Origin of the sequence: Virgibacillus sp. LDC-1 (assembly GCF_030137545.1) — a bacterium.
GTDB lineage: Bacteria > Bacillota > Bacilli > Bacillales > Amphibacillaceae > LDC-1.
Map to the genome: position 1 here is coordinate 1 of NZ_JARUVL010000008.1, position 115,343 is coordinate 115,343.

General features: G+C 38.1%; 115 protein-coding genes, 2 tRNA genes, 1 other RNA gene and 1 other annotated feature (1 of these 119 running past the window's edge). Of the genes, 69 read left to right on the forward strand and 49 right to left on the reverse strand.

The window, feature by feature from the left end; translation table 11 throughout:
• Window positions 1–257: 257 nt before the first annotated feature.
• Window positions 258–1,439: a helix-turn-helix domain-containing protein gene (locus tag QBK89_RS08505; RefSeq protein WP_284140619.1), complete on the reverse strand. Its 1,182-nt coding sequence runs from the start codon at window positions 1,437–1,439 to the stop codon at window positions 258–260.
• Between the two features lie 27 nt (window positions 1,440–1,466).
• Window positions 1,467–2,231 carry a DUF5986 family protein gene (locus tag QBK89_RS08510; protein WP_284140620.1) on the reverse strand — a complete coding sequence of 255 codons (765 nt, stop codon included), beginning with the start codon at window positions 2,229–2,231 and terminating at the stop codon, window positions 1,467–1,469.
• A gap of 155 nt (window positions 2,232–2,386) precedes the next feature.
• Between QBK89_RS08510 and QBK89_RS08515 the strand changes: the two genes are divergently transcribed.
• Window positions 2,387–3,457 (forward strand): ComEC/Rec2 family competence protein, encoded by a 1,071-nt coding sequence (locus tag QBK89_RS08515; protein ID WP_284140621.1) that lies wholly within the window; start codon window positions 2,387–2,389, stop codon window positions 3,455–3,457.
• A gap of 19 nt (window positions 3,458–3,476) precedes the next feature.
• Window positions 3,477–4,208: a hypothetical protein gene (locus tag QBK89_RS08520; RefSeq protein ID WP_284140622.1), complete on the forward strand. Its 732-nt coding sequence runs from the start codon at window positions 3,477–3,479 to the stop codon at window positions 4,206–4,208.
• Between the two features lie 157 nt (window positions 4,209–4,365).
• Here QBK89_RS08520 and rlmH read toward each other — a convergent pair whose 3' ends face one another.
• The 4 genes from rlmH to QBK89_RS08540 all read right to left on the reverse strand — a co-directional run bounded on the left by rlmH (window position 4,366) and on the right by QBK89_RS08540 (window position 8,524).
• Window positions 4,366–4,845: a 23S rRNA (pseudouridine(1915)-N(3))-methyltransferase RlmH gene (gene rlmH, locus QBK89_RS08525; protein WP_284140623.1), complete on the reverse strand. Its 480-nt coding sequence runs from the start codon at window positions 4,843–4,845 to the stop codon at window positions 4,366–4,368.
• 249 nt (window positions 4,846–5,094) lie between these two features.
• Window positions 5,095–6,648 carry a D-alanyl-D-alanine carboxypeptidase/D-alanyl-D-alanine endopeptidase gene (dacB, locus tag QBK89_RS08530; RefSeq protein WP_481937829.1) on the reverse strand — a complete coding sequence of 518 codons (1,554 nt, stop codon included), beginning with the start codon at window positions 6,646–6,648 and terminating at the stop codon, window positions 5,095–5,097.
• A 246-nt stretch (window positions 6,649–6,894) separates the two neighbouring features.
• Window positions 6,895–7,893, reverse strand: a complete 999-nt coding sequence (locus QBK89_RS08535) for an inorganic phosphate transporter (protein WP_284140745.1) — start codon at window positions 7,891–7,893, stop codon at window positions 6,895–6,897.
• 13 nt (window positions 7,894–7,906) lie between these two features.
• Window positions 7,907–8,524, reverse strand: coding sequence for a DUF47 domain-containing protein (locus QBK89_RS08540; protein ID WP_284140625.1), 618 nt, complete (start codon window positions 8,522–8,524; stop codon window positions 7,907–7,909).
• 327 nt (window positions 8,525–8,851) lie between these two features.
• On the opposite strand from QBK89_RS08540, the gene QBK89_RS08545 reads away from it, so the two are divergent.
• Genes QBK89_RS08545 through QBK89_RS08555 form a run of 3 tightly spaced genes read left to right on the forward strand, consistent with a single transcriptional unit; the run spans window position 8,852 to window position 10,616 of the window.
• On the forward strand, window positions 8,852–9,409 hold the full coding sequence (locus tag QBK89_RS08545) for a GNAT family N-acetyltransferase (RefSeq protein WP_284140626.1): 558 nt from the start codon (window positions 8,852–8,854) through the stop codon (window positions 9,407–9,409).
• A complete protein-coding gene (locus QBK89_RS08550) occupies window positions 9,406–9,801 on the forward strand; it encodes a group-specific protein (protein WP_284140627.1) in 396 nt (131 codons plus the stop codon). Before QBK89_RS08545 ends, QBK89_RS08550 begins: the two co-directional genes overlap by 4 nt.
• The gene (locus QBK89_RS08555) at window positions 9,792–10,616 is read left to right on the forward strand and encodes a DUF2785 domain-containing protein (protein WP_284140628.1); all 825 of its coding nucleotides are present in this window, start codon (window positions 9,792–9,794) and stop codon (window positions 10,614–10,616) included. Before QBK89_RS08550 ends, QBK89_RS08555 begins: the two co-directional genes overlap by 10 nt.
• A 68-nt stretch (window positions 10,617–10,684) precedes the next feature.
• On the opposite strand, the gene QBK89_RS08560 is transcribed toward QBK89_RS08555, so the two are convergent.
• Window positions 10,685–11,602, reverse strand: a complete 918-nt coding sequence (locus QBK89_RS08560) for a hypothetical protein (RefSeq protein ID WP_284140629.1) — start codon at window positions 11,600–11,602, stop codon at window positions 10,685–10,687.
• 459 nt (window positions 11,603–12,061) lie between these two features.
• Here QBK89_RS08560 and QBK89_RS08565 point away from each other — a divergent pair, with 459 nt between their 5' ends.
• Together QBK89_RS08565 and QBK89_RS08570 are read left to right on the forward strand one after the other, a co-directional pair.
• On the forward strand, window positions 12,062–12,883 hold the full coding sequence (locus QBK89_RS08565) for a formate/nitrite transporter family protein (protein ID WP_284140630.1): 822 nt from the start codon (window positions 12,062–12,064) through the stop codon (window positions 12,881–12,883).
• 78 nt (window positions 12,884–12,961) lie between these two features.
• A complete protein-coding gene (locus QBK89_RS08570; protein ID WP_284140631.1) occupies window positions 12,962–13,429 on the forward strand; it encodes a DinB family protein in 468 nt (155 codons plus the stop codon).
• Window positions 13,430–13,722: 293 nt separating this feature from the next.
• On the opposite strand, the gene QBK89_RS08575 is transcribed toward QBK89_RS08570, so the two are convergent.
• Entirely contained in the window at window positions 13,723–15,438 is a 1,716-nt protein-coding gene (locus QBK89_RS08575; RefSeq protein ID WP_284140632.1) for an ABC transporter ATP-binding protein, read from the reverse strand.
• 318 nt (window positions 15,439–15,756) lie between these two features.
• Between QBK89_RS08575 and QBK89_RS08580 the strand changes: the two genes are divergently transcribed.
• Entirely contained in the window at window positions 15,757–16,131 is a 375-nt protein-coding gene (locus tag QBK89_RS08580) for a DoxX family protein (RefSeq protein WP_284140633.1), read from the forward strand.
• Between the two features lie 250 nt (window positions 16,132–16,381).
• Here QBK89_RS08580 and QBK89_RS08585 read toward each other — a convergent pair whose 3' ends face one another.
• From QBK89_RS08585 to QBK89_RS08640, 12 genes are all read right to left on the reverse strand, one after another.
• Window positions 16,382–17,587 (reverse strand): S1C family serine protease, encoded by a 1,206-nt coding sequence (locus tag QBK89_RS08585; RefSeq protein ID WP_284140634.1) that lies wholly within the window; start codon window positions 17,585–17,587, stop codon window positions 16,382–16,384.
• Window positions 17,588–17,678: 91 nt separating this feature from the next.
• The gene (locus QBK89_RS08590) at window positions 17,679–18,464 is read right to left on the reverse strand and encodes an MBL fold metallo-hydrolase (RefSeq protein WP_284140635.1); all 786 of its coding nucleotides are present in this window, start codon (window positions 18,462–18,464) and stop codon (window positions 17,679–17,681) included.
• Window positions 18,461–19,390 carry a two-component system regulatory protein YycI gene (locus QBK89_RS08595; RefSeq protein WP_284140636.1) on the reverse strand — a complete coding sequence of 310 codons (930 nt, stop codon included), beginning with the start codon at window positions 19,388–19,390 and terminating at the stop codon, window positions 18,461–18,463. The genes QBK89_RS08590 and QBK89_RS08595 overlap by 4 nt, the downstream gene beginning before the upstream one ends.
• Before the next feature lie 2 nt (window positions 19,391–19,392).
• Window positions 19,393–20,700: a YycH family regulatory protein gene (locus tag QBK89_RS08600; RefSeq protein WP_284140637.1), complete on the reverse strand. Its 1,308-nt coding sequence runs from the start codon at window positions 20,698–20,700 to the stop codon at window positions 19,393–19,395.
• Complete coding sequence (gene walK, locus QBK89_RS08605) at window positions 20,697–22,532, reverse strand: cell wall metabolism sensor histidine kinase WalK (protein ID WP_284140638.1); 1,836 nt, start codon at window positions 22,530–22,532, stop codon at window positions 20,697–20,699. The genes QBK89_RS08600 and walK overlap by 4 nt, the downstream gene beginning before the upstream one ends.
• Window positions 22,533–22,537: 5 nt before the next feature.
• Window positions 22,538–23,242 carry a response regulator YycF gene (yycF, locus tag QBK89_RS08610; RefSeq protein ID WP_284140639.1) on the reverse strand — a complete coding sequence of 235 codons (705 nt, stop codon included), beginning with the start codon at window positions 23,240–23,242 and terminating at the stop codon, window positions 22,538–22,540.
• Between the two features lie 242 nt (window positions 23,243–23,484).
• Entirely contained in the window at window positions 23,485–24,972 is a 1,488-nt protein-coding gene (locus QBK89_RS08615) for a M23 family metallopeptidase (RefSeq protein ID WP_284140640.1), read from the reverse strand.
• Between the two features lie 814 nt (window positions 24,973–25,786).
• Entirely contained in the window at window positions 25,787–27,073 is a 1,287-nt protein-coding gene (locus QBK89_RS08620) for an adenylosuccinate synthase (protein ID WP_284140641.1), read from the reverse strand.
• Between the two features lie 288 nt (window positions 27,074–27,361).
• The gene (dnaB, locus tag QBK89_RS08625) at window positions 27,362–28,735 is read right to left on the reverse strand and encodes a replicative DNA helicase (protein WP_284140642.1); all 1,374 of its coding nucleotides are present in this window, start codon (window positions 28,733–28,735) and stop codon (window positions 27,362–27,364) included.
• Between the two features lie 55 nt (window positions 28,736–28,790).
• Complete coding sequence (gene rplI / locus QBK89_RS08630) at window positions 28,791–29,237, reverse strand: 50S ribosomal protein L9 (protein ID WP_284140643.1); 447 nt, start codon at window positions 29,235–29,237, stop codon at window positions 28,791–28,793.
• A complete protein-coding gene (locus tag QBK89_RS08635) occupies window positions 29,234–31,207 on the reverse strand; it encodes a DHH family phosphoesterase (RefSeq protein ID WP_284140644.1) in 1,974 nt (657 codons plus the stop codon). The genes rplI and QBK89_RS08635 overlap by 4 nt, the downstream gene beginning before the upstream one ends.
• A 78-nt stretch (window positions 31,208–31,285) precedes the next feature.
• Complete coding sequence (locus QBK89_RS08640) at window positions 31,286–32,227, reverse strand: YybS family protein (protein ID WP_284140645.1); 942 nt, start codon at window positions 32,225–32,227, stop codon at window positions 31,286–31,288.
• A gap of 334 nt (window positions 32,228–32,561) precedes the next feature.
• Between QBK89_RS08640 and QBK89_RS08645 the strand changes: the two genes are divergently transcribed.
• The gene (locus QBK89_RS08645; protein ID WP_284140646.1) at window positions 32,562–33,053 is read left to right on the forward strand and encodes a DUF1189 family protein; all 492 of its coding nucleotides are present in this window, start codon (window positions 32,562–32,564) and stop codon (window positions 33,051–33,053) included.
• Window positions 33,054–33,118: 65 nt separating this feature from the next.
• Here the strand turns inward: QBK89_RS08645 and QBK89_RS08650 are convergent, their stop codons facing one another.
• Window positions 33,119–34,039, reverse strand: coding sequence for a helix-turn-helix transcriptional regulator (locus tag QBK89_RS08650; protein WP_284140647.1), 921 nt, complete (start codon window positions 34,037–34,039; stop codon window positions 33,119–33,121).
• Window positions 34,040–34,161: 122 nt separating this feature from the next.
• Here QBK89_RS08650 and modA point away from each other — a divergent pair, with 122 nt between their 5' ends.
• From modA to QBK89_RS08665, 3 genes are read left to right on the forward strand one after another with little or no spacing between them, the layout of a single operon-like run.
• Window positions 34,162–34,941 carry a molybdate ABC transporter substrate-binding protein gene (gene modA, locus QBK89_RS08655; RefSeq protein WP_284140648.1) on the forward strand — a complete coding sequence of 260 codons (780 nt, stop codon included), beginning with the start codon at window positions 34,162–34,164 and terminating at the stop codon, window positions 34,939–34,941.
• Window positions 34,942–34,958: 17 nt separating this feature from the next.
• Window positions 34,959–35,651, forward strand: coding sequence for a molybdate ABC transporter permease subunit (gene modB, locus QBK89_RS08660; RefSeq protein WP_443089753.1), 693 nt, complete (start codon window positions 34,959–34,961; stop codon window positions 35,649–35,651).
• A 30-nt stretch (window positions 35,652–35,681) separates the two neighbouring features.
• The gene (locus QBK89_RS08665; protein ID WP_284140649.1) at window positions 35,682–36,317 is read left to right on the forward strand and encodes an ATP-binding cassette domain-containing protein; all 636 of its coding nucleotides are present in this window, start codon (window positions 35,682–35,684) and stop codon (window positions 36,315–36,317) included.
• Window positions 36,318–36,417: 100 nt separating this feature from the next.
• Here the strand turns inward: QBK89_RS08665 and rpsR are convergent, their stop codons facing one another.
• From rpsR to QBK89_RS08700, 7 genes are all read right to left on the reverse strand, one after another.
• Window positions 36,418–36,648 carry a 30S ribosomal protein S18 gene (gene rpsR, locus QBK89_RS08670; protein WP_284140747.1) on the reverse strand — a complete coding sequence of 77 codons (231 nt, stop codon included), beginning with the start codon at window positions 36,646–36,648 and terminating at the stop codon, window positions 36,418–36,420.
• Between the two features lie 47 nt (window positions 36,649–36,695).
• On the reverse strand, window positions 36,696–37,157 hold the full coding sequence (gene ssb, locus QBK89_RS08675; protein ID WP_284140650.1) for a single-stranded DNA-binding protein: 462 nt from the start codon (window positions 37,155–37,157) through the stop codon (window positions 36,696–36,698).
• Window positions 37,158–37,172: 15 nt separating this feature from the next.
• Window positions 37,173–37,463: a 30S ribosomal protein S6 gene (gene rpsF, locus QBK89_RS08680; protein ID WP_284140651.1), complete on the reverse strand. Its 291-nt coding sequence runs from the start codon at window positions 37,461–37,463 to the stop codon at window positions 37,173–37,175.
• 149 nt (window positions 37,464–37,612) lie between these two features.
• Window positions 37,613–38,713, reverse strand: a complete 1,101-nt coding sequence (ychF, locus tag QBK89_RS08685; protein WP_284140652.1) for a redox-regulated ATPase YchF — start codon at window positions 38,711–38,713, stop codon at window positions 37,613–37,615.
• Between the two features lie 211 nt (window positions 38,714–38,924).
• Entirely contained in the window at window positions 38,925–39,122 is a 198-nt protein-coding gene (locus QBK89_RS08690) for a DUF951 domain-containing protein (protein ID WP_284140653.1), read from the reverse strand.
• A gap of 15 nt (window positions 39,123–39,137) precedes the next feature.
• On the reverse strand, window positions 39,138–40,046 hold the full coding sequence (locus tag QBK89_RS08695) for a mechanosensitive ion channel family protein (protein ID WP_284140654.1): 909 nt from the start codon (window positions 40,044–40,046) through the stop codon (window positions 39,138–39,140).
• A 108-nt stretch (window positions 40,047–40,154) separates the two neighbouring features.
• Complete coding sequence (locus tag QBK89_RS08700) at window positions 40,155–41,180, reverse strand: YkvI family membrane protein (RefSeq protein WP_284140655.1); 1,026 nt, start codon at window positions 41,178–41,180, stop codon at window positions 40,155–40,157.
• A 91-nt stretch (window positions 41,181–41,271) separates the two neighbouring features.
• Between QBK89_RS08700 and yyaC the strand changes: the two genes are divergently transcribed.
• On the forward strand, window positions 41,272–41,889 hold the full coding sequence (yyaC, locus tag QBK89_RS08705; RefSeq protein ID WP_284140656.1) for a spore protease YyaC: 618 nt from the start codon (window positions 41,272–41,274) through the stop codon (window positions 41,887–41,889).
• A gap of 64 nt (window positions 41,890–41,953) precedes the next feature.
• On the opposite strand, the gene QBK89_RS08710 is transcribed toward yyaC, so the two are convergent.
• The 12 genes from QBK89_RS08710 to rpmH form a co-directional block, all read right to left on the reverse strand.
• The gene (locus QBK89_RS08710) at window positions 41,954–42,658 is read right to left on the reverse strand and encodes a DUF554 domain-containing protein (RefSeq protein ID WP_284140657.1); all 705 of its coding nucleotides are present in this window, start codon (window positions 42,656–42,658) and stop codon (window positions 41,954–41,956) included.
• 30 nt (window positions 42,659–42,688) lie between these two features.
• A complete protein-coding gene (locus QBK89_RS08715; protein WP_284140658.1) occupies window positions 42,689–43,843 on the reverse strand; it encodes an aminotransferase class V-fold PLP-dependent enzyme in 1,155 nt (384 codons plus the stop codon).
• Between the two features lie 209 nt (window positions 43,844–44,052).
• Entirely contained in the window at window positions 44,053–44,889 is an 837-nt protein-coding gene (locus QBK89_RS08720) for a ParB/RepB/Spo0J family partition protein (protein WP_284140659.1), read from the reverse strand.
• A complete protein-coding gene (locus QBK89_RS08725) occupies window positions 44,870–45,643 on the reverse strand; it encodes a ParA family protein (RefSeq protein WP_284140660.1) in 774 nt (257 codons plus the stop codon). The genes QBK89_RS08720 and QBK89_RS08725 overlap by 20 nt, the downstream gene beginning before the upstream one ends.
• 190 nt (window positions 45,644–45,833) lie before the next feature.
• Window positions 45,834–46,703, reverse strand: a complete 870-nt coding sequence (gene noc / locus QBK89_RS08730) for a nucleoid occlusion protein (protein ID WP_284140661.1) — start codon at window positions 46,701–46,703, stop codon at window positions 45,834–45,836.
• Window positions 46,704–46,995: 292 nt separating this feature from the next.
• Complete coding sequence (rsmG, locus tag QBK89_RS08735) at window positions 46,996–47,712, reverse strand: 16S rRNA (guanine(527)-N(7))-methyltransferase RsmG (protein WP_284140662.1); 717 nt, start codon at window positions 47,710–47,712, stop codon at window positions 46,996–46,998.
• Window positions 47,713–47,834: 122 nt separating this feature from the next.
• The gene (gene mnmG, locus QBK89_RS08740; protein ID WP_284140663.1) at window positions 47,835–49,721 is read right to left on the reverse strand and encodes a tRNA uridine-5-carboxymethylaminomethyl(34) synthesis enzyme MnmG; all 1,887 of its coding nucleotides are present in this window, start codon (window positions 49,719–49,721) and stop codon (window positions 47,835–47,837) included.
• Window positions 49,722–49,777: 56 nt separating this feature from the next.
• The gene (gene mnmE / locus QBK89_RS08745; RefSeq protein ID WP_284140664.1) at window positions 49,778–51,154 is read right to left on the reverse strand and encodes a tRNA uridine-5-carboxymethylaminomethyl(34) synthesis GTPase MnmE; all 1,377 of its coding nucleotides are present in this window, start codon (window positions 51,152–51,154) and stop codon (window positions 49,778–49,780) included.
• 322 nt (window positions 51,155–51,476) lie between these two features.
• Window positions 51,477–52,091, reverse strand: a complete 615-nt coding sequence (jag, locus tag QBK89_RS08750) for an RNA-binding cell elongation regulator Jag/EloR (protein WP_284140665.1) — start codon at window positions 52,089–52,091, stop codon at window positions 51,477–51,479.
• Complete coding sequence (gene spoIIIJ, locus QBK89_RS08755) at window positions 52,088–52,858, reverse strand: YidC family membrane integrase SpoIIIJ (protein WP_284140666.1); 771 nt, start codon at window positions 52,856–52,858, stop codon at window positions 52,088–52,090. Before spoIIIJ ends, jag begins: the two co-directional genes overlap by 4 nt.
• Before the next feature lie 97 nt (window positions 52,859–52,955).
• Window positions 52,956–53,297 carry a ribonuclease P protein component gene (gene rnpA / locus QBK89_RS08760; RefSeq protein WP_284140667.1) on the reverse strand — a complete coding sequence of 114 codons (342 nt, stop codon included), beginning with the start codon at window positions 53,295–53,297 and terminating at the stop codon, window positions 52,956–52,958.
• Window positions 53,298–53,505: 208 nt separating this feature from the next.
• Window positions 53,506–53,640, reverse strand: coding sequence for a 50S ribosomal protein L34 (gene rpmH, locus QBK89_RS08765; protein ID WP_284140668.1), 135 nt, complete (start codon window positions 53,638–53,640; stop codon window positions 53,506–53,508).
• 735 nt (window positions 53,641–54,375) lie between these two features.
• Here rpmH and dnaA point away from each other — a divergent pair.
• The 8 genes from dnaA (at window position 54,376) to QBK89_RS08805 (ending at window position 64,870) form a co-directional block, all read left to right on the forward strand.
• The gene (gene dnaA / locus QBK89_RS08770) at window positions 54,376–55,722 is read left to right on the forward strand and encodes a chromosomal replication initiator protein DnaA (RefSeq protein ID WP_284140669.1); all 1,347 of its coding nucleotides are present in this window, start codon (window positions 54,376–54,378) and stop codon (window positions 55,720–55,722) included.
• 184 nt (window positions 55,723–55,906) lie between these two features.
• Complete coding sequence (gene dnaN, locus QBK89_RS08775) at window positions 55,907–57,043, forward strand: DNA polymerase III subunit beta (protein ID WP_284140670.1); 1,137 nt, start codon at window positions 55,907–55,909, stop codon at window positions 57,041–57,043.
• Window positions 57,044–57,336: 293 nt separating this feature from the next.
• The gene (gene yaaA / locus QBK89_RS08780) at window positions 57,337–57,564 is read left to right on the forward strand and encodes a S4 domain-containing protein YaaA (protein ID WP_284140671.1); all 228 of its coding nucleotides are present in this window, start codon (window positions 57,337–57,339) and stop codon (window positions 57,562–57,564) included.
• A 73-nt stretch (window positions 57,565–57,637) separates the two neighbouring features.
• Window positions 57,638–58,750 (forward strand): DNA replication/repair protein RecF, encoded by a 1,113-nt coding sequence (gene recF / locus QBK89_RS08785; RefSeq protein ID WP_284140672.1) that lies wholly within the window; start codon window positions 57,638–57,640, stop codon window positions 58,748–58,750.
• 21 nt (window positions 58,751–58,771) lie between these two features.
• On the forward strand, window positions 58,772–59,059 hold the full coding sequence (gene remB, locus QBK89_RS08790) for an extracellular matrix regulator RemB (protein ID WP_284140673.1): 288 nt from the start codon (window positions 58,772–58,774) through the stop codon (window positions 59,057–59,059).
• Window positions 59,060–59,078: 19 nt separating this feature from the next.
• Window positions 59,079–61,004: a DNA topoisomerase (ATP-hydrolyzing) subunit B gene (gene gyrB / locus QBK89_RS08795; RefSeq protein WP_443089754.1), complete on the forward strand. Its 1,926-nt coding sequence runs from the start codon at window positions 59,079–59,081 to the stop codon at window positions 61,002–61,004.
• 139 nt (window positions 61,005–61,143) lie between these two features.
• Complete coding sequence (gyrA, locus tag QBK89_RS08800; protein ID WP_284140674.1) at window positions 61,144–63,660, forward strand: DNA gyrase subunit A; 2,517 nt, start codon at window positions 61,144–61,146, stop codon at window positions 63,658–63,660.
• A 106-nt stretch (window positions 63,661–63,766) separates the two neighbouring features.
• The gene (locus tag QBK89_RS08805) at window positions 63,767–64,870 is read left to right on the forward strand and encodes an HD-GYP domain-containing protein (RefSeq protein ID WP_284140675.1); all 1,104 of its coding nucleotides are present in this window, start codon (window positions 63,767–63,769) and stop codon (window positions 64,868–64,870) included.
• 33 nt (window positions 64,871–64,903) lie between these two features.
• Here QBK89_RS08805 and QBK89_RS08810 read toward each other — a convergent pair whose 3' ends face one another.
• Complete coding sequence (locus QBK89_RS08810) at window positions 64,904–65,851, reverse strand: YaaC family protein (protein WP_284140676.1); 948 nt, start codon at window positions 65,849–65,851, stop codon at window positions 64,904–64,906.
• A 174-nt stretch (window positions 65,852–66,025) separates the two neighbouring features.
• Here QBK89_RS08810 and guaB point away from each other — a divergent pair, with 174 nt between their 5' ends.
• From guaB to QBK89_RS08830, 4 genes are all read left to right on the forward strand, one after another.
• Window positions 66,026–67,495, forward strand: a complete 1,470-nt coding sequence (gene guaB / locus QBK89_RS08815) for an IMP dehydrogenase (protein WP_284140677.1) — start codon at window positions 66,026–66,028, stop codon at window positions 67,493–67,495.
• 207 nt (window positions 67,496–67,702) lie between these two features.
• Window positions 67,703–69,034, forward strand: a complete 1,332-nt coding sequence (locus QBK89_RS08820; RefSeq protein ID WP_443089755.1) for a D-alanyl-D-alanine carboxypeptidase family protein — start codon at window positions 67,703–67,705, stop codon at window positions 69,032–69,034.
• 68 nt (window positions 69,035–69,102) lie between these two features.
• Window positions 69,103–69,327: a binding site (T-box leader), on the forward strand.
• A gap of 54 nt (window positions 69,328–69,381) precedes the next feature.
• Entirely contained in the window at window positions 69,382–70,656 is a 1,275-nt protein-coding gene (gene serS, locus QBK89_RS08825) for a serine--tRNA ligase (protein WP_284140678.1), read from the forward strand.
• A gap of 163 nt (window positions 70,657–70,819) precedes the next feature.
• A tRNA-Ser gene (locus tag QBK89_RS08830) sits at window positions 70,820–70,912 on the forward strand.
• A 70-nt stretch (window positions 70,913–70,982) separates the two neighbouring features.
• Here the strand turns inward: QBK89_RS08830 and QBK89_RS08835 are convergent.
• A complete protein-coding gene (locus QBK89_RS08835; RefSeq protein ID WP_481937830.1) occupies window positions 70,983–71,678 on the reverse strand; it encodes a GTP pyrophosphokinase in 696 nt (231 codons plus the stop codon).
• 537 nt (window positions 71,679–72,215) lie between these two features.
• Between QBK89_RS08835 and proC the strand changes: the two genes are divergently transcribed.
• Complete coding sequence (gene proC, locus QBK89_RS08840; protein ID WP_284140680.1) at window positions 72,216–73,031, forward strand: pyrroline-5-carboxylate reductase; 816 nt, start codon at window positions 72,216–72,218, stop codon at window positions 73,029–73,031.
• A 42-nt stretch (window positions 73,032–73,073) separates the two neighbouring features.
• Window positions 73,074–73,370, forward strand: a complete 297-nt coding sequence (locus tag QBK89_RS08845) for a hypothetical protein (RefSeq protein WP_284140681.1) — start codon at window positions 73,074–73,076, stop codon at window positions 73,368–73,370.
• Between the two features lie 54 nt (window positions 73,371–73,424).
• On the opposite strand, the gene QBK89_RS08850 is transcribed toward QBK89_RS08845, so the two are convergent.
• Together QBK89_RS08850 and QBK89_RS08855 are read right to left on the reverse strand one after the other, a co-directional pair.
• A complete protein-coding gene (locus QBK89_RS08850; protein WP_284140682.1) occupies window positions 73,425–74,108 on the reverse strand; it encodes a deoxynucleoside kinase in 684 nt (227 codons plus the stop codon).
• A gap of 79 nt (window positions 74,109–74,187) precedes the next feature.
• Window positions 74,188–74,832 (reverse strand): deoxynucleoside kinase, encoded by a 645-nt coding sequence (locus QBK89_RS08855; protein ID WP_284140683.1) that lies wholly within the window; start codon window positions 74,830–74,832, stop codon window positions 74,188–74,190.
• Between the two features lie 147 nt (window positions 74,833–74,979).
• On the opposite strand from QBK89_RS08855, the gene QBK89_RS08860 reads away from it, so the two are divergent.
• The 3 genes from QBK89_RS08860 to acsA all read left to right on the forward strand — a co-directional run bounded on the left by QBK89_RS08860 (window position 74,980) and on the right by acsA (window position 78,030).
• Window positions 74,980–75,052: transfer RNA gene (locus QBK89_RS08860), tRNA-Arg, on the forward strand.
• A 218-nt stretch (window positions 75,053–75,270) separates the two neighbouring features.
• On the forward strand, window positions 75,271–76,026 hold the full coding sequence (locus QBK89_RS08865; RefSeq protein WP_284140684.1) for a class I SAM-dependent methyltransferase: 756 nt from the start codon (window positions 75,271–75,273) through the stop codon (window positions 76,024–76,026).
• Between the two features lie 282 nt (window positions 76,027–76,308).
• Window positions 76,309–78,030 carry an acetate--CoA ligase gene (gene acsA, locus QBK89_RS08870; RefSeq protein ID WP_284140685.1) on the forward strand — a complete coding sequence of 574 codons (1,722 nt, stop codon included), beginning with the start codon at window positions 76,309–76,311 and terminating at the stop codon, window positions 78,028–78,030.
• A gap of 180 nt (window positions 78,031–78,210) precedes the next feature.
• On the opposite strand, the gene QBK89_RS08875 is transcribed toward acsA, so the two are convergent.
• Entirely contained in the window at window positions 78,211–78,549 is a 339-nt protein-coding gene (locus tag QBK89_RS08875) for a winged helix-turn-helix transcriptional regulator (protein WP_284140686.1), read from the reverse strand.
• 105 nt (window positions 78,550–78,654) lie between these two features.
• Here QBK89_RS08875 and QBK89_RS08880 point away from each other — a divergent pair, with 105 nt between their 5' ends.
• Complete coding sequence (locus QBK89_RS08880) at window positions 78,655–79,038, forward strand: RidA family protein (RefSeq protein WP_284140687.1); 384 nt, start codon at window positions 78,655–78,657, stop codon at window positions 79,036–79,038.
• 315 nt (window positions 79,039–79,353) lie between these two features.
• Window positions 79,354–79,866, forward strand: coding sequence for a type 1 glutamine amidotransferase domain-containing protein (locus tag QBK89_RS08885; protein ID WP_284140688.1), 513 nt, complete (start codon window positions 79,354–79,356; stop codon window positions 79,864–79,866).
• 128 nt (window positions 79,867–79,994) lie between these two features.
• On the opposite strand, the gene QBK89_RS08890 is transcribed toward QBK89_RS08885, so the two are convergent.
• Together QBK89_RS08890 and QBK89_RS08895 are read right to left on the reverse strand one after the other, a co-directional pair.
• Window positions 79,995–81,287, reverse strand: coding sequence for a glycosyl hydrolase family 18 protein (locus QBK89_RS08890; protein ID WP_284140689.1), 1,293 nt, complete (start codon window positions 81,285–81,287; stop codon window positions 79,995–79,997).
• Window positions 81,288–81,388: 101 nt separating this feature from the next.
• Window positions 81,389–81,922, reverse strand: coding sequence for a cysteine hydrolase family protein (locus tag QBK89_RS08895; RefSeq protein ID WP_284140690.1), 534 nt, complete (start codon window positions 81,920–81,922; stop codon window positions 81,389–81,391).
• Between the two features lie 88 nt (window positions 81,923–82,010).
• Here QBK89_RS08895 and tadA point away from each other — a divergent pair, with 88 nt between their 5' ends.
• Complete coding sequence (gene tadA, locus QBK89_RS08900) at window positions 82,011–82,487, forward strand: tRNA adenosine(34) deaminase TadA (protein ID WP_284140691.1); 477 nt, start codon at window positions 82,011–82,013, stop codon at window positions 82,485–82,487.
• 40 nt (window positions 82,488–82,527) lie between these two features.
• Window positions 82,528–82,986: an NUDIX hydrolase gene (locus tag QBK89_RS08905; RefSeq protein WP_284140692.1), complete on the forward strand. Its 459-nt coding sequence runs from the start codon at window positions 82,528–82,530 to the stop codon at window positions 82,984–82,986.
• Between the two features lie 129 nt (window positions 82,987–83,115).
• On the opposite strand, the gene QBK89_RS08910 is transcribed toward QBK89_RS08905, so the two are convergent.
• Window positions 83,116–83,859: an SAM-dependent methyltransferase gene (locus QBK89_RS08910; RefSeq protein WP_284140693.1), complete on the reverse strand. Its 744-nt coding sequence runs from the start codon at window positions 83,857–83,859 to the stop codon at window positions 83,116–83,118.
• Between the two features lie 230 nt (window positions 83,860–84,089).
• Here QBK89_RS08910 and ffs point away from each other — a divergent pair.
• From ffs to rsmI, 17 genes are all read left to right on the forward strand, one after another.
• An RNA gene (ffs, locus tag QBK89_RS08915) (signal recognition particle sRNA large type) lies at window positions 84,090–84,354 on the forward strand.
• Window positions 84,355–84,554: 200 nt separating this feature from the next.
• Window positions 84,555–86,237, forward strand: coding sequence for a DNA polymerase III subunit gamma/tau (gene dnaX / locus QBK89_RS08920; RefSeq protein ID WP_284140750.1), 1,683 nt, complete (start codon window positions 84,555–84,557; stop codon window positions 86,235–86,237).
• Between the two features lie 49 nt (window positions 86,238–86,286).
• A complete protein-coding gene (locus QBK89_RS08925) occupies window positions 86,287–86,607 on the forward strand; it encodes a YbaB/EbfC family nucleoid-associated protein (RefSeq protein WP_284140694.1) in 321 nt (106 codons plus the stop codon).
• Between the two features lie 11 nt (window positions 86,608–86,618).
• Window positions 86,619–87,215, forward strand: a complete 597-nt coding sequence (gene recR, locus QBK89_RS08930) for a recombination mediator RecR (protein WP_284140695.1) — start codon at window positions 86,619–86,621, stop codon at window positions 87,213–87,215.
• Window positions 87,216–87,230: 15 nt separating this feature from the next.
• Window positions 87,231–87,449 carry a DUF2508 family protein gene (locus QBK89_RS08935; RefSeq protein WP_284140696.1) on the forward strand — a complete coding sequence of 73 codons (219 nt, stop codon included), beginning with the start codon at window positions 87,231–87,233 and terminating at the stop codon, window positions 87,447–87,449.
• A 236-nt stretch (window positions 87,450–87,685) separates the two neighbouring features.
• The gene (locus QBK89_RS08940; protein WP_284140697.1) at window positions 87,686–87,952 is read left to right on the forward strand and encodes a pro-sigmaK processing inhibitor BofA family protein; all 267 of its coding nucleotides are present in this window, start codon (window positions 87,686–87,688) and stop codon (window positions 87,950–87,952) included.
• A 124-nt stretch (window positions 87,953–88,076) separates the two neighbouring features.
• Window positions 88,077–88,271: a sigma factor G inhibitor Gin gene (locus QBK89_RS08945; RefSeq protein WP_284140698.1), complete on the forward strand. Its 195-nt coding sequence runs from the start codon at window positions 88,077–88,079 to the stop codon at window positions 88,269–88,271.
• A gap of 185 nt (window positions 88,272–88,456) precedes the next feature.
• Window positions 88,457–89,881 (forward strand): aminotransferase class I/II-fold pyridoxal phosphate-dependent enzyme, encoded by a 1,425-nt coding sequence (locus QBK89_RS08950; RefSeq protein ID WP_284140699.1) that lies wholly within the window; start codon window positions 88,457–88,459, stop codon window positions 89,879–89,881.
• A 77-nt stretch (window positions 89,882–89,958) separates the two neighbouring features.
• Entirely contained in the window at window positions 89,959–90,594 is a 636-nt protein-coding gene (tmk, locus tag QBK89_RS08955) for a dTMP kinase (protein ID WP_284140700.1), read from the forward strand.
• Window positions 90,595–90,610: 16 nt separating this feature from the next.
• A complete protein-coding gene (locus tag QBK89_RS08960; protein ID WP_284140701.1) occupies window positions 90,611–90,940 on the forward strand; it encodes a cyclic-di-AMP receptor in 330 nt (109 codons plus the stop codon).
• A gap of 32 nt (window positions 90,941–90,972) precedes the next feature.
• A complete protein-coding gene (locus QBK89_RS08965; RefSeq protein ID WP_284140702.1) occupies window positions 90,973–91,413 on the forward strand; it encodes a YaaR family protein in 441 nt (146 codons plus the stop codon).
• 54 nt (window positions 91,414–91,467) lie between these two features.
• Window positions 91,468–92,457, forward strand: a complete 990-nt coding sequence (gene holB, locus QBK89_RS08970) for a DNA polymerase III subunit delta' (RefSeq protein ID WP_284140703.1) — start codon at window positions 91,468–91,470, stop codon at window positions 92,455–92,457.
• 5 nt (window positions 92,458–92,462) lie between these two features.
• Window positions 92,463–93,290, forward strand: coding sequence for a PSP1 domain-containing protein (locus QBK89_RS08975; protein WP_284140704.1), 828 nt, complete (start codon window positions 92,463–92,465; stop codon window positions 93,288–93,290).
• 50 nt (window positions 93,291–93,340) lie between these two features.
• Window positions 93,341–93,667 carry a DNA replication initiation control protein YabA gene (gene yabA, locus QBK89_RS08980; RefSeq protein WP_443089760.1) on the forward strand — a complete coding sequence of 109 codons (327 nt, stop codon included), beginning with the start codon at window positions 93,341–93,343 and terminating at the stop codon, window positions 93,665–93,667.
• Window positions 93,668–93,804: 137 nt separating this feature from the next.
• Window positions 93,805–94,545: a tRNA1(Val) (adenine(37)-N6)-methyltransferase gene (locus QBK89_RS08985; protein WP_284140706.1), complete on the forward strand. Its 741-nt coding sequence runs from the start codon at window positions 93,805–93,807 to the stop codon at window positions 94,543–94,545.
• Window positions 94,538–94,819 (forward strand): GIY-YIG nuclease family protein, encoded by a 282-nt coding sequence (locus tag QBK89_RS08990; protein ID WP_284140707.1) that lies wholly within the window; start codon window positions 94,538–94,540, stop codon window positions 94,817–94,819. Before QBK89_RS08985 ends, QBK89_RS08990 begins: the two co-directional genes overlap by 8 nt.
• Window positions 94,797–95,681: a 16S rRNA (cytidine(1402)-2'-O)-methyltransferase gene (gene rsmI, locus QBK89_RS08995; protein ID WP_284140708.1), complete on the forward strand. Its 885-nt coding sequence runs from the start codon at window positions 94,797–94,799 to the stop codon at window positions 95,679–95,681. The genes QBK89_RS08990 and rsmI overlap by 23 nt, the downstream gene beginning before the upstream one ends.
• A 79-nt stretch (window positions 95,682–95,760) precedes the next feature.
• Here rsmI and QBK89_RS09000 read toward each other — a convergent pair whose 3' ends face one another.
• Window positions 95,761–96,036, reverse strand: a complete 276-nt coding sequence (locus QBK89_RS09000) for an AbrB/MazE/SpoVT family DNA-binding domain-containing protein (protein ID WP_284140709.1) — start codon at window positions 96,034–96,036, stop codon at window positions 95,761–95,763.
• 401 nt (window positions 96,037–96,437) lie between these two features.
• On the opposite strand from QBK89_RS09000, the gene metG reads away from it, so the two are divergent.
• The 18 genes from metG to spoVT form a co-directional block, all read left to right on the forward strand.
• Window positions 96,438–98,393, forward strand: a complete 1,956-nt coding sequence (gene metG / locus QBK89_RS09005; RefSeq protein WP_284140710.1) for a methionine--tRNA ligase — start codon at window positions 96,438–96,440, stop codon at window positions 98,391–98,393.
• Between the two features lie 86 nt (window positions 98,394–98,479).
• Window positions 98,480–99,250, forward strand: coding sequence for a TatD family hydrolase (locus QBK89_RS09010; protein WP_284140711.1), 771 nt, complete (start codon window positions 98,480–98,482; stop codon window positions 99,248–99,250).
• A 246-nt stretch (window positions 99,251–99,496) separates the two neighbouring features.
• A complete protein-coding gene (locus QBK89_RS09015; RefSeq protein ID WP_284140712.1) occupies window positions 99,497–100,696 on the forward strand; it encodes a G5 and 3D domain-containing protein in 1,200 nt (399 codons plus the stop codon).
• 84 nt (window positions 100,697–100,780) lie between these two features.
• Window positions 100,781–101,353 (forward strand): ribonuclease M5, encoded by a 573-nt coding sequence (gene rnmV, locus QBK89_RS09020; RefSeq protein ID WP_284140713.1) that lies wholly within the window; start codon window positions 100,781–100,783, stop codon window positions 101,351–101,353.
• Window positions 101,346–102,227 (forward strand): 16S rRNA (adenine(1518)-N(6)/adenine(1519)-N(6))-dimethyltransferase RsmA, encoded by an 882-nt coding sequence (rsmA, locus tag QBK89_RS09025; RefSeq protein WP_284140714.1) that lies wholly within the window; start codon window positions 101,346–101,348, stop codon window positions 102,225–102,227. Before rnmV ends, rsmA begins: the two co-directional genes overlap by 8 nt.
• Before the next feature lie 145 nt (window positions 102,228–102,372).
• Entirely contained in the window at window positions 102,373–103,272 is a 900-nt protein-coding gene (yabG, locus tag QBK89_RS09030) for a sporulation peptidase YabG (protein ID WP_284140715.1), read from the forward strand.
• A gap of 316 nt (window positions 103,273–103,588) precedes the next feature.
• The gene (gene veg / locus QBK89_RS09035; protein ID WP_284140716.1) at window positions 103,589–103,852 is read left to right on the forward strand and encodes a biofilm formation stimulator Veg; all 264 of its coding nucleotides are present in this window, start codon (window positions 103,589–103,591) and stop codon (window positions 103,850–103,852) included.
• 222 nt (window positions 103,853–104,074) lie between these two features.
• On the forward strand, window positions 104,075–104,233 hold the full coding sequence (locus QBK89_RS09040) for a small, acid-soluble spore protein, alpha/beta type (protein WP_284140717.1): 159 nt from the start codon (window positions 104,075–104,077) through the stop codon (window positions 104,231–104,233).
• A gap of 135 nt (window positions 104,234–104,368) precedes the next feature.
• On the forward strand, window positions 104,369–105,229 hold the full coding sequence (ispE, locus tag QBK89_RS09045) for a 4-(cytidine 5'-diphospho)-2-C-methyl-D-erythritol kinase (protein ID WP_284140718.1): 861 nt from the start codon (window positions 104,369–104,371) through the stop codon (window positions 105,227–105,229).
• A gap of 64 nt (window positions 105,230–105,293) precedes the next feature.
• A complete protein-coding gene (gene purR / locus QBK89_RS09050) occupies window positions 105,294–106,112 on the forward strand; it encodes a pur operon repressor (protein WP_284140719.1) in 819 nt (272 codons plus the stop codon).
• A 339-nt stretch (window positions 106,113–106,451) separates the two neighbouring features.
• Window positions 106,452–106,742, forward strand: a complete 291-nt coding sequence (gene spoVG / locus QBK89_RS09055) for a septation regulator SpoVG (RefSeq protein ID WP_284140720.1) — start codon at window positions 106,452–106,454, stop codon at window positions 106,740–106,742.
• Window positions 106,743–107,113: 371 nt separating this feature from the next.
• Entirely contained in the window at window positions 107,114–108,493 is a 1,380-nt protein-coding gene (gene glmU / locus QBK89_RS09060; RefSeq protein WP_284140721.1) for a bifunctional UDP-N-acetylglucosamine diphosphorylase/glucosamine-1-phosphate N-acetyltransferase GlmU, read from the forward strand.
• Between the two features lie 16 nt (window positions 108,494–108,509).
• Window positions 108,510–109,463, forward strand: coding sequence for a ribose-phosphate diphosphokinase (locus QBK89_RS09065; protein ID WP_284140722.1), 954 nt, complete (start codon window positions 108,510–108,512; stop codon window positions 109,461–109,463).
• A 152-nt stretch (window positions 109,464–109,615) separates the two neighbouring features.
• Window positions 109,616–110,248: a 50S ribosomal protein L25/general stress protein Ctc gene (locus QBK89_RS09070; protein ID WP_284140723.1), complete on the forward strand. Its 633-nt coding sequence runs from the start codon at window positions 109,616–109,618 to the stop codon at window positions 110,246–110,248.
• A gap of 122 nt (window positions 110,249–110,370) precedes the next feature.
• Window positions 110,371–110,931 carry an aminoacyl-tRNA hydrolase gene (gene pth / locus QBK89_RS09075; protein WP_284140751.1) on the forward strand — a complete coding sequence of 187 codons (561 nt, stop codon included), beginning with the start codon at window positions 110,371–110,373 and terminating at the stop codon, window positions 110,929–110,931.
• Window positions 110,932–111,031: 100 nt separating this feature from the next.
• A complete protein-coding gene (fin, locus tag QBK89_RS09080; protein ID WP_284140724.1) occupies window positions 111,032–111,262 on the forward strand; it encodes an anti-sigma-F factor Fin in 231 nt (76 codons plus the stop codon).
• A gap of 225 nt (window positions 111,263–111,487) precedes the next feature.
• Window positions 111,488–115,009, forward strand: coding sequence for a transcription-repair coupling factor (gene mfd, locus QBK89_RS09085; protein ID WP_284140725.1), 3,522 nt, complete (start codon window positions 111,488–111,490; stop codon window positions 115,007–115,009).
• Between the two features lie 201 nt (window positions 115,010–115,210).
• Window positions 115,211–115,343, forward strand: partial view of a stage V sporulation protein T gene (gene spoVT, locus QBK89_RS09090; RefSeq protein ID WP_284140726.1) — the 5' end (the start) only. Its footprint extends 404 nt past the window's final position; only the first 133 of its 537 coding nucleotides appear in the window; its start codon is at window positions 115,211–115,213; its stop codon lies off the right edge, out of view.

Below are 115,343 nucleotides of genomic sequence, written 5' to 3' on the forward strand. Positions count from 1 at the left end.
AAGTGGCCATATCCAGAACTGGGCAATGGTTATGAACCAACTTCTTCTTCAAGATGAACTAAAAGATAGAGTGTTAAAGTATCTTGAGTAAATTAGAACTTACACACTTTATTTGACAAGCCCACTATTTACGAAGTCAATTATAGAAACTAAAAAGGAACAAGTTGTTGCTAACTTGTTCCTAAACTAACTTATCTAGCCATTCATTCTTCTTTACTATTTCCACCCTGTTCTCAACATCGCTATATTTACCAAACTTAATCTGTTTTAGACTTCGCATTTAATCTATCTTTAATACTTACAATATTATTCTTTTGAGGCTCAATCTCTGTTTCAAGATAACCTTTTTCTAATCCCAGCAATTCTTCAACTTCCTCACGAAACAAACTAAGTCCATAATGCTTAGATAGTTTGTACATAAATTCATCACCAGTAATATAGTTATTTTCAATTAACAATTCTACGGCTTGCTTCATAGAAACAGGCTCTCTTATATCTTTAATATCATCAAGCGGTTCCTTAGTTCTCCAGCCTTTCTGACTTATAGATCTTTGCATGTATTGATATGTTCCATCTGAAATAGCACCTAATTTATAGGCCCGCATGACCATCGCTCCGATGGATACGCACCATTTCTTTTTTAGAGTTTTATAGTAAATCAAATCGTTTGAGTGAATGGATACATCCCTATAAAAACTCTCTCTTGGTAACAGAAATGCTGCTGCAAAATCATTTGCTTCTTGTTCAATCTGTTTAAATTCATCTTTAGTTAAATCATCAAGGTTTAGGTATGGGTCATGTAAGACTTTATGCCCTAATTCGTGTGCAACATCAAATTGACGCCTATAAAATGATCTCTTATTGTTCCCTAATACGATTGAATAATAGTGCTTTCCATTTACTTCTTGTTGCGAACCAAAGGCATCAATTGATTTCCTTTCTAGGTTTAGTGAAGATATTACAAAACCCTTTGTTTCGAGTAAATAGACTATATCCTTAATAGGTTTGTCACTTAGACCCCAGTAGTCCCTTAAGCGTTCTGCAACATCCTCCACATTTTCTATATCTCGTTCAGAGAAATCGGGCACATCTAATTCTGGAAAGTCAACATACTCTTCTAGTAAGGCTCTAATAATAGTTAAATACTTCACACGATCATACTGCATTTCCCTTTCTTTTTTACCTGTTGTTAAAAGTGAACGAAAGTAAGTATTTCCAGTCCTTACCTCAATTGGGTTTTCATAAAAATATTCTTTAGGGAAGTTTAATAATTTACTTATTTGTAAAAGTGCTTCGAACGTAGGTACGGCCCTATTATTTTCATATTTTGAAATCATTTGTTTACTTATATCTAATTCTTTTGCAAGGTCCGTTATTGTTAAACCTCTATATATTCTTCCCTCTCTTATTCTTGAACCATTAAATTGTCTTTCTAACACTTAGATTCCTCCTTATATGAGGACTAATTAACTATGATCTTCCTCTTTTAAATCTTTCTTTTCTTCTTTTTTTGTAGGTATTTTTTTATCAAAATAATGCTTCCTATCTTTAACTTCCTGTTTAATCTTAGGTATTACCACGGTATCATTATTATCTATTGTATCTTCCTCTAGTACAAATAAATTACTGTATTCATCTTTAGGAACGTACATAGACCAGTCTTGAGTATCTAATAATTCAAAATAACGATTAAACAACTTGGCTTCAACACCTACTATTTTCTTTTCCTCTTCCTTTGCAACTACGAACACAACATCATTGACTAAAGGATAATCTTCTCCAAGTATTTTTTGCGCCTCTCTCAATCTTCTATTTTCATACTCTTCAGTTAGAGTTGGAAATAGCGAGATTTGTTGATAGTCAAGGTCAATTGGACCACTACTTAATGAGACAAAGGCGTGAAAGTAGTGTATGTTTTTTCTCCCAAGTTTTTTTATGACTATATCTAGGTTCTTCTCTTTCGAAAATACATATAAAATCCCTGTGCCCGGATCCAATACACAAATAAATGTCCAAATTCCTCTTCTTTTGGTTAAAACTATCAAACCATTTTCAAGTGCAACTTGTTTAATGCGCCTAAATCTAATATCCCAGACTCCACCATTTTTAAAGTTTCCTGTTTCTAAACCATATTCTTGTTTAATTTCTTCTACTACGTCATTTGTTGTTCCCGCGAATGCTTTTACCAAACTTTCAATAGTTTCATCGTTTAAACCCGATATGATTTTCACATTCTTCCCCCTTTTAATCAATGTATTTTATCTAATAATACTACATAAAGCAATAAAAAGTAAACCATTTGTATTATTTTGTAACTTTATATTTACCAAATGTTTGTTCCATGGTAAAATTATCCTAAATAAGAAACTTTAAAGGAGGAATTTAGTTGGGTATTGAAATTGAATTTATTCCTGTAGGAGAAAACACTAAAAATGGTGATGCAATTGTAGTAAGATACGGAGAAGAGGGCAACTACAAGATTATGGTAGTTGATGGTGGTACAAAAGATTCCGGTAATAAGATTGTAGAGCACATACAAAAATATTATGAAACTATTTTTGTGGATTATGTTATTAATACCCACCCAGATAGTGACCATGCCTCTGGTTTAATTACAGTAATTGAGGAATTGGACGTTGGAGAATTATGGATGCATCTTCCATGGGAACATTCTTCAAAAATAAGAGACCTCTTTAAAGACGGTAGAATTACTGATAATAGTTTATCCGAAAAAATAAAGGCCTCACTCAATAAAGCACATCAATTATATGAGGTTGCTTGTGAAAAAGAAATCCCTGTCTACGAGCCGTTTGAAGGAGCCGTTATTGGGGAATTTAAAGTACTTTCTCCTTTCGAAGATTGGTATATTAACTATTTATTACCCGACTTTCCAAATTTGCCTGAAAGAAAAGAGCAGAATGTTGTTACGAAAGCATTTTCAGAGGCTTATGCCAAACTTTTAGAATGGATTGATGAAACATGGGATAAAGAAACTTTAAGCGAGAATTATGATTCTACCGGCCCAAGAAATGAAAGCAGCGTTGTCTTATATGCTAATATAGATGACTATAAAGTATTACTTACTGGTGATGCCGGTAAACAAGCACTTCATAATAGCGCTGACTATGCTGAATCATTAGGCATAGATTTAAAGGAATGTAATTTTGTACAAATGCCTCATCATGGTAGCAGACGAAATGTTTCACCAAGTGTTCTTGATAGAATTATTGGTGAAAAGGTACCTGAAGGTACTAAACCAACTACTACTACTTTTGTTTCAGTTTCTAAAAAGACTGAGGATCATCCAAAAAAAGTTGTAGTCAATGCCTTTATAAGAAGAGGGGCAAAAGTATGTGAAACAAGAGGGGCAACAATTAGACACCACAAAAACATGCCAGCAAGAACCGGTTGGACTCCTGTTACTCCACTTTCATTCAGTCCTGATGTTGAAAAATAAAAATTCAGAGGAGAGAAAAATGAATCTAGATGTTGTGCTTAACACGTATGAAAGAAGGGCCAGATATCTACCAGCAGTTTTGACAATTTCCCCGATTATTATTTGGTTGTACCTTTGGTTTCCTGATATACGATCACTCGAAGGGGCTTTAATTAGTTTAATTGTTGGTTTAGGAATATCAATCCCACTATCAATACTAGCAAGAACTTTAGGTAAAAAAAAACAAGATAAATTACTAGTTAAATGGGGGGCTCTTCCTGCTACTTTAATCTTAAGGAATAACGATAAGTATTTAAATAAAGAAACCAAAAATCGTTATCATCAGAGATTAAAATTATTAACTGGCATCGATCTTCCAACACACGAAAAGGAATTAGAGGATCCGGTAGATGCCCAACAAAAATTTGACTCCTGCATTGATTACCTGAGGCAAAGAACTAGAGACAAGGTTAAATATTCTTTAATTTTTAATGAAAATGTGTCTTATGGTCAGGCTAGAAATTTACTAGGTTTAAAACCTATAGGAATATTAATATGTACAATTTTAATAGCAATTCAATTCTTTACTATTTATAAAAATTATGGAGTTGGATTGAATATTTCCGCAGTTCCAATTTTGGAAGTAATTTCAGTAGTTATAAACTTATTGTTCTTATCGTTTTGGATTTTCTTCGTTAGTACCAAACAAGTTTTTACTGCTGGAGTAAATTACGGAAAGGCATTGTTAGAGTCCTGCGAGCATATTAAGTAATCTAGATGATGAATAAGTGCATACAGAAAAGAGAGAATGTATCCTGTTTATATTCTCTCTTTTCACTACGAATTTTAAAGGATAACCCCAAAACCTTATTAAATTAACCTGTCTAGCAGACCTTTATCCAGTTTTAATTCTACTCTCTGTTTTACCACTATTTATGATACGGTTCCCCCCTATTAATCCGAAACGCTCGATAAACCTGCTCTAGCAAAACTAGGCGCATAAGCTGATGCGGGAACGTCATTTTCGAAAATGACAACCCGTAATTACTTCTTGCTTGTACGTCCTCACTAAGTCCAAGTGAGCCGCCAATAATAAATGCGATTTTGCTTTTGCCGTATGTAGCCAGTTCATCGATTTTTGCTGCGAGCTGTTCGGATGTGACCATTTTTCCGTTGATTTCAAGTGTGATTACATACGTGTCCTGCTGGATATGCGTTAAGATGCGTTCGCCTTCTTTGCGCTTCACCTCTGCTTCTTCCGCTGCGCTCATGCTTTCGGGAGCTTTTTCATCGGCGACCTCGATAATATCGACCTTGGCATAGGCTCCGAGCCGCTTCATATATTCTTGAATGCCTTGTTTTAAATATTTTTCTTTTAGCTTACCAACTGTGATTAAGCTTATTTTCATAGGGGTTTCGTCCTTTTTCTTAAATATATCCTTATTCTACCAGATAGGGGCTTTTAATATAAGCCACTCTCCTTACTCTCACTCCGTTTATCCCTTTCCCATCTCTTCTTTCCACCGCTTTCCCAGTCAATCCACTATCCCATTCCCTTTCACATACACCACACTGAATCCAAACCCATATAAAAAAACGATGCTCTCACCCATGTGAAAGCACCGCTATGAAAACCCTATCGTACAACTCCCTCAATCCTAATCCTCAAGCTCATACTTCGCTAATGCGGTTGCGATTTTATCTTGAATTTGCGTCATTGAGCCTTTTATATAATTGTTCATCATGATTGAGAAGATGAGCTTTTCGCCATCCTTTGATGTGACATAGCCGGATAAGGTGTTCACTCCTGTAAGTGAACCGGTTTTTGCTTTTACATTTCCTTTAGCTGGAGCTTCTGTCATGCGATAGCGCAATGTACCACCAACCATACGCTCAGGGTTTCCGGCAACTGGAAGAACCGACTCAAATAGTGGATACCAGTCTTCCGCTTGAATTTCATACAATAGCTTGGATAGCTCATTCGCGGGAATAAGATTTTTATGGGACATGCCTGCTCCATCACGAAGGAGTATCGTATCCATGTTTAGTCCATAGGAGGCAAGTGTATCCTCCATCACCTGGATGCCTTTTTCCCAGCTGCCTTCTCCATGCACAGCTTTGCCCATTGTTTTCGCAAGCACCTCTCCGTGACCGTTGTTGCTTAGCTTCATAAATGGAACGAGTAGCTCTTCTAAAGGCATCGATTGTTGCTTTGCTAGTAATGTAGCGTCCTCTGGTGTGACGCCTACCGTAGCTTTACTTTTGCCGATAAACTGAATTCCTTCCTTTTCCAATGACTTACGGAAAACATCCATCGCATAGCCTGTCGGTTCCCATATAGAACGCCAGACACGCGAGCGGCTCGCATCAACAGGAATGGTGCCGGTAATGATGATCTCGTTGGAGCCGTGCGCTCGTTCAATAGAAATCGATCGGGAACCATTTTTTTCGACGGTTTCGGCTTTATTCTTAATCGTTACATAGTCTGTTTCTGGTGTGAGTTTTACGACTGGTTTATCGCCTGCTTTCTTTCCTGGATGAACGTCAATGATGACTGTTCCTGCATCATAATCATCGTTCGGGGAAAGGGTCAAGGCAGATATTTGTGCTGCTGTATAATATGGTTCATCATCCCAATTTAAATCGGTGGATAGGCGCACGGCATCAAACCAGCTATCATCACCAATGAGATTTCCTTTTATTTTATCAATTCCCCTTTCCTTTAGCTCTTGTGCGAAGGCATCGAGATCCTCCTTCATTAAGGTTGGATCACCTTTTCCTTTTAAATAGAGATTCCCTTGCAAAACCTTTCCATTTAAATTGCCATCAGTCCATACTTCCGTAGCAAAGCGGTAGTCTGCACCAAGGGTACGTAAGGCCGATACCCCAGTTAGGATCTTCTGGTTGGATGCTGGATGCACGCGAATATCGCCATCATGGGAATAGAGTAATGTTCCGTCTGCTGCTTTTCGAATACTGACACCTGTGATCGCACCATCTAGTCGGGCATCGTCAAGAATGGCATCGATTTGCGCTTTTAATCCTTCCGCTTCATTTGTTACCTGTTCAGCTGGGGTCTTAGAGACAGTCTTATTGCTTTCATTGGATGCAGCCACATATGAGGAGAGGTCGTTGATTGTAAATGGCATCCAGACAAGCATGGCAAACATTGCAACGAGTAAAGCTGTTTTTCGCATACGCTTTGCAGTCATTGGCATGTCCACATCCTTTTTTAAAATTTTCATATTGTTCCGTAAATTATACCATCTACCGAACAAATTGTAAGCGTTATCACATTAAAACCGTTCTATTCACCTATCTAACATTCTTGAAAACCAGTTATTTCCTACTTTTAGCTTATGCGAAAACTTTAGCAACCATACGAGGAAATCAGCCATGACCTTTTCCACGAAAAAAGACCTCCAGCCTGATTCAGGTGACTAGAGATCTCAAATGCATTATATAAATAATTGTAAAATATAAAAGAACAATCCGCCAAGCAGGGCAGAAATCGGTAATGTAATGACCCAGGTAATGAGCATGCGTTGAGCAACACCCCAGTTTACCCCTTTAACACGGTGTGAGGCGCCAACTCCGAGAATGGAGGAGGAAATAACATGGGTAGTCGATACAGGTAAATGAATCAACGTTGCACCGAAAATAACAGCTGCACCCGTTAAATCGGCAGCAACGCCGTTTACGGGACGGATTTTCATGATTTTTCCGCCAACGGTTTTAATGATTCGCCAGCCGCCAACAGATGTTCCTAGTGCCATTGCGGTAGCACAGGCAACCTGCACCCAAAAGGGAACTTCTGTTGTTGTATGCAATCCTCCGACGATCAGGGCCATCGTAATAATCCCCATCGATTTTTGCGCGTCATTTGTTCCATGGGAATAAGCTTGTACGGCTGCTGTTGCTATTTGCATCATGCGAAACCGTTTATTTGTTTTTGCTAGGTTGGCATTTTTAAAAATAACTTTAATGATAGCATAAACGATAAAACCAATCGCAAACGCAATAATCGGTGACAATAACAATCCTTTTAAAATCGAAACAAAGCCACCAAAACGGATCGCTTGAAATCCGGCAGATGCAATGACCGCACCTGTAATCGCACCAATGATTGCATGGGAGGAGCTACTCGGAATGCCATAATACCAGGTGACTAAATTCCAAATAATCGCAGCGATTAAAGCGGCTAAAATGACCGTTGTTCCATTGTTTAAATCAAATGGATCAGCAATCCCGCTCGTAATCGTTTGGGCAACACCTGTAAAGGTTAGTGCACCAACAAAATTCATGACTGCCGCCAGGATAATGGCTCGTCTTGGTGTTAGAGCCTTTGTCGATACGGACGTTGCAATCGCATTTGCCGTATCATGGAAGCCATTAATAAAGTCAAAAATAAGCGCAAAAATGACGATTAAGATAATAACAAACATTAGTCCATCCATCATCGATTCCTCACTACGCGTTTTTCATCATGATACTTTGAAGGGTGCTTGCGACATCCTGGCAGTAGTCGGCAATTTCCTCCAGCGTTTCATAAATTTCTTTATATTTTATCACCGTAATAGCGTCTTTTTCTGTTTGGAAAAGGTGCTTTAACGATTGGCGGTATAAATCATCACACTTGCTTTCATGATCTTTTATAAGAATGGCATGTGGCTCTACTTCCTTTAGCTTGCCATTTGCCAGCAACTGAATCGCTGTAAGCATTTCCTTGGAGCATTTATGGATATAATCTGTGAACTGATCAATGTAGCTGTCTGACGATAAAATCTGGTACGTATCCATCAAGGCAGTGAATTCCTCCATGCCGTCTATAATATCATCCAAATTCATCGTTAGCTGGAGAATATCTTCACGCTCAATTGGCGTAATGAAGGCGTCGTTTAAGTCTTTGATAATGCGATGTACCTTGTCATCTGCTTCGGTTTCAAACTGCTTAATCTGTTCAGCGAATTCACTTAAGCTTTGAGCATCCTTTACTTTGAAGCGAACGAAGTAATCGACTGTTTTAACAAGCTGTTCCGTTAAATCAACTAAATAAAGCAAAAATTTATCCGGCTTTTTCTTGTACATGTGTAACCCTCCAGTTGTATGATGCGTAACCCATTTCACTCGGTAATTATATACCTTTTGTGAATAAGTGCACATATAAAACGTGACGTTTTTATTAACTTTCTGGTTGTAAGCGAATTCAATTAGAAATACCTTTATATACGCTTCCCAAAAGCAACGATGTTTATGAAAAAGAGGGATAAAATCTGCACTACAATGATGATGGAATGTACTTTAACAAGTCCATTTCTTTTGCAGGTATACACTTACGAATAACCGCTTCTTTGCTTGTTTCTATGGTACACTTAAACAAAATGACAACGCACCGCAGCTAAAGGGGGATAACATATGATTCCATCGTTTTATTATGAGGTAGATGAAGAGATTACATTACGACTATTGACTGCGAAGGATGCACCTGCCTTATTTGCCATTACCGATCGTTCGCGCCATTATTTAAAAGAGTGGCTGCCATGGCTTGATCAAACAACAGAGGTAGCTGATTCCAAGCAATTTATCGAAAATTCCTTTCATCTGTTTGCCGAACGTACCGGACTTACAGCAGGTATTTTTTATCAAGAGGAGCTTGTCGGCGTAGTAGGCTATAACAGCTTTGATTGGCGTAATCAGATTGGATATATTGGCTACTGGTTGGCCGTCGATTATCAAGGAAAAGGAATTATGAGCCGGGCGGTAAGTGCCATGATAAACTACGGATTTCATGTACTGCAGCTTAACCGGATAGATATTCGTGCCGCATACGAAAACAAAAAAAGCAGAGCAATCGCGGAACGACTTGGCTTTACAAAAGAAGGGCAAATTCGGCAGGCGGAATGGCTATATGATCATTATGTTGACCATATCGTATATGGCATGCTTGCACAGGATTGGGGGCAATCTTCGTGAAGTTTTACATCGCTTCAACCTTCGCTAATAAAGCTGCCGTTCAGACACTCCGAGATGGGCTCGTTCGACTAGGCTTTACACATACATATGATTGGACACAAAACGAGCGTGCTCTAGATGCAGAAGCATTAGCTGCGATTGGCGCTTTAGAAAGAAAGGCAGTAAGTGCGTGTGAGGTTTTCTTCATGCTGCTTCCTGCTGGAAAAGGAAGTCATATTGAATTCGGCATGGCGCTTGCTCAGAAAAAGCGCATCATCCTATACGCCGCAGAACCAATTGATCCAGCAACAGCTCCAACCTTTTATTTCGATAAGGATGTGGAGCATGTATATGGCAGCTTGGATGCGTGTTATAGACAACTAGAGAAAAGAGAGGGAAACCTATGTCATTAAAAGAACAATTGCGCACCTTGTCTTCGATGGAAAAAGAAGGTTTCGCATCGGTTGATCTTGATGCATTACTAGCGAACATGGTGAGGGAAATTGGTTCACCTGATGCAGAGCTTCGGGATGGGCTAATTTATCCGCTCTTTTGCAAGCTTATTCTTGACGATTTCCTTTCTACTGCGCAAATGCAGGAGCTACTTCTTGTTTGTCTGGATGAAGACCATTTATTTTACCGAATTGGTGAGCGGGATACCGATAGTGTGTTTACCCGTTCCTTTTCTGCATTAGTAATTACCGTACTTTTACATAAGGATAAAAACACGCGATTCTTACCTGAGGAAGTTGCATTAACCGCGATCAAGCAAAGTGTGACCTATTTAGAGCAAGAAGTAGATACACGTGGATTTGTTCCTAAAAAAGGCTGGGCACATAGTATTGCCCATGGAGCAGATTATTTAGATGAAGCAATTCGTCATCCACTTTTCCCGCTAGAGCAGGCTGATCAATTTCTACAAGCAATTACGACCTGCTTGTTTAAGGATGGGGTGTATACGGATGAAGAGGATGAGCGGCTGTTATTTGCCGTCGATGCCTGTGTGGACAAACAAGTTGCAGAGGCAACCATGATGCATTGGATAACCACGCTTTGCGCCAAGACAGATGCCTTACTTGCTGAAGCTACGGATAATTATCACACACGTATCAACATATTTTCCTTTTTAAAATCTCTCTATTTTCGTTTAACCTATCTGGATGCATTACCTGCAGGGCGAAAGTTGATTATGACCAATATGCAACGCTGGCATCGTGGACAGCAATAAAAGATAGATATGCGATTTTAAACAAACGACGCCCCCATGCACAAGCTCGTTGCATAGGGGCGATAATATTACTTCAAAATGCCGTTAAAGATTTCTCCATTACGAAGATCAATCACTTTATGTCTGTTTGTTTCTTTTACAAAGATGCTTTTATAGCGTGGTTGTCCATTATCGTCTAAAGCGAGTAATACGCGCTTTGAATCATTGTCCTCGACAAGCACAAGCTCATCTTCGTCTACGTCAATAACATCGTCTAAATTATCATACTCTAGGAACGCATCGAAATCGATTTCTGCTTCGTTTTCTTCTTCTCCTTGATCATCATCTGCTTCATCGTCTATATCATCATCCGTACCGATGACACCTTCAAAAATCAATCCACCACCGTTAAGGTCAACAATCTTATGCATGTTTGTTTCTTTTACGAAAATACTTTTAAAGACGCTGCTTCCATTGTCATCCTTTAATACGATGATCCGTTTATTCGCATTATCTTCAACGACCGTTCCATGATAGTCATCGACATCTACATGCTCATCTAAGTTATCGTATTCTGGATAATCATCTAAATCTACTGCTTCTGTTTGTTCTGTACTTTCTTGCTTATCATCTGTTGCTTCTGCTTGATCATTGCCAAGAATCCCTTGGAAAAGAAGGCCTTCTTGAAAATCAATGATTTTATGTCTGTTCGTCTCTTTCACAAAAATACTTTTTACTTGTACCTGATTATTTTTCTTTAAAACGATCACACGCTTATACGCATTGTCCTCGACAACATATGCTTCATAGTCCGAAACATCCACATGTGCTTCTAAGCTAGCATATTCTATAAATGCTTGGATATCCTCTGCTTCTGCTCCAGCCAATTGTGAGATATTAACCTTTGCTTCATTTTCGGGTGCTTGATCATTTTGGAATGCATGTACACTTCCAGCACCACCCGCTAGCACTAGCGCCCCTACGGTTGTTAATACAAATGTTTTCATGTGAATCTCTCCTTTTCTATGTGATTAATTTCAGAATAAAGGAAAGATATAACAGGACAATGAGAAAAATATTAAAATTTGCTAAGAATCTAAGAAGTGCTTTTTAAGAAATTGATCTATTATTCTTATTTCCCGGGAAATATCGACACGTTTTGCGTTTGCACCTCTCCACCGATATTTTGTTTAATTGCCTATTTACTAGCTTCATGGTGGCTAGTCACCAAATTGTTGGAAGTGTTCCTTTCTTCTTCCATTTGAGCAAGCAACGTTGTCAGTACATATGGCGGCTCGCTTTCTCCAAACTAGCAACGTCTATTCTGTTTCTTTACCCTCCTTAATCTCTAAAACTAGCAATTGAAAAGGTCCCTTAAAATACGTACACTTTAGATGGAAACGTCGCTTCCACAACGATTTCAATGAATAGGTAATAGATTATACATCGATAAAGGAGCTGACATCTTGGATTATGTAAAACCGAAAGACGCAATCCATGACATTTCACTTGCTGGTGCAACAAAAGCAGCACTTCCTTCAAGTCATATCTTTTTAAAAGCCATGCTTGCTGGCGCATTTTTAGGCTATGCAACAACACTAGCGCTTACCGCTTCGACCCAAACTGGAATGGACATCGTTGGAGCAGCAATTTTTCCTGCTGGCTTCGTAATGGTCTTATTATTAAATTTAGAACTGGTCACCGGATCGTTTGCCATGCTGCCGATTGCCGTTTTACGAAAGAAAACGACGATAAAACCGGTGCTCCGAAATTTTGCGTGGGCTTTTTTCGGAAATTTGGCGGGAAGTATTTTTTATGCGGTTTTATTTGCTATTTTCATAACGAAGCTTGGACATGTCCAGGATTCGCTCTTAATTGATAAAATTATTGCTGTTGCGGAAGGAAAAACATTAGCATATCAGGCCATCGGAACAGATGGGATGGTTGTTGTATTTGTGAAAGCCCTGCTTTGTAACTGGATGGTAACCTTAGGTGCAGTAATGGCCTTTACCTCGCGTTCAACCATTGGAAAAATTGCTGCCATGTGGCTGCCGATTTTTATATTTTTCGCACAAGGCTTTGAGCACGCTGTCGTAAATATGTTTGTTATTCCCGTTGCGATGATGATTGGTGCTGATATTTCCTTTAGTGATTGGTGGCTATGGAATCAAATCCCGGTCACAATCGGAAATTTCATTAGTGGCTTCTTATTTACTGGATTGGTGCTGCACATTATCACGAAGGAAAAAGCATCCCTTTCTATTGTGAATGACAAAAAACGTGCATAAACTTCCTTCTGACCCATTAGATATACGCTATAATGAAAGAACAGAATATCGGTGGGATAATGCCAGAGGGGGAGGATAATGATGCTACAGCCTTTATTTACGTATAATTGGCAGGTGCGCGAAGAATGGTATGCGCTGTTAGCACAGCTACCTGAACAGGAGCTATTCAAAAAAAGAACAGGTGGGGTTGGTACGATTATGCATACGCTTATCCATATAAGTGATGTGGAATATAGCTGGGTACGTGCCATCCAAGGAAAGGAAGATATTCCTTTAAAGCAGGAGCAATATACTAGCTTACAGGAGGTCAAACAGCTAGCTAAACATTATCGGGAACAGGTGGAAGCATTTCTATTCTCTGATGAATTCGCTGCTATTAATCAGCCTATTTATGCTAGCTGGCTGGATGACAGCTTTTCCAAGGAAGAAATCCTACACCATATTATTGCCCATGAAATTCATCATATTGGGCAATTATCCGTCTGGGCACGAGAGCTAGGAATAAAACCGGTATCCGCTAATTTTATATACCGCAACATCCTCTAAAAAGAAGAAAACCATTCCTTTGCTGCCTCCCATAGAAAAAGGCGATAAGACAAAAGAATGTTTTAAAAATAAAGCTGAACGAATAATTGATGAATGTACTTTTAATTTAACATTTAATATAAATAAATTTATCGAGCAGTTGAAATGGGTGAGACTCCCACGGGAACAGCGCGAGCCGAAAATCCACTCGGAAAAGTGTACTTCTTTTCCGAGTTAGTTGAGGCCGTGCCCGGGGAAAGCGAACCCATTTTCAATCTGCGATGATGCTCACAACTTCTTTGCCATGATTCCGGCTACATCATTTGTACATGATGCAAATGAGCAAATATTCCATTCCTCTTTAATAAATCCGCATGATTTCCTTCTTCTTCAATACCATTTTTCGTCACAACCATAATGCGATCCGCATTTTTAATGGTTGCTAACCGGTGGGCAACAACAATCGTAGTCCGATCCTTAGAAAGCTCTGTCAATGCTTGCTGAATTTGCATTTCTGTTTCTGTATCCAGGGCAGAGGTTGCCTCATCTAAAATAAGGATTGGTGGATTTTTTAAAAACATACGTGCAATTGCAATGCGTTGTTTTTGCCCGCCCGAAAGCTTTAATCCTCGCTCCCCAACCTGTGTTTCATAACCATCAGGAAGCACTTGAATAAATTCCTCTAAATGCGCCTGTTTCGCCGCTTGCTTAATTTCTGCATCTGTTGCATCAAGCTTTCCATAGGCAATGTTTTCTCTTAGTGTTCCAGTAAATAAAAATACATCCTGCTGGACAATACCGATTTGCTTGCGTAGCGAATCCTTCGTCATATCGCGTATGTCGATGCCATCAATCGTAATTTGACCACTATCGACATCGTAAAAGCGTGGAATTAAAGCAGAAATTGTTGTTTTACCCGCACCAGACGGACCAACTAATGCTACCGTTTCTCCTGCTTGAATATGGAAGCTCATCGCCTTTAATACCGGACCCTGTGTTTTTTCATAGCCAAAGGTAACTTTATGAAAGGAAATATGGCCTTGGAGCGTGTCCACCTTTTGAGCATGCTTTCGATCGACCACATCTGGTGCGATATCAAGCAGCTCCGTGAATCGGCGAAAGCCAGCCATTCCTTTTGGATAAAGCTCTAGGAGTGCACTTATTTTTTCGATTGGTTTAAATAATACGTTCGTAAACAAGACAAAGCTAACAAGCTCGCCGTACGTTAATTGATCATGGAACGTTAACCAAGCTCCATAGACGAGTACAACTAGTACCATAAGGCGCATCATCATATAAATATTCGAGCTAACAAAGGCCATGACACGATATGCGCTTACCTTCGCTTTACGGAAATTATAATTATCCTTTGTAAAACGTTTCATTTCAAAGGCTTCATTTGTAAACGATTGAACAACGCGCACCCCAGACACGGCGTCCTCAACGCGTCCATTCACTTCCGCAATTTCCTCATACATAGATTTCCACGCCTTGTTCATCTTGATATTGCTATAGGAAATTAAGGCAATTAAAATCGGCACGATAACTAAGATGATCAGCGATAGCTGGAAATTAATATTGAACATGAGTAAAAAGGCTCCGACAAACGTCATAATCGCAATAAAAAAGTCTTCAGGTCCGTGATGGGCAAGCTCGCCAATATCGAATAAGTCATTTGTGATTCGGCTCATAATGTGACCGGTTTTTGTATTATCGAAGAAACGGAACGACTGCTTTTGTACATGCTGGAAGAGCTCTTGGCGCATATCGGTTTCAATGTTCACACCGAGCTTATGTCCTAAATAGGTAACAACGTATTGCAGCACCGTGCTTACTAAATAGACAAATAGTAACAGTACACTAACTAAAATAATTAAATTCCAGTCATTTCCCGGCAGGAGCTTGTCGATAAATCGTTGCACGGCAACGGGAAAGGCGAGCTCTAGTAAGGCGACAATAACAGCGCTTGTAAAGTCTATGATAAAAAGACGCCGATGCGGCTTGTAATAAGAGAAAAAACGTTTGATCATTGCTGCACTTCCTTCTGTGTTCATTCATTATTGCTATTTTAGCTATACTCTCCATTTTTGGAAAGTATAAAGAAAATTATAAGTGTGAAAAGAAGGATTAGCAATAAAATCGCCTAGCGCTCTTTTGAACGCTTTTTTATTTGGTGTTAATCATCTACCGTAGCTTCAAATAATTTGAATGCAGCCTTTATAGACAAACTTCATAAAGAACTCCCTTCATCCTTTTGCAACCGTACATTTATTCATTTAATAAAGCAGCTTGTCAAGATTGTCCATAACGCGGCATACAATAGAAAAAACAAGGATGGGAGGAATGAAATGAATATCCACATATCGATGTATCGTTGGATTGGCTATGCTGTTGGCTATGTTTTTATAACGTCCGGTGTTATGAAATTACTTGCAGCCGATTTTAAAGGTATATTTAGTAGCTTAGCTATTCCTTTTCCAGTCGAAAGCTTATTTATACTTGCCTTAATTGAAATTGCCTGTGGAGCGCTCATTGTGAGTAACCTTTATGTAAAGCAAGCTAGTATTCCGCTTATTTTCGTTATACTTGGTGCGTTATATATAACGAAGCTACCGCTTCTCCTTGAAAAAGGCATTGTTTCATTTGCGTTCGAAGCACGGCTAGACATCGTCATGCTGATGTTGCTCCTTGTGCTTTGGCGCAATTCTCCTGGACGTATATAAAGTTTTTCTCATCATTTTGATACGAGGTAATGATTTCAGTTATGCACAAAGTTATCCACATATGCACAAATGTTCGCTGTTATTTTGTGTTCGAACATACGTTTGATACTAAATATAGATTTTGCTCTTTTTTTATCCCCATATTGTGCATAAGTAGCCCAAAAATGTGGATAAAGCTGTTAGAATGGTCAAATTCCTTTATCTTCATCCACAAAAAAGCCACCGTTTCCGAAGAAATGGTGGCTCATTGTTATTCTTGTCTTCCTAATGTTAAGCTTGTTGTCTTTTTCTTGCCATCTCGATAATACGTCACATCAACTTTGTCGCCGACCTTTTTCTCATGGTATAAGATTTTACGAAGGTCAATCATATTCATTATTTGCTTCCCGTCTAGCTCGGTAATAACATCTAAACGCTGAAGTCCTGCTTGATCTGCTGGCGAAAGTCGTTCAATACTCCAAATATAAACGCCACCTTCTACCTCTTTCGGTAGTTTTAGTGTACTTTCCCATTCGTTTTGCGGTACTTCCTCTAAAGAATAAATCTCTACACCTAAGTATGGTCTCGTGACCTTTCCTGTTTTTTCAAGCTCATCAATAATTGGTCGAGCCGAATCAATTGGGATGGAGAAGCCGATTCCTTCCACTGCTGTTTGATTTATTTTCATCGAGTTAATCCCAATAAGCTGGCCTTGGATATTGATTAATGCACCACCACTATTCCCAGGATTAATCGCCGCATCTGTTTGAATAACCTCGGCTTGCCAATCGGCACGTCCATCCTGATTAAAATCCTGTGGGATCGTTCGCTGTGTTCCACTAATGATACCTTCTGTAACTGAGCCTGCAAACATATGTCCTAACGGATTTCCAATCGCAATAGCTGGCTCTCCTACCTTTACATTATCCGAGGATCCTAATTCAATTGCTTTTTCAATTTGTTTGCCATCCACGCGTAATACAGCTAAATCGGAAAATAAATCGCCACCTAAAAGCTCTGCCTTTAAGTTCGTATCGTCAAACAACACGATTTCTAGTTCATCTGCTCCTTCGATTACGTGGTAATTCGTAACGATATATGCTTTTCCATTATTTTTTTTGTAAATGACACCTGAACCTGTTCCCGCTTCCATTCCATCGCCTTGTTGCTCCCAGAAGTTGGACTGCCGTTGAATATTGGTAACCCCGACAACGGTAGGTGCTACTTCACCTACGACTTTTGTTATTTGCGTAGAAACGTCTACCTTTACAGTATTTTGGATGCCAGCATTATTCGACTCGCGATTGATTTCCGCTGTTTCCTGATTCGTATCAGAACGATTCATATCAAGCACTTCAGGGCGTGCAATTATAACGAGTAAAATACCAATAATGATACCTAAAAAGACTGGAGCAATCCAACCGCGTTTTTTCCGACGATGTGGATTGGGTGGATAATGATCGTCGTAATACCCCATTAAATCATCCCCTCAAAAATTTCTGTCACACGATCCATTCATCATGTAAATCTGTATATAGTATTACCCATAACCGATAAACTATAAAACATTATCCTACTTCATAAAGGGTTGTTGCTTGTTGTGGGTCTGTATCATGAAGCTCTATCTCAATTCCCCGCTCCTGAAGCACGTTATCGACGGACATCCGAGCTAAATCTTTCATATTATTATCTTGACTTAAATGGGCCAAATAAATACGCTTTGTACGATTAGATATAATATCAGATAGGGCAAGTCCGCAATCTTCGTTAGATACGTGGCCTGAGTCGCCTAAAATACGTCGTTTCACATTCCAAGGATAACGGCCCATTCGCAGCATTTCCACATCGTGATTTGCTTCAAAGATATAAGCGTCCGCATCGGAAACGGTTTTCTTAATCCGATCTGAAACATAGCCTAAATCAGTTACAATGGCCACCTTGCTGCCATTATGATGAAACACGTAAAACATCGGCTCTGCAGCATCATGGGAAACACCAAAGGATTCCACATCCATATCACCAAATGTTTTCACGGTTTCCATATCAAAGATAAACTTCTGATCTAGCGAAAGCTTGCCGATTGAATGCTCCATTGCTTTCCATGTCTTTTCATTCGCATAAATAGGTAGGTTATACTTGCGCGCGACAATGCCAAGCCCTTTAATATGGTCACTATGCTCATGGGTTACGAGGATACCGTTCAACTGAGACGGATCAACCTCTACTTGTGAAAACAAACGATCCATCTGTTTCCCGCTTAGTCCTGCATCAACGAGCAGCCTTGTCTTATTTGATTCGATATAAAATGCATTGCCGGAACTTCCGGATGCCAGTACACTAAATCGTAACGTCATTCTGTCTCACTCCGTCTAATACTTTCCAGTCTTGTTTCTAGCTGGGCTGTTACACTTTCTCTTACTTCCTTTTTATCTTCTTGAATCATGTGCACCTTCAACAAATTCGCTTGTAATGTTTCATCCAGAAACTCTACAACATTCCCTGCAGAAATATCCGCTTCGATGGCACTGACGAAATAACAATTGTCATCATTTACAACGATTCTCCAGCTCGGTAGAAATACTTGCACGCCATTAGGTAATGGAACGGTCGTATGAAAACCAAGATCAACCTTTGTTATTTCATCACCAGAGTATAATTGGTTATTATTATATAGCTTTTCAATTGCGGTGATTGGCATTATCGCTTTCTTTTTTTCTCCCGTTTCCACGGTATCTCCAAGCATTGCTTGTGTGTAAGAAACCATTTCATTGTTATTGTTTAAATAAATGAGTAATATGCCATTTTGGTTTAAGTAAACAGGACGATTGTTTTTCGTTTGATAGAAAAGCAATACATTCAACTCTTTGTTCCATTCTCCAAATACATACTCACTCGGATAAATAATGTTCCGCTTCACAACCTCGGTAATATTTTCCTCTGTAAATGGCTGTGGCATTGGAATCGGTTTTTTAAATGCCGCTACAATAAATTGATCTTTGATCACATCAACCGTTTGGTTTGGTAATTGTGCTAGATCTTTTTTATCCTTTTCCGAAAAGGTTTTCTGTTTTAAGGAAATGAATGCTTCATCTGGCTGTTCTTCAGGAAGCATACTGATTTTAATATTTTCTTCCTTTAACGTCTCATCAAATGTTGGATCCTGGAGCTTAATTAACGCTAAATCCGCTGCTTCTTGTTTATTCATATATTGCACAATTAAATAAATATCTAATACGAGAAAGCAGAGGATAAATAGTGTTTTTATTTGGTTCCATTGCATCCTCAGCTCACCCCTCTATTTTGCAGCATATCTTCTTGGATAATTTCTTTCCAATCTCCATTATAGTTCATATACCAAGCTGGCTCTAGGGTCAATGTCATAAAATTCGTGTTATGAAACCGGAGTGTATAACCAATCCGAATATCCTCAATTTGTTTAACGTCAATGTTTTTATTTTCTTTGATGCTTGTTATTACTTCATCTGCAGAAGGCAGCTCAACGGGGTCGCCTCCAAAGGAATTATTTATACTAAACAACGGACGCTGATATTGAAAAATATCTTGGTCCCGCCACTGCTGTTCAATCTCTGTCAAATTACTATTATTAAAAACAGGATAGCCTTCGTAATACATCAAATATCGAATGAGGTTTTTAGACGTATCGATGTATTGCAAATTATAATCATCTGTCCATCCTTTATATTCATTGATATTGTTCATACTTTTCACAATCAGATCAATTGGACCCATTCGAATAAAATCTTTGTTATTCTTCGGGTTTGTAAATTCCATATATCTCCGCTCTTGAACAATACGCATTTGACGGCTTCCATCTGTATAAAGCTTTAAATCACTATTCCACGTAACCGAAGTAAACGGGTTGTTAAACAGTGCATTCACTAAGTTTTTCGGATCTGTTTGCGAAGCCGATAACGTCAGCATCGTTACTTCTTCTGGATACTTCGGAATGTAAATTGGATTTCTTGCTCCTTCAACTAGAACATATTGCTCTAATCCTTCTAACTGGTTCATATACTTCCACATCGTATCAAACTTCGTTGCATTATTAACAATTGCCGTTGCTTCATTTCTACCATCAACACTAACGAAATGAATCGTCATAAGTGATTTTTCCCGATTAAAGGTAATGTACATCCGTTCAAACGACCAGTTTGGTAGCTCATTAATATCCTCATTAAAATTAAATAAACTATTAATAAGCTTCATCGGCAATTGCACTGGGAACTGAATTTCCACCTGATACTTCTCGTCCATAGGAGCAGCGTTTTCGCGTAGGCGAAAATCATACATCATCCATGTTTGCATATCCTGATAAATCGAATGCTCTATCTTAGGACTCTCAAATCCATAAAACACACCTTGGCGATGGAAAATAATATTGCTTGGCTCAATCAATTGCTTTACTTTCTGATCCTTCCCATTTAGATAAAACTCGTCTTCCCCTAAATAGCTTGATTTTAAATCAAGCGAATCAAAGTTAGGTTGAAAGCTCCAAATATTAAAGGTGAGTAGCAGGCTTAAGCCAACTAATATAACTAATACATAGGTTTTTACAACTTCAAGCCTCATCTACTCCCTCTCCTCTTTTGACTGAGTAGTGGAAGTGTAAAGAGAATCGTTGTCCCTTTACCCTCTCTGCTTCTAGCCCATATTTTCCCATCATGTGCTTCGACAATATCCTTAGATATTGCTAAGCCAAGCCCTGTACCACCTAATTTTCTCGTCCGTGCTTTGTCAGCGCGATAAAAGCGCTCAAATATTTTATCTACTTTATCATATGGTATTCCCATTCCCTCATCCTCAATACTAACGAGGAGGTGCTGTTTCTGTCTAACCACTTTAAAGCGAATCGTGCCACCCTCTGGTGAATACTTGATCGCATTAGAAATAATATTATCGAGCACCTGGGTCATTTTATCTTTATCAATCCATACAAAATATTTTCCAGCTGGAAGCTCTCTTTGCAGGGTGATATGCTCTGGGTTATTCATTTGAAAACGATCGATTACACTATGAAAATAAACAATAAATTCTGTACGTTCTTTCTCCACAGTGAAATCCGTACTATCCATTTTGGAAAGCTGCAGCAAATCATTAACCATGCGAATCATCCGCTCGGTTTCATTTTGGGCAACCTCTAAAAAGCGTGGAGCGATTTCTTTATCTTGCCAAGCTCCATCGGTTAGTGCTTCAATATAGCTTCTCATTGTCGTTAATGGCGTACGAAGCTCATGGGAAACGTTAGAAACAAATTCACGTCGTTCCTGCTCCATTTTTTCCTGCTCTGTTACATCACTAAGCACGGTAATAAATCCGGTAACCCGATCTTCATCATCGGTAACGGTTGAAAAGTTCGCTCGAATTAAAAAGTCATTTTCCCCATCGCCATAATCGATAATTAAAGAACCACTATCATGAAGATTCGAAATATCAAAGTTGCTTTGATCTAAATGTAAAACATCGAGCAAAAATGCGCCTTGAATATCTTCTGGGTCTTTACCAATTAAAATACCAGCAGACTCATTCATTAACGTGATGGCGCCAGTTGCATCTGTTGCAATAACCCCATCCGACATATTCGAAAGCACAGAACTAAGCTTCCGCTGCTCCTCTTCAATGGTGGCATAGGAATGCTTTAATCGATCATTCATATTATTAAAGGTAATCGCGAGCTGCCCGATTTCATCGGTTGCATAAACATTCACCTTTTGTGAGAAATCGCCGCGCGCCATTGTTTGTGCTTGGCGACGCATTTCTTTGATAGGCTTTGTAATCGTACGTGCAACAAGCACACCAAGAAAGGCAGAAACAACAATTGCCAAAACAGAAGCTTTTGAGAAGATCTCATTGATTTCTTGCATCTGATCGTAAATACCTTCCATTGATGCTTGTACATACACAACACCCGCAATCGACCGATCCTCGTAATAAACTGGAACGGCTTGTACGAATACACGATTTTCAGTAATTGGATCATAGGCTTGCTGTGGCGCTGATTTTGCTTCTTGCTTGAGTGCAGAGATAACCAAAGGCATCGTCGTAATCTTGTTAATTACCTCTTCATTTAGCGTATCATTCGTTCCTAATACACGCCCTTGACTATTTACAACCTCTAGCTTCGTAATATCGTCTGTTTTAATATCGGAAATCATTTTTTGAATATCTTCTTTTAATTTGGACTCCTCTTCTTCTTCTGAGCGATCCTTTTCAAAAGCCTGTTCCAAATTATAGCTAAGCAAGTCAATTCGTTCTGTTAGACTACTCTCAAAGTTGGAGGTTAGTTCTTTTTCTAGCTTGCCTGCAAAATAAGAACCAATGACTTGAATCGCGACAAGGAGCAGTAGAATATAAATAATAATGAACTTCAGCTGTATCGAGCGAAAAAAGCCTACTTTATGCATAAAACCTACTCCTGATCAGGATTTCGTAAATAATAGCCTACCCCACGACGGGTAACAATCCATGTTGGATTACTTGGATTTTCTTCAATCTTTTCACGAAGACGACGAACGGTAACATCAACCGTACGAACGTCACCAAAATAATCATAGCCCCAAACAGTTTCTAATAAATGCTCTCGCGTCATTACTTGACCAATATGACGCGCTAAATAGTGAAGCAGTTCAAATTCTCGATGAGTTAGCTCAATTTCTTCTCCACTTCTCGTAACCGTATAGGCATCTGGATGAATGACTAGTGTTCCGATTTCAATATCCTTATTCGCTTTCCCTGCGTCCTCTGGTGCATGCTGTAAGCGTCGTAAATTTGCCTTTACACGGGCAATAAGCTCCCGATTACTAAAAGGCTTTGTAACGTAGTCATCGGCTCCAAGCTCAAGCCCTAGCACCTTATCAATTTCGGAGTCCTTTGCAGTTAGCATAATAATTGGCATCGTTTGTGTTTTACGAATTTCACGACAGACTTCATTTCCATCCTTATTTGGAAGCATAATATCTAATAAGACGAGGTCTGGCTTTTCTTTTTCAGCAAGCTCAATAGCTTCATCTCCATCATAGGCACAGACAACCTGGTAGCCTTCTTTTTCTAAATTAAAACGTAGAATATCAGCAATTGGCTGTTCATCATCAACAACTAAAATTTTCTGTGGCATATTCTTCATCATCCTTTTCTTCGTTATCAAAACGACTTTATTATTTATCAGTTTTGCTCGTATACTATTCGTTAAGGATCATCTGCCTTGCGTCTATTTTAACGTACTTTTATCGAAAAGTCTTTTATTCACGATATTAAACCTATTGGCAAACGTTAAAATCAGAGCAAGCGCATGAATAGAAAAAAGACTAACTCATTATCTTGCTTCTGTCATGAGTCAGCCTTTGAAGCTTTTATTCATTATTGAATGTAGTTTAATGGATTTTGTAAGGCACCATTTTTATATACTTCAAAGTGTAAATGCACACCAGTTGAATTCCCTGTTGATCCCATTACACCTATTTTCATTCCTTTTTGTACCGTTTGACCAGCTCGAACACTGATGGAAGCCATGTGGGCGTATATCGTTTTTAATCCATTGTTATGGTTAATGACGATTTTGTTTCCATAGCCACCATTATCATATCCTGCCGAGACAACTACCCCATTATCAGCAGCTAAGATAGAACGGTTACTTGGACGAGCAATGTCGATCCCTTTATGCATGCTTCCCCAGCGATAGCCAGATTTACTTGAAATATAGCCACCAACTGTTGGCCATTGCATATTCCCAGTGCCACGAGACGAAATTACCTTCGTTCCTTTAATAACGACTTTCTTTACTGGCTCATCAATAACGTTTTCCTCTAAAACTTCTTTGTTTTTAATGTTGCCATTAACTTCCTCAATCGCATAGTGAACGACTTTTTTACCGTCTTTTCCTTCTTGCTTTACTTTTTCATCACCTTTGAACATATCTTCCGATTCCTTTACCTCTGTTTCAAAGGCAACCTTTTCTTCAACGATATGCTCTTTTTTAAGCACAACGTGAACAAATGGCTTATATTCTGTTACTTGCAGTTCTTGTCCAATTTGTAACACTGTATCTTCATCTATCGATGGGTTGAGCTCAAGTAGTTTTTTTGTTGTAAGGTCATATTTTCCTGCAATGGATCCAAGCACTTCACCTGAATCTACTTTGTGAACCTGCTCTGTCAGCGTGCCCTTCTCAAGCATTTTCATTCCTTGCTTTTCTGTTAGAATCTGATCAACAGACACTTTTTGCTCGGATAACGAAACCTCTTTTGATAAAGAAACATCCTTTATAATTGCGTCTCCTACTTCAATTTCGGTTTCTTTGTTTGGCTGCTCAACAATTGCGATGCCTGAATCATCTACTTTTAGCTCCTGTGATTGCTTTGCTGCTTCGAGCTTGTCCAAGATAGCTTGGTCAACATACTTTGCTTTGTACGCAGTTAAAAGCTGTTGTGCGTCCTTTTCACTATTAAAATAACCTACGACATCATCACCGAGCTTTAATTCAATCGCTAATGCTTTAACCGTTAGCTTCTCATTTAAATCACGGAGGACTTTATCGTTATCAAAGGAAGGACGAAATACTTTTTCAGGTATGTATGTAATCTCTTCCCCAATTGTTAGTGATAGGTCTTTATTCGTCTGCTGTGCTGTTTCAACCTTCTGATCAACGAATGATTGAACAACTTCTTTGTTATCAATTTTTCCGACATAATCATCATTCACATAAACGTGATACACCGTTTGTAGCTCTTGATCATCATCTGCAGCTACCGGCATGGCAAATGCAAATGAAAGCAGAAATACAGCTGCAATCATAAAACGATGTATATACTTATTTTTGTCCATTTTGCTCGTACCTTTCGACTTCACTTGGTATAGCCCCCTGACAAAACCAAATCTTCTCTAAATCTATTTTTCTATGTAATTAATCCACTACTAATCTACCATAGGAGTAATAGATAAATGAATAACTCTAGGTAAAATGTAATCTAAATGTATCATTTATTACATTTTTTTACTTTTTGTAGGGCTGTTGGGTGAATATTAACGTGAAAACTGTTGAAAAAGGGTGTGTTTTACCATTTTTTAGCATTTATTTTACAAAATAATTACATTGGTGGGTATACGTTTGTTTAAGGTAGGATTAAATCGGGTATAGAAGCAGTTAAATTGCACACTGCGGTTGGATTAAGAGGAGTTCATAACCAAATCGACCATGGACTAAAAATGATGCGACAGGGCCAAAGAATTTTTGTTAAAGGAAAGCCAAATGAAATCGGTTAGTTATTATAGTACTTCATGTTGATCTGGAATAGTTGAAATAGGAGAGACTCCTTGAAAAAGAAAAGCACTTTTTCTGCGTGCGATGTGTCGCTGCCGAAGCGTTCCTAGTCCAGCGGGAAAACTAACAGGGGAACGCAGACTAAAACCGCTACATCCTGTGGCAACGTCTGCGCTAGTACGTCCTGTACGTCGAAAAAAACACTCGGAAAAGCATATTTTCTTTTCCGAGTTAGTTGAGGCCGTGCCGTGGCAAAGAAGACACTGCGAAGTCTTTTTGAGCAGCTGTCGCGCTTGTGCCTGTGTTGAAAGCGATCCTATTTTAAACTACAATGCAATTTTCGGATTCTCCACCGGAGGCTACTGTTTCCTCCTTTCAGCCCTATCATCATTCTAAAAAAGCTTAGGCATATACACTGCGAACAACATTTGTTTGTGTACGATCTGGTCCTACAGAGAAAATCGATAACGGAATTTCAGTAAGCTGCGAAATCCGCTCGATATAATGGCGCGCATTGTCAGGTAAATCATGGAGATTTTTGATCCCCGTAATATCTTCTGTCCAGCCTGGCATTTCTTCATACACTGGCTCACACTCAGCCAATACAGCAAGGCTCGCTGGAAATTCCTTCATGATTTCCCCTTTATAGCGATATGCTACACAAATTTTTAATGTCTCTATTCCAGTTAGTACATCGACCGAGTTCAGCGATAAATCTGTAATTCCACTCACTCGGCGTGCATGACGAACAACCACACTATCAAACCAGCCAACACGACGTGGTCTTCCAGTTGTTGTGCCATATTCACGTCCGACTTCTCGGATTTGGTCGCCTATTTCATCATGAAGCTCCGTTGGGAATGGGCCATCTCCTACACGCGTCGTATACGCTTTGGATACACCAACAACATGGTTTATTTTTGTCGGTCCTACTCCTGCTCCAATCGTTACGCCTCCAGCAATTGGATTGGATGATGTTACAAATGGATACGTACCTTGATCAATATCAAGCATTACACCCTGTGCCCCTTCAAACAACACACGACGACCTTCGTCTAAGGCATCATTTAATACAACGGATGTATCACAAACATACTGCTTCATTTGTTGTCCATATGCATAATATTCTTCGAAAATATCTTCTACATGGATTGGATCTGTATTATACAGCTTTGTAAACTGACGATTTTTTTCGTTTAGATTCTGCTCTAGCTTTGCACGGAATACATCTTTATCAAGAAGATCTGCCATACGAATGCCTACACGAGCCGCTTTATCCATATAGGCTGGTCCGATTCCTTTTTTTGTCGTCCCAATTTTATTCGTACCCTTTTCTTCCTCTTGTAAAATATCTAATTTTAAATGATATGGCAAAATAACATGTGCACGATTACTAATTCGCAAATTATCAGTTGAAACCTGATGATCATGTAAATAAGCGATTTCTTCAAGAAACGCTTTTGGATCAATTACCATTCCATTTCCAAGCACACACGTTTTTTCTTTATAAAATATTCCTGATGGGATTAAATGCAGTTTATATGTGATGCCATCAAACTTGATTGTATGACCGGCATTATTGCCTCCTTGATAACGAGCAACAACCTCTGCATTCTGAGATAAAAAATCGGTTATTTTCCCTTTTCCTTCGTCTCCCCACTGGGTTCCAACAACTACTACTGAGGACATGACGCACCTCCACTAAGTTTGTATTTCTTATGTTATTTGTGCATTACAGAAGTAATTTTAGCAGTATTTTTAAGGATAGTCAATCTAAACACGAACTATTACAATATTAATATATTTAATGTTCGTAATTACCGAACATTAAATATCTATTCTTACCTTTCTTTATCTCTCCGTATTATTCCTTTTTTTAGAACAAACATGCATACTCGTACTTTCGCATTCACCGCATTGCTTTCCACCAAAAAAACGGCTCTCCCATTGCTTTTAAAAAACAATGAAAGATGCCGTTTATACATGAACTGGTTCTGGTGGAATATCACTTTGATCATACCTGTGATCTAAATCTACGAATTTATTATATTCTTTCACAAAAGCAAGTTCGACAGTTCCAACTGGACCATTACGTTGCTTTGCTAAAATGATTTCGATAATATTCTGCTTCTCGGACTCTTTATCATAATAGTCATCACGATAAAGGAACCCTACAATATCCGCATCCTGCTCAATACTTCCTGATTCACGTAGGTCAGACATCATCGGGCGCTTATCTTGGCGTTGTTCCACGCCACGTGAAAGCTGTGAAAGTGCAATAAGTGGCACATTCAATTCACGAGCCAGTCCTTTTAAGGAACGAGAGATTTCCGAGACTTCCTGCTGACGGTTATCTCGTGAGCCAGCACTTCCTTGGATAAGCTGTAAATAATCAATTAAAATCATGCCAAGTCCATGCTCCTGCTTTAATCGTCGACATTTTGAACGAATCTCACTTACACGAATACCTGGCGTATCATCAATATAGATTCCTGCATTAGAGAGAGAGCCCATCGCCATCGTAAGCTTTCCCCAATCCTCAGACTCTAATTGCCCATTTCTTAATCGTTGCGCATCAATGTTTCCTTCTGCACAAAGCATACGTTGCACAAGCTGTTCTGCTCCCATTTCCAGACTAAATATCGCAACGTTCTCGTCTGTATTAACAGCTACGTTTTGGGCGATATTCAATGCAAATGCGGTTTTACCCACTGATGGACGGGCCGCAATAATAATTAAATCGTTTCGTTGGAAACCGGATGTAATTCGATCTAAATCACGGTAGCCAGTTGGGATTCCGGTTACATCCTCTTTCCGATTGTGTAGCATTTCAATATTATCGTACACATTAATCAAAACATCTTTAATCGCTTTAAATGCGCCGGAATTCTTGCGACCGGAAACTTCTAAAATACTTTTCTCCGCATCATTTAAAACATCGTCCACTTCATCTTCTTTATCATAGGAAGTGGTTACAATATCGGTTGCGGTACGTATTAATCGACGTAGTAACGCTTTTTCTTCGATAATCTTACAGTAATAACTAATATTAGCGGCTGTTGGCACACTTCCAGCTACTTCTGTTAGATAGGAAACACCACCAACCTCATCTAATAGTTTACTATCCTTTAATGCTGTCGTTACTGTAATTACATCAATTGGCTCACCATGGTCGGAAAGCTTCATCATCGTTTCAAAGATACGTTGATGCCCAGCACGATAAAAATCATCCGGCATTAATATTTCAGATGCCGTAGAGAATGCCTCAGGCTCCAGAAAGATTGCTCCGATAACCGATTGTTCAGCTTCAATACTATGTGGTGGTATTCGTTCATTCCATTGATCACTCAAAGCCTTTTCCTCCTTCACCTAAGACAAAGCATCCTTGTTTGACGCTACGAAAAGATTATTGTTCCACAACATGTACTTTAACAGAACCAGATACTTCTGGATGTAGTTTTACTGGTACAACTGTATATCCTAACGAACGAATTGGTTGTTCAAGTTCTATTTTACGCTTATCAATTTGGTAACCGTGCTCTTTCTTTAATACATCTGCAATTTGCTTACTCGTAATGGAACCGAATAAGCGACCGCCTTCGCCAGATTTTGCTTTCATTTCAACCGTTAACGCTGCTAGCTTATCTTTTAGATTTATTGCTTCTTCTTTTTCTTCTTGTTCAAGCTGATCTTGTTTTTTCTTTTGTGCATCTAGCCCTTTTAAGTTACCAGGCGTTGCTTCAACAGCCATGTTGTTCTTCAACAAATAATTACGTGCATAGCCGTCTGACACATTCTTTACTTCACCTTTTTTTCCTTTTCCTTTCACGTCTTTCACAAAAATTACTTTCATTCTGATTCTCTCCCTTCATCATACGCTTCCAGCATATCCTTCAACAGTTCTTCTGCATCATCTACTGTTGTATCCTCTAATTGTGTCGCGGCATTTGTTAAATGACCGCCACCATTCATTTTTTCCATTATTACTTGCACATTAATGGCTCCGAGTGAACGTGCACTAATCCCTATCCTTCCGTCCTTTCGTTCTGAAATAACGAAGGAAGCACTTATGCCACTCATCGTTAAGAGTGTATCAGCTGTTTGTGCAATCAATACAGGATCATATATTTCACCTGGATTTGCCTTTGCAATCGCAATATGATCGCGGAATATTCTCGCACGCTCCACTAGCTTACTACGTTTTACATAACGATCTAAGTCCTCTTTCATCAATTGCTGCACGAGTACCGTGTCAGCACCTTTTGATCGTAAATAAGAGGCAGCATCAAACGTACGTGAGCCGGTTCGTAATGTAAAGCTTTTCGTATCTACTATAATACCAGCTAATAATGCCGTTGCCTCTAGCATCTTTAGCTTCGGACCTTTTGGTTGGTATTCCAGCAACTCGGTTACGAGCTCTGCTGTTGATGAGGCATATGGCTCCATGTACACTAACGTTGGATTTTCAATAAAGTCCTCTGCCCGACGATGGTGATCAATAACAACTTTATATTCTGTTTTATTTAATAAGCGTTCATCCACAACCATCGATGGTTTATGCGTATCGACAACAACAACAAGGCTATTCGATGATACAAGCTCTTCCGCTTCATTCGGATCGATAAAATGCTGCCACAGCTCTTCATCTTCTTTGATTGCTTTTACTAACCGGTGAACACCTGTATCAATATCATCTGGATCAAAAACAATATATCCTTTCACCTGATTGCGCTTCGCAATGTTCAATATGCCAATTGCTGCACCTAGGGCATCCATGTCTGGAGATTTATGTCCCATAATAATGACGTTATCACTTGCTTTCACAAGCTCCTTCATCGCATGAGAAATGACCCTTGCTCTTACTCTTGTGCGTTTTTCCATTGGATTCGTCTTACCACCGTAAAAGCGAACCTTACCGGAATCATCTTTAATGGCAACCTGATCACCGCCACGTCCTAAAGCAAGATCAAGACTTGATTGGGCATTTGCTCCAAGTGCTGGCAATGTTTTTTTACCTAATCCTATCCCAATACTAATCGTCAATGGTATATTTTGTTCACTCGTTATTTCCCGTACCGTATCTAATATATGAAATTTCGATTGTTCAAGCTGGTTAAGAATTTCATTCGTACCGACTGCTAGAAAGCGATCCTGCGATGTTCGCTTTAAGTAAAGTCCATACTGCTGTGACCATTCATTAAGTACTGCAGTTACTTCTGAATTCAATTGACTCTTTATCGCATCATCCATGTTTTGCGTGATTTCATCGTAATTATCTAGGAAAATAATCGCTAAAATTGTTTGATCATTTTGGTACAATGTCTCCATTTCAGCTTGCTTTGTGCGATCAAAAAAGTAAAGAAGTCGTTCTTCTTTCTTGATTGTTGTTTGAAATTCGACTTGTTCCAGCCGTACCCACACTTCTTCGTTATCTTCCTTAATAGCAGGAATTAAAGCCTCAGAAATCTCATTTAGTGATTTTCCAACAATTGAGTCTTCTTCCCAAAATTGATTCATATATGAATTCGTCCACTCCACCTTATAATCCTCACTAAAAAGAATGATACCAATGGGCATTTCTAGCAATGCCTCTTCACCAACCTTTTTCAGGCGATAGGACAAGGTGGAAATGTATTTTTCCGTTTCTGTTATAATCATTCGTTCGGTACGAATGCTATTATAAAAGGACGCAGCTAACAATAAAGTCATTACAATACCAAGCATCCATTGGTAATACCAAATCACACCAAGCAATAAAAAGGACAACAAATAAATTATCCATAAATGTCTGCCAAGTGCGGGCTTCTTTTGTAAATTCGGCATAGAAATTCAGCTCCTACTACTCATCACCTTTTCACGTTAAAGGAATGGATCAATTGAAAGGTGACAAGGCCTATTTTTCTACTTCTTTGAAACCCGTTCCCTTAAACGGAATCCTATGTCAATTATACCTAAGATTCGAACCAAAGGAAGTAGAATGAAAGGGATGATCACGATAAAAACAATTAGCAAAATAGGGATTGCTTTCGTTAGTTTTTTCTCGTGTGCATAGAAAAAAACAAAGGAAAGACCTTGAATAACCATGAAAAATCCAGCTAGCATTAATACGTTTTGAACACCTAGGAATAAGATTCCGTTCGGATCAGGCTGAAAAAATGAAACAATCATGGCAACAAAGTATATCCACACGATTGCTACTGGAAAACGTAGCATGCGAAATGGTGGAAATTGATAGGTCTTCTTTTCTATCCGATTAATTAATTTATAGCTTAACCATTGACTAACCAATGCAAATAACATCGACATGACAACAAACATGACCGGGATTAAGTTCTTTACCATTAAGAACTGCTGCTCTAATAATTCTATTTGGCCTTCTATTTGATCCTCGACTCCAAGTTGCTGCATCATATCTCTACTCATTTGCATCGATTGCTGGATCATATTATCAAACTCTGCAGTGAAATTGATTTGGAATACGATTTGACTAAATAAAAAGGAAAACAACATACCGATAACAAAGCCAACTGTTCCTCGAGCCCAGGCCTCGTATGGACTAGCGCGGTGATGCATGGCAGTACCAATCATAATTCCCCCCGCTGCAGCTAACAGCGTAATGGGAATCGAGATGACGGTCGCAAAAAGCATCGTAATTACTGCGGCTGCGACAAACATGAGTAAGCTTGGCTTCCAATCATATCGGTAAGAAAAAATGATAAATGGAATTGGTAGTAAAAACACCGTTATTACTGAGAAAAATGAAAAGTACCACCATAAAAGCATAAGCACTACGAAAATAGCTGTTAATAGGGCACCATCTGTTATTTTTTTCGATTGATTCATTATTTGCACCTCGTTCAATATCGCGAAGACAGGAATAAATATTGGTCTATTTTTTCATCCGCCTATTTTTTCTCTCTAGAGAAAGGGATATTTTTTTATTTCATTCTAATATGATAACATGATTTTCATCGAATTTGGAAAGAGAACGAATGGAAACATGGATTTACAGATATTTCGGAAAGAAGGTTGAGTGGTTTAGGTTGGGGAAAAGCGCTATTTCTACTTGAAATGAAGCATTCGGTTCAGCATAAGCCGCTTTTTTACACGTTTCAGTCTTTCATCTATTATAATAGAGTTGGTTGACTAGATGAATACATATTAAAGGATGAAGATAATGATTTTTTGGACGATGTTCACACAAAGCTTACGACTTCCTAATAAACAAGCTGTTTTTCGTTTAAATCGAACAGGTATGGATATCACGGTCTTTTATATGTTTATACTGCTTGGTTTTGTATCCGTTCCAACACTGATTGACGTTTTAACCGAAACAAATGGAATGACCGCAAATATGAATATATTATTTCGACTAATCTACTTTTTTATTTTTTCTTATTTGCCGTTAACCATTGTCATTTTTATATTACTATCCCTCCTCGCCTATATTGCAACAGGAATTGCTCACCTTATGAAAAGGAAGCTTAAATTTTCGATATTATGGAAAATGAGTGCATATACCACAACAATTCCATTTTTATTCTATACAGTAGCAGCCACTTTTTTTTCGGTGCACGATATGATTATTATTCTATTTATTGTGTATTCTCTCGTTTTGTTAATCAAGATCATTTCCATCTACCCAAAACGGAAGAAACATGCATCATAATGACTGTTGTTTATTCATATGAAAAGAAATCGGTTAATATTTCCGATTTCTTTTCATATCCAGCTTTATTGCTCCCAAATGATATCTCCAATGCCTGCGGTTTGATAGCCTAATGATGCCAGCTTTTTCTGAAATTGCTTGCTCGTTAAGATTTCGTTTAAATGATTAATTAATGCGTTATTTTGTGCTGTTTTCAAAACAACTAAATCATAGCTTTCCTCGACCATGGGGACAAAGTCGATTCCAGCTACCTTTGCCACGGTTTCAATGCCAACACCAACATCAGCCGATCCATTTGCAATCATCGAGGCAACGTTTAGATGACTCGATTGTTCGTTCGAATAGCCTGCAACCGCTTGTTTATTAATATGATGTAAGCGAAATTTCTCATCTAATAACACTCTAGCTCCTGCACCAGGCTCGCGATTCACCATCACAATATTCGGCTTTTTTAAATCTGCCCACGCATAAATTTCCTTTGGATTTCCTGACGCTACGTATAATCCGGCCGTTCGCTTAATAAATCGAAAAACAATAAATGATTGGCTCACTAACAGCTTGCGGACATAAGGAATATTATATTTACCGGTATCTCCATCAAACAAATGAACGCTTGCAATTGCTACCTTTCCTTCATACATTGCGATTAGTCCGTCCAAACTTCCTTTATGCGTACGAAGTGGACGAATGGAAGCTGATTTGTTCTCCAGCTCCTGTGCTAATATATCTAAACTATTGTCTTGACCACTAATAACAACCGCTTGTTCTGATCCAGCTTCTATTCTGCTTTCTGCCTGTACAGGCGCAGAAACACCTTGCTGTCCTCTTCGTTTATAGTGCTCCAGCTCCATGGCATCTACACGCATTTGCCGACCCACACGGAATGCCTGAAGCTCTCCTTTTTTAATCAAATCATATACGGTTAGCTTTGATACCTTTAATAGACGTGCAATTTCTTCTGTCGTATAAGACTCATTTTGCGACACGAGCAATCACCTCACTCTTTCCTTTATTTAGTTTATCATTTACTTTACAACTAAATCTACTTATAATTAGTTATAAGTAATTATAATTAGCTATATCTACTTATATTTAATGGAGGATAATCATGAAAAAGACACAGTTATTCACTTTACTTTTTATCGCAGTTACTATTTTCTTAGCTGGTTGCAGTAATGACAAGCAGGATGAAGCCGAAAAGAAAACAGAATTAACGATTTCTGCAGCAATTAGTCTGACCGATGCATTAGCAGAAATAAAAGATACATATGAAAAAGAAAATAATGTAGCGCTTGTTTTTAATCTCGGCGGTTCTGGTAAATTGGCACAGCAAATTGAGCAAGGCGCTCCAACAGACATTTTTATTTCTGCGAATCAGGATTGGATGGACAAGCTTGAAAGCGAGAATTTTATTTTAAAGGATACACGGGCTGACATTACCGGTAACAAAATTGTTTTGATTACTGGAGCTGATTCCAAGCTCGAATATAAGGCATTTGCAGACATAAATGCAAAGGATGTAGCGAAAATCGCGATTGGGAATCCTGAAAGTGTTCCTGCTGGAAAATATGCGCAGCAAGCATTGCAGCAATTAGAAAAATGGAGTACGCTTGAGAAACAATTAGTGCTTGCCAAGGATGTACGGCAAGTATTAACGTATGTAGAAACAGGAAACACCGATATCGGATTCGTTTATGAAAGTGATGCACTTGTATCAAACAAAATTAAAGTACTGGCAGCAGCAAAAGCTGGGATGCATGACCCGATTATTTATCCAGGTGCGGTAGTCGCTGATACAAAACATGAGAAGGAAGCTAAAAACTTTCTCACCTTTCTAGAAAGTGATGAAGCACAGAAAATTTTAAATAACTATGGATTCCGTAAATAAACCTAGGTGGATTGCAGATGACAGATATTCAATTATCGCCATTATGGCTTTCTTTTAAAACAGCATTTATCGCAACAATCATTGTTTTTATTGTTGGCGTGTTTTTAGCGCGTATTATTGGAAGAAATGATTTTCCTGGAAAAAGTATTGTAGAAGCCGTTATCTTGCTTCCGCTTGTACTTCCTCCGACCGTTGTTGGATTCGGCCTATTATTCTTATTCGGAAAAAATGGTCCGATTGGGCAACTACTAATGAATTGGTTTGATGTTCAAATTGTTTTTTCATGGTATGCAGTTATCATCGCTGCCGTCGTTGTTTCATTTCCTTTAATGTATCAAAGTGCAGCTGGCGCATTTCAACAATACGATGCCAATATGGAAAATGCCGCCTACACGATGGGCGCTTCTAAATGGAAAGTATTCTGGACGATTTCCTTCCGGTTAGCATGGCCGGGATTGTTAGCTGGGCTTGTTTTATCCTTTGCTCGTGCGCTTGGAGAATTTGGGGCTACCTTAATGCTTGCAGGCTATATACCAAATGTGACTGATACGATTCCACTGGCGATTTATTTCGCAGTAGAATCTGGAAACATGGAACTCGCATCGTTTTGGGTTATTATTATCGTTGCACTTGGATTTTCGGCCATCCTTTGGTTGAATTGGTGGAGTAAACGAAATATGATGCGTTATACAGCGAAGCGATCAAAATAATAATGTGGGTAGAGCAGAGGAGGAAGAGTCATGCTGGAAGTCGAGATAAAGAAACAACTTTCCCATTTTGAATTACAAGCAACTTTTACCGTGAAAAATGAAATTGTTGTTTTATTCGGTCCTTCTGGTGCTGGAAAAACAACAATTCTCCATAGTATCGCAGGAATTACAAAAGCCGATCAAGGGATCATTCGTTTACATGACAGCGTATTGTTTCATTCGGAGCAAAAAATCGCTGTTCCAATTCAGCGGAGGAAAATTGGCTATCTTTTTCAGGATTATGCCCTTTTCCCACACATGACGGTCTGGAAGAATATTGCGTACGGAATGAAAAACGAAACGTTAGCAAAGCAAGTGATTAAAGAACTAACGATTGACCATTTAATCGCACAATACCCGCATCAAATTTCAGGTGGGGAAAAGCAGCGTGTTGCGCTGGCACGTGCATTAGCAACAGAGCCTGACCTGCTTTTGCTAGACGAGCCGTTTTCTGCTTTGGATGATAAAACAAGATTGCGAAGCCATGAGGAGCTGTTACGACTTCATACATTATGGCAAATTCCTATTATTATGGTAACGCATAGTCATGAGGAAGCATTAAAGCTTGGAAATCGTGTGCTTTATGTGGAGCATGGAACACTCCATACAGCGTCTGTTCCTTCTTAATTTAGATTTACGAAGCATTCCTGGAAAGCTTGATTAGAATATAATATACAAAAAAACCTTCAACCGCTGATTATAAATCAGGTGTTGAAGGTTTTTCTCTTTACTCCGCTACAAACGGCAATAATGCCATTTGACGAGCACGTTTGATTGCTTTTGTAAGCTTACGTTGATATTTAGCTGAAGTTCCAGTTACACGACGAGGAAGAATTTTTCCACGATCGGAAACGAAACGCTTTAAAAGCTCAACATCTTTATAGTCAATGTGTGTAATTCCGTTTGCTGTGAAAAAACACACTTTACGACGCTTTGCACGTCCGCGACGAGCTGCCATTCGTATCACTCCTTTATCTGTATTCACCGATTCCTACCTCATTCTAATTAGAATGGAAGGTCGTCATCTGAAATATCGATAGGCTCTCCGTTATCTTTAAACGGATCGTCCTCAAATTGCTTATCTTGGTTTTGATTCTGATTCGGCTGGAAACCATATTGATCTTGTCCTCCACGGTTAGGAGAAGAACCTTTTGTTTCCAGAAATTGCACATTATCTGCCACAACTTCTGTAATGTAGACCATTTTTCCATCCTGGCCTTCGAAGGAACGCGTTTGAATTCGTCCATCTACACCGATCATACTACCTTTTTTCATATAATTAGCAAGGTTTTCAGCTGGTCTACGCCAAATGACACAATTGATAAAATCAGCTTCACGATTGCCTTGCTGATTCGTAAATGGTCGGTTAACGGCAACTGTAAAATTAGCTACAGCTACTCCGTTTGGTGTATAACGTAAATCAGGATCCTTCGTTAACCTGCCGACAAGTACGACGCGATTTAACATCAGAATCACCCCTTATTATTGGTCATCTTCTCGAACTGCAATATGGCGAATGATATCATCAGAGAACTTCGCTAAACGATCGAATTCATTTACTGCTTTTTCATCGCCGCTGAAGTTAATCAATACATAATATCCATCGCGGTAGTCTTTAATTTCATAAGCAAGACGCTTCTTGCCCATTTCGTCTACCTTAGCGATCTCCGCTCCATTATCAGTAAGAATTGTGTTGAAACGCTCAATTAAAGCTGTTTGCGCTTCTTCTTCCATGTCTGGGCGGATGATGTACATAATTTCATATTTTCTCATCCGTTACACCTCCTTTTGGTCTTAGCGGCCCTCAAATTTTTGAGAGCAAGGAGTAATCGATAATTTAATTACTCACGATAGTGTATTATACCAAAGTTTTTCATAAATAACAACCTATGAAAGGGATCCTATTTTACACCAACCATTATTTACACGTTAAAACGGAAATGGATGACATCGCCATCCTGTACGATATATTCCTTACCTTCTAAACGTACCTTTCCTTTTTCACGAGCTTGTCCCATTGAACCAGCCTCAACAAGATCTGTGTAGGAAACTGTTTCAGCTCGAATAAATCCGCGCTCAAAGTCGGTATGAATGATTCCAGCTGCTTGTGGGGCTTTCGTGCCTTTTCTGAATGTCCACGCACGAACCTCCTGCTCACCAGCCGTAAAGTAAGTAGCTAATCCTAGCAAATGATAGGAAGCTTTAATGAGCTTATCCAATCCCGACTCTGTAATACCTAGCTCCTGCAAAAACATTTCTTTTTCATCCTGCTCAAGCTCTGAAATTTCTTCTTCAATCTTTGCACAAATAACAATAACCTCTGCATCTTCTTCTGCCGCATAAGCTTTTACTTTTTGTACGTTTGCATTCGCATCCGAATCTGTCACTTCATCCTCACTAACATTTGCAACATAAAGCATTGGTTTTGCTGTAAGTAAATGAAGTCCTTTAACGATTTTTTGCTGTTCATCGGTAAAATCTAATGCACGTGCAGGGGTTTCCTCTTCAAAGGCTGCTTTTAGTTTTGCAAGGATATCAAACTCGGCCACTGCTTCCTTATCTTTTTGCTTTGCGAGTTTTTCCACACGTTGTATCCGTTTGTTTACCGTTTCTAAATCAGCTAAAATAAGCTCTAAATTGATGATTTCAATATCATCAATCGGATCAACCTTACCAGAAACGTGGGTAATATTCTCATCCTCAAAACAACGAACGACCTGGCATATCGCATCAACTTGGCGAATATGGGATAAAAATTGGTTGCCTAATCCCTCTCCCTTACTCGCACCCTTTACAATCCCTGCAATATCTGTAAATTCAAAGGCTGTTGGTACTGTTTTCTTTGGTTTTACAAGCTCTGTTAATTTATTTAAGCGATCGTCTGGCACTTCCACAATACCTACATTCGGATCAATCGTAGCAAATGGATAGTTTGCTGCTTCTGCTCCTGCTTGTGTAATGGCATTAAATAACGTGGATTTCCCCACGTTAGGAAGTCCGACTATTCCTGCTGTTAAAGACATACATCTTTCACTCCTTAAGGATTTCCATTCATATGAACGCGTTTGTCTTCCTAATTATAGATTCAACAGGACAAGAAGACAAGAAGATATAATGCAAAAGTAGGCACCAAGTGGATGCCTACTTTTTGCTTTTACCCTATTATAATTCTATTTCTCTCTATCTATGTTACTATTATACCATTTTTGGAAGATATTAGTCTATATTAACTATTTAATCCTCCGCTTTTTCGAGGATTTTTTTTAGCTTCTTAGCAAATTCCTTGCGAGGAATCATCACACTGTGCGAACAGCCAAGACAACGAATGCGGATATCCATTCCCATTCGAATGATTTTCCAGCGATTTTCCCCACATGGATGTGGCTTTTTCATTTGTACAACATCATTTAAACCAAAATCCTTGTCTACCATGCTATGTTCTCCTTCTTAATCATTTTCACGCCCACGATGGTGGTGGTTTTCATCCATTATTGTTGGTCGTTCATTGCGTGAATACATGACTAGTCGTGGCGAAGGAATATCAATACCAGCCTGATATAGCCCTTCCTTCATCTCTTTACGAATCATCCGTTCACCTGACCATTGAGAGCCTGGTAACGTTTCGGCAATCACGCGAACGACAAAATGAGAAAGTTCTAATGATTGAACGCCGATGATTTCTGGAGCGGACAAGATTTGCGGATATTTTTCCGGAAGTTTTTTAGCGATTACTTCAATAACCTTTTCCGCTTCTTCAATATTGCTTTCATATGGAATATTAATATCTACTACGGACAGGCCATTATGAACAGAGTAATTTGTCACCTGTGTAATATTTCCATTTGGAAGGACATTCATCTCCCCTGTCCAGCTTAGCACCTTTGTTGTACGTAAACCGATTTCTTCTACGGTACCTTCTATACCGGAAACAGCAATATAGTCTCCTACCGAAAATTGATCCTCAAAAATGATGAAAAACCCTGAAATAATGTCTCGAACTAAATTTTGTGCTCCAAAGCCGATAGCAAGCCCTGCTACTCCAGCTCCAGCTAGTAATGCGCCAATTTTAAATCCTAATACATTATCTAATATCATAATGAACGCGATAAAATAAACGACATAAGCGATTACATTAAGCGTTAGTTTTTTTAATGTGTTTTCTCTGCGCTCGGAAATACGAATCGGTCCGCGACGTTCGTTGCTAAAAAGTCGCTCAACGACTTTTTTACTTATTCGTACAATAAAAAGCGCTATAAAGGTGATTAATAATATTTGAATAATCCCTTCTCCAATTGCAATCCAAGGCTTTGGTCCTGTGATATATTCCCATAAGTCTGTTAGTTCTTTTTCAACCAAACTAAAACCTCCTGTTCGTCTGTTACTACGAATTAAATGCGATTATTTTAGATTAAATAGTACAATATTTCGTTTAAAAATGGAAGCGAATGATTTATGCGAATAATCTTATACTTTTCGTTTATCTAACACTCTCCACACTGGAAATAATAACAGCCTTGTCAATACATATAAGTTTAATACCCCATAAACAGGATAAATATAGCCGATTAATGTAGAGAATCCTAACGTTGTTAACGGAATCATCGTAAGCAATGTTAAGAAAACAAGCACCCATAATGGCACACGGAAAAAACTATGGATTCTAGTTACAATCCCCATTATACCAGCAGCTGCTGTTGTAAAGATAGCAAACCATAGGAGCACTGTCATTAAGATAAGCATTTGAATCGGATAATGCTTTAAAATCGCAAACAAAGGAATTTCATATAATAATAGCTCGTCTGCAATTTGGATAAGACTGTTGTTATAAATATACGATATAATTCCTAATATAGCGCCACTACCGATACAGGCAATCCAGATCTCCTTTTTGGATTCTACTTTATTTCCGATCGCACCTAAGACGGCAATAAGTGGCAAAATATTTAATGCCGTAAAGGGAAAAGCAGCTAACCAATTTCGTTGCTCATGCCAATGAGAAAATAAGGAAAGCTCCTGATCATATGTAAACTGAAGCAATACATACAATAGACCAGTTAGCAAAACAGGCAAAATGATTTGATTAATGGATAATAGCCCACCAATATCCTTCATAAAAAGAATAACTAGTGCGACCACCATTATACTTATACCCCACCAATACGAATAATTAAACGCTTGTCCGGTTGCTCCGCTACCTGAAAGCATGACAACAGTAGTCGTATACAAGTAAAGGAAAATCATCACATCATATATTCCTGTAAGTTTGTCTCCAACAATTTCTCTTAGTACAGAACGATATTCCTGTGATTGTAGTCGATAGCTAATATGCATAATGACCGTACATGAAATGGAAAAGAAAAGCACGAATAGCATTATAGCAAGTCCACTTTCATGACCAAAAAACTCCCATAACTCTCTCCCCGATGCATAGCCTGCCCCAATCGTTGTACCAATAATTAAAAACATCCATTTAAATCCTGATTTCCACATGGAAGTTCCTCCGTTAAACTTTTTTGACTTAATGTATAAAAATCGAATGAAATCCGTATACTTATATCAATATGTTTGCGGAGGATAAGCTATGAATCTTAAGAGCCGTTTTCAATCAAAAATTGATTCCGTTCGAATCGATCACACTGCACCACACCTCGATGTAGCAATAGGAGATAAATTAATTTCTTGGTTTCCTAGTGTACCTCGTGAATATGTCGTCGTTTGTATTGGAACAGATCGATCGACCGGGGATGCACTAGGTCCATTAGTTGGATCATTTCTAACGGAAATGAAACCAAGGCATTTGTCGGTTTTTGGAACACTAGAGCATCCTGTACATGCTACAAACCTGCATGAATATATTAAAGAAATTAATCATGTTCATAAAAATCCATTTATCATTGCAGTGGATGCTTGTTTAGGAAAAACACATTCGGTGGGTAAAATCATTGCCACTGAAGGTCCCTTACAGCCTGGTGCAGCTTTAAATAAACCATTACCAGCTGTTGGTGATGTCCATCTTACTGGCGTGGTCAATGTAAGTGGGTTTATGGAGTATTCGGTTCTACAAAATACTCGCTTAGCTATTGTAGTAGAAATGGCTAAAAAAATTGCCGGATTGCTTGAGTCGATTGATTATCGTTTAATCCATCATCGCAAGGCTCCTGCCGTTGTAGTACCCCAAATAAAATCATCGACCCTCTAATTTAACGAAATAGAAAAAAACTGCGAAATACATGCTCGCAGTTTTTTCATTATTTATTCTTCTATTAGAAAAGCTGATACATCGCATAAACGAGCCCTACTGTTAGAATGGATGGTAATAAGTTTCCAACACGGATTGAAACAATTTTTAACAAATTCAACCCAATTGCAACAATTAACAGCCCTCCTACTGCAGTTAATTCGACAATAAGTCCATTTAAAAATGTCTCCGGAAACCAACTTTCGATTTGCGTTGCCAATAATGCAATTCCACCTTGATATAAGACAACTGGAATAACAGAAAAGATAACACCAAATCCTAATGTTGTTGTTAATACAAGTGCTGTAAATCCATCTATTACACCTTTTGTGATTAAAACTTCATGGTCGCCACGCAAGCCACTATCAAGTGCACCTATCACAGCCATTGCACCAATTACAAAGATAAGCGAAGCCGTAACAAAGCCTTGCGTGACCGTTATGTTTTGGTTTTTAGTTGTAAATTTACTACCGATCCATGTTCCTAATCGATTTAAACCTTCTTCTACTTGAAGAAACTCTCCTAATAATGCACCTGTAAGTAAGCTAATTAACACGATAATAATCGAATCCGTAGCAAACGCCATTTGCATACCAATTAGAATTACAGTAAGTCCTATTCCATGCATCACGGTCTGTTTATATTTTTCAGGGATTTTTGTAAAAAATAATCCAAGTAAACTACCAATAATAATAAAAGCTGCATTCACTAATGTCCCGTATAATACCATTGCCTCCAACTCCATTGTAATTAATCTATTTTACATTCCTTCATATGCCATTGTTATTTCTTCGATTGCAGTTAAAAACGCTTCAATCTCCTCTTCTGTGTTGGTTGCATTAAAGCTTACACGGACAACTCCCTGCTCAGTTGTTCCAAGGGTTTCATGGGCTAACGGATTACAGTGTAATCCAGCACGTACTGCAATTTGATAATGTGTATCTAACACGATCGCTATTTCTTGCGCATCTATCCCGTTTACATTAAAAGCGATGATCGGTAATCGCACATCCTCTATCAAGGGTCCATAGCAAGTAATTCCTTCTATTGAATTTAGCCCGTCTAATAGTTTGTTTGCTAACAATGTTTCACGTGAAACATTGTCGTGTATTTTCCGTTCATAAACTTGTAAAGCTGCTAATAACCCAGCTATGCCTGGTGTATTTAATGTTCCACTTTCTAGTTTTTCTGGCCACACTTCCGGCTGATCAGGAGATTCCGAATAGCTTCCTGTTCCACCATGATGAATGGGGTGTAAATCAAGATGCTGTGCAACAAGCAACACCCCTGTTCCTTGTGGTCCTAGTATTCCTTTATGACCAGGAAAGGCAAGCATATCAACCCCTTGTGCTTTCATCGATATCGGTATATGCCCTGCCGTTTGTGAAGCATCAACAAGCGTTATAATACGATGTTTTTTAGCGACTTTAATTACTTCATTCAAAGGAATGATAGCTCCTGTAACATTGGATGCATGTGTTACAGCAATTAGCTTTGTTTGAGAGCAAATGGTAGCTTTCATTGCATGTATAAATGCATCATCATCTCCATCAAAACGAACATAGGACACCGTTACACCATATTTCTTTTTTAAATGCTCTAAAGGCCTTCGCACTGCGTTATGCTCCATATATGTAGCAATAATGTGGTCGCCCTTTCTCCACTCTAACCCTTTAATAGCCTGATTTAAGGCAATCGTAGCATTTTGAAAAAAGACCACTCGCTTCGGATCTTCACACCCGAATAATTGCGCAGCTTTTTCGCGGGCTTCTTGAATTATCTTCGAAGCTTCACGCGCATGTACGTGTCCACCTCTACCTGGGTTTGCCCCTATTTCATTTAATGCATGTAGCATTGCTTCCCCTACCTCTGGAGGTTTCGGAAACGAGGAAGCTGCCTGATCAAGATATATCATTGTATCTGCTTCCTTTCTCAAGTTGATGAAACGAATATCCTACTCTTTTTCATTGTTGTTATATCAGATTGAATGGGGTTCATTTTAATAGATAGTAAAAAGATAATAAAATAGACTGGTTAAGAAGGTTAACTTCCTAATCCCAGTCCATAGACAACATTTTGTCGTGGATAAACGAATTATTAAGATGGTGTTTAGTAATGCTTGAATTATTTATCGAGCACTTCCATAATGCGCTCTAAATCATCATTTGAATAAAATTCGATTTCGATTTTCCCTTTTCGTTTGCCACGATGAATCGATACGGCAGTTCCTAAACGATCACGTAAAAAGCTTTCTCTTTCTTGTAGAAAAATATCCTTTTTCGCTGTCGTTTTCTTTTTTACCGGTTTTTCATTTAACTCAGTAATCAGTTTTTCTATTTGTCTTACATTTAGCTTTTCTTGACGCACTTTATTCACTACTGCAATTAATTTACTCTTATCCTTTAATCCTAACAAAGCACGTCCGTGGCCCATTGATAACTCACCATTGTTAATGTACGCAATGACTTGTTCAGGTAAAGACAGCAATCGAACCATATTCGCAATATGTGAACGGCTCTTTCCTAATCGTTTAGCTAATTCATCTTGGGTTACCTTTAACTCTCGAATTAAATTTGCATACGCATGCGCTTCTTCTACTGGGGTTAAATCCTCACGCTGTAAGTTTTCTAATAACGCCAGCTCCATCATCTTTTCGTCTGTCAATTCTTTTATAATGACTGGAATTGTTTCGAGTCCAGCTTCTTTTGCGGCACGAAAACGACGTTCTCCAACAACAATTTCATAGCCTTTAATGCTTTTTCGTACGGTTAAAGGTTGGATAATCCCATATTCTAAGATAGATTCCTTTAACTCCTCAATCGCATCAGCGTGAAATGTTTTTCTTGGTTGATATGGATTCGGGCGACATTCCTTTATCGCTATTTCTTGAACTGTATCATTCTCATTTTCATTAATCTCTGGAAAAAAAGCATCTAGTCCTCTACCCAACCCGCGTGCCATTTTCCATCACTTCCTTCGCCAATTCAAGATAAACTTCTGCCCCACGTGATTTCGGATCATATGTAATGATTGGCTGGCCATGACTTGGTGCTTCTCCTAACCGAATATTTCGCGGAATAATGGATTTATAAACTTTATCCTGAAAATATTTTTTTACTTCTTCAATCACTTGAATTCCTAAATTCGTTCTTGCATCAAGCATGGTGAGTAATACACCTTCAATCATCAAGCTTTTATTTAAGTGCTTTTGTACAAGGCGAATCGTGTTCAATAGCTGACTAAGTCCTTCTAAAGCGTAGTATTCACATTGGACTGGAATAATGACGGTGTCAGAAGCAGTTAATGCATTAATCGTGAGTAAGCCCAATGATGGTGGACAATCGATAATGATATAGTCATAGACTCCTCTTAACTCTTCTAATGCTTTTTTCAAGCGAATCTCTCGAGAAATAGTTGGTACAAGTTCGATTTCTGCACCAGCGAGTTGAATTGTAGCAGGTATGATATCTAAGTTGTTTACATTCGTAGGAACACAAACTTCCTTTGCCTGTATATCTTCAACGAGCACATTATAGATACATTGATCCATGTCTGCTTTATTGATGCCTACTCCACTCGTGGCATTTCCTTGCGGGTCAATATCTACTAATAGCACTCTATTTCCAAATTGCGCTAGACTTGCGCTCAGATTTACCGATGAAGTTGTTTTTCCTACACCACCCTTTTGATTCGCGATGGATATGATTTTTCCCATGTTTTCACCTACCAGTTAAACTTCCTTTAAGCTATACTTTCTATTCTATCACTTTTTCCAAGTAAACGACTATTAATTTTACTTTTTACTTAAAATATATCCGAAATAGATTCTAGATGCGCCTAATTATACTAAAAATAAACCTTCTCCCTATCTAGGGAGAAGGTTTATGTCTATTAAAATTAAATGATTATTTCTTTTTCGGTATTTTAATCGTTATTTGGTAATAATCATCAAGATCTTCTTCATCTGATTCTACTTCAATCCCTGTGTCTGATACCATACTCAATGATTGACGAATCGTATTCATCGCAATACGGATATCCTTATTAACACCCTTTAGCTTTGCGCGTTTTTTCTTCGGTTTCTCTACCGGCTCATTTATAGCTGCGATTTTTTCTTCGGTTTGCTTTACATTTAAATCTTTTTGTATGATTTCATTTAAAATAAAAAGCTGTTTTTCTGCTTCTTTTAATTTAATTAATGCGCGAGCATGGCGTTCTGTTATTTGCTTTGTCAATAATGCCTGCTGTACTTCCTCTGGTAATTTAAGTAACCGCAACTTGTTTGCAATCGTTGATTGATTTTTACCTAACCGTTGCGCTAACGCCTCTTGGGTTAACTCATGCATTTCTAACAGCTTTGCATAGGCAATCGCCTCTTCAATGACAGTTAGCTCTTCCCGTTGCAAATTCTCAATTAATGCAACCGACGCAGTTTGCGTATCACTCATATCTCGGATAATTGCTGAAATAAACTCCCATCCAAGCGATTGTACTGCTCGCCATCTACGTTCCCCGGCAATTAATTCATATTGCCCTTCTTCACCGTCTATCTTACGCACAACAATTGGTTGTATCATTCCGTGTGTATTGATCGTTTGAGCGAGTTCAGCTATTTTATCCTCATTAAACATTGATCTTGGTTGATAGCGATTTGGCTGTATATTAACAACAGGAAGCTGTATGACCTCATCTGGATGATAGGCTTCTATTTCACTATTTGTATCTGCGTCTGTTTTTTCCCCCATACCAAAAATTCGATTAAAAGGCTGCAACACTATACAACACCACCTTTATAAAATAAATAGATTATTTTTAGTTCCCCAAAGAATTATCCGTTATATCTAAAAAAGCTATTTCGATAGCTTGGATCTTTTCCAACTTACAATGTTTCACGTGAAACAATTTACTAGTGTTTGAATTACACTGCTTTCATTATGTATGGCTTCCATTCTTCAACAACTACATGTACACTTGTTCTTATTTTACCATATTTGATGAGAGAATGATATGAAACGATTTGCTTCATGCAAAGATTACAAGGCTACTATTGTTCGTAATCTTCCATAGTTATTCAAGTGGTTCTTTATTTGGCAAGCCTGCTTTTCTTGGGTATTTCTTCGGCGTTTTTCTTTTTTTATCAATTATAATAATAGAACGATCACTATCTTCCTTTGGTAATGAGAAAGAATGAATTTCTGCTGGTTCTCCTCCTAATAATTCAATAGCCCCTTTTGCATCTTGTAACTCATTACTTGCTTGTGCTCCCTTCATAGCAATAAACACACCATCTTTTCGACAAAGTGGTAAGCACAGTTCCGATAATACCGACATTCTAGCTACAGCTCGTGCCATGACTACATCGAATTTTTCACGGAATTTCACGTTTTTCCCAAAGCTTTCTGCCCGATCATGATAAAACGCGACATTATCTAAGCCTAACTGTAAGGCAAGTTGATTTAAAAAACCGATTCGTTTATTTAATGAATCAACAATCGTGATATGTAATTGTGGAAAGCATATTTTTAATGGGATACTTGGAAAACCGGCTCCAGCTCCTACATCACAAATATGAATTTGCTCTGTGAAATCATAATAAAAGGATGCACTTATTGAATCATAAAAATGCTTTAAATAAACGTCTTCCTTTTCTGTAAGCGCAGTTAAATTCATTTTTTCATTCCACTCAACCAACGTATCAAAGTAAATTGAAAATTGAGTTTTTTGTCGGTTATTTAAAATTATCCCTTGTTCCTCTAATGCAGCAGCAAACTGTTCTGGATTCACGAGGCTTTTCACTCCTTTAAAGTATCTTGACCTTTTATGATGGTAAAAGAGCTGTCCCAAAACCGCATCGAGCAGCGCTCAATTAGGACAGCCCTTTTACACAGTTGATTCATTGCCAATTCTTAATTAGCGAGCTTGGCAATTTTTCCATTCTCAATATATACGAGTAAGATCGAAATATCAGAAGGATTGACACCAGAAATTCGAGAAGCTTGCCCTACAGAAAGCGGACGAACTGTCTTCAGTTTTTCCCTAGCTTCTGTAGCTATTCCACTAATGGCATCATAATCAATATTTTCGGGAATTTTTTTGTCTTCCATTTTAAGCATTCGTTCCACTTGTTCGTTGGCTTTCTTAATATAGCCCTCATACTTAATATGGATTTCTACCTGTTCCTTTATATCACTCGTTAGCGATTCATTTGCTTCGATGAGTCGCTCTATTAGTGCATAAGACATTTCAGGACGCTTCAATAAATCTGCTGCTTTCACCGCTTCTTTTAGAGGTGAAGCCTCTGCTTCTTGAAGCACTTCTTGCACGATAGCATTTGGTTTAATCACTATTTTTCGGAGTCGGTTCATTTCTTCCTCTACTTGTTGCTTTTTAAGGAGAAAACGATCATATCTTTCATTAGAAATTAAACCTAGCTCATGACCAAGCGCAGTTAACCGAAGATCTGCATTATCGTGGCGAAGAAGCAAACGATATTCTGCACGAGAGGTTAACAAACGATATGGCTCTTTTGTTCCTTTCGTTACTAAATCATCAATTAAAACGCCAATATATGCTTGTGAGCGGTCAAGAATAACCGGTTCTTTGCCGAGCACTTTTGCTGCTGCATTAATACCTGCCATCAAGCCTTGTGCGGCCGCTTCTTCATAGCCTGACGTTCCGTTGATCTGACCAGCAGTAAATAAACCAGCTATTTTCTTTGTTTCTAATGTTGGCCACAGCTGGGTAGGAATTAATGCATCATACTCAATTGCATAACCTGGACGCATTATTTCAGCATTTTCTAAACCTGGCACGGATCGTACCATTTCATGCTGTACCGATTCAGGTAGCGATGTGGATAAGCCTTGTACATATACTTCTTCTGTATTCCGTCCCTCAGGCTCTAAAAATATTTGATGTCGCGGCTTATCATGAAAGCGGACGATTTTATCTTCAATTGATGGACAATAACGTGGACCTGTTCCGCGCTTCATCCCGGAATACATAGCTGAAAGACTTAGATTATCATCAATAATTTTATGCGTAAATTCATTCGTATACGTTAACCAACAAGGAATTTGTTCTGTAATAAACTCGGTCGTTTCATAAGAAAACCCACGTGGTTTTTCATCTCCTGGTTGAATTTCCGTCTTTGAATAATCAATCGTATGACTATTTACACGTGGAGGGGTTCCTGTTTTAAAACGGGTAATTTCCAAACCAAGCTTCTCTAGATTTTCTGACAGTTTTATTGTCGGACGCTGATTATTTGGTCCACTCTCATACTCGAGATCCCCCATTAAAACCTTTCCACGCATAAATGTTCCTGTTGTAACAATTACCGTTTCCGCATGATAGGCTGCGTGTGTTTCTGTAATAACTCCTTTACAAATGCCGTCCTCGATAATAAGTTCATCTACCATGCCTTGTCGAAGGGTTATATTCTTTTCATTTTCAATCAATTGCTTCATTTCTTGAATATACAGCGGTTTATCTGCTTGTGCACGTAATGCTTGCACTGCTGGTCCTTTACCAGTATTCAGCATACGCATTTGGATATACGTTTTATCAATTACTTTTGCCATAACACCGCCTAAAGCATCTATTTCACGAACAACAATTCCTTTTGCTGGTCCACCGATAGACGGATTACAAGGCATAAATGCAATCATATCCAGGTTAAGCGTGAGGATTAATGTTTTCGCACCCATCTTTGCAGCAGCAAGTGCTGCTTCACTTCCAGCATGACCTGCACCTACAACGATTACATCGTAATGTCCTGCATCATATACCATTTCTTTTCATCCTTTCTTCTGTGAATTTTTCTATTTCTCACGCTGTCAAATCCGCGTTACTTTCCTAAACAAAATTGAGAAAACAATTGATCAATTAAGCTATCACTAGCAGTATCGCCAATAATTTCTCCTAATAATTCCCACGTTCTCGTTACATCAATTTGCACAATATCTAACGGCATGCCTAATTCTAAGCTTTGCATCGCATCTTCGAGTGCCGCTTTTGCTTGTTTTAATAACTGGATATGACGAACGTTAGATACATAGGTTAAATCACCTGTATCAATGTCTCCAGCGAAAAAGACATTGGCAATTGCTGCTTCCAGCTCATCTATCCCTTGTTCTTCAATCAAGGAGGTTGTAATAACTGGACGATTCATTGCTAGTCTTTCTACTTCATCCATATCCAGCTGTTGTGCTAAATCTGTTTTATTAATAATAACGATATACTCTAGCCCTTCAATTGCTTTAAAAAGCTTTCGATCTTCTTCTGAAAGCTTTTCATTATAATTGAGAACAAACAAAATAAGATCCGATTCTTTTAATACTTGGCGTGACCGTTCTACACCAATTTTTTCAACGATATCCTCTGTTTCCCGAATACCTGCTGTGTCAACTAAGCGAAGTGGTACACCACGTACATTTACATATTCCTCGATAATATCTCGCGTTGTCCCTGGTATCTCAGTTACAATTGCTTTATTTTCCTGCACTAATGTATTCATTAACGAGGACTTTCCGACATTCGGACGACCGATAATCGCGGTAGATAATCCTTCTCTTAATATCTTTCCCTGCTTCGCAATTTGTAAAAGCTCTTCAATTTCCTTGTGAACGGCTTTTGTTTTCTCACGCATTAGCTCATGAGACATCTCTTCCACATCATCATATTCTGGATAATCGATATTCACTTCCACATGTGCAACCGTTTCTAACAGGGACTGTCGATATTTTTGTATCATTTTAGATAATCTGCCATCCATTTGCTTTAAAGCAACCGTCATTGCTTTATCTGTTTTGGCACGAATCAAGTCCATAACAGCTTCTGCCTGTGAAAGGTCAATCCTTCCATTTAAAAAAGCACGCTTCGTAAATTCACCTGGCTCTGCTAATCTCGCACCTTTAGCTAACATAATTTCTAAAACACGATTAACAGCCACCATGCCACCGTGACAATTTATTTCAACGACATCTTCCCTCGTAAATGTTTTTGGTGCGCGCATGACGGAAACCATAACTTCCTCTGCTACTTCATTTGTATCTGGATCCATAATTTTTCCATAATGAATCGTATGGGAAGCTACTTCCTTTAAATTTTTCCCTTGAAATATAGATGCTGCTATTGCTACTGCATCGACACCACTTAACCGTACGATCGCAATGGCTCCTTCTCCAACCGGTGTAGAAATTGCTGCTATTGTATCTGTTTCCATCTCGTCACCTCCTATCTTCTTTTAAATCGATGCAATGATTTATATGAATAATTCCATTATACGTTTATTTTATAGTGACTTTTTTCCGTCACTAATGTAATAGAATACCATAATTTTAATGAAAAATAAACTTATCCACAAGGATTATTTTTCACTTTCTATTCCCTTTTTATCCACATGTGTATAAGTCTACACGGGTTTTAATCGTTTTCTGGTGCGCGGAAAAAATAAATGTGGAAAAACGGAATTTAAAACTAAAATCGGAGAAAACCATTCATTGGCAGCAAAAAAAACCCCGATACATTCGTGTATCGGGGTTTAATTATGGCTTAATAACGATATGTCGATGTGGCTCAACACCATCAGAGTATGTGCTTACATCATCTCTTGTTTGAAGCACACTATGAATAATTTTCCGTTCATATGCTGGCATCGGCTCTAGCTCCACGACCTTTTGCAAGTGAAGTGCTTTTTCAGCCATTCGAATAGCTAACGTTTCTAGAGTTTCTTTTCTTCTTGCACGGTATCCTTCTGCATCAACCGTGACTGTATAATACTGCTTTTTATCTTTATTAATAACTAAATGTGTCAAATATTGAAGGGCATTTAAGGTTTGTCCGCGCTTTCCGATTAAAAGAGCGATTTTTTCACCAGTTACATCGAACGTAATATGATTCCCTTCGATAGAACCAGTAATTTCAGCCTCTACACCCATATTGCGAATAACTTCTTTTAAATATTTTTCTGCTTCTTCGATTGGATTCTTCAAAATGGTTACTTTTACAATCGCACGCTTTGATCCAAATACGCCAAGAAGCCCTTTTTTTCCTTCATCAATAACTTCAACTTCTACTTGGTCCCGTGTGGTGTTTAACTGCTCTAATGCTGATTGGACCGCTTCATCTACCGTTTGTCCACTAGCAGTTATTTGTCTCACTTTTTGTCTCCTCCATTTTTCTCATCCTTCATCATTGGTTTTCGGATGAAAATTGTTTGAGCGACCATGAAAATATTACCAACTACCCAGTAAAGTGCTAACGCTGCTGGGAAGAACATCGCAAATACACCGATCATAATCGGCATGACGTAAAGCATTACCATCATTTGCGGATTTTGAGCTGCTGGACTACCAGCCATCATTAGTTTTTGTTGTAGGAAGGTTGCAGCTCCAGCCACAAGTGGCAAAATATAGAATGGATCCGGTGAACCTAATTCAAACCACAAAAAGGAATGTAAACCAATTTGTTCATTACGCATAATTGCGTGATAAATCGCAATTAAGATCGGCATTTGCACTAGAACAGGCAGGCATCCTGCAAGTGGATTAACACCATGCTTTTGGAACAATGCCATCGTTTCCTGTTGTAGCTTTTGCTGTGTATTTGCATCTTTTGAACCGTATTTTTGCTGTAACTCTTTTAGAGCTGGTTGAATATCTTGCATTGCTTTAGAGCTTTTTAGTTGCTTCACGTTCAGTGGCAATAATACTAAACGGATAATAATGGTTACAATAACAATTGCTAACCCATAATTATTATTAAATAGCTCTGCAAAATATGTAATCATTAATGACATTGGATAAACAAAATATTTGTTCCAAATTCCTGTGCTTTCTGCATTGATTGGCTCATTGATTTCTGTACAACCAGAAAGCAATGCAACTAGTCCAACCAATAGCAAAAGCAATAAACCTTTTTTACGCAATCTATTTCCTCCTAACTAAACAACCCCAAGTATAACCACCATATTACATCTTATTTTATCATTAAATGGCGCAAAGATTCTATTAAAATCTACCCATTTATTTCTTGAATAGTTTTTCTTTAAATAATAAATGGTTTAAGCTTTTTTTTATCTCATGGAAACCCATATCCTTTGTAGGATTTCTTGCAATAATAATGATGTCATAATTCGGCTGAATCAACGCATCCATTTCCTGAAAGGCTTGGCGAATATAACGTTTAATTCGATTCCTTACAACAGCATTACCTATCTTCTTTCCAACGGATATGCCAACTCGAAAATGCGTTTGCTCGGATTTTTGTAAATAATAAATAACGAGCTGACGATTTGCAAATGATTTCCCATGATTAAAAATAGCTTGAAATTCTTTATTGTCTTTTACACGAAATGCTTTTTTCATTTTGATCACCTTTACGAATTGCAGCAACTGGACAGAAACTATCTTTGCACAAAACTAATGATTCATGCAGCAAAAACAATGTAAACCCTCCAAATAAATCGGATAAACATTGATTCTAAGTACGCTATTCTATCCTTTTTACATTCTTATTCCATTATTATCATTGATGTCTAATCGTGTAAAAAAGACCACTGACATGTTCAGTGGTCTATGCAGATAGTACTTTTCTTCCTTTACGACGGCGACGAGCTAATATTTTACGTCCGTTTTTTGTACTCATTCGTGAACGGAAGCCGTGTACTTTCTTTCTTTTACGGTTATTTGGTTGAAATGTTCTTTTCATCTATCTTGCACCTCCCTGAGGGATCTCCAAAATCCAAAATAAAACATATCCATAAGACAGTCTTTGTAATTATACTGAAAACCATCTATATCTGTCAACTTCCCTTCCTAAAAAATATTCAGGACACAATTTAAACTCGTCACTTTTTATTATCCACAACAAGATTTAATAAGTTTATCATTCATATTTTCTATCCACAACAATTATCGACAAGTTAACCACAAAATATAGTAGTGTGGATAGATTTTGTCTACAATGGGTAGATATTGTGGATAACTGTCGAAAAACCTTGCACCAATGATATTTATTTGATATTATAGTTGTGTTTTAACATGTGTAAAAGTATACAGGAAATATCACTTATACACAGACTGTGGATAAACTGTGGACATTTGTTCACACCTCTGTTTATTTACTTATCAACAATAATGTGGATATTGCTTATAACCAGTCATAACGTATACACAATCACGCACGAGCTATCCACATACTCTAAATTGAATTCTACAATAATTACGTAGTTGCAATTAAATTATCCAGCCTGCCTTTCCATCTTTTTGTATGCAAATAGATCGAGAGAGGCTTTTTCATCTATTTCTATGTTACATAACGGCTAATTATGATCGGCCTTAGAAAAGACAAAAAGCGACAAATTCAAAAGAAATGAGACAGCTACTGTCCATATAGAGCAAAAATCATTTCGCTTAAACAATTATTGAAAGGGGTGAAACCAGTTTGGAAAACATCGGTGAATTATGGACAGCTACATTAGAATTAATCGAACAAAAAGTAAGTAAGCCGAGCTTTGATACGTGGCTTAAAAATACAAAGGCAGAAAAAATAGAAGGCAAAACATTAACTATTTCCGCACCAAATGAATTCGCACGTGACTGGTTAGAGGAGCAATACACACAATTAATTACCGAAATGGTAGCAGAAATTACAGGTTCTACCTTAATGGTAAAATTTATTATTCCAGATGCAGCAATGGAGAAGGATTTGTTTGAGGCATCTCCAAAGCCCCCAAAGCAAGTCGTTGCTGGAGAAGAAATGAAAAAGTCCATGCTAAATCCAAAGTATGTATTTGATACATTTGTCATTGGCTCTGGGAATCGCTTTGCACATGCTGCTTCTTTAGCAGTCGCAGAAGCACCTGCTAAAGCATATAATCCGCTCTTTATTTATGGTGGCGTAGGATTAGGTAAAACGCATCTCATGCATGCAATCGGCCATTATGTACGCGATCATAATCCAAATGCAAAGGTTGTTTATCTAACCTCAGAGAAATTTACGAATGAATTCATTAATGCCATTATGGAAAACAAAACAGCAAATTTCCGCAATAAATATCGGAATGTTGATGTGTTATTAATTGATGATATTCAATTTATTGCTGGAAAAGAGTCAACACAAGAAGAGTTTTTCCATACATTTAATGCGCTACATGAAGAAAATAAACAAATTATCATTTCAAGTGATCGACCTCCGAAGGAAATACCGACGCTTGAAGATCGATTGCGATCCCGTTTTGAGTGGGGTCTGATAACGGATATTACACCACCTGACTTGGAAACAAGAATTGCAATTTTAACAAAAAAAGCTAAAGCAGAAGGATTAGATATTCCGAATGAGGTCATGCTCTATATTGCGAACCAAATTGATACGAATATCCGTGAGCTTGAAGGCGCATTAATTCGCGTCGTTGCCTATTCATCTTTAGTGAATCAAGATATTGATGCGGCGCTTGCTGCAGATGCATTAAAAGATATTATTCCAAGCAATAAGCCTAAAGTAGTTACCATAAAGAAAATCCAAGAAGTGGTTGGCGAAAAATACAACTTAAAATTAGAAGATTTTATTGCTAAAAAAAGGACGAAATCAATCGCGTTTCCTCGTCAAATTGCGATGTATCTTTCACGAGAGCTGACAGATTCGTCATTGCCGAAAATTGGAGAGGAATTTGGTGGGCGTGATCATACAACAGTCATTCATGCACACGAAAAAATTGCCAAAATGATTGACTCGGATACATTACTCCAAAAAGAAATTGAGGAAATTAAAGAAGAAATCAAATCTTTTTAAATTATTCACATGTGAATAGCGTGGATGAACGTACTTAGTTGTAAACAGTTTATCCACATGGGGATAAGTATAATAAAAATAGACTTTTCCATGTTATCCACATACTCACACGCCTTATTACTTTTATTATTATATTTTTATTAAAAATAAATAAATATATACCATCCCATTAGGAGGATTTTTTATGCGATTTATTATCCAACGTGATCAATTATTAGCAAGTGTACAAGATGTTTCAAAAGCGATTTCTTCCAGAACCGCAATTCCGATATTAACAGGTATGAAAATCGAGGCTAGTCCAAATGGAATAACGCTAACAGGAAGTGATTCTGATATTTCCATTGAATCGTTTATTCCACAAGAATCCGACGGAAACGTGTACGTAGAAGAAATTAAACCAGGAAGCATTGTATTGCAAGCACGTTACTTTTCGGAAATTGTTCGAAAGCTTCCAGAACAAACAGTTGAAATCGAAGCGGATGCTAATTTAAAAGTAATTATTCGTTCTGGAAAAGCTGAGTTTAATTTAAATGGACAAAGTGCAGAAGAATATCCACAATTACCAAAGCTACAAACCGATGATAGCTTTACAATGCCAATTGATTTACTAAAAGGAATGATTAAGCAAACAGTATTTGCTGTTTCTGCTATGGAAACACGCCCGATATTAACAGGTGTAAGTGTGACATTACAGGGTGGAAGCTTACATTTCACAGCAACAGATAGTCACCGCTTAGCTTCACGGACGATTCCAGTAGAAGCAAGCAATGTAGAATTTGCAAATGTCGTTATTCCAGGTAAAAGCTTAAACGAATTGTATAAAACGTTGGATGATTCAGAGGAAACAGTAGAAATAAGTGTGACCAATAATCAAGTGCTTTTTCAAACAAAGCATTTAAATTTCTTATCACGCTTGCTTGATGGGAATTATCCCGAAACATCACGATTAATTCCAGAGCAAAGTAAAACTGTAATCCAAGCTAAAACAAAGGATCTCATCCATACAATTGATCGTGCTTCACTTTTAGCAAAAGAAGAACGGAATAATGTTGTGCGGTTAACAACATTGGATAATAATCAACTAGAAATTACGAGTAATTCTCCAGAAATCGGTCGCGTTTCAGAAGAAGTATCTGTCCAATCTCTTGATGGAGAAGAACTTAAAATATCTTTTAGCGCAAAATATATGCTGGATGCACTGAAAGCAATGGAGGTCGAGGATGTGAAAATTAATTTCACTGGTGCGATGCGTCCATTTATTATCCAGCCTGTAAATGATGATCAAATATTACAACTTATTCTACCGGTGCGAACCTATTAAACTTGTTAAAACAGGCATGTAAATCTTTATAACTCTAAAAAATAACCCTCACCCGACAACGTTAGTTTAAATGGGTGAGGGTTTGTTTTACCTAAAGCTAATTTTCGTGTTTGGCTAGCGTATGAATATGCATTAATATATCCGAAAAAACAATTTTAAGCACTTTTTAAGCTGTTTTTATACATTTCTAGGGTCAATCCTTTCCTTAACACAAAAACTTTAGTAAAATAGGAATAGACACTTTTTAGATTATCAAGGCGGATAAAATTTCATGAAGAGTCTGGTGAGGAAAATTGCAAGAAAAAATCGAAATTAATACAGAATTTATTACACTCGGTCAGTTTATCAAGCTTGCCAATATTCTTGATTCTGGAGGAATGGTAAAAGTCTTTCTGCAGGAGCAAGGGGTGCTGGTAAATGGAGAGCTAGAGCAACGACGTGGGCGAAAGCTTTATCCAAATGATGTTGTTGAAGTAGAAGGTATAGGTTCTTATCTCGTTTCACGCAAAGAGCATGGATAAACATGGCAGATCAGATGTCTAGTTGAAATGCATCCGACAAAATGGACGGTTTCAAGAAAAATGAGGAATTTGCATGCATATTGAACATTTAAATTTAAAGCATTACCGAAATTATGATGAATTAGAGCTTTCCTTTGACGATAAAGTAAATGTAATCATTGGTGAAAACGCACAAGGAAAAACGAACCTAATGGAAGCAATTTACTTGCTCGCATTTACGAAATCACATCGGACTCCGAGGGAAAAAGAGCTTATCCAATGGGAAGCAGATTTTGCCAAGGTAGAAGGAAGGATTCATGCGCGCAACCAAGCTTTTCCACTGGAGATTATTATTTCATCTAAAGGTAAAAAAGCAAAACGAAATCGAATCGAGCAGAAAAAACTAAGTGATTATATTGGTGCACTGAATGTAGTGATGTTTGCACCAGAGGATTTAACACTTGTTAAAGGTCCACCACAAGTTCGCAGACGATTTATTGATATGGAACTCGGACAAATCCAACCAACGTATATTTATCACCTTGGACAATATCAAAAAATATTAAAGCAACGAAATCATTTGTTAAAGCAAATGCAGCGTAAGCCATCACAGGATACAACGATGCTGCATGTGCTTACAGAACAATTGATTGTACACGCTACAAATATCCTCGAGCGACGCTTTTCTTTTTTAGAGCTTCTTAGAAAATGGGCACAGCCAATCCATCAAGGGATCAGTCGTGAACTAGAGCAGCTTGAAATAAGGTATTCTCCTACGATTGAAGTATTAGAAGCGTCTAGTAGGGAGAAAATAGAAGCTATATACTTGGAAAAATTTGCCCAAATCGAGCAAAAGGAAATCGAACGAGGCACTACATTAATCGGAACACACCGCGACGACGTTCTTTTTTATGTAAATGGAAAAGATGTGCAGACCTATGGATCACAGGGACAGCAACGAACGACCGCATTATCATTAAAGCTAGCGGAGCTAGAATTAATCCATAATGAAGTTGGAGAATATCCTATTCTTCTTCTCGACGATGTGTTAAGTGAACTTGACGATTATCGCCAATCCCATTTGTTGAACACGATTCAAGGAAAGGTACAAACCTTTGTATCAACAACAAGTGTAGAAGGGATTCATCATGAAACCTTGAATAAGGCAGAGCTTTTTCGAATTCATAACGGTAGTGTTGCTCCATAATTTAAATGCGGAGGTATTATAATGTTCATTCATATCGGGAATGACAATGTTATACATTCCAACGAAATTGTTACGATTATTGATCGAAATATCATATCATCCTCCAGCATTATGGAAGAGATGATAACGGCAAACAAAAAAAGTATTGTCGGTCCAGAAAAAAATGCAAAATCAGTAGTCATCACGACAGCGTATATTTATTTCAGCACGTTATCTGTTTCAACACTTAAAAAGCGTGCAAGTATGATCTCAACAATAAGCAAACTCGACGATTATTCAACAGAACTCGAGCAAAGCTTGAATAATTGAATGGAAATGGATGTGTAAAATGGCTATGGAAGAAAAAATCATACAAGAACAAACGTATAATGCCGACCAGATCCAAGTCCTTGAAGGCCTGGAAGCTGTACGAAAAAGACCTGGGATGTACATCGGTTCAACAAGTGAAAAAGGATTGCATCACCTCGTTTGGGAAATAGTTGATAATAGTATTGATGAAGCATTAGCAGGCTACTGTGATCATATCCAAATTATTATTGAAGAAGACAATAGTATTACCGTAAAAGATAATGGTCGAGGAATTCCTGTTGATATTCAAAAGAAAACAGGAAAACCAGCTGTTGAAGTCATTATGACTGTACTTCATGCCGGTGGGAAATTCGGTGGTGGCGGATATAAAGTATCAGGGGGCTTACATGGTGTAGGTGCTTCTGTTGTTAATGCGTTGTCTTCTAATTTAGAAGTGTACGTTCATCTCCATGGAAAAATTCATTTTTTAGCCTTTGAACGAGGTGTACCAAAAGAAGAATTAAAAGTAATTGGTGAAACAGATGTTACTGGAACAACAACACATTTTAAGCCTGATCCAGAAATTTTTACAGAAAGTATTGTTTATGATTATGAAGTTTTAAGTCAGCGTTTACGTGAATTAGCTTTTCTAAACAAAGGTATTCGCATTACGCTTGAAGATAAACGAGTAGAAAAAGAGCCAGATACATTTTATTATGAAGGCGGAATTAGCGAATACGTAGCGTATATTAATCGCACGAAGGAAGTACTTCATGAGCCGTTTTTTGCTGAAGGTGAAGAAGAAGGGATTACCGTTGATGTAGCTGTTCAATACAATGATGGCTTTTCAAGTAATATTTACTCATTTGCGAACAATATTCATACGTATGAAGGTGGAACCCATGAATCTGGCTTTAAAACAGCGCTCACTCGTGTGATTAATGATTATGCTCGCAAGAACGGTATGTTGAAGGAAAATGATACGAATCTTTCAGGAGATGACGTTCGTGAAGGTATAACAGCGATCGTATCTATTAAACATTCTAATCCTCAATTTGAGGGACAAACGAAAACAAAGCTTGGAAATAGTGAAGTCCGAACAATTACCGATTCCATTTTTAGTGATGCGTTTTCTAAATTTTTATTTGAAAATCCATCCATCGGAAAAATTGTCGTTGATAAAGGATTGATGGCTTCGCGTGCCCGGATGGCAGCGAAAAAGGCCCGTGATTTAACACGACGAAAAAGCGCCTTAGAAATCTCTAATCTACCAGGTAAATTAGCTGATTGCTCATCACGTGATGCGAAGATTAGTGAATTGTACATTGTTGAGGGTGATTCAGCGGGAGGATCTGCAAAGCAAGGAAGAGATCGTCATTTTCAAGCGATTTTACCATTGCGTGGTAAGATTTTAAACGTTGAAAAAGCCCGACTCGATAAAATATTATCCAATAATGAGATTCGGATGATCATTACAGCTCTTGGAACAGGAATTGGCGAGGATTTTGATATTTCGAAAGCAAGGTATCATAAAATTGTTATTATGACCGATGCTGATGTGGATGGCGCCCATATCCGAACTTTATTATTAACCTTTTTCTATCGGTATATGCGGCCATTAATTGAGAGTGGTTATATTTATATTGCGCAACCACCATTGTATAAAGTTCAACAAGGAAAAGCTGTTCATTATGCATACGATGATAAAGAGCTTGATCGTATTTTAGACGAAATTCCAAAACAACCGAAGCCAGGCTTACAGCGTTACAAGGGTCTTGGTGAAATGAATGCCGAACAGCTTTGGGAAACGACGATGTCGCCTGATACACGTACACTGCTTCAAGTTGAGCTTGTCGATGCAATTGATGCAGATCAGGTTTTTGATGTTTTAATGGGAGACAAGGTTGAGCCGAGAAGGAACTTTATCGAAGAAAATGCCCAGTATGTGAAAAACCTGGATGTATAGGACGATCAACGGCTATATCCATATGTAAAGAAGTAGAAAAAGATCGAAATACAAAATGGTGGAGCATTACTTCATCGTTTGATAATCGATATGGATCACACGAGCAAAATGTTCGGTGTTTTTTAGGAGGTTACTGAAAATGGCAGAACAAGAACGTCCAAGTGTTCAGGAGATAAATATTAGTCAGGAAATACGTACTTCATTTCTTGATTATGCAATGAGTGTTATTGTATCGCGTGCATTACCTGATGTTAGAGATGGGCTAAAGCCTGTTCATCGAAGAATTTTATATGCAATGAATGATTTAGGAATGCATGCAGATAAAGCATATAAAAAATCAGCTCGTATCGTAGGCGAGGTTATTGGTAAGTATCACCCGCATGGTGATTCCGCGGTATATGAGGCAATGGTAAGAATGGCGCAGGATTTCAGTTATCGAAACATGCTTGTTGATGGGCATGGAAATTTTGGATCGGTTGATGGTGACTCAGCTGCGGCAATGCGTTATACCGAAGCAAGAATGTCAAAAATCGCGATGGAGCTTTTGCGTGATATTAATAAAGATACGATTGATTATGCTGATAACTATGATGGATCAGAACGGGAACCAGTTGTATTTCCAGCACGTTTCCCGAACTTATTAGTGAATGGTGCTTCAGGGATTGCTGTAGGGATGGCAACGAATATTCCTCCACACAATTTAAGTGAGACAATTGATGCTGTATTGGCGATAAGTAAGGACCCAGATATAACGGTAGAAGAAATTATGGAAAATCATTTACCAGGACCTGACTTTCCAACTGCAGGACAAATATTAGGAAGAAGCGGAATTCGCAAAGCGTATGAAACCGGTAGAGGCTCGATAACCCTTCGTGCAAAGGTTGATATCGAAGAGCAGAACAATGGTAAAACAAAAATTATTGTAACCGAGCTACCATATCAGGTAAACAAAGCGAAGCTTATCGAAAAAATTGCCGATCATGTACGCGAAAAGCGGATTGAAGGGATTACCGATCTTCGGGATGAATCAGATCGGAATGGAATGCGTGTAGTTATGGAGTTACGCCGTGATGCCAATGCAAATGTTGTTTTAAATAATTTATATAAATATACGGCATTACAAACGACTTTCGGGATAAACATGCTGGCATTAGTTGATGGACAACCAAAAGTGTTATCTGTGAAGCAAGCATTACAGCACTATATTGATCATCAAATTGTCATTATTAAACGACGTACTGCATTTGAATTACGTAAAGCAGAAGCTCGTGCACACATTCTTGAAGGCTTGCGCATTGCATTAGATCATTTAGACGAAGTGATTTCATTAATTCGTAGTTCGAAAACTGCTGATATTGCAAGACAAGGATTAATGGAACGCTTTAAGCTATCAGAAAAGCAATCACAGGCAATCTTAGATATGCGTTTACAACGATTAACAGGACTAGAGCGTGAAAAGATTGAAAGCGAATATAAAGAGCTTCTAAAGCTTATTGGGGAATTAAAGGAAATCTTAGCGAATGAAGAGCGAGTACTTGAAATTATTCGTGAAGAGCTTACTGAAATTAAAGAACGCTATGGTGATGCCCGTCGTACGGAAATAATGGCTGGTGGCGCAGGATTTTTTGAGGATGAAGACCTTATTCCAGAAGAAAATATCGTCATTACCTTAACACATCATGGCTATATTAAGCGATTACCTTCTTCAACCTATCGTGCACAACGACGTGGTGGACGAGGTATTCAAGGAATGGGAACGAATGAAGACGATTTTGTGGAACATTTAGTTTCGACTTCTACCCATGACACGATTCTTTTCTTTACGAATAAAGGAAAGGTATATCGCGTAAAAGGCTATGAAATTCCGGAATTTAGTCGAACCGCAAAAGGACTTCCAATTATCAATCTCCTGCAAATAGAAAAAGGAGAATGGGTAAATGCTGTTATATCTGTAAATGAATTTAGTGAGAATGCCTATTTATTCTTTACTACGAAGCACGGGATTTCCAAACGCACGGAACTATCGCAATTTGCCAATATCCGAAAAGGTGGGTTAATTGCACTCGGTCTTCGTGATGAGGATGAGCTCATTTCTGTTCGTTTAACGGATGGTACAAAGGATATTATGATTGCTACAAAGCATGGCTATTTAATTCGCTTTCCAGAAGAACAAGTGAGATCAATGGGAAGAACGGCAAGTGGGGTTCGTGGTATTTCACTCCGTGGCGATGATGAAGTAGTGTCTATGGAGATACTTGAAGAAGGCTTGCAAATATTACATGTGACTAACAAAGGTGTTGGAAAGCGGACACCGGAAGATCAATACCGAATCACTCGTCGAGGTGGTAAGGGTATCTTTACTTGTAAGCTAAATGATGACACAGGACATGTTGTAGCTGTAAAAGCAGTTACTGGAGAAGAAGATATTATGCTTATTACAGCAGCTGGTATCTTAATTCGAACGCCTGTTCAAGATATTTCGCAAACAGGTAGAAATACGCAAGGTGTACGCCTCATCCGTTTACAGGAGGATGAAGAAGTAGCTACCGTTGCAAAGATTGAGAAAGATGAAGAAGAAGAGGAATCAGTAGAGCTAGCGCAACAAGAAGTAAATTCAGCGGATCAACAACAGGATAATCAACCAGAGGAAGAATAAATGGATGGAAGGAAGAAATCGGCTATTGAAGGCCGATTTCTTCACATCTAAACGTTTTTTTCTATCGTAGCATTGGATAGTGAATATTCAGTTGGGAGGATATGAAATGCGGGTAAAAGCTTCACAATTGGTTCCAGGTTGTATTTTATTGAATGATGTCAAAGGTAAAACAAACCGTCCTATTATGCATAAAAATACTGTGCTAACAAGCGAGCATATTGTAGTTTTAGAACGATTTTTAGTTACAGAAGTCGATGTTTCTACAAAGCTAGAAGCAGGAGAACTATTTCAACCGCAAAATAACCAAACACAACCAACACAAGAAGCACAACCAGATATTTCATTGACAAAGCAAGATAGCATGCCTTTTAATGCCCATTATCATCTTGTGGTAAACGATTATCAATCGCTTTTTTCACAATGGCAGAGTGGTATTACCGTGGATATCAAAAAAGTACGCATGTTGATAATCCCGTTACTAGAGCGAGTTCATGAAATTGGAACAGCAGTGTTTACACTGCATCATGAGGCAACAAAGGAAGCTTATTTTTATCACCATAGTGTTGCAATTGGGATGCTATCCGCCTATATAGGAATGAAAATGGATTTACCGAAACAGGAATGGATACAGATAGGGCTGGCAGCTTTTTTAAGTGATGCTGGTATGGCGAAAATTGATCACTCTATCATTACGAAGCAACAAACGTTAACAGCAGCTGATATGGAGCAAGTAAAGCTTCATCCAACCTATTCGTATCGCATGGTTAAATCAATCCCAGCTGTTACAAAGGCAATAAAAACTACAATTCTACAGCACCATGAGCGAGAGGATGGAAGCGGTTATCCATTAGGGCTTAAAGGTGATACGATTCATTTGTATGCCAAAATCATTGCTGTTTGTGATACGTATCACGCCATGACCTGTGAACGGAATTATCGTGAAAAGCAATCGCCATTTAAAGTGATCGAGGAGCTTCAGGTTGAACAATTCACAAGGTTCGATCCCGCCATTGTACATACCTTTATTCAATGCTTAACGCATTTTTCGATCGGGATGCGCGTGCGTCTTTCTGATGGTCAAACCGGTGCCATTGTTTTTATAGATAAACAGTCACCAACAAGACCGATTATTCGTCTAGATCAAAATGAAGAATTACTGAAGTTAACAGATCATCCTTCCTTATATATTAGTGAAATTAGTGAAAGCTAACAACAAGGTCAAAGCGAATTATTCGCTTTGACCTTAAACCATTTTATAGAGCTCTGTACCAAGTAGAAACGGAATTTTAGCTTCTGTTATTTGTAAAAAGCGGAGAATAAAAGGATAATCGATTTCCGATTTCGTAACGAGCAAATCGCCCCACCATTCCGCTTCATATCGACTAAGCATACTCAAATTATACAGCAATAAATAATGCACCATTACTTCAGATATCGGCCAGAAATTATCACGAGATGAGGGGAAGTAAAGTGTTTCATTTTGATGGATAAATAATGGTCCGCTTGCATGGAATACTGGCTGCTCTAGTTCAATGACAATAGAATCTTGCAGTTGGTTTGTATGTTGAATCTGTGGTAAATATGGTTGAATCCGGGATAGAAATGCTTTTTTTGTTAAATGATATTGATCAAGGATCGATGGTGGAAACGCGAGCATCGTGTCACCAAGCTTACCAATCGATTCGAGCTTTTTTTTATGCTGCATTTGAAAAAGAATGTGAAGCTCTGGAATTAATCCAAGCAATTCCTCCATGTTTAATTTTTGAAACGGGATGCGTTTAGTGGAAAAGAGATGCTCAGAAAAATAAGGAAATAATCCTTGATGTTGGATTTTCACTTCATCTGTAAGAAAGGTGTAATTCTTTTTTTTACGTTTCCGTGTAGAAGCTCCATGAGCAAGAATCGTGGTAGATTCTGGATAATTAGGTCTTTTCGTTAAGAGACAGGCCTTTACCAAATGAACCATCCCATAAAAAAATAACATAGGCTGCATTACAATATCTACTTGCTTTCCTGTCTCATAAAATTTCCTTCCATGTTCAAGGTAGTACATGAAGGTTGTACAATTTTCATAGCTTTTTGCTTCTGCATCAACTTGTGGTAGCTTTTTATAGCAAGTCTGAAGAAAATGTCTTGCAGATTGCTGCGATTGCAAATATATGTAAAAATCATTAATTTCATTTGTGTTCATCTGATCACCCTTAAAATGTTTTAAAATTTTGAATGTATTTTCTTTTGTTTTCCCTGAAATATAGGATTGAAAAATAAAGGCTGATACCGTATTGTAATTAGAAATAGATGTACTTGTTTAGCTTAGCCTAACTGCGTTTTTTTATTAGCGAATAAAAACTAGAGGAGGATTTCCATGCGTGATGATAAATTTGTCAAAGAAGGATTAACATTTGACGATGTGTTGTTAATCCCTGCAAAGTCAGAAGTTTTACCAAGAGAAGTGAGTGTTTGTACAGAGCTTTCCAACAGCTTAAAGCTTAATATTCCCTTTATAAGTGCTGGAATGGATACTGTAACAGAAGCTGAAATGGCAATTGCAATGGCTCGCCAAGGTGGACTTGGGATTATTCATAAAAATATGTCAATCGAAGAGCAAGCAGAGCAAGTAGATCGGGTGAAACGTTCAGAAAGTGGCGTCATTACGAATCCGTTCTTTTTAACACCAGACCACCAAGTTTTTGATGCAGAGCATCTAATGGGTAAATTCCGAATTTCTGGGGTTCCGATCGTAAATACGATTGAAGAACAAAAATTAGTCGGCATTATTACGAATCGTGATCTTCGCTTTATTCAAGATTACTCTATTTCAATTCGGGAAGTGATGACAAGTGAAAATCTTGTAACTGCTTCTGTTGGCACAACATTAGAAGAGGCAGAAAAGCTGCTGCAGCAGCATAAAATTGAAAAGCTACCACTTGTAGATGAGCACAATGTACTTAAAGGACTAATAACGATCAAGGATATTGAAAAGGTCATTGAGTTCCCACATGCAGCAAAGGATGATCAAGGAAGATTACTTGCAGGTGCTGCTGTTGGTGTTACTGGGGATGCAATGAAGCGTATCGAGAAGTTGGTAGAAGCGGGTGTGGATGTTATTGTCATTGATACGGCACATGGACACTCAAAAGGCGTTCTCGAACAAGTTAAACGTGTGCGTGAAACATATCCGGATTTAAATATTATTGCTGGCAATGTAGCTACTCCAGAGGGAACAAAGGCATTAATTGATGCAGGAGCAACCATTGTTAAAGTTGGGATTGGACCAGGATCGATTTGTACAACACGTGTTGTTGCAGGAGTTGGCGTACCGCAAATAACTGCGATATATGATTGTGCAAAAGAAGCAGAAAAGTATGGCGTACCAATTATTGCCGATGGCGGAATTAAATATTCTGGAGATGTTGTTAAAGCACTTGTTGCGGGTGGACATGCCGTCATGCTTGGAAGTATGTTTGCAGGGGTATCTGAAAGCCCTGGTGAGACAGAAATTTATCAAGGACGTCGCTATAAAGTTTATCGTGGCATGGGATCAGTAGGAGCAATGAAAGCAGGCTCGAAGGATCGATATTTTCAGGATACAGATGATGCCAAAAAGTTGGTTCCTGAAGGGATTGAAGGTAGAGTCGCTTATAAAGGACCTTTAGCAGATACATTACATCAGCTTGTCGGCGGTCTTCGGGCTGGTATGGGATATTGTGGAACAAATACGATTGAAGCTTTACGTGAAAATGGGCAATTTGTCCGTATTACAAATGCTGGATTACGTGAAAGTCATCCACATGATGTGCGAATTACGAAAGAAGCCCCAAATTATTCTTTATAAGGTAAACTGCAGCAGTAATTATATATTTTTAAAATAGATGGGCAATTTTACCCGTCTATTTTTTATTGATATTTTATGTTAAAATATCAACGTATGTTTACTCAATTCGACATGCTTTTTGCGAAAGGAGTTCACGTTTGTAATAGAACGTTCGATATATATAGTACATGATTTTAAAAAAGTGAGTTAAAGTGGAGGTAGAGAAAGTTGAAACGCAAATTTATTAAAGGCATCGTATGGTGGATGGCACTTCTCGTCGTAATTGCACCATTTATGACAACTCAATCTGCACAAGCAGCAAGTACATTAGATATAGCTGCTGAGTCAGCTATTTTAGTTGATGCGGAGACAGGAAAAATTTTATTTTCTAAAAATCCTGATATGAAATTACCTCCGGCCAGCATGACAAAAATGATGACGGAATACCTTGTTTTAGAAGCGATTGAAGCAGGGAAAATCACGTGGGATACGACAACACAAATTAGTGATTATGCCTATAAAATTTCGGCTGATATTTCATCCTCAGGTACAGGTTTAACGCAGGATGTTGATTATAAGGTACGCGATTTATATAATGCAATGGCTATTAATTCCGATAATGCAACAACAATCGCACTTGCTGAGCTTGTAGCAGGATCAGAAGGCGAATTCGTTAAAATGATGAATAAAAAAGGGAAAGAAATGGGACTCCCTGATTTTGAATTCGTAAATTCAACTGGCTTAGAAAATGCTGACTTAGGTGATAATTATCCAAAAGGAACAGAGCCGGATGGAATTAATTATATGTCTGCACGATCTTCAGCACTTTTAGCCTATCACTTAGTAAACGACCATCCTGAGGCATTAGAAGTTTCTAGAGTGCCGCAAACAGAATTTGATGGGCATATGATTGATAATTGGAACTGGATGCTGCCACATGACAGTGTGAATTTTAAGCAGTTCTATTATGAAGGAGTGGACGGTTTAAAAACCGGTCATACCGATCTTGCGGGCTATTGCTTTACTGGAACTGCAGAACGAAATGGTCAACGTCTGATTTCTGTTGTCATGAAAACAGATAGTATTCCAGCACGATTTAAAGAAACGGCAAAATTACTTGATTATGGATATAATAATTTTAATAGCAAAGAGCTTTTTCCAGCAGGCTATCAACTAAAGGATAAAGCTACGATTGACGTTGTTAAAGGAAAAGAAGATCAAGTTGCTATCGCAACAAATGCACCATTAACAGTCCCTGTTCAACAGGGTGACGAAAAAAATTATACGGTTACGTATCATTTAGATAAAGATAAGTTGGACAAGGAAGGCGCTTTAGTCGCACCTGTTAAGAAGGGTGAAAAAATTGGTACCGCTGAACTTGTTTACAAGGGAGAAGACGCAGGATATATCTTTGAAAATAAAAAGCACGTAGTTGATGTTGTAGCAACGGAAACAGTTGAGAAAAGTAACTGGTTTATGCTTACACTTGATGCTATTGGCGGCTTCTTTGCCGACATATTCAGTTCTATTGTGGATATGGTAAAAGGTTGGTTTAACTAAAATTTGAATAAGACAGTTACCTTACTTGCATATCGTGTGAAAATCAGCTATGATAATGCATAATAAACTGAACAGTAATGAGAGGAAATAGTAGCGTTGCTCTATTCTCAAGAGAGTCGATGGCTGGTGAGAATCGATGAAGGAGCATTGTGAATCCATCCTTGAACTGGTGAACTGAAAAGGAGCATTCTCCTCATAAGTACACCCGGGTCCGTGCCGTTATCACGAAAAGCCGGAAGATAGATTATCTTCAATAAGGGTGGCAACGCGGGAATTCAACTCTCGTCCCTACTACTAGGGACGGGAGTTTTTGTATTTAATTATAAATAAAATAAGGAGTGAATATCATGCTTGACATGAAATATTTGCGCAATCACTTTGATGAAGTAAAAGAAAAATTATCCCATCGTGGAGAAGATTTATCAGAATTAGATCGATTTGGAGATCTTGATCAACGAAGACGTGCATTAATTAATGACACAGAAAGCTTAAAGGCGAGAAGAAATGAAGTTTCCAAGCAAATTCCGATCTTAAAGAAAGAAGGAAAAGATGCAGCGGCAGTTATAAAAGAAATGCGCGAAGTTGGCGATAAAATAGCTGCATTTGATAAAGAATTAAAAGAAATAGAAGAACAGCTAGAAAATATCCTTTTGTCGATCCCAAACATCCCACATGAAAGTGTTCCTGTTGGTGAAGATGAGGAAGATAATGTAGAAGCTCGTAAATGGGGTGAGGTTCCTGCATTTACGTTTGAAGCACAGCCACATTGGGATATTGCAACGAATTTAGGAATTCTTGATTTTGAAAGAGCTGCAAAGGTAACTGGAAGCCGTTTTGTATTTTATAAAGGGCTTGGAGCTCGACTTGAGCGTGCGTTATTGAATTTCATGATGGATTTACATGCAGATGAGCATGGCTATGAGGAAATGCTTCCACCATATATTGTGAACCGTACAAGTATGACTGGAACCGGACAGCTACCAAAGTTTGAAGAGGATGCATTTAAACTCGAAGAATGGGATTATTTCATGGTACCAACAGCAGAGGTTCCAGTAACGAATTTTCATCGGGAGGAAATTCTTTCACCAAATGAAGTACCGAAAAAATATGTTGCCTATAGTGCAAGCTTTCGTTCAGAAGCAGGATCTGCTGGCAGAGATACCCGTGGGTTAATTCGTCAGCATCAATTTAATAAAGTGGAGCTTGTCCATTTTGCAAAGCCTGAGGATTCCTATGATACGCTGGAAGCATTAACAGGACATGCAGAAAGGGTGCTACAATTGTTAAAGCTTCCTTATCGCGTGATGTCTATGTGTACAGGTGATTTAGGGTTCACAGCTGCCAAAAAATACGATATTGAAGTTTGGATTCCAAGTCAGGATACGTATCGAGAAATTTCTTCTTGCTCGAATTTTGAAGATTTTCAAGCAAGACGTGCAGGCATTCGCTTCCGTCGCGAACCGAATGGCAAACCAGAATTTGTTCATACATTAAATGGCTCTGGATTGGCAATTGGTCGTACCGTAGCAGCAATTCTAGAGAATTATCAGCAGGAGGATGGAACAGTTGTTGTTCCAGAGGTGCTGCGTCCGTATATGGGTGGAAAAGAAGTAATAAAGTAAATGACAATCACTTGCCGGCTCTTCATTTGCTGGCAGGTGATGTTTACTTTTAGCGTTTAAAAAGCGTAGGTAGTTACTTATGGTATATTTTGGTATGTTATTTCATGTTGAAAAGTAATTGACACCGTTCGTATATTATTGTATATTAAAACATGTTGATTATGGAGGTATACCCAAGTCTGGCTGAAGGGATCGGTCTTGAAAACCGACAGGGGTGTCAAAGCCCGCGGGGGTTCGAATCCCTCTACCTCCTCCATTTTATAAATTAGCGCATAAATATTGGAGATAAAAAATAAAACTACTGCATTTGCAGTAGTTTTATTTTGTTATTCGGATAAATCGCTTTCTTCTTGTTTCGTTAATGAAGTTAAAAGAGAGAGTGGTAAATGGAAATTCTCATCATTTAGCTGCATTGTATGAAGACTTTCCTCCGTTGCGTTTAAGTCTTTAATATGCTGTATTTCATGATGGAGCTTCTCCATTCTTATATCTAAGCTATTTGCAATATGGGCAGTTTCCTTTAGTTCCTGTAAGAGATGTGCTGGAATTTGCTTGTCATATTTATAATAGATTTTATGCTCTAGGCTTGCCCAAAAATCCATGGCAGCAGTTCGAATTTGAATTTCGACATATACTTGCTCTTCTCTATCGGACATAAATACAGGAATAGAGATAATTAAATGTAAGCTTTGGTAACCATTTGGTTTCGGATGTTTAATATAGTCCTTGCATGAAATAAGGGTGATATCTTTTTGTTGTTGAATCATGTCACGAATGCGATAAATATCAGAGACAAAGGAGCAAACAATCCGAAAGCCAACAATATCATGAATGTTTTCTTGAATCGAATCAAGTGAGATTTCAAGGTTTTTACGAATTAGCTTTTTTAAAATACTTTCCGGTGATTTGATCCGTGATTTAATATGCTCTATAGGATTATAGTCATGGAAATGCTGAAATTCTTCTTTTAAAATCATTAGCTTTGTATTTACTTCATCTTGTCCAAATTTATACGTCATCATAAGCCGTGTAATTTCATTTCTAGCTACTTTTAAGCGTTGTAAATCTTTTATATCCACTATTGTTTCCTCTTTTCTTACGTGCGTAATAATCACTGTTCTCTTCTATTATAATCGAAAGAAGTGGCATAATTATAGAAAAGAATGGAACATTTATTTAAAAGTAAATAAACGTCCTTTTTACTCTTGACAATTTTATCGAGACAACATATAGTACATAACAATACTAAAAGCTTGTGATCGATAAGAATATAGATTAAGTCCAATAGACAGACTATGATCAGGCCAGTAGCACATGTATGACTGAAAGAAATTGGGATTCATCGGCTGAAAGGTCCCATCTGCTCCAGCATGTGTGAACCTACCTCGGAGTCGTCAGCTAAAACTGACCGCAGTTTCCTGCGTTATCAAAGGAAGAGTTGGGCATGCATTGCATGCTAAGTTAGGTGGTACCGCGGAGCTCAGTCCGTCCTATAGAGAGGATGGATCTGGGCTTTTTGTATGGAGGAAGGAAATCGAAATCATAGGAGGAAAATTCGTATGGATAAAAAAATTGTATTTATTGGTGCAGGTTCGATGGCAGAGGCGATTATTGCTGGAATATTAAAAAGCAAATTTGTCTCAGCAGATTCGATCAATGTGATAAATAAAAGCAATCAAGATAGGGTTGCACGTCTTGAACAACGATATCATGTTCAATATCCGGAAAATAAAAGAGCGGTTATTGAAGCAGCAGATATTGTCGTTCTATCAACAAAACCTTATGACATCGAAACTGCGGTAGAGTCCGTTCGTTCTTATTTACATGAGGATCAATTAATTGTTTCTGTTATTGCAGGGATATCAACAGATTATATTGGAGAGCTCATTGATAAGCAGATACCTATTGTAAGAGCAATGCCAAATACATCTGCTGCTATTGGTCAATCGGCTACAGCTATCTCAGCTGGAAAATTCGCTACAGCGGCACAGCTTCAATTGACGAAGGCATTATTCGATACGATTGGTTTAACGGTGACGGTCGAAGAAGCGAATATGCATACGGTAACAAGTATTTCTGGGAGTGGTCCTGCATATATTTATTACCTCGTAGAAGCGATGGAAAAAGCAGCAATCGATGCAGGCTTAGAACCACTTATCGCAAAGCAATTAATTAGCCAAACAGTGTTAGGTGCAGGAGAAATGCTAAAAGCATCAACTGAGCCAGCAGCAGAGCTTCGTAAGAAAATTACCAGTAAAAGAGGAACAACCGAAGCAGGTATCGAAGTATTAAATAAATGCCAATTTCAAGAAGCGGTTATAGCTTGTGTAGAAAGCGCACGTAAACGGTCGATTGCATTAGGAAAGCAAGAATAGTTTACACTAAAGAAATAGATAAGAGCGAAAGGAGAGAGTGAAATGCCAGTATGCGCCCATTGTGGAAGGACATGGAGCTATGGCACGACGTTAAAAAATGCATACCACATAACGAAAACCTGTCCTTTCTGTGGAAGGGAAAATTATGATTCTTCTGCAATTACTCTCGCAAGTATTTTATATTTTACATTACCAATCGGTATCATATTTATCTTCCAATTATTAGTGGACATGACAATAAAGCAATTTTTCGGATTGCTGCTGTTTTTAATTGTAGTCATGCTTGGTATATATCCTTTTATTGCAAAACTCAGTAAGGAGCGGGTGCCATATTGGTAATAAAAATGGTCTGTCTCCAATGAAGGAGAGCAGACCAAGGCGCTGTTTATGTTTTTATTTTACAAGTTCTCTTTTGTTCCAATGTCTAGATTGATGAATAAAATGACCAACTTTTTCTAGAATTGGTTCAATGGAACTTTCTGTATCTAAGAGATCGTAGTCAGCAATATTAATTCGTAATATTGGGCATGCATTAAAGTTATTAATCCAATCATCGTACCGCTTGTACATTTCTTCCCAATAAGAAATTGGTGTATCTTTTTCCATTTGTCTCCCACGGAGCTTGATACGATCGATTACATCATCAAAGGTTCCTTCTAAATAGATAAGTAAATCAGGATGTGGGAAGAATGGAGTCATGACCATCGCTTCAAATAAATTTGTATATGTTTCATAATCTGTTGCGGACATTGTCCCATTCTCAAAATGCATCTTGGCAAAAATGCCTGTATCTTCATAGATGGAACGGTCTTGAATAAAACCGCCACCATATTCAAATATTTTCTTTTGCTCTTTAAAACGTTCTGCTAAAAAATAGATTTGTAAATGAAAGCTCCACCGTTCAAAATCAGCATAGAAGTTCTCTAAATAAGGATTTGTATCGACCTTTTCAAAGGATGTTTTGAATTGCAGTGCATTAGCAAGTGCATTAGTCAGTGTTGATTTACCTACACCAACTGTACCAGCAATGGTAATGACGCTATCGTTCGGGATTTGGTATTTCTCTCGTAAATTCATCGTTCTTCCCCTTTTTTAAAATGATAAAAAACCTGATAGTTTGAGATAGCTTGTTTTATATACGTCAAAAAATTAGAATTTATATTGAAGTCACTTTTGAATGCTTCAGATTGTCGTTCACCTGCTGGATAATGTGATCGAGATCATCCTGATGGTTAACGAAATCCAGCTTATCCCCATTAATACGGATGACGGGAATGTCGGGATGCATCCGTTCAAATGCATTCATATACGTTTCATAATCCTCAGCAAGCTGCGCGAGATAGGAAGCCTTAATGTTCTTTTCTACATCTCTCCCACGGAGGCGAATGCGATTAAGTATCGTATCTAAACTGCCGTGCAAATAAATCATCATGTTTGGCACAGGCATATCCTTTGTTAATATATGATAAATATCTTCATATTTCTCTAATTTATCTTCCTGCAATGTTCGTTGTGCGAAAATCATGTTTTTAGAAATGTGATAATCTGCGACAACAGGCTTTTGTAAGTTAAGATATTTTTTTTCTATATCCTCAAGCTGTTTAAAACGATTGCATAAAAAGAACATTTCTGTTTGAAAGCTCCATGCTTCAATATCATCATAAAATTTACCGAGAAAAGGGTTCTCTTCCACTATTTCTTTCAGTAAATGAAAGTCAAATTGGACAGAAAGTTTTTTTGCAAGGGATGTTTTCCCGATTCCGATTGGTCCTTCTATTGCAATAAAAGGAACTCCTGTCATAGCTACTCCTCCAATCCAAGCATAATACAGATGTTATTTATTTTACCATAAGTGGTCTTGTTAAGGTACTCTGTCTTTAGATCTTTAGTCGGAGATGCTTTCCAAAAGTGTATGGTTTTTGTATAATATTAGTTGTCGCATTTGATTGCCCCCGTAGCTCAGGGGATAGAGCATCGGTTTCCTAAACCGTGTGTCGCAGGTTCGAATCCTGCCGGGGGCGTATATATAGCATTATAAAGAACAAGAGAAATAATTTTTCTCTTGTTCTTTTTTGTCTTTTATGAATATTTATTTCCTATAATTCGAAAAATAGTATATATTTATAATAATTATAGAAGAGAGAGTGATGGAAATGACAATTAGCTTACGATATTTTAAAAATAATAAGGTGCGGATTATGATATAAGTTCTTCCGCACGTAACAATGGAGGAATGAAATTGTTTAGTTATTATGGAAAATTAAGTACGGAGCTCTACAATCTTACAAAGCCTATTGGATATTCAATAGGTGGAGATATTGAATATTATATGGAAAGATTAAAGGGAACGAATCAAAAGATCCTTGAAGCTGGAGTTGGATCGGGTAGATTTTTAATTCCTTTACTAGAGCAGGGTTATATGGTTGAAGGGATTGACTATTCTCCTGCTATGCTAAAGTCGTGTCGAGAGCAATGCGATGAGCGAGGGTTAAATCCCAATCTTTATGAGGGGAATCTTCGACAGTTTGAATTACCTCATAAGTATGAAGTAATTGTCATACCAACGGGATCCTTTTGCTTGCTAGAAAGCTTTGAGGATGCTAAGGATGCACTTGATTGTTTTTATAAGCATTTAATTCCAGGTGGACGTGTAATAATTGATTTGATTTTTCCTGTTGATTGGAAGACCGGAGAAATTTCGACGGTTACATATCCTACATCAAACGAGGAAGGCCTTTTATTGGAGAGCAAGTCTATTGAAATAAATTGGATAGAACAATATACATTATCTTATTTAAAATATGAGAAATGGCGAAATGGTAAACGAATAGATGCGGAACTACAAAGGTTTTTACTTCGTTGGTATGGTGTGGAGGAATTCACGCTTTTATTGGAAAAAGTAGGTTTTTCTAATATAACCTGTTCTGCTGAATACTCATATAAAAAGCGTCCTACGAAAGATACACGGATTATCACATTTGAAGGTGTGCGGTAGATAAGATAGATAAATAGAATTAAAGATGTATCGTATAACAGTCTTCTGCAACTTGCAGAGGGCTGTTTTTTTATTTGTTTTAAATAAACAATACTTCTTTGGTTAAATAAGTATCGCTGTTAACTATACTAACCTATTTCCAGCATGCTAGTTTTTTTTACTTTAATTTGTTCATAAAATGTTCTAAAATAGAAATTACTTACCTAAAAGTTTTAATAATTTGTTAATTTAGCTTAATTCAGAAATGTATTCGGTTACAAAAAATATAATTGAGGTGATAGCATGGACATGCAACGCATACCAGCAAAAAAAGGAAATCATAATCTAGTAAACTATGCAGAAATGCGACAGAATTTTTCATGGGAAGATATAAATAAGCACTTTAGCTGGCACAAAACAGGAAAAGTAAATATCGCTTATGAAGCTATTGATCGACATGCCGATAATCCAACTAAAAAAGATCATACTGCATTACTTTATACAGCACCAGATCGTGAAGAAAAGATGACATTTGCTGATTTAAAGCGAGAAAGTAATAAGTTTGCAAATGTATTAAAAAAGTATGATGTAAAAAAAGGAGATCGTGTTTTTCTATTTTTGCCAAGAAGTCCAGAATTCTATGCTGCATTTTTCGGCATTATTAAGCTCGGAGCTATTGCAGGTCCATTATTTGAAGCATTTATGGAACAGGCAGTACGTGACCGCTTGCAGGATAGTGAGGCGAAGGTATTAATTACAACACCTGAACTTTTAGAACGTGTTCCTGAAGCTGATTTACCTCATTTAGAGAAAATCGTGCTCGTAGGTAGTGAGGACCAGAAAACAACTACAGAACAATATATCGATTATCAAACTGAAATGGACGCAGCATCTGATACGTTTGACATCGTATGGGTAGATCGGGAGGACGGATTACTCCTGCATTATACATCAGGGTCAACAGGGAAACCAAAGGGAGTATACCATGTTCATAATGTCATGATTCAGCAGTATGCAACCGCAGAGTGGGTATTAGATTTAAAGGATGATGACATTTATTGGTGTACCGCAGATCCTGGCTGGGTAACAGGTACGAGCTATGGCATATTCGCACCATGGTTAAAAGGGGTAACGAATGTTGTTCGCGGTGGGCGATTTACACCAGAATCCTGGTATGAAACATTAGAGAAAAATCAGGTTTCCGTTTGGTATACTGCACCAACTGCTTTACGTAAAATGGTAAGTGCAGGCGAAAACTTACCTAGTAATTATGATTTAGCTGCTTTGCGGCATATTTTAAGTGTTGGTGAACCGTTGAATCCAGAAGTAATTACATGGGGAATGAAAGCATTTGATTTACGTATTCATGATACGTGGTGGATGACGGAAACAGGTGCACAATTGATTGTGAATTTACCATCAGAAGAAATTCGCCCGGGATCTATGGGAAAACCGATTCCAGGTGTGGAAGCTTCGATTGTAGACAATGAAGGAAATGAAATCCCGCCAAATCAAATGGGGAACCTCGCGATAAAAGCAGGTTGGCCAGCGATGATGCGAGCAGTTTGGAATAACCCTGGTAAATATGAAAGTTATTTTCTGAATGGCTGGTATGTATCGGGAGATAGTGCTTATCGAGATGAAGATGGCTATTTCTGGTTTCAAGGACGGCTGGATGATGTCATTAACACCTCTGGTGAGCGTGTTGGACCATTTGAAGTGGAAAGCAAGCTAATTGAACATCCTGCAGTAGCGGAAGCAGGGGTCATTGGAAAACCCGATCCAGAGCGTGGAGAAATCATAAAAGCATTTATTACCTTAAATGATGGATATGAAAAGACACCAGCGTTACTGGAAGAAATTCGTCAGTTTGTTAAAACAGGATTAAGTGCGCATGCTGCACCACGTGAATTAGAAGTAAAGGATACAATACCTAAAACACGAAGCGGAAAAATTATGCGTCGTTTATTAAAATCGTGGGAGCTTGGATTACCAACTGGAGATACATCAACCTTAGAGGAATAAGAAAAGATGGCTAGATTTAAGGTAGTAGGTACTGTTTCGATGGAAAACGTACAAAAGCATAATTAATAAGAAAATCCAAATCGATCTGATTTGGATTTTCTTATTTTTGAGTAAACTCTTTTGCAACTCCTAATGCTAGGATTTATTATCTATTAATTTCATTAACTATGAAGAAGAACTTTAACTATTTTGGTTGTTTATGCCCCATTCACATAACTGTTCCAAAGCAGGTAATAGCGTTTCCGCTTTATGTGTGAGACTGTATTCAACTTTAGGGGGGACTTGAGGATACTCTTTCCGTATAACCATCCCATTTGCTTCTAATTCTTTAAGTTGTGAACTCAACGTTTTAAAGGTAATAACTCCTATTCTTCTTTTTAACTCATTAAAGCGAACTGGTTGGTTTTCTGCCAAGATGTATATGATAAGCATCTTCCATTTTCCACCAATCACTGACATTGTATAGCCAAAAGGTGTCTTTTGAATGTTACCTGTTTCTTTATAGTCAGCCATTCCCATATTCACACTATCCTTTCTGATAGTACATATCAAAAAAGTGCGTACTATTTTTAACATTGCGTTTATTTTATACTGAATATACTTTGAAGTAAAGGAGAGAAAAAAATGACGAATGTTAAAACCTACGATCATAATCTTTGGGATCACGGTATTACTCAAGGTTACAGTGTTAACGGCATGATCTACATTTCCGGGCAATTTTCCCATGATATGGAAGGTGCGTTTATAGGAGAAGGTGATATCGAAGCACAGACCCGACAAACCCTTGAAAATCTCGATCGCGTCCTTAAGGAATTTGGTGTTACAAAGACCAATCTCGCTTATTTGGATATTTATCTCACAAATGCGCAAGAGCATTTTGAACCAGTTCTCAGGCTGTTCAAGGAATATGTGGAACAACATCGACCAGCCGGTAGCCTTATTGGAGTAAATTATTTGGCTTCACCTGAGCAACTGATTGAAATTCGGGCTGTCGCACATACCGACTGAATATACACTATCAAATAAAAGTAAGTATGCCTAGCAAGTTTTTATTAGGAAAACCAACTTGATTGAACGAAACCCCAAATAGTGGGCACTTATAAAAAAGGGAACCTATTCGGGGTTTATGTGTTTTTAGAATCATATTGTAGCTACGGATTTAATTATTTCATATTTGTATTCTCACTTCCCCATGTTATATAAACACATAAGATATAAGAGTAATCGCTCTTTTTCGTATACGCTCCTCTGGAAGAGTATGTTTAAAAGGATATGATTCGGGAACAATTCCTATGTAATATTTCTTGAAGGAGGATGAACATAATGGGTAAAAAAATAGCATGTGTACTAACGGATATGTTTGAGGATGTAGAATATACCGCGCCCGCTAAGGCTTTCAAGGAAGATGGACATGAAGTAGTGGTCATCGGGAAAGAAACAGGAAAACAAGTTACAGGAAAAAATAAAGAAGCAACAGTTACGATTGAAAAAGGAATTGCGGATGTTAATCCATCCGATTTTGATGCGTTGTTTATTCCAGGTGGATTCTCGCCTGATCAATTACGCGGGGATGATCGGTTTGTATCTTTTACAAAACATTTTATGGATGAGAAGAAGCCTGTTTTTGCAATTTGCCATGGACCACAGTTATTAATTACAGCAAAGACATTAGAAGGAAGAAAAGCAACGGGCTATAAGTCAATTCAGGTCGATATGGAATATGCAGGTGCTAAGGTTGTAGATGAAGAAGTAGTCGTATGTCAAAATCAACTTGTAACAAGTCGTCAGCCAGATGATATTCCTGCGTTCAATCGAGAAGCATTAAATCTATTGTAAACGCCGTTTAGATAGAGTCACTGAAAAAACACTTTTCAATTTAGATTTCGAATAATATATGAAGTAAAATGCCCTTGAAGTTAAACCAAAAACCTCAAGGGTACGTTTATGTTTTTCGATATATTTTCTTATTCGATGAGTTTTTTAATTGTAAAATTGTCCTCTAAAAGCAGCCAATTTTGTGGAAATGCCAATCCGAGCTTCCAATAACTAATTCCGCGCAACTTCAATTCTTTAATTAAATTAAATTTCGCTTGGATGGAACGGGCATCTTCAAACCAAACCTCATGCTTTTTCCCTTCCTTGTCTGTATAAGTAAAGAAAGGTGCTTGTGCTGTTGTATTATACTGGATGGCAACGTTATTTTCTCTTGCAATCGCAATTGCACGTTGTGGACTAACGGCTCGAGCGGGATTCCCGCCAGGCTGAAATGGCAATGTCCAATCATAGCCATATAAATTCTGACCAAGCATTATTTTATTTGCTGGCATTTCTGTTAACGCATAATTAACCACCTTACGAACCTCATTAATTGGTGAAACAGCAAGTGGCGGTCCACCACTGTAGCCCCATTCATATGTCATTAGTACAACGAAATCAACAATCTCGCCATGTGCGGCATAATCATGTGCTTCATATAAAATTCCTTTTTGAGTGGCACTTGTTTTCGGTGCTAACGCGGTAGAAAGCAGTAAATTAGCTTGAGCTAGACGTTCTTTTGCTTTACGCAAAAACGTATTGTATGCTTCCCGATCTTCTTTTGGTAAAAACTCGAAATCAAAATGTACATCCGTAAATCCGACTTCCTTCGCTACATTAATGATGGAATCAAGCATCGTGTTTTGAACTGCTTGAACGGTTAAAATAATATGACCTAGTTCGGTGCTAAATGCTGCGCCTTCTAAGTTCGTGATAACCATCATTAAAGCTGCTTTATTCGAAGCTGCAATTTGCTTAAAGTTATCAAGCGGAGGGGCGTTTAATGTTCCATCTCGATTAACACGATAGCTAAAAGGAGCAAGATAGGTTAAGTATGGTGCATTTTTTGTAGCAGAATTAATGAGGGTTTCTGACACGCTTTCTCCGAGTGGTTCGACATAGGCGTTTGAGGTGATTTCTCGTTTTGGAAGCGGAGGAATGTATAGACGTAATCCAACCTGTAATGTCATTGTTACGGGAATTTGATTAATGCGTGCAAGCTCTTGATACGTGAGGCCAAATTTATTGGCAATTGTAAATAAGCTTTCACCCGGCTGAACAAAATAAAACTGTCCAATTATAGGAATGACAAGTGCCTGACCAACAACTAGATTATTCGGAGCTTCTAATTCATTGGCATCAATAATTGCTTTTGCGGTGATTCGGTATGTATTTGCGATTGCGTTAATAGTTTCTCCTTGTTTCACAACGTGGATTTGCATGCAAACCCCTCCTTCTAAGTCTCATCCTAGATGAATGCCGAACTGGAAACACATTCGGCGGACTACTATCATTGTATGAACGAAAAGGAGGGGATATGCGATTAAATCGAATCGATTTCTGCTTTCATGACAGAATGCATGAGGTAGAGGGCGTAATCATTTCCTTCCTTTTCTTCAGAAGCCATGCAATTTCCAGGAACCGTTAGCTTGTATTGGTACATATAAGCATCCTTTGCGGTAAATAACAAACAAATGTCTCCTGCAATTCCCGCCATAATTAAATGTTTTTTTCCTAATTCGTGTAGCAGAGATTGAAGTGGTGTTTGGAAAAATGCGGAATGCTGTGGTTTAATGAGAAAATAATCATCCGCTTCCGGTTTTAAAGCATCTATTACGTTTTTACTCTGTTCATTGTGGCAATGCGCGATGATTTTATGTAAATCCGCTTGCCAGATACCATAGTGATCATTAACATAGATAACAGGAAGCTTGTGTTGATGGGCAAATTTTTTTAGTTTTACGAGGTTAGGTAATATTTGTTCGGTATGCTTTAAAAGCTTTTCACCACCATCAAAATCAAAGGTATTTATCATATCAACAAATAATACAGCACTATGCTCATCGTAATGAAACATGATTATCCCTCTTTCCTAGTGAAAGTCATTACTTAGTAATATCCGAATCGGCAGCATTAAAAACTTATAATAAGGCGTTGGAGTAAAAATGAATGATAATATAACAATAAATGATGAAAAAATGATGTATGAAGCAATAGAGGAAGCGAAAAAAGCAGCCCAAATCGATGAAGTCCCAATTGGAGCTATTATCGTTTATAAGGATGAAATCATTGCCCGAGGCTATAACGTTCGTGAAACATCACAGGAGACACTATCGCATGCAGAATTGATTGCTATTCAAGCAGCAAATAAAAAGCTTGGAACATGGCGGTTAGAAGATTGTACATTATATGTGACGCTAGAGCCCTGTCCAATGTGTGCAGGTGCTATCGTCCAATCGCGAATAAAGCGTGTTGTTTATGGTGCCTCTGATCCAAAAGCAGGCTGTGCAGGGACAATGATGAACTTGCTTGACGATGAACGCTTTAACCATCAAGTAGAATTGACGACTGGTGTGCTTGAAGCGGAATGCAGTCAGCTATTAACCGATTTTTTTCGTGCATTACGTAAACGGAAAAAATAGGGGGTATACCCGTTCCATATGATACAAGGAGGGGATCGTATTGGAATACTATAAATATTTGCGCCAATATGTAGGGCATAGACCGATTATATTACCTGGTTCTGTTGTCATTATTGTAAATGAAAAAGAAGAAGTGCTATTGCAAAAAAGAAGAGATGGAAATTGGGGGTTGCCTGGCGGTTTAATGGATTTAGGTGAAAGCTTTGAAGAAGTAGCAAAAAGAGAAATATTTGAAGAAACAGGATTAACCATAGAAAACTTGAAGTTACTTCATGTATATTCTGGATCTGAATATTATTTAAAAGTTGAAAATGGGGATGAGTTATATTCCTTAACCGCTGTATATTATACGAGAGATGTGAGTGGACAAATGAATATCGATTATCGCGAGTCCGTAAAAGTGGAGTATGTTGGACTTCAACAGTTACCTGATACATTAACTGACGAGTATAGAAGATTTATTATGGATTACATAGATTTTAAAAACCCCTTTGCATAAAAAGGAAATTAAACCAATTAATCATCCAGAAAAGTATGAAACCGACTTTCAATAAAGTCGGTTTCGTACGTTTATATTATAAATTGGTTCTGATATCTTTTAAGGGAAGTCTCTTCTTTACAAGAAAATTCAACGCTTCATGAGCTTTACGCGATAAGACATTGCTTCGTTTAATGGAAGTTTCTCATGATATTCCATCGTATCATAATCTAACCCGCCTCCTGGGATAAAACCAACTAGCTCTAAGCCAGTGTTTTCCAAGAGTAGCTTGAGGTCAGCGGGTCCATAGCAGCGAAGCGATTGATAAAATGCTTCTTCTTCAGAATCTGTCCACCATGTATCAATCATGCGCATTTCTTCAGAATCATAATCATATTTACGAAATGCTTCGCCGATCTTCATCTGCTGTCCAGCAGCTTTAATCCAGTACCATGGACTATAAATATCAATGAGTGCACACCCATCTGGTTTTAACCATGATGCGATTCGTTGTAACAATCTTTTTTGATCTTGATCACTTCCAACACCAAAGCCATCAAGATAAAGGACGACATCAAATGAAGCAGGTACGTCTACCGTATAAAAATCACCACAGATTGGTGTAAGACTGCCATTTAAATTAGTTTGCTTTGCTTGCTCCTCCATATGCTTCACAATCGAAGGAATAAGCTCAATTGCAGTAACGTGGTAGCCCTCTTGTGCTGCTGTGATTGCTAGCTCACCTGAACCTGCTCCTAACTCCAAAATCGTCTGAATAGGTTTGTTTACTTGTTTTTCTAATTCTGTTACTAGGTTTTTATGATACGCTGTTATTTTTGATCCATCTTTTAGAATGGAAAATTGTTTTTCGTAAAAGTTGTTAACCCAATTCATTTTAAAACACCTCACTTTATTTTTAACAGGTTGGTTTTAAAATGAAATAGATAAATAAAGTAAAAACATAATAACCTCCATAGATTAAAAAATAGGGGAAATTCATTTTTCCCTCTCTTTCATTAATACTTATTTTAATGGGAAAGTCAATGCAAACCTTTCCTGTAAATTAGAACCAACTCTTCATTAGTCATTGCATTTTATGTATGAAAAAAGTATAATGATTAGTACCGTGCTAAGCGGGGAGGTAGCGGTGCCCTGTACTCGCAATCCGCTATAGCGAGGCCGAATTCCTAACCGAGGTGGGCTGCCTCATGGTCTGCCTTAAGGAATTGGTGTTGACGTTTAGGTCCTGCGCAACAGAAACCCATGAACCCTGTCAGGTCCGGAAGGAAGCAGCAGTAAGTGGTCTTTTCTGTGTGCCGTAGGGTTACCTAGACTGAGCCATGAACTTAAGTAACGCATGGGGAAGTTGCATCGACGTTAGGTGCACGGTATACATAATTGTGAACGAATCACTTCTTGCCAAAATCGGTAGGGAGTGATTTTTTCTATAGGAATAAAGAGAAGAACGGTTATTCGATTGAAGATACACTATTTTTAATAACGTAACAATACGAAATCAGGTTAAAGGTTCACATGAACCAACCAAATAGGATATAATTAGAAGGAAACTATGGAGAGGAACGTGTATGATGAGCTATCAGGCATTATACCGTAAATGGCGTCCAAGAACCTTTGCAGACGTTGCCGGTCAATCGCATATAACAAGAACATTGCAAAATGCCATCGTTGAAAATAAATTTTCGCATGCTTATATTTTTTCTGGACCCCGTGGAACAGGAAAAACGAGTGCGGCGAAGATTTTTGCGAAGGCTATTAATTGTGAGCATGCTCCAGTAAAAGAGCCGTGTAATACATGTGCTGCTTGTAGAGGAATTCAGGATGGTTCGATCTCGGATGTGATTGAAATTGATGCAGCATCGAATACAAGTGTAGATGATATCCGGGAAATTCGTGATAATGTAAAGTACGCTTCTAGCTCCGTTCCATATAAAGTGTATATTATTGATGAAGTGCATATGATTTCGGTGAATGCGTTTAATGCATTGTTAAAAACATTAGAAGAACCACCAAAGCATGTTGTATTTATTTTAGCCACGACAGAACCACACAAAATACCATTAACCATCATTTCACGCTGCCAACGGTTTGATTTCAAGCCTATCTCAAATCAGGCAATTGTGACACGCATGCAGCATATTATCGAGCAAGAAGGAATTTCTGTAACCACTGAAGCACAGGATGCGATCGCACTTGCTGCGGAAGGTGGAATGCGTGATGCGCTAAGTATTTTGGATCAGGCTATTTCGTATAGTGATGAGCAGGTCGGTTTGGAGGATGTGCTTGCTGTGACGGGAGGCGTATCGCAAAAAACGCTGACCGCCATCGTTCAATCGATGTATGCACATGATATCCAACAAGGATTAAAGCTACTTGATGACATGATTCAAAATGGCAAGGATCCGGGTCGCTTTATCTATGATTTAATTTATTTCTTACGTGATCTACTTTTGTATAAAAGTGCTCCTTCACTAGAAGGTATTCTTGAGCGAGCAATGATTGATGACACGTTTAAGCAGCTTGCGCAAGAAGTGTCAGAAGCCTGGATTCAAGATGCCATGATGCAGTTAAATGCATGTCAACAGGAAATTAAATGGACGAATAATCCGAAGGTATATATTGAAATAACACTTATTTCAATAACGAATCGCTATCAAGAGCAAACGACGCAGCCTGTTGAAGATTCTGAGGCAATCACAGCATTGACACATAAGCTTGCTCAGTTGGAAAAAGAATTGGAAGCATTAAAGCAATCAAAAGGAAGCTTTCATGAATCTGCTCCTTCTGAATCGAAGAAAAGACAGCCACGCCCAACGAAGAATAGCTTTAAGGTGCCATTTGAGAAAATCCGACTTTGCTTACAGGGTGCGGAGAAGGATCAATTAAAGCAGGTGCAAACACAATGGGCCGCTTTCTTGAATAAATTAAAATCAACGAGTGCACCAGCACATGCAACGGTTCAAGATTCTAAACCGGTTGCCGCATCAGACAAAACGATTATTGTCGCATTTAAGTATGAAATACATTGCTCCTTGTTTTTGGACAATCAACAGTTAGTTGAATCGGTCTTAGCAGGGGTATTAAACAAACAAATGACCATGATTCCAATTCCAATTCATAATTGGAAGGAATTACGAAACGAATATGTTAAAAAACAAGAGCAAGAATCTCCACAGGAAGCAGCAAAGAAAGATCCGCTCGTTGAAGAAGCGCGTAAGTTAGTTGGCGATGATTTATTACAAATTCATGATTAACAATTGTATTTAATTAAAACAACTTTACAATTTAAAGGAGGCGTTTTCCATGAAAGGTATGGGAAATATGGGTAATATGATGAAGCAAATGCAGAAGATGCAAAAAAAGATGCTACAGGCTCAAGAAGAGCTTTTTGAAATGACATTTGAAGCAACGGCAGGAGGCGGCATGGTAACCGTAACTGCAAACGGGAAGAAAGAAATTACCGATGTGCAAATTAAAGAAGAAGTTGTAGATCCTGATGATATCGAGATGCTTCAAGATTTAATTTTAGCAGCTACCAATGACGTGCTAAACCAAGTAGATGAAAAAACAAATGCTACGATGGGGCAATTCACGAAAGGATTACCTGGTGGAGGCATGTTCTAGGAGGAACGACGATGTATTATCCGGAACCAATTTCTAAGCTAATTGACAGCTTTACAAAATTGCCAGGAATCGGACCAAAAACCGCTGTCCGACTGGCGTTTTTTGTTTTGAATATGAAGGAAGACGATGTGATGGAATTTGCCCAATCACTCGTTAATGCAAAGCGTGAATTAACACACTGTTCCGTATGTGGTCATATTACGGACCAAGATCCATGCTTGATTTGTCAGGATTCAACGAGAGATGTATCGGTAATTTGTGTAGTACAGGATCCTAAAGATGTAATTGCCATGGAAAAAATGAAGGAATATCATGGGAAATACCATGTGTTACATGGAGCGATTTCACCAATGGATGGAATTGGACCTGAGGATATTAATGTACCTTCATTATTAAATCGTTTAAAGGATGAAGAAGTAAAAGAGCTTATTTTAGCCACGAATCCAACGATTGAAGGTGAAGCGACGGCGATGTATATTTCACGTCTTATAAAGCCTTCAGGCGTTCGTACGACAAGAATTGCACATGGATTGCCTGTCGGTGGTGATTTGGAATATGCAGATGAAGTTACATTATCAAAAGCACTTGAAGGAAGAAGAGAACTGTAGAATTTAGGTGACAGCATGGGGAAGAAACTAAAAAAAAGAGATATTGATCGTCAACTATTAGATGCCTTTTTCACAGTGGAGCATGACTGGAAGCAAATACGTGCTATTGTAAGTAAAAGCATTGAACCAACCATTGAGGGAAAGAATAGTGAAGCATTAGCATTGGCGAAATATACATTTTTGTTACGTGAGGCAAGGCATCGTAAAATAAGTGCCATCCGATATGATAAATAACTAGATTTTCAAAAGACAGGAGTCCCTGTCTTTTTTTTATGGATAAGAGAAATATGAGACAAACCAAGAGCATTTGTTTTTAAACACGAATAATCGCATCGCAGTTTGAAAAAGCTTCTGTTCCAACCTCTTTTGCATGAACGATCATCTTCAAATCTAGCGTCATTCGGTTCTTTTTCTTGTTTCTTGTTCATACATAGTAGTATAGGTCAAACAAGAAAGAGGAGTTGGATAAAATGAGTTCCACAATTGTGATTTCAATTATGGTTGGAATGATTATTCTATTGTTATTTATAGGTGCACCAGTTAAGCCAATGAAGTGGATTGGACAAGGTGCAGTAAAACTAGCAATTGGCGTTTTGTTTTTGTTTTTCTTAAATGTACTAGGTGGCGCGATTGGCCTCCATGTTCCGATTAATGTGTTTACAGTACTTATTGCTGGCTTTCTTGGTTTGTTTGGCGTTGCTTCGTTGGCAGCTATTCATTTGTTTGTATTTATTTGAGTGAATTTTATAAACCCCAGTTCTTATAGGCTAAAGCAAAAATTAAAAAGCTATGAAAAAAATTTCAAAGTTTCCTGTATAAATCCGTTAGATTTGGAAATGCTAGATTAACGGAGGTGGGAAAATGGACAAGCACGTAAATGAAATGGAATACTGCGGTATTTGTGAAGAAAAGAAGGAAGCTGGCATTCATCTCTACACCATGTTTATTTGCTGCGAATGTGAATATAATATGATTCATACCGAGCCGCGAGAGGAAAAGTATCGATATTATCTGCAAAAATTAAAAAATATGAATCAACCTACCCTTTTTTCATAGAACGATTCCCCGGTCTTTGCGAGCAAGCTGCAATAGACCTTTTTTATTGTCGATAAAGCGATTTAATCTTATGTTCTAAACAGGTTCCATATTGTATGAAAGGGTAAAGCATGCGCTTTTATATGTGAATCTTTCATTTTTTACTTGTTTTTTGGTAGTCTTAAGGAAGAATGGAGAGAGTGAAGATGAAAAACACAGCATATGATGTTCCGCTTTTTCGAGGGCTTTGCGAGTTTAGCGCAATGAATCCTATTTCTTTTCACGTTCCGGGACATAAAAATGGAACCGTATTTCCGGACTTTGCAAAAGCAACGTTTGGTCCACTTTTATCGATTGATTTCACGGAATTAACCGGTCTCGATGATTTACATGCGCCAACCGAAATAATAAAGGAAGCACAAACGCGTGCAGCGACGTTTTTTCATGCGGACGAAACGTTTTTTTTAGTAGGAGGAACAACCGTTGGTAATTTAGCAACGATTCTAGCAATGTGTCGTCCAGGAGAAAAGCTTATCGTCCAAAGGAATAGTCATAAGTCAATTGCGAATGGATTAGAGCTTGCTGGTGCTACTCCTATATTTTTAAATCCAATGTTTGATTCCCAAACAGATCGCTATATAGCTCCATCTATAGAGGGATTAGCGAAGGCATTACAGGCACATCCTGATGCCAAAGGGGTTGTCTTGACCTATCCGGACTATTATGGGAAGACGTATGCATTAAAAGAACTCATTGACTGTGCACATGCATATCAAATCCCTGTCTTAGTAGATGAAGCACATGGTGTGCATTTTGCACTTGGAGACCCATTTCCACCATCTGCTCTTCAGCTTGGCGCAGATGTCGTTGTTCAATCTGCACATAAAATGGCACCAGCAATGACGATGGCGTCTTGGCTACATATAAAATCAGATTTTGTTACGCGAGATCAAATTCAATATTATTTATCAATGCTTCAATCAAGTAGTCCATCCTATCCATTGCTTGCATCACTCGATATTGCTCGGGCTTTTTTAGCTTCATTGACAAAGCAGGATCTAACGCGCATCCTACAAAGTGCACAACAGCTAAAAGAGGATTTTGCAGAAAGTACGCATTGGTTCGTAGAAGAGACAAGTGATCCTCTAAAGATAACGCTGACGATGAAACAGGGACATAGTGGTTATGAAGTTGCAGCCTTATTTGAGCAGGAAGGAATTTACCCAGAGTTGGCGTCACATAAACACATTTTGTTTATTCACGGATTAGGAGAGCTAATGCGATTGGATGAAGTGAAGCTTGCATTAAAAAGAATTGGACAACGATTAAAAATAAGTTCAAATCATGCTACAATAGATATAAGCGGACTTTTTCAAAAGTCTTATGCACAATTAGCATATACGTATAATGAAATGCGAATGTTGCCAACCAAGCGAATGCGTTTGGAACAGAGTATCGATTATATAGCCGCAGAGGCAATAATCCCGTATCCCCCAGGTATCCCATTGGTGCTTAAGGGAGAGCGGATTACGAATAGACATGCAAAGCTTGTAGAAGCACTTATAAAAAAAGGTGCAACCTTTCAAAATCAATATATACAGACAGGAATTCTCGTATTTGAAGAAAAATAGTAACTAGAATGAAAATACGGTTCAACAGAAATGAAAGTAGTAACTGCTTGAACATGTGCAAGTAAGGAGAAAAATACGTGAGTGGCTACTTTATTACATTAGAAGGCGGCGAGGGTGCCGGAAAAACAACAGTCATGCAAGTCATTAATGAAAAATTGTACAAACACGGATATGAAGTTTTGTTAACACGTGAACCAGGTGGCATTGACATCGCGGAAAAAATCCGCAAAATCATTCTAGATCCAATACATACCACAATGGATGGCAGGACCGAAGCGCTATTGTATGCAGCTGCACGGAGGCAGCATCTCGTTGAAAAAGTATTACCAGCATTGGAAAAAGGGAAAATTGTACTGTGTGACCGCTTTATTGATAGTAGTCTTGCTTACCAAGGCTATGCGAGAGGGCTTGGTATTGATGAAGTTTTTGCAATTAATCAATTTGCAATACAGGATGCGATGCCAGATCTAACATTATTTTTTAATATTTCTCCAAAAAAGGGATTGGAGCGTATTGAGGCGAATAAAAATAGAGAAAGAAATCGTTTAGATTTAGAAAAGCTGCACTTCCATGAACAAGTCTATGAAGCATATCAGCTATTAGTAAAGCGATTTCCGGACCGTATTCAAGTAATTGATGCCGATCAGGAAAAAGAGAAGGTTGCAGAAGATGCGTTCCAACGAATTGTTTCGTTTTTAGAGGCAAAAAAATAATTAGGAGGAAAAGACCATGAAATTGATCATTGCGGTAATCCAGGATAAGGATTCTAACCGATTGACAGATGCGTTGGGTGAAGGGAACTTTAAAACAACTAAGCTGGCAACAACAGGTGGGTTCTTAAAAGAAGGAAATACAACATTAATGATTGGCTGTGAGGATGAATATGTTGACGATGCATTAACGATTATTCGAGATAATTGCTCACAGCGTGAACAAATGGTAGCTCCTATATCACCGATGGGTGGAAATGCAGATTCCTATATTCCAAAGCCAGTTAAAGTAGAAGTTGGCGGAGCCACTGTCTTTATATTACCGATTGAAGCTTTTCATCACTTTTAAACCGTTCGTTAGACAGGAAAGGGGCTGAGCGCTTGAAAATTTCGCAGGATATGCGTGCACAGTTGGACGCATCAAATAAGAATATGCGTACGCTACCAGAAGGAAAACAACCATTTAACCAAATGGTTCAGTCCCATGCAGGTAAATTGCAGCAAGCTGAACTTCAAAAACTAATGAGTGATATTACCGTGCAGGGAGATCGCCTTGCACGCTTTCGCTCTTTTCGTGATTTAGCGAAATTTAAACGTCTCGTAAGGTCTTTTCTAAAGGAAGCAGTAACAAATGGACTGCATTTAGAAGAATCTCATAGCTTTCAGTTATCTGGACAAAGTCAAAAACTAATCACTGTAAAGCAAGTGGATGAAAAATTAGTGGAATTAACGGAAACTGTTTTAAGCGATGAAAGAAAAATGGTTGATTTATTAGGGCTTATTGGAGAAATAAAAGGATTGTTAATTAATTTATATACATGAAATAAGGTCTTTATTTTTTGACAGGTGATGCTGCACAATGTAAGGGATGGTTTTATGAAAACGTGGGAAGAGATGGAAAAGGTACAACCGTTAGCAAGTAGAATAATAACGAATAGTATCCAAAAAGACCGTATCTCACATGCTTACTTAATTCAGGGAGCACGTGGAACGGGAAAAAGGGAAATCGCGCAATTGCTTGCGAAAGGGTTATTTTGTGAACAGAAAACTGGAATAGAACCATGTAATGCTTGTAACATGTGTAAGCGTATTGATTCACGAAACCATCCAGACGTACACTGGATTGAACCAGAAGGGCAATCGATTAAAATTGAACAAGTACGTCGTTTACAAAAAGAGTTTACCTATTCGGGACTGGAGTCCGATCAAAAGGTGTATATCATTCAAAGTGCAGAATTGTTAACATTAAATGCCGCCAATCGAATTTTGAAGTTTTTAGAAGAGCCGAATAAGAAGACAACTGCCATTATGCTAACAGAAAATAGTCAAGCAATTATTGCAACAATTCGCTCGAGGTGTCAGGTGATTGATTTACAGCCTTTAAGCCCAACACTTTTCTATGAAATATTAGTAGAATCGGGCGTATCTGAAGGAAATGCTGTATTTATGCGTGCTTTAACGAACGATTTAAATGAAGCAACGCGGTTACTAAGTGACGATTGGTTTGCCGAAGCACGAAAGTTAGTGGTACAATTAGTAGAAATGTTTGCAATCAATCCAGATGATGTATATTTATTTATTCATCGCCACTGGCTCGCTCATTTTAAAGATAGGGAGCAGCATGAGCAAGGCTTGGATTTATTATTGCTTGCATTTCGAGATGTTCTCTACTTTCATATTGGGAATGAAGCAGCCATTGTTTGTTTTCAAGCTGGAGATGAGCGGCTTGAACGCTTGGCGATGCATTTTTCTCAGGAACAATTGGCAATTATATTGCAGCAGTTGTTACAGGCAAAGCGAAGTATCAAACAAAATGTTCACCCAACGTTAGTAATGGAACAACTTACACTTCAAATTCAGAGGTGACAATAATGGTAGAAGTGATTGGCGTCCGCTTTAAGAAAGCGGGTAAAATATATTATTTTGATCCTTCTAATTTCCAAATTAATCATGATGACTATGTCATTGTTGAGACAGTGAGAGGTATTGAATTTGGAAGGGTTGTTATAGCTAGAAAGCAAGTAGATGAAGAAGATGTGGTACTACCTTTAAAACAAGTTATTCGAATTGCTACAGAGGAAGATAAGGCAATCGTTAACGAAAATAAAGGTTATGCGGCAAAAGCTTTTCAAACTTGTTCAGAAAAAATAGGACAGCATCAATTAGAAATGAATCTAGTAGATGTAGAGTTTACATTTGATCGTAATAAGATTATTTTTTACTTTACAGCTGATGGACGCGTTGATTTTCGTAATTTGGTGAAGGATTTGGCCGCGCAGTTCAAAACAAGGATTGAGCTACGACAAATCGGTGTCCGAGACGAAGCAAAGATGCTTGGTGGTATTGGTCCATGTGGACGCATGCTATGCTGTTCTACGTTTTTAGGTGATTTTGAACCTGTATCGATAAAGATGGCCAAGGATCAAAATTTATCATTAAATCCAGCAAAAATTTCGGGGCTATGTGGCCGGTTGATGTGCTGTTTAAAATATGAAAATGATCAGTATGAGGAAGCGAAACGACAGCTTCCAGATGTTGGTCAGCGCGTGAAAACACCGTATGGAGCAGGACAAGTTGTAGGATTAAATATTCTTGAAAAACTCATTCAAATTGAAGTAACCGATCAGGAGCGAGTTGTTGAATACACCGTAGATGAACTGATTGAAGAAGGGATTATTACAGCGCAAGCCACAGAATAGTGGGGTGAAGAGGCGTGAGCAAAAGACAATTATTTGATCAAGTAACAGATATGGAAAAACAGCTTGGCGAGTTGCATAAGCGACTTGGTAGTTTAAAAAATAACCTAAGTGATTTACTAGAGGAAAACCATCGTTTGGAAATGGAAAATCGACATCTGCGAAATCGACTAGATGGCGAAAGAAAGGATACAAACGAAATAGGGGATTCTTCGGTATTGCATGATCAAGCGGTAAAGGGAGCACCACCAGGAGAAGGGTATGATAACCTTGCTCGCCTATACGATGAAGGCTTCCATATTTGCAATCTTGAGTTTGGAAGTCCACGACGTAATGAAGATTGTATGTTTTGCCTTGATTTCCTAAGCAAAACTAAATAGATTATAATAGAAGCTGTCTCCGAGTCGTTTTATAGGGCTAGAGACAGCTTTTTCTGTAAAAATCACAGTGGCTTTTCTATTATAGATAGCTTTTTATTAACGAATCTTATTACAAGTTAGTGGGAAGGAATTAAAGCATGGTACGTTTATATGATGATGAACGGATGGACTATTTGTTAGCAGATGAAACGATGAAAATTATTCAAAGCCCTACAGCTTTTTCATTCTCCTTAGATGCGGTGTTATTAGCTGATTTTGCAAGCATCCCGATAAAACGTGGGAAAATTCTTGATTTATGTAGTGGAAATGGTGTTATTCCACTTTTATTATCACGAAAGACGAGTGCAAACCTCGTTGGGGTAGAGATTCAAGAGCGAATTTTTAGTATGGCAACACGGAATGTGGAACTTAATCAGTTGACGAATCAAATTAAGCTAATCCATGGCGACTTAAAGGAAATGCAGCCTGTTTTAGGACATAGTAATTTTGATGTCGTTACATGTAATCCACCGTATTTTAAAACGCCTTCTGAGACAGAGTATAATGAAAATGAATATTTAACGATCGCAAGGCATGAAGTATATTGTACATTAGAGGATGTAGTAAAAGCATGTAAGCTTCATGTGCGTCCAGGCGGAAAGGTAGCAATGGTTCATCGTCCGGGCAGGCTTGTAGACATTATTGAATTGTTTCGGGCATATAAGCTTGAACCAAAGCGAATGCAGCTTGTATACCCAAAGCAAGGAAGAGATGCAAATATGTTGTTAATTGAAGGAATACGAGATGGAAAGGCGGATTTAAAAATATTACCCCCTCTCTATATTTATGGGGAAGATGGTACATATACAAAAGAAGCCGAGGCGATTATATATGGATAGTTTGGTCCATACCGTTTATATATTAAAGTGTAAGGATGACAGCTTGTATACAGGCTATACGAATGATTTACAGCATCGGTTAACGATGCATGAACAGGGAAAAGGAGCGAAATATACACGTGGGCGCGGTCCTTTTCAAGTCATGCATCTCGAAAAATATGCAACAAAGGAAGAAGCACTGCGTAGAGAGTATGCAATAAAACAGTTAAAACGGAATCAAAAATGGCAGCTAATTACTGGAGGAAGTGACGATGAACAATCAAAAAAGCTTTGAAGCAGATGTTGAAGGAACACTTTATGTCGTACCTACGCCAATTGGAAATTTAGAAGATATTACATTTCGTGCACTACAAACATTAAAGTCAGTGGATATAATTGCTGCAGAAGACACTCGGAATACAAAGAAGCTGCTCCATTATTTTGAAATCGACACACCATTAATCAGTTATCATGAGCATAATAAAATGGCACGGGAGAATCAGCTTATAGCGCGATTAGAACAGGGACATTCCATCGCTATTGTAAGTGATGCGGGAATGCCTGCCATATCTGATCCGGGATCAGAGCTTGTTGCATCAGCAATTGCTGAAAACTATTCTGTTGTCGTATTGCCTGGAGCAAATGCAGCATTGTGTGCACTTGTCGGCTCGGGATTACCTTCTACAGAATTTTTGTTTTATGGGTTTCTTCCACGTAAAAAAAAGGAAAGAGACAATGAATTAAAGCGATTAAATAATTTACCAGCAACATTACTATTCTACGAATCACCTTACCGTATCAAAGAAACGTTAAAAGCGATGGAAGAGCAATTTGGTAAAGAGCGGAGAATTGTCATTGCGCGTGAGCTAACAAAGCGATTTGAGGAGTATGCTCGTGGAACGATTGCTGAGCTTCTAGAGTGGTCAGAAAGCAAGGAGCTTAAAGGAGAGTTTTGTATCGTTGTCGACGGTAGATCGATCGATGAAATAAGCGAAAATACAAGCATGGAAGCGTGGTGGCAGGATTTATCAATCGTTGACCATGTAGCGTATTATATAAACGAGCAACAAATGAAAAGTAAGGAAGCGATAAAGACCGTAGCATTAGATAGAGATATTTCAAAGCGAGATGTATATCAAGCTTATCACGTAGACTAGTAGGCAATAAAAAAAGCCGGCAGGAAGGTAGTGATCTCCATAACGTTGGAGGGCAATACCGAATGCGGCTTTTTCGCTTTTATTTAAAATGAGATTGAATTTCGTCGATGAGTGCCTTCGCACCTTCTGGGCTAAGTACAAGCTTTCCGTTTGCTAATGCCACGTTATCATCAGAAACTTCCCCAGTAACGTAACATGCCATATTTGGTTGGTATTTTTTCAATACCACCTTATCATTGTCCACATAAATCTCTAGCGGATCTTTGATGTTAATATCCAGTGAGCGACGAAGCTCGATGGGAATGACTACACGTCCTAATTCATCAACTTTACGTACAATACCTGTAGATTTCATCGTTTCTCCTCCTTAATGGTTGATTCCATTAACTTTAACTTTCGTCATTTTTCGACAAGTTCTTAGGAATAGAATACCAACGTTGACTATTTGTGTCAATATTAATTTAAAAATTTGTTCGAAAATTTGATAATTAATGGAACCCATTGGTACACTGCGAATCATACCTTATTCCTAATTGCTATATAATTAAAATTTACCATGTGAAAGCAAGGAAGGCAATAATTAACCCGTGATTTTTCGACAAAATTCGACATTTATTTTAACTTTTTTTAAATTTGGAAGCTTTTTTGGAAAAAACCAATAGCATGCAACTAGATTTTGGATTGGCATTTTTAGAGTAAAATCGCTACAATAGTAGAATAATGAATGAATGGAAAGTCGTTTGAGGAGGAAGACGAATGGACAGTAAAAAAACGTTTTATATCACTACTCCAATTTATTATCCAAGTGGAAAATTACATATAGGACATGCATACTCAACGGTAGCCGGAGATGCAATGGCGCGCTATAAACGGATGCGAGGCTTCGATGTCATGTACTTAACCGGTACAGATGAACACGGGCAAAAGATTCAAAAAAAAGCGGAAGAAAAAGGCGTTACACCACAAGCCTATGTGGATGAAATCGTAGCCGGGATTCAAGATTTATGGAAAAAATTAAAAATCACAAATGATGATTTTATTCGAACGACAGAGGAAAGACATAAACAGGTTGTGGAACGAATTTTCGATCAGCTCGTAAAACAAGGTGATATTTACCTTGATGAATACGAAGGATGGTATTGTACTTCTTGTGAATCATTTTTTACGGAACGCCAGTTAGAGGAAGGTAGTTGTCCAGATTGTGGCGGCCCAGTTGAAAAGGTGAGGGAAGAATCCTATTTCTTTAAAGTAAGTAAATATGTCGATCGATTAATTGCCTATTATGAAGAACATCCTGAATTTATTCAACCAGAAAGTCGAAAAAATGAGATGTTGAATAATTTTTTACGCCCGGGACTAGAGGATCTTGCTGTATCTCGTACGTCATTTGAATGGGGTATTAAGGTTCCAGGAAATCCAAAGCATGTTATTTATGTGTGGATTGATGCACTCTCTAATTATATTACTGCACTAGGTTACGGCACGGAAAACGTTGAAAAATACGAAAAATATTGGCCGGCTGATGTCCATTTAATGAGTAAGGAAATTGTTCGCTTCCATACCATTTATTGGCCGATTATGCTAATGGCGCTAGATCTTCCACTTCCGAAGAAAATATTTGCTCATGGTTGGATATTAATGAAGGATGGCAAAATGTCAAAATCAAAGGGAAATGTCGTTGATCCGGTATCATTAATTGATCGCTATGGTTTGGATGCTCTCCGTTATTATTTGTTAAGAGAAGTTCCGTTTGGACATGATGGCGTGTTTACACCTGAAGGATTCGTCGAGCGTACGAATTACGATTTAGCAAATGATCTTGGAAATCTATTAAATCGTACGGTTGCTATGATTAATAAGTACTTCGATGGGAATATTCCAGCATACAAGAAAGCAGAAACAGATGTTGATGTGTCTTTAGAAGAGCTTGTTGCCGAAACGGTCGAAAAATATGAAGTAGCAATGGATAACATGGAATTTTCTGTTGCTTTATCTATACTGTGGCAGTTAATTAGCCGCACAAACAAATATATTGATGAAACAGAGCCGTGGAATTTGGCAAAGGATGAAACAAAGCAGGAACGGTTAGGAAACGTAATGGCTCATTTGGCAGATTCGCTTCGAATTGTAGGCATTATGTTAACTCCTTTCTTAACAGAATCTCCAAAAGAAATCTTCCGCCAATTAGGCATCGCGGACGAAAACTTAGTTACTTGGGCTGGGGTTACAGCGCAAGGTATTATTCCTGCAGGCACCAAGGTAGAAAAAGGAGAACCAATCTTTCCTCGTCTTGATGTAAAAGAAGAGGTAGAAATTATTAAAGCAATGATGCAAAAGCCTGTAGAAGGAAGCACTGAACAGAAAAAAGTAGAAGAAGCTAAGCCTGAGATCTCCTATGATGATTTCATGAAGCTTGATCTACGTGTAGCTCAAGTAGAAGCATGTGAAAAAATGAAGAAAGCTGATAAGTTATTAAAGTTTAAGCTTGATCTTGGCTTTGAAAAACGTCAGGTGATTTCTGGGATAGCGAAGTATTATCAACCAGAGGACCTTATTGGTAGAAAAGTGATTTGTGTTACCAATTTAAAGCCTGTGAAGCTCCGTGGAGAGTGGTCTGAAGGGATGATTTTATCTGCGGAAGATCCAGAAACGGGTAATTTATCACTTGCAGCTGTTGATGCAGCATTGCCAAATGGTTCAGTCGTAAAATAACAGAAAGGTCAGGCTCTTCGTGAGTTTGACCTTTTCTTCTGATAGTTTTAGATAGGAAACACACAATCAAAAATGAGGTGTTTGAAATGTTATTTGATACGCATGTGCATTTAAATGCGGAGCAATTTAAGGAAGATAGAGATGAAGTGATTAAACGGGCATTTGCTGCAGGAGTTACGCGCATGGCAGTGGTAGGGTTTGATCGAGAAACGATTCCGCTAGCTATTGAAATCGCCGAGCAGCATGATGCGATATACGCTGCTGTCGGATGGCATCCTGTTGATGCAATCGATATGACGGATGAAGACTTAGTTTGGCTAGAAGAGCTAACTGCTCATCCAAAGGTCGTAGCGCTTGGAGAGATGGGGTTAGACTATCATTGGGACAAGTCCCCGAAGGATATTCAAAAGCAAGTTTTTCGCAAGCAAATACAGTTAGCCAAAAAAGTGAACATGCCAATTATTATTCATAATCGGGAGGCAACAGAAGATATTATTGAGATTCTGCAAGCAGAAAATGCTGCAACAGTTGGCGGAATTATGCACTGTTATAATGACGCTGTTGACTATGTACAAGCATGTCTTGATATGAACTTCTATATTTCATTAGGCGGTCCAGTGACATTTAAAAATGCACCTCTTCCGAAAGAAGTGGCAGTGCATGTTCCATTAAATCGACTACTTATTGAAACCGATGCACCATTTTTAGCACCACATCCAAACCGTGGGAAGCGAAATGAGCCTGCTTACGTTCGACTCGTAGCAGAAAAAATAGCAGCACTACGCGGGATGAAACTTGAAGAAATTGGCAAAATAACAACTGAAAATGCTTGTACGTTGTTTCGAATCAATCGCTAGCAATTGACTATTTTTGTATAAAACTTATAAAAATTATGAAATTTGGAAAGACTGGTCCGTAAAAGTTCCAGTCTTTTTCCATTGTCTGCCAGCCTAATATTCATAATGGTTTCACAGCTTTTGTGCTAATAAAAATACCGGATTATAACAATTTGTAAACAAACTGTAATACAACCGTAAACGTAATACCTTTGACTTTGCATAATAGTGTTTATATAATCGAAATCGATTAAGGAGGCAAGAAGCATGCGAATTCTTTCAAAGCTATTGCCGGCCTCAAAGCTGAAGCTGGTTATTTCAAGTATTGGTGTGATGGCACTGGTTGCCTTTACAACCGTTGTCTTTTATGAGATGACAAAAACAGAAGTCGTCTTTGCGGATAATGGGGAAGAGCAAACTGTCCAAACACATGCGGAGACAGTAGAAGATCTACTGAAAGAAGTAGGAATTACAATAGGTGAATATGATGCCCTATCACATAGCATGGATGCTATTATAAAAGATGGCATGAAGATCGATTATGACAAAGCGAACAAAGTCATTCTAACGATCGATGGAAACAAAGAGGAATATTATACGTTGGCGGATTCTATTGAGGATTTCTTCCAAGAAAATAATCTTACTATTTCAACGCATGATGCTGTTTCTCATGAAAAAGAGGCCGCACTTAAAAATGGCATGGAAATCAATGTAACGAAAGCATTTCAGGTAACAATTAACGATGGTGGAAAAGAAAAGCAAGTATGGGCAACAGGTGGAAGTATCAAGCAATTATTAGATAATCATAATATTACATACAATGCAGACAGCAATGATAAAATTAACGTAGCGCTTGATAAAAAAGTTCAAAAGGATACGACGGTTAACATTGTTCGTGTCACAAAGGAAACAGTAGAAGAAACGGAAGCCATCCCATACGAAACAGAGAAAAAGAAGGATAGTTCATTGGAAAAAGGAAAAACACGTATCCTTTCCAAAGGTGAAGAAGGCGAACTTCTGAAGAAATTTGAAGTTACGAAGGAAAATGGTAAAGAAGTTGGAAGAAAGCTACTTGAAAAACAAGTAAAATCCGAAAGTAAAAATCGCGTTGTTGCGGTTGGTACAAAGGAGCCAAAGCCGAATTTAACTACTTTATCTAGTGATTCTTCAGGTGGTGGAAAAACATTTTATGTTACTGCTAGCGCCTTTACCGCGAAATGTAGTGGATGCTCAGGCTATACAACAACAGGACTTAACTTAAAGGCAAATCCAAATATGAAAGTGATTGCGGTTGATCCGAGTGTTATTCCTTTAGGAAAAAGAGTATGGGTAGAAGGCTATGGAGAAGCGATCGCTGGCGATACAGGCGGTTCTATCGTTGGTAAACGAATTGATGTCCATGTAGCAACCAAATCCCAAGCGTATAGCTGGGGAGTGCGAAAGGTTAAAATTAAAATTTTAAATTAACATATGAAATAGATGCTCTTACCATGATATAGTGGTAAGAGCATTATTATTTACGTGTAAATGAATAAGAAAAGAGGAATTTGCTTGAGGATTAAGGAAATAATTGTCGTAGAAGGAAAAGATGATACGGTAAAAGTAAAGCAGGCGGTAGAAGCCGATACGATTGAAACAAATGGATCGGCTATTAATAAAAAGATACTAAAACAAATACAACACGCAAAAGATAAACGTGGTGTTATTATTTTTACCGACCCTGATTATCCCGGAGAGCGAATTCGACACGTTATTGACCAAGCGATTCCAGGCTGTAAGCATGCTTTTTTAACGAAGGAAAAGGCGCGAGCAAAGCATCCCCATAATAAAAGCCTAGGAATTGAGCATGCATCACTTGATTCCATTCGTGAAGCATTGGCTGCTGTGTATGAATTAACCGATATGGAGCCTGTTTATATTAAACAGGAGGAACTGATTGCATATGGTTTGATCGGTGGCGCAGGAGCTGCAAAAAAAAGAGAAAGACTAGGTGAATTACTTCAAATCGGACATACGAATGGAAAACAACTGCTAAAGCGCCTTTCGATGTTCCAAATATCAAAGGAACAGCTTGAACAAGCAATTAGTCAACTGCTTCAGGAGGAAAAGAACGCACATGAATAAATATATTGCTACACCATCACGTACAAAAGAAATATTACAAACATACCGATTCACATTTAAAAAAAGTCTAGGCCAAAACTTTTTAGTTGATGTGAATGTATTAGAAAATATTATTAGGCACGCAGGAATCACGAAAGAAGCGGGTGCAATTGAAATTGGTCCGGGTATCGGCGCATTGACCGAACAATTAGCGATTCATGCTAAAAACGTGCTAGCCTTTGAAATTGACCAACGACTTGTACCGATATTACAGGATACGTTAAAGAATTATGACAATATCCAAATTGTGCACCAAGATATTTTAGAAGCAGATGTCGGTCAAATGATCAAAGAATACTTTCAACCAGAGCAACCTATTCATGTTGTCGCTAATTTACCATATTATATTACAACACCGATTTTAATGAAGCTTCTTCGTGATAAGCTTCCAGTCGAAAGCTTTACGGTAATGATTCAAAAGGAAGTCGCTGAACGTATGGCAGCACAGCCAAACACGAAAAGCTATGGGTCATTAACGATAGCTGTTCAGTATTATACAGAGGCTGAAGTGGTCATGCATGTACCGAAAACGGTCTTTATGCCACAGCCTAATGTAGATTCAGGTATTTTACGACTTACGGTTCGTAAAAATCCCCCAGTTTATGTTGAAAATGAAGATTACTTTTTTCAAATTGTTCAAGCGTGCTTTGCACAACGGCGAAAGACGCTCCGCAATAATTTGATGAGCTTCTTTAAAGAAACCTTCGATAAGCGTGAGATTGAACCTATATTAGAGTTGGTCAACGTAGATGGATCAAGGCGTGGAGAAACATTACAAATCGAAGAATTCGCCGCTTTAGCTAATGCGTTTTATAAAAAAGTACATGAGAAATAAATACGGAGTAAAAAAACACCTGCCTCAGGTGTTTTTTTATGCCTTTTAAGGCGGTTTATCATCCATTAGACACATATGTATAGGCGAAAGCATATCGTAGGGTAGAAGCGCCTTTTTACTCTTACAAAGGCTGTGAGGTGGATGTATGCAAACAGAATCTTATACAATAGGTGATTTAGTAACACGTCAATCGTATAACAATGATCTGCTATTTCGCGTGGAATCGATCATAAAAGAAAAAGCGATACTGCATGGAGAAGATATTCGTCTTGTCGCTGATGCACCGATAAGTGACCTTGTTCATGTAAAGAATAGAGAACTAGAAAAAAGGAAAAAAAAGCGGAAGCAGCAGGAAGAATTTTCATATCGGTTATTTCGCCAGGACTATCAACTAATGAAGGAAAAACGGGATTATCAATCAACAGACGGCTATGATCATACGCAATTTTTTCAGCTCCCTGCTCGTGTACTTCACATTGATGGAGATCCAAGCTACTTAAAGAAATGCATTGCACTATATCAACGAGTGGGACTTCAAGTTCATGGTATTCATATGAATGAGCGAGAAATGCCTTTTCAAATAGGCCCTTTATTGGAAAAAATTCAGCCAGATATTATCGTCATTACAGGACATGATTCTTTTTCTAAAAACAAAGGAGCTAAAAGTGATTTACGTGCTTATCGCCATTCAAAGTATTTTGTTGAAACGGTACGAGAAGCGAGAAAAATGACGCCACACCTTGACCAGCTGGTGATTTTTGCAGGTGCTTGCCAATCTCATTTCGAGTCACTTATTCGTGCAGGTGCTAATTTTGCAAGCTCTCCATCACGAATCAATATTCATGCACTTGATCCTGTTTATATTGCTGCAAAGATCGCTTACACCCCGTTCATGGAAAAAGTTCATGTATGGGATGCATTAAGAAATACATTAACAGGTGAAAAAGGAATGGGTGGCGTAGAAACAAGAGGTTTATTACGTACAGGAATGCCATATTTAGAGGAAACTTTAGAAGAAGGAGAATCAAACGTCATCGTGGAATAATATGAAAAAAATCGCTCGACACTTTTCGACTGAGACAATATGTACAGCATCTTCATTTGTTTTTTGAAGAATGCGGTCGGAAATCGTATTAAAAGAGACAGAGCAGCTTACCAGCAGGTGGGCTGCCACGTATCTTTTTTCAGTATGAAAAAGAAATTCGACCTGAAAGTACATATTTTGTTAACATTTGCAAACAATAATTGCGAAAAGGAAAATTTAGTCATTGACATTAAAATTAATATCTTGTTATAATATTATATTTTGTTTGACTAAAAAACAAGCTTATGTTATGATTAATTCAGTGAGGTGGAGTATAGTGGCGAAAACATTAATCGAAATTAAGCAAGGTCTTGAAGGTCAAATCGGGAAACGGCTGCGTTTAAAAGCGAATGGCGGTAGAAGGAAGACAATTGAACGATCTGGTGTTTTAGCAGAAACCTATCCTTCCGTATTTATTGTAGAATTAGACCAAGAGGAAAATGCATTCGAACGTGTTTCATACAGCTATGCAGATGTTTTAACCGAGACGGTAGAATTAAGCTTCATGGAAGAACGAACTCAACAAGTTATCGCAGAGTAGTGAACGAAACTGTTTACTACTCTTTTTAATATATTCTTTTATTTCATTTTGGAAATTATACCTCCGTCCTTTTTTGTTCTGTGAGACGAAGGAAATCAAATCATAAATTTCCTGCTTTACATACATATAACGGGTGTAGCAAATGAAAATAAACATAAGCTAAGCTTGTCGTAAGATTTCTTTACGGGAAGGGAGCTGTTCTTTCTGGCTAGACGTGGAATCATGTCAGAGCAAATGAAGGAAGAAATTGCAAAAGAGTTAGGGTTTTACGACACGGTACAAAAGGAAGGCTGGGGAGGTATAAAGGCAAGGGATGCCGGAAACCTCGTGAAAAGGGCGCTAGAAATAGCAGAAGAGAGTATGCGACAAGGCAAATCCTAAGAAGGATTTGCCTTTTTTATATAGATTCTGCTTCATGTCTTTTCCAATAATAAGAAAAATATGGTAAGTTTTTTGCTTGTGCTAGTCGCTTGGACAGGTCATATGTGTTACAATTTGTGTACTTGGAATAAGTAGGTGACGGATATGGCTCTCTTAGAAAAGGCACCGGCTAAAATCAACTTATCTTTGGATGTATTAGGAAAACGCGAGGATGGTTATCATAATGTAGAAATGGTGATGACAACAATTGATTTATCGGACCGAATAGAGCTAACAATATTAGAAGAGAATCGCATTGATGTATCGCTTTGGAGTAGATATGTACCAAATGACGAACGTAATTTAGCTTATAAAGCTGCTGAGCTGTTTAAACAAACGTATCGCATTTCAGAAGGAATTCACATTAAAATCGAAAAAAACATCCCTGTAAGTGCTGGACTTGGTGGTGGCAGTACGGATGCCGCTGCTGTACTTAGAGGAATGAACAGGCTTTTTGACTTAAATTTACCGCTATCGGAACTTGCCGCACTAGGGGCGACAATCGGTACAGATATTCCGTTTTGTGTGTATGGAAATACAGGAATAGCAACGGGGCGAGGAGAGAAAATTTCACAGCTTCCTTCTCCACCATCATGTTGGGTTGTATTGGCTAAACCAGATATAGGCGTATCAACGAAAACAATTTTTCAACAAATAAAAATGGATAATCTTATGCACCCTGTTACAGAGAAGGTTATCGAGGCATTACAAATGAATGATTTCTCCAGGTTATGTAACAGTCTAGGTAATGTGCTTGAACCATATACAATGGAATTACACCCACAAGTAAAACGGGTGAAGGAAAAAATGGAGCATGCTGGTGCAGATGGTGTGCTAATGAGTGGAAGTGGTCCTACTATTTATGGTCTCGTAGCCCAGGAAAGTAAGGCTCAAAGAATATATAATGGCATGCGGGGCTTTTGTTCAGAAGTTTATTTAGTTCGCATATTAGGTTAACCTTGCCCAAAGACATATATTAGTGGTATATTTAGTGCGATTATTCGGTTTTCGAGGTGGAAAAATGAAAAGAAGCAATCGATTAGTGTCGTTAACAAATTATTTTATAGAAAATCCTGAGGATCATCGAAGCTTAACCTACCATGCTAAGCAGTATAATGTAGGGAAAGCTTCGATTAGCGAGGATTTAGATATTATTGATACGGTTTTTCAAGACGAAGGACTCGGTTATTTACATCGAGCAGCAGGTGCTGGTGGCGGTGTTCGCTATGTACCGGAGGGATCAGAAAAAAACGGAAAGCAATTTATTAAAACGCTTTGTGAACAATTAGAGGACCCTAGTCGCATTCTCCCTGGTGGCTATCTATATATGAGTGATCTACTTGGTGAGCCGAAGACAGTGCGTGAAATCGGTAGAGTTTTTGCTTCTAAATTCATTCATCGCAATATTGATGTAGTAATGACAGTAGCAACAAAGGGTATTCCACTTGCCTATGCGGTTGCATCATTTTTGAACGTTCCAGTTGTCATTGTCAGAAGGGATCCGAAAGTTACGGAAGGATCCTCTGTCAGTATTAATTACGTGTCCGGTTCATCGAGAAAAATTCAAACAATGGTACTTCCTAAACGTGGTTTAAAAGAAGGAGCTAAAGTTTGTATTATTGATGATTTTATGAAGGCTGGTGGCACGATTAATGGCATGATAAGTCTGCTCAAAGAATTTAATGCTCGTGTGCATGGAATTGGGGTACTAGCAGAAGCCGATGATGAGGAAGAGGACCGTGTAGTAGAAGATTATATTTCCCTTGTTCGAATATCTAATGTGGATGCAAAGCGTCAGGAAATCCAAGTGCTTCCAGGCAACTATTCAATATTAAATTAATAAATGATTAAAAATCTTTCCATTATGGAGAGATTTTTTTATTTAACGTAAAACGGCTCGGTTTTGTTATGAAAATGTGACCTATCCAAATAGTTAATCAAGTATACCTACCAAATAGTCTAAAATACCCTGAAAAAATTATTCGAATGGATAAATTAAGATTTAATAATAAAAAATCGAATGATTTCTCATTATTTTGATCTATGAAAAAGGTTCTATTACAGGGATTTATGCTTATCTTTTTGTAAAAATAAAACTTTTTTTAAAATTAAGCAGGAATTATTGTAATTTTGTTGAATAATTGTATGTAAGTTCTTTTTGAAAAGGTGGTGAATCAGCATGGAAGTAACTGACGTTAGACTACGTCGTGTCAGTACGGAAGGAAGAATGCGCGCTATTGCATCCATTACACTGGATCAGGAATTCGTTGTGCATGATATCCGTGTGATCGACGGGAACAATGGTTTATTTGTAGCTATGCCATCAAAGCGGACTCCAGATGGAGAGTTCCGAGATATTGCACATCCGATTAATTCTAGTACGCGTGGAAAAATTCAAGACGCTGTATTAGAAGAATATCACCGTGCGGGTGAAGAGGAAGTTGAGTACGAAGAAGCTGGGGCTTCATAAATAAACGATTATACAACAAGAGGACTAATCTTACGGATTAGCCTTCTTTTTTTATTTCTGTATAAAGAGTATTCACTTATCCCCTATTTTAAGATGTAAAAGTGAGCTGATTGACTCATAATAGCACCATGCTGTATTTAATACGAGCTAGTAGAAAATATATGATATTTGCACTAGGAATTGTTTCCTCTCAAAATAAATCCTCCTATCTTAATACCTAAAAATAACGTCTACGTAATCTTTTTTCCAAACATTTACAAGCAAGAAACCATCAGCCCATAGCCTGTTTATGTTGAAATGAGCGGCTTTTTAAGATATAGTCTAAATGGATAAAAAGAAGTATGGACACCCTTAGGAATGGAGGTTTCCCTATGGCGAAACGTTATGCAGTCATACTTGCAGCTGGGCAAGGTACTCGAATGAAATCCAAGCTTTATAAAGTACTACATCCCGTTCTCGGTCGACCAATGGTACAGCATGTCATTGATCAAATAAAAAAAGTAAATATAAACGAGATTGTAACAGTTGTTGGCTTTGGCGCTGAAAAAGTGAAAGAAATTGTTGGTGATGATAGTGCGTTTGTATTGCAAGAGGAGCAGCTAGGTACTGGTCATGCAGTTATACAGGCGGAACAATTGCTCAAGGGTAAGCATGGTACCACACTTGTTGTATGCGGTGATACCCCATTAATAACAAGTGAAACGTTCAACAAACTTTTTGAACACCATGAAAGAGAGGGCGCAAAGGCAACGATATTGACATCGAAAGCACCTGATCCGACAGGCTATGGAAGAGTCATTCGTGATGAGAACAACGAAGTGAAACGAATTGTTGAGCATAAGGATGCGAATGAGAAAGAAAAGCAAGTGGATGAAATCAATACAGGTACATATTGTTTTGATAATCAAGCTCTTTTTCAAGCTTTACAAGAAGTGTCCAATGATAATTCACAAGGGGAATATTATTTACCTGATGTCATTGAGATTCTGAAAAATAAATCTGAAAAAGTAAGTGCTTACCTCTCACCAAACTTTGACGAGACAATTGGTGTAAATGATCGTGTTAGTCTTTCCAAAGCGGAATTAACGATGAAACGCCGAATTAACGAAAACCATATGCGTAACGGGGTTACGATCATGGATCCAGATCATACGTATATCGCTCCAGAAGTCATCATTGAACAAGATGTGGTTATTTATCCAGGAAGTATTATTAAAGGTTCTACTGTTATTAAAAGCCATGTTGAAATAGGGCCACACAGTGAAATTACCAACTGCGATATTGGAGAAGGTACGGTTTTAAAACAAAGTGTTGCTACGGATAGTAAGATCGGCGAAAGAGTAAAAATTGGACCTTTTGCACACATTCGTCCAGAAGCAATGATTGGTAATGAAGCAAAAATTGGAAACTTTGTCGAGATTAAAAAAGCCGAGCTTGGTGATAATAGCAAGGTTTCTCATCTTAGCTACATTGGCGATGCGCAAGTAGGAAGGAATGTAAATGTTGGTTGTGGTACAATAACAGTAAACTATGATGGGAAAAATAAATTTTTGACGACAATTGAAGATGATGCATTTATTGGATGTAATTCGAATTTAATTGCACCAGTTACGATAGGAAAAGGATCGTACGTTGCGGCAGGATCTACAATTACGAGGGATGTTCCAGACGATGCTTTATCAATTGCTCGGGAAAAGCAAACAAATAAAGAAGGCTACGCATCCAAATTAAACAAACGAAAAAAAGACTAACGGAGGGTATATTCTCATGGCATCTACTTACAAAGATAAATCTTTGAAAGTATTTACACTAAACTCAAATTATAAATTGGCAGAAGACATTGCAAATCACATTGGTACACCTATTGGCAAGTGTACCGTTTCTCGATTCAGTGATGGAGAAATTCAAATTAATATTGAAGAAAGCATTCGTGGCTGTGATGTCTATGTTGTTCAATCAACAAGCTCTCCAGTAAATGAGCATCTGATGGAGCTCTTGATTATGATTGATGCGCTAAAACGTGCTTCAGCTAGATCTATTAATATTGTCATGCCGTATTATGGCTATGCAAGACAGGATCGTAAAGCGCGTTCTAGAGAACCAATTACGGCGAAGCTCGTTGCGAATTTATTGGAAACTGCAGGGGCTACACGAGTGATAACACTTGATTTGCATGCACCGCAAATTCAAGGGTTCTTTGATGTTCCGATTGATCACTTGCAAGGAGTGCCAATTTTATCTGATTACTTTGAGGCAAAAAATCTTGAAGATATTGTTGTTGTATCACCAGACCATGGGGGAGTTACCCGAGCAAGAAAAATGGCGGACCGCCTAAAGGCTCCAATTGGAATCATTGACAAAAGAAGACCGCGTCCAAATGTGGCAGAAGTAATGAATATCGTTGGTAATATCGAAGGGAAGACAGCAATCCTAATCGATGATATCATTGATACAGCAGGTACGATTACCCTTGCTGCCAATGCATTAATCGAAAACGGTGCCAAAGAGGTATATGCTTGTTGCACCCATCCTGTATTATCTGGACCAGCCATTGAACGTATTGATAATTCAAAGATAAAGGAATTGGTAATTACAAATACGATTCCATTACCTGAAGAAAAAATGATCGATAAAATTACACCTTTATCTGTTGCGCCATTAATTGGAGAAGCAATTATTCGTGTGCATGAGTTACAGTCGGTCAGCATTTTGTTTGATTAAGATTGAAGAAAGCCTTTTTTCATGTTTTAAAGTTGCTAACATAGGGAAATTACTGTATTGAACCATTTTGCTGTAGCACGTTTCATGTATGAATTACGAAATTAATAATACGACTTGGAATTCCAAGTTCAAAATAATGGAGGATGATTTACATGGCACTAACATTGAAAGCAGTAAGAAGAGACGACCATACAGGTTCTGCAACAAGAAAGCTACGTGCAGAAGGAAAAGTACCTGGCGTATTATACGGAAAAGGAAAGGAAACAAGTTCTGTTGCTGTAGACGAGATTGAATTAGTTAAGCTTGTACGAAATGAAGGAAGAAATGCTATCTTCTCGTTGCAGATTGATAATGATAAATCATTTGATGTAATGCTTCATGATTATCAAGCAGATCCGCTTAAAGATTTACTCATTCATGTTGATTTTTATATTGTTGACATGAAGGAAGCGATGGATGTTGAAGTTCCGATCCGTATTGATGGGGAAGCAATTGGAGCAAAAGAAGGAGGCGTATTGCAGCAACCGTTATTTGAGTTGCTCGTACGTGCAAAACCTGCCGATATTCCAGAAGAAATAAAAGTTGATGTATCATCATTGAAAATAGGTGATGTAATTACGATTGCAGATCTAACAGCCTCGGATAAATATGAATTTTTAGAGGATGAAGATACAACGATTGTCACGATTACGGCGCCTACAACAGAAGCTGATGTTGCAGGTACTGAAGAGGAAAATGCGGAACCAGAGCTCGTTGGCACAAAACAGGAAAATAAAAACGAATAAACGGTTACACTTAATATAACAACATTTCCCTCCTTTAAGAAAGAGAAGAATGGAACGTTCTTAATAGGAGGGCTTGTTGTATTATGATTAGCCATAATTTTGATAAAAGGGAAGACATGCGCATGAAGTGTATTGTGGGATTAGGAAATCCAGGTAGAAAATATGAAGCGACAAGACATAATATTGGTTTTATGGTAGTAGATGAACTTCTTAAACGGCATCAATGGAGCTTAAACAAAGAGAAATTTAGTGGGAAATTTGCGATGGAGCAATTGCTAGATGAAAAGGTTATCTTACTTAAACCTGAAACATATATGAACCTATCTGGTGCTTCCATTCGTCCGTTATCAGATTATTTCGGAATAGCCCCACAGGATGTGGTCGTTATTTATGATGATCTTGATTTGCCACCTGGGAAAATACGATTACGGCAAAAGGGTGGACATGGCGGACATAATGGTATCCGATCGACCATCGATCACCTAGGTACGAAAGAATTTAATCGTATTCGAATTGGTATTGGCCGACCAACAACACCGATTCCTGTTGTCGATTATGTACTGGGTAAATTCACTAAAGCAGAACAGGATGAAGTAGAAGCGAGTATTCAGCTTGCTGCAGATGCTTGTGAATCATGGATGGAGCGTCCATTTCTTGAAGTGATGAATGAATTTAACAAATAAAGTCTGCATACATATAGAATAAGCTAGATGACAGTTCGTATAAAATGTTTCTTTTCGGATAAACTTGACTATAGAGAGGTTTATGCGAGGAGGCAGCATTATGGCTATTATTTATACGTGCAGACATTGCCAAGACACAGTCGGGAAGTTAGCTGAACAGTATGTAGATACATCTTTACTAGGTTGGGATTACTTGACGATAGAGGAAAAAAAAGAAATGATACATTATCATTCGAATGGAGATATTTCGATTCAAACTATTTGTGAAAGCTGTCAAGAAACGTTAGGACAGCATCCACAATATCATGAATTGGATTATTTTATACAATAAAATGAGATACAAACAGCTTTGGTGAATGGTAACCAAAGCATTTTTGCGCTTTATTTAACAAGCGTAGCATGTATCAAAGTATCGGAATAAATGACTCGAAACACGTTTCATTAAAAACCATATTCGTCGCAGATGGGTACTATGCTAGCTAGCGGTCTGTATATTTTCGTATTCGTTAACAATGGACGATTGGCAGCCGTTTATTTCTTATTGGGGGATTTTTCTATGAAAGGTATTAATCAATATTTACAATCAAAAGAAGATATTCAATCCATTCTACAAGGTGTTACAAATGGTTTGCAGGAGCAATTGGTGGCAGGATTGGCTGGTCCAGCTCGAAGCTTGCTCGTATCCATCTTGCACAAATCGAATCATCGACCTATTCTGCTTGTAACATATCAATTAACACAGGCGCAACAATTATATGAGGACCTTACTTCTCTCGTTGGAGAAGATAACGTGTATTTGTACCCTGTCAATGAACTAATTGCTTCCGAAATTTCAGTAGCTAGTCCTGAATTAAGAAGCCAACGGATTGAAGCGCTAAAAGAATGGAGTATGAGAAAAAGCGGTATATTAATCGCTCCTGTTGCAGCCTTAAAGCGTATGCTTCCGCCGAAAGCCTATTGGGAGAAATATCAGATTCACATTAAGGATGGAGAAGAAATTGATTTAGAAGCATGTCTAACTTCTTTCGTAGACATGGGTTATGTTCATGCGTCCATGGTAAATACGCCGGGAGAATTTAGTAGGCGTGGGGGAATCATTGACATTTATCCTGTAACAGAGGAGCACCCATTACGAATTGAGTTGTTTGATGATGAGGTAGACTCGATTCGTTATTTTGATGCAGATACGCAGCGTTCACTAGATAAAAAGCGAGAGGTTCTAATTGGACCGGCAACAGAGCTGCTTTTATCAGAGCAAGACCTTCTATCGGGTGCACAGCGCTTAGAGCAAGCGTTAGCAAAAACGTTAAAAACGATGGAAGCAAGTGAAGTGAAGGAAACTTTAGCTGAGACAATTTCCTATGATATCGAACGATTAAAAAGCCTAGAGCATTTTCAAGAGTTGAATAAATATATTGGTTTTCTATATGAGCGTCCTGCTAGTTTGTTAGATTATTTGCCTGCAAATGGCATTGTATTGCTAGATGAAATGAGCAGAATTCAAGAAACCGCGACTACGCTTGATACAGAAGAAGCAGAATGGTATAGCAGCTTGTTGGAGTCAGGCAAAATGGTAAAGGACAGTAGTTTTTCCTTTGATTGGATAACTACATGGTCTAAAATAGATCATCCGCGTATTTATATGTCCGTATTTTTACGGCACATTCCTAATACACAGCCACAAAATATTATTAATTTGTCATCAAGAGCAATGCAGGAATTCCATGGACAAATGCATTTGTTAAAAAATGAATTAAATCGCTGGGAGAAAGCGAATTATTCTGTCGTTGTGATTGCACCAAATGAGCAACGCGCAGAAAAGATTCAATCTATTTTCTTAGATTATGATATGGAAGCAGTCCTTGCAACAGAATTGGCGTTTCCCTTAGAGAAGCCTACTATCATAGTGGGGAATATTAGTAATGGTATTGAAATGCCAATGCATAAGCTCGTGATTATTACGGAAAATGAATTGTTCAAAAAGCGAAATAAGCGATCAAGGAAAAGGCAAAAGATATCCAATGCGGAGAGAATAAAAAGCTATCAGGAATTAAAGGTTGGCGACTATGTTGTCCATGCAAATCACGGAATTGGAAAGTATTCTGGAATTGAGACTTTAGAAGTTGCTGGAAAGCATAAGGACTATTTATTAATTAAATATTCTGGTGATGATAAGCTATTTGTCCCGATCGAACAAATTGAACTTGTGCAAAAGTTCGTTGGTTCAGAAGGAAAAGAGCCGAAGCTATATAAGCTAGGTGGTAGTGAATGGACAAAGGTTAAGCGGAAGGTTCAATCATCGGTTGAGGATATTGCGGATGAATTAATTAAACTGTATGCAGAAAGAGAAGCACAAAAAGGCTATGCTTTTAATAAAGATACGGAAATGCAACGCGAATTTGATGCGGCTTTTCCTTACCAAGAGACTGAGGATCAGCTTCGATGTATTGAGGAAATTAAACAGGATATGGAAAGAGCCCGTCCAATGGATCGGTTACTATGCGGAGATGTTGGCTATGGAAAAACAGAGGTAGCGATAAGAGCTGCATTCAAGGCTGTTGCTGACGGCAAACAGGTAGCGGTTTTAGTTCCGACCACCATTCTAGCTCAGCAGCATTATGAAACATTCCGTGAACGATTTCAAGACCATGCCATTAATATCGGCTTATTGAGTAGATTTCGTACAAGAAAACAACAAAAGGATACAATAGATGGACTCAGAAGAGGAACCGTAGATGTTGTTATTGGCACGCATCGCATATTATCGAAGGATGTTCAATACCGTGATTTAGGACTTTTAATTGTAGATGAAGAACAACGCTTTGGTGTAAAGCATAAAGAGAAGATTAAGCAACTAAAGACAAATATCGATGTACTTACACTAACTGCAACGCCGATCCCTAGAACGTTGCATATGTCCATGCTAGGAGTCCGTGATTTATCTGTTATTGAAACACCACCAGAAAATCGTTTTCCTATTCAAACCTATGTATTGGAATACAATCCGATTTTAATTCGAGAAGCGATCGAACGCGAGATGGCAAGAGGCGGGCAAGTGTTTTTCCTCTATAATCGGGTAGAGAATATTGATAAAATTGCACGTGATATAGGCATGCTTGTTGATGATGCAAAGATAGCTGTTGCCCATGGTAAGATGAATGAAACCGAATTGGAAAGTGTTATGTTTAGTTTTCTAGAAGGAGAATTTGATGTTCTTGTAAGTACGACGATTATTGAAACCGGAGTAGACATCCCTAATGTCAATACATTAATCGTTTATGATGCTGATCGCATGGGTTTAAGTCAGTTATACCAGCTAAGAGGAAGAGTAGGGCGTTCAAACAGGGTGGCGTATGCGTACTTTACGTATCAAAAGGACAAAGTGTTAACAGAAATTGCCGAAAAAAGACTGCAAGCGATAAAGGAATTTACAGAGCTAGGCTCAGGATTTAAAATTGCGATGCGTGACTTATCTATTCGGGGAGCAGGAAATTTACTCGGTTCTCAGCAGCATGGGTTTATTGATTCAGTTGGTTTCGATATGTATTCACAGATGTTAAAGGATGCAATCGATGCCCGAAAATTAGGGAAAGATATAGAAGAAGTAGAGGTTGTTGAACCAGAACTTCTGTTAAATATCGATGCATATCTTCCGGATACGTATATTCAGGATGGAAAGCAGAAGATTGATATGTATAAAGCGTTTCAAGGGTCTTCAACGCTAGAAGATCTGGAAGAACTGCAAGAAGAATTAATTGATCGATTCGGTGACTATCCAGAGGAAGTAGAGAATCTTTTAACCGTTACAAGGCTAAAAGTAATTGCTAAAAGAGAGCATGTTGAATCCATTACGGAAAAGAATGGAAAAATTGAATTGCTCCTTTCCGAAGATAGAAGTCAGCGGGTAGATGGAGCAAAGCTATTTGAAATTGCAAATGAATATGGACGAAGTATTCAATTGGGAACAGAGCATAGTAAATTAAAAATTGTTTACCAGACCTCCCGTAATAACGCATTCCAGCGGTATGATACCGTCCAGAACTTTATGGAAAAATTAGCGAAAGTAGACAGGGAATAAGGACTATTTTCCTTTTAGTGAATACTTCTTCCATTTCTACCTAATACTAAAAAAACACAACAGGTATTTTTGTCGGATAAGAATAGATAAGCCGGAAGTTGTGTAGGTATAGCGGATGTAATAAATAGTAAAGAACGGTTGTAATGTGCACAACATAGAACACCAAGAAAATTTCAGCATAAGAAAGAGAGGCTTCATGAAATGAAAGCAACAGGAATAGTACGACGTATTGATGATTTAGGAAGGGTAGTCATTCCAAAGGAAATAAGAAGGACATTGCGCATTCGTGAAGGTGATCCATTAGAAATTTTTATCGATCGTGAAGGTGAAGTAA

What these genes read in the sequence shown, in the direction of transcription:
- QBK89_RS08520 (WP_284140622.1), top strand. Translation starts at nt 3,477, where the DNA reads ATGAATCTAGATGTTGTGCTTAACACGTATGAAAGAAGGGCCAGATAT.
- rlmH (WP_284140623.1), bottom strand. Translation starts at nt 4,845, where the DNA reads ATGAAAATAAGCTTAATCACAGTTGGTAAGCTAAAAGAAAAATATTTA.
- dacB (WP_481937829.1), bottom strand. Translation starts at nt 6,648, where the DNA reads ATGACTGCAAAGCGTATGCGAAAAACAGCTTTACTCGTTGCAATGTTT.
- QBK89_RS08535 (WP_284140745.1), bottom strand. Translation starts at nt 7,893, where the DNA reads ATGGATGGACTAATGTTTGTTATTATCTTAATCGTCATTTTTGCGCTT.
- QBK89_RS08540 (WP_284140625.1), bottom strand. Translation starts at nt 8,524, where the DNA reads ATGTACAAGAAAAAGCCGGATAAATTTTTGCTTTATTTAGTTGATTTA.
- QBK89_RS08545 (WP_284140626.1), top strand. Translation starts at nt 8,852, where the DNA reads ATGATTCCATCGTTTTATTATGAGGTAGATGAAGAGATTACATTACGA.
- QBK89_RS08555 (WP_284140628.1), top strand. Translation starts at nt 9,792, where the DNA reads ATGTCATTAAAAGAACAATTGCGCACCTTGTCTTCGATGGAAAAAGAA.
- QBK89_RS08560 (WP_284140629.1), bottom strand. Translation starts at nt 11,602, where the DNA reads ATGAAAACATTTGTATTAACAACCGTAGGGGCGCTAGTGCTAGCGGGT.
- QBK89_RS08570 (WP_284140631.1), top strand. Translation starts at nt 12,962, where the DNA reads ATGATGCTACAGCCTTTATTTACGTATAATTGGCAGGTGCGCGAAGAA.
- QBK89_RS08575 (WP_284140632.1), bottom strand. Translation starts at nt 15,438, where the DNA reads ATGATCAAACGTTTTTTCTCTTATTACAAGCCGCATCGGCGTCTTTTT.
- QBK89_RS08580 (WP_284140633.1), top strand. Translation starts at nt 15,757, where the DNA reads ATGAATATCCACATATCGATGTATCGTTGGATTGGCTATGCTGTTGGC.
- QBK89_RS08585 (WP_284140634.1), bottom strand. Translation starts at nt 17,587, where the DNA reads ATGGGGTATTACGACGATCATTATCCACCCAATCCACATCGTCGGAAA.
- QBK89_RS08590 (WP_284140635.1), bottom strand. Translation starts at nt 18,464, where the DNA reads ATGACGTTACGATTTAGTGTACTGGCATCCGGAAGTTCCGGCAATGCA.
- QBK89_RS08595 (WP_284140636.1), bottom strand. Translation starts at nt 19,390, where the DNA reads ATGCAATGGAACCAAATAAAAACACTATTTATCCTCTGCTTTCTCGTA.
- QBK89_RS08600 (WP_284140637.1), bottom strand. Translation starts at nt 20,700, where the DNA reads ATGAGGCTTGAAGTTGTAAAAACCTATGTATTAGTTATATTAGTTGGC.
- walK (WP_284140638.1), bottom strand. Translation starts at nt 22,532, where the DNA reads ATGCATAAAGTAGGCTTTTTTCGCTCGATACAGCTGAAGTTCATTATT.
- yycF (WP_284140639.1), bottom strand. Translation starts at nt 23,242, where the DNA reads ATGCCACAGAAAATTTTAGTTGTTGATGATGAACAGCCAATTGCTGAT.
- QBK89_RS08620 (WP_284140641.1), bottom strand. Translation starts at nt 27,073, where the DNA reads ATGTCCTCAGTAGTAGTTGTTGGAACCCAGTGGGGAGACGAAGGAAAA.
- rplI (WP_284140643.1), bottom strand. Translation starts at nt 29,237, where the DNA reads ATGAAAGTAATTTTTGTGAAAGACGTGAAAGGAAAAGGAAAAAAAGGT.
- QBK89_RS08635 (WP_284140644.1), bottom strand. Translation starts at nt 31,207, where the DNA reads ATGCCGAATTTACAAAAGAAGCCCGCACTTGGCAGACATTTATGGATA.
- QBK89_RS08640 (WP_284140645.1), bottom strand. Translation starts at nt 32,227, where the DNA reads ATGAATCAATCGAAAAAAATAACAGATGGTGCCCTATTAACAGCTATT.
- QBK89_RS08645 (WP_284140646.1), top strand. Translation starts at nt 32,562, where the DNA reads ATGATTTTTTGGACGATGTTCACACAAAGCTTACGACTTCCTAATAAA.
- modA (WP_284140648.1), top strand. Translation starts at nt 34,162, where the DNA reads ATGAAAAAGACACAGTTATTCACTTTACTTTTTATCGCAGTTACTATT.
- modB (WP_443089753.1), top strand. Translation starts at nt 34,959, where the DNA reads ATGACAGATATTCAATTATCGCCATTATGGCTTTCTTTTAAAACAGCA.
- QBK89_RS08665 (WP_284140649.1), top strand. Translation starts at nt 35,682, where the DNA reads ATGCTGGAAGTCGAGATAAAGAAACAACTTTCCCATTTTGAATTACAA.
- rpsR (WP_284140747.1), bottom strand. Translation starts at nt 36,648, where the DNA reads ATGGCAGCTCGTCGCGGACGTGCAAAGCGTCGTAAAGTGTGTTTTTTC.
- ssb (WP_284140650.1), bottom strand. Translation starts at nt 37,157, where the DNA reads ATGTTAAATCGCGTCGTACTTGTCGGCAGGTTAACGAAGGATCCTGAT.
- rpsF (WP_284140651.1), bottom strand. Translation starts at nt 37,463, where the DNA reads ATGAGAAAATATGAAATTATGTACATCATCCGCCCAGACATGGAAGAA.
- ychF (WP_284140652.1), bottom strand. Translation starts at nt 38,713, where the DNA reads ATGTCTTTAACAGCAGGAATAGTCGGACTTCCTAACGTGGGGAAATCC.
- QBK89_RS08690 (WP_284140653.1), bottom strand. Translation starts at nt 39,122, where the DNA reads ATGGTAGACAAGGATTTTGGTTTAAATGATGTTGTACAAATGAAAAAG.
- QBK89_RS08700 (WP_284140655.1), bottom strand. Translation starts at nt 41,180, where the DNA reads ATGTGGAAATCAGGATTTAAATGGATGTTTTTAATTATTGGTACAACG.
- yyaC (WP_284140656.1), top strand. Translation starts at nt 41,272, where the DNA reads ATGAATCTTAAGAGCCGTTTTCAATCAAAAATTGATTCCGTTCGAATC.
- QBK89_RS08710 (WP_284140657.1), bottom strand. Translation starts at nt 42,658, where the DNA reads ATGGTATTATACGGGACATTAGTGAATGCAGCTTTTATTATTATTGGT.
- QBK89_RS08715 (WP_284140658.1), bottom strand. Translation starts at nt 43,843, where the DNA reads ATGATATATCTTGATCAGGCAGCTTCCTCGTTTCCGAAACCTCCAGAG.
- QBK89_RS08720 (WP_284140659.1), bottom strand. Translation starts at nt 44,889, where the DNA reads ATGGCACGCGGGTTGGGTAGAGGACTAGATGCTTTTTTTCCAGAGATT.
- QBK89_RS08725 (WP_284140660.1), bottom strand. Translation starts at nt 45,643, where the DNA reads ATGGGAAAAATCATATCCATCGCGAATCAAAAGGGTGGTGTAGGAAAA.
- mnmG (WP_284140663.1), bottom strand. Translation starts at nt 49,721, where the DNA reads ATGGTATATGATGCAGGACATTACGATGTAATCGTTGTAGGTGCAGGT.
- mnmE (WP_284140664.1), bottom strand. Translation starts at nt 51,154, where the DNA reads ATGGAAACAGATACAATAGCAGCAATTTCTACACCGGTTGGAGAAGGA.
- rnpA (WP_284140667.1), bottom strand. Translation starts at nt 53,297, where the DNA reads ATGAAAAAAGCATTTCGTGTAAAAGACAATAAAGAATTTCAAGCTATT.
- rpmH (WP_284140668.1), bottom strand. Translation starts at nt 53,640, where the DNA reads ATGAAAAGAACATTTCAACCAAATAACCGTAAAAGAAAGAAAGTACAC.
- dnaN (WP_284140670.1), top strand. Translation starts at nt 55,907, where the DNA reads ATGCGATTTATTATCCAACGTGATCAATTATTAGCAAGTGTACAAGAT.
- recF (WP_284140672.1), top strand. Translation starts at nt 57,638, where the DNA reads ATGCATATTGAACATTTAAATTTAAAGCATTACCGAAATTATGATGAA.
- remB (WP_284140673.1), top strand. Translation starts at nt 58,772, where the DNA reads ATGTTCATTCATATCGGGAATGACAATGTTATACATTCCAACGAAATT.
- gyrB (WP_443089754.1), top strand. Translation starts at nt 59,079, where the DNA reads ATGGCTATGGAAGAAAAAATCATACAAGAACAAACGTATAATGCCGAC.
- gyrA (WP_284140674.1), top strand. Translation starts at nt 61,144, where the DNA reads ATGGCAGAACAAGAACGTCCAAGTGTTCAGGAGATAAATATTAGTCAG.
- QBK89_RS08805 (WP_284140675.1), top strand. Translation starts at nt 63,767, where the DNA reads ATGCGGGTAAAAGCTTCACAATTGGTTCCAGGTTGTATTTTATTGAAT.
- QBK89_RS08810 (WP_284140676.1), bottom strand. Translation starts at nt 65,851, where the DNA reads ATGAACACAAATGAAATTAATGATTTTTACATATATTTGCAATCGCAG.
- guaB (WP_284140677.1), top strand. Translation starts at nt 66,026, where the DNA reads ATGCGTGATGATAAATTTGTCAAAGAAGGATTAACATTTGACGATGTG.
- serS (WP_284140678.1), top strand. Translation starts at nt 69,382, where the DNA reads ATGCTTGACATGAAATATTTGCGCAATCACTTTGATGAAGTAAAAGAA.
- QBK89_RS08835 (WP_481937830.1), bottom strand. Translation starts at nt 71,678, where the DNA reads ATGATGACGTATAAATTTGGACAAGATGAAGTAAATACAAAGCTAATG.
- proC (WP_284140680.1), top strand. Translation starts at nt 72,216, where the DNA reads ATGGATAAAAAAATTGTATTTATTGGTGCAGGTTCGATGGCAGAGGCG.
- QBK89_RS08845 (WP_284140681.1), top strand. Translation starts at nt 73,074, where the DNA reads ATGCCAGTATGCGCCCATTGTGGAAGGACATGGAGCTATGGCACGACG.
- QBK89_RS08850 (WP_284140682.1), bottom strand. Translation starts at nt 74,108, where the DNA reads ATGAATTTACGAGAGAAATACCAAATCCCGAACGATAGCGTCATTACC.
- QBK89_RS08855 (WP_284140683.1), bottom strand. Translation starts at nt 74,832, where the DNA reads ATGACAGGAGTTCCTTTTATTGCAATAGAAGGACCAATCGGAATCGGG.
- acsA (WP_284140685.1), top strand. Translation starts at nt 76,309, where the DNA reads ATGGACATGCAACGCATACCAGCAAAAAAAGGAAATCATAATCTAGTA.
- QBK89_RS08875 (WP_284140686.1), bottom strand. Translation starts at nt 78,549, where the DNA reads ATGGGAATGGCTGACTATAAAGAAACAGGTAACATTCAAAAGACACCT.
- QBK89_RS08880 (WP_284140687.1), top strand. Translation starts at nt 78,655, where the DNA reads ATGACGAATGTTAAAACCTACGATCATAATCTTTGGGATCACGGTATT.
- QBK89_RS08885 (WP_284140688.1), top strand. Translation starts at nt 79,354, where the DNA reads ATGGGTAAAAAAATAGCATGTGTACTAACGGATATGTTTGAGGATGTA.
- QBK89_RS08890 (WP_284140689.1), bottom strand. Translation starts at nt 81,287, where the DNA reads ATGCAAATCCACGTTGTGAAACAAGGAGAAACTATTAACGCAATCGCA.
- QBK89_RS08895 (WP_284140690.1), bottom strand. Translation starts at nt 81,922, where the DNA reads ATGTTTCATTACGATGAGCATAGTGCTGTATTATTTGTTGATATGATA.
- tadA (WP_284140691.1), top strand. Translation starts at nt 82,011, where the DNA reads ATGAATGATAATATAACAATAAATGATGAAAAAATGATGTATGAAGCA.
- QBK89_RS08910 (WP_284140693.1), bottom strand. Translation starts at nt 83,859, where the DNA reads ATGAATTGGGTTAACAACTTTTACGAAAAACAATTTTCCATTCTAAAA.
- dnaX (WP_284140750.1), top strand. Translation starts at nt 84,555, where the DNA reads ATGAGCTATCAGGCATTATACCGTAAATGGCGTCCAAGAACCTTTGCA.
- QBK89_RS08925 (WP_284140694.1), top strand. Translation starts at nt 86,287, where the DNA reads ATGAAAGGTATGGGAAATATGGGTAATATGATGAAGCAAATGCAGAAG.
- recR (WP_284140695.1), top strand. Translation starts at nt 86,619, where the DNA reads ATGTATTATCCGGAACCAATTTCTAAGCTAATTGACAGCTTTACAAAA.
- QBK89_RS08935 (WP_284140696.1), top strand. Translation starts at nt 87,231, where the DNA reads ATGGGGAAGAAACTAAAAAAAAGAGATATTGATCGTCAACTATTAGAT.
- QBK89_RS08940 (WP_284140697.1), top strand. Translation starts at nt 87,686, where the DNA reads ATGAGTTCCACAATTGTGATTTCAATTATGGTTGGAATGATTATTCTA.
- QBK89_RS08945 (WP_284140698.1), top strand. Translation starts at nt 88,077, where the DNA reads ATGGACAAGCACGTAAATGAAATGGAATACTGCGGTATTTGTGAAGAA.
- QBK89_RS08950 (WP_284140699.1), top strand. Translation starts at nt 88,457, where the DNA reads ATGAAAAACACAGCATATGATGTTCCGCTTTTTCGAGGGCTTTGCGAG.
- QBK89_RS08960 (WP_284140701.1), top strand. Translation starts at nt 90,611, where the DNA reads ATGAAATTGATCATTGCGGTAATCCAGGATAAGGATTCTAACCGATTG.
- holB (WP_284140703.1), top strand. Translation starts at nt 91,468, where the DNA reads ATGAAAACGTGGGAAGAGATGGAAAAGGTACAACCGTTAGCAAGTAGA.
- QBK89_RS08975 (WP_284140704.1), top strand. Translation starts at nt 92,463, where the DNA reads ATGGTAGAAGTGATTGGCGTCCGCTTTAAGAAAGCGGGTAAAATATAT.
- yabA (WP_443089760.1), top strand. Translation starts at nt 93,341, where the DNA reads ATGGAAAAACAGCTTGGCGAGTTGCATAAGCGACTTGGTAGTTTAAAA.
- QBK89_RS08985 (WP_284140706.1), top strand. Translation starts at nt 93,805, where the DNA reads ATGGTACGTTTATATGATGATGAACGGATGGACTATTTGTTAGCAGAT.
- QBK89_RS08990 (WP_284140707.1), top strand. Translation starts at nt 94,538, where the DNA reads ATGGATAGTTTGGTCCATACCGTTTATATATTAAAGTGTAAGGATGAC.
- rsmI (WP_284140708.1), top strand. Translation starts at nt 94,797, where the DNA reads ATGAACAATCAAAAAAGCTTTGAAGCAGATGTTGAAGGAACACTTTAT.
- QBK89_RS09000 (WP_284140709.1), bottom strand. Translation starts at nt 96,036, where the DNA reads ATGAAATCTACAGGTATTGTACGTAAAGTTGATGAATTAGGACGTGTA.
- metG (WP_284140710.1), top strand. Translation starts at nt 96,438, where the DNA reads ATGGACAGTAAAAAAACGTTTTATATCACTACTCCAATTTATTATCCA.
- QBK89_RS09010 (WP_284140711.1), top strand. Translation starts at nt 98,480, where the DNA reads ATGTTATTTGATACGCATGTGCATTTAAATGCGGAGCAATTTAAGGAA.
- QBK89_RS09015 (WP_284140712.1), top strand. Translation starts at nt 99,497, where the DNA reads ATGCGAATTCTTTCAAAGCTATTGCCGGCCTCAAAGCTGAAGCTGGTT.
- rsmA (WP_284140714.1), top strand. Translation starts at nt 101,346, where the DNA reads ATGAATAAATATATTGCTACACCATCACGTACAAAAGAAATATTACAA.
- yabG (WP_284140715.1), top strand. Translation starts at nt 102,373, where the DNA reads ATGCAAACAGAATCTTATACAATAGGTGATTTAGTAACACGTCAATCG.
- QBK89_RS09040 (WP_284140717.1), top strand. Translation starts at nt 104,075, where the DNA reads ATGTCAGAGCAAATGAAGGAAGAAATTGCAAAAGAGTTAGGGTTTTAC.
- purR (WP_284140719.1), top strand. Translation starts at nt 105,294, where the DNA reads ATGAAAAGAAGCAATCGATTAGTGTCGTTAACAAATTATTTTATAGAA.
- spoVG (WP_284140720.1), top strand. Translation starts at nt 106,452, where the DNA reads ATGGAAGTAACTGACGTTAGACTACGTCGTGTCAGTACGGAAGGAAGA.
- glmU (WP_284140721.1), top strand. Translation starts at nt 107,114, where the DNA reads ATGGCGAAACGTTATGCAGTCATACTTGCAGCTGGGCAAGGTACTCGA.
- QBK89_RS09065 (WP_284140722.1), top strand. Translation starts at nt 108,510, where the DNA reads ATGGCATCTACTTACAAAGATAAATCTTTGAAAGTATTTACACTAAAC.
- QBK89_RS09070 (WP_284140723.1), top strand. Translation starts at nt 109,616, where the DNA reads ATGGCACTAACATTGAAAGCAGTAAGAAGAGACGACCATACAGGTTCT.
- pth (WP_284140751.1), top strand. Translation starts at nt 110,371, where the DNA reads ATGAAGTGTATTGTGGGATTAGGAAATCCAGGTAGAAAATATGAAGCG.
- fin (WP_284140724.1), top strand. Translation starts at nt 111,032, where the DNA reads ATGGCTATTATTTATACGTGCAGACATTGCCAAGACACAGTCGGGAAG.
- mfd (WP_284140725.1), top strand. Translation starts at nt 111,488, where the DNA reads ATGAAAGGTATTAATCAATATTTACAATCAAAAGAAGATATTCAATCC.